The 105,951-nt window shown below is 27.8% G+C and carries 87 protein-coding genes, 1 tRNA gene and 1 pseudogene (1 of these 89 only partly in view); 31 read left to right on the top strand and 58 right to left on the bottom strand.

The features are described from left to right. Positions 1–277: 277 nt before the first annotated feature. On the bottom strand, positions 278–1,063 hold the full coding sequence (locus tag QIA27_RS04825) for a virulence associated lipoprotein (protein ID WP_301403706.1): 786 nt from the start codon (positions 1,061–1,063) through the stop codon (positions 278–280). Between the two features lie 856 nt (positions 1,064–1,919). Beyond that, positions 1,920–2,618 carry a VUT family protein gene (locus tag QIA27_RS04820; protein ID WP_301403705.1) on the bottom strand — a complete coding sequence of 233 codons (699 nt, stop codon included), beginning with the start codon at positions 2,616–2,618 and terminating at the stop codon, positions 1,920–1,922. Positions 2,619–2,923: 305 nt separating this feature from the next. Between QIA27_RS04820 and QIA27_RS04815 the strand changes: the two genes are divergently transcribed. Continuing rightward, on the top strand, positions 2,924–3,619 hold the full coding sequence (locus tag QIA27_RS04815) for an SIMPL domain-containing protein (protein WP_301386589.1): 696 nt from the start codon (positions 2,924–2,926) through the stop codon (positions 3,617–3,619). Positions 3,620–3,925: 306 nt separating this feature from the next. Here the strand turns inward: QIA27_RS04815 and ade are convergent, their stop codons facing one another. Then, the gene (gene ade, locus QIA27_RS04810) at positions 3,926–5,572 is read right to left on the bottom strand and encodes an adenine deaminase (protein ID WP_301403704.1); all 1,647 of its coding nucleotides are present in this window, start codon (positions 5,570–5,572) and stop codon (positions 3,926–3,928) included. A gap of 496 nt (positions 5,573–6,068) precedes the next feature. Further along, positions 6,069–6,887, bottom strand: coding sequence for a 5'-methylthioadenosine/adenosylhomocysteine nucleosidase (locus QIA27_RS04805; RefSeq protein WP_301403703.1), 819 nt, complete (start codon positions 6,885–6,887; stop codon positions 6,069–6,071). Positions 6,888–7,204: 317 nt separating this feature from the next. Here QIA27_RS04805 and QIA27_RS04800 point away from each other — a divergent pair, with 317 nt between their 5' ends. The 3 genes from QIA27_RS04800 (at position 7,205) to QIA27_RS04790 (ending at position 9,972) form a co-directional block, all read left to right on the top strand. Then, positions 7,205–8,284 (top strand): hypothetical protein, encoded by a 1,080-nt coding sequence (locus tag QIA27_RS04800; protein WP_301403702.1) that lies wholly within the window; start codon positions 7,205–7,207, stop codon positions 8,282–8,284. A 514-nt stretch (positions 8,285–8,798) separates the two neighbouring features. Beyond that, positions 8,799–8,981: a CRASP family complement regulator-acquiring lipoprotein gene (locus tag QIA27_RS04795; RefSeq protein WP_363325312.1), complete on the top strand. Its 183-nt coding sequence runs from the start codon at positions 8,799–8,801 to the stop codon at positions 8,979–8,981. A 208-nt stretch (positions 8,982–9,189) separates the two neighbouring features. Next, a complete protein-coding gene (locus tag QIA27_RS04790) occupies positions 9,190–9,972 on the top strand; it encodes a virulence associated lipoprotein (protein ID WP_301403701.1) in 783 nt (260 codons plus the stop codon). Positions 9,973–10,246: 274 nt separating this feature from the next. Here the strand turns inward: QIA27_RS04790 and QIA27_RS04785 are convergent, their stop codons facing one another. The 3 genes from QIA27_RS04785 to arcA form a co-directional block, all read right to left on the bottom strand. Then, a complete protein-coding gene (locus QIA27_RS04785; protein WP_301403700.1) occupies positions 10,247–11,689 on the bottom strand; it encodes a YfcC family protein in 1,443 nt (480 codons plus the stop codon). A 56-nt stretch (positions 11,690–11,745) separates the two neighbouring features. After that, positions 11,746–12,729, bottom strand: coding sequence for an ornithine carbamoyltransferase (argF, locus tag QIA27_RS04780; RefSeq protein ID WP_301386582.1), 984 nt, complete (start codon positions 12,727–12,729; stop codon positions 11,746–11,748). Positions 12,730–12,802: 73 nt separating this feature from the next. After that, positions 12,803–14,032 carry an arginine deiminase gene (gene arcA, locus QIA27_RS04775; RefSeq protein WP_301386581.1) on the bottom strand — a complete coding sequence of 410 codons (1,230 nt, stop codon included), beginning with the start codon at positions 14,030–14,032 and terminating at the stop codon, positions 12,803–12,805. Between the two features lie 186 nt (positions 14,033–14,218). Between arcA and QIA27_RS04770 the strand changes: the two genes are divergently transcribed. The 3 genes from QIA27_RS04770 to QIA27_RS04760 are packed head-to-tail and all read left to right on the top strand — an operon-like array spanning position 14,219 to position 16,961. After that, positions 14,219–15,835 (top strand): hypothetical protein, encoded by a 1,617-nt coding sequence (locus QIA27_RS04770; protein ID WP_301403699.1) that lies wholly within the window; start codon positions 14,219–14,221, stop codon positions 15,833–15,835. 9 nt (positions 15,836–15,844) lie between these two features. Beyond that, entirely contained in the window at positions 15,845–16,444 is a 600-nt protein-coding gene (locus QIA27_RS04765; RefSeq protein ID WP_301386579.1) for a ribonuclease H family protein, read from the top strand. Continuing rightward, entirely contained in the window at positions 16,413–16,961 is a 549-nt protein-coding gene (locus tag QIA27_RS04760) for a hypothetical protein (protein ID WP_301403698.1), read from the top strand. The genes QIA27_RS04765 and QIA27_RS04760 overlap by 32 nt, the downstream gene beginning before the upstream one ends. A 9-nt stretch (positions 16,962–16,970) precedes the next feature. Here the strand turns inward: QIA27_RS04760 and QIA27_RS04755 are convergent, their stop codons facing one another. Genes QIA27_RS04755 through uvrB form a run of 3 tightly spaced genes read right to left on the bottom strand, consistent with a single transcriptional unit; the run spans position 16,971 to position 25,238 of the window. Further along, positions 16,971–20,420, bottom strand: a complete 3,450-nt coding sequence (locus QIA27_RS04755; RefSeq protein ID WP_301403697.1) for an LPS-assembly protein LptD — start codon at positions 20,418–20,420, stop codon at positions 16,971–16,973. Beyond that, positions 20,375–23,227 (bottom strand): excinuclease ABC subunit UvrA, encoded by a 2,853-nt coding sequence (uvrA, locus tag QIA27_RS04750; RefSeq protein ID WP_301354274.1) that lies wholly within the window; start codon positions 23,225–23,227, stop codon positions 20,375–20,377. The genes QIA27_RS04755 and uvrA overlap by 46 nt, the downstream gene beginning before the upstream one ends. Before the next feature lie 16 nt (positions 23,228–23,243). Next, positions 23,244–25,238: an excinuclease ABC subunit UvrB gene (uvrB, locus tag QIA27_RS04745; protein ID WP_301403696.1), complete on the bottom strand. Its 1,995-nt coding sequence runs from the start codon at positions 25,236–25,238 to the stop codon at positions 23,244–23,246. A 142-nt stretch (positions 25,239–25,380) separates the two neighbouring features. On the opposite strand from uvrB, the gene QIA27_RS04740 reads away from it, so the two are divergent. From QIA27_RS04740 to QIA27_RS04725, 4 genes are read left to right on the top strand one after another with little or no spacing between them, the layout of a single operon-like run. Further along, on the top strand, positions 25,381–27,090 hold the full coding sequence (locus tag QIA27_RS04740; protein WP_301386576.1) for a phospho-sugar mutase: 1,710 nt from the start codon (positions 25,381–25,383) through the stop codon (positions 27,088–27,090). 22 nt (positions 27,091–27,112) lie between these two features. Further along, on the top strand, positions 27,113–29,332 hold the full coding sequence (locus QIA27_RS04735) for an AAA family ATPase (RefSeq protein WP_301403695.1): 2,220 nt from the start codon (positions 27,113–27,115) through the stop codon (positions 29,330–29,332). Positions 29,333–29,352: 20 nt separating this feature from the next. After that, positions 29,353–32,481: an isoleucine--tRNA ligase gene (ileS, locus tag QIA27_RS04730; RefSeq protein WP_301403694.1), complete on the top strand. Its 3,129-nt coding sequence runs from the start codon at positions 29,353–29,355 to the stop codon at positions 32,479–32,481. Beyond that, entirely contained in the window at positions 32,475–33,299 is an 825-nt protein-coding gene (locus tag QIA27_RS04725) for a hypothetical protein (RefSeq protein ID WP_301403693.1), read from the top strand. Before ileS ends, QIA27_RS04725 begins: the two co-directional genes overlap by 7 nt. Before the next feature lie 26 nt (positions 33,300–33,325). Here QIA27_RS04725 and QIA27_RS04720 read toward each other — a convergent pair whose 3' ends face one another. Genes QIA27_RS04720 through QIA27_RS04710 form a run of 3 tightly spaced genes read right to left on the bottom strand, consistent with a single transcriptional unit; the run spans position 33,326 to position 38,351 of the window. Continuing rightward, complete coding sequence (locus QIA27_RS04720; protein WP_301403692.1) at positions 33,326–34,243, bottom strand: ROK family protein; 918 nt, start codon at positions 34,241–34,243, stop codon at positions 33,326–33,328. A gap of 33 nt (positions 34,244–34,276) precedes the next feature. Next, positions 34,277–37,123, bottom strand: a complete 2,847-nt coding sequence (locus QIA27_RS04715) for an AAA family ATPase (RefSeq protein ID WP_301403691.1) — start codon at positions 37,121–37,123, stop codon at positions 34,277–34,279. Then, positions 37,110–38,351: an exonuclease SbcCD subunit D gene (locus tag QIA27_RS04710; RefSeq protein ID WP_301403690.1), complete on the bottom strand. Its 1,242-nt coding sequence runs from the start codon at positions 38,349–38,351 to the stop codon at positions 37,110–37,112. The genes QIA27_RS04715 and QIA27_RS04710 overlap by 14 nt, the downstream gene beginning before the upstream one ends. 75 nt (positions 38,352–38,426) lie before the next feature. Between QIA27_RS04710 and topA the strand changes: the two genes are divergently transcribed. The 4 genes from topA to QIA27_RS04690 all read left to right on the top strand — a co-directional run bounded on the left by topA (position 38,427) and on the right by QIA27_RS04690 (position 44,870). Continuing rightward, entirely contained in the window at positions 38,427–40,976 is a 2,550-nt protein-coding gene (gene topA, locus QIA27_RS04705; protein ID WP_301403689.1) for a type I DNA topoisomerase, read from the top strand. A gap of 2 nt (positions 40,977–40,978) precedes the next feature. Then, positions 40,979–43,450: an ATP-dependent RNA helicase gene (locus QIA27_RS04700; protein WP_301403688.1), complete on the top strand. Its 2,472-nt coding sequence runs from the start codon at positions 40,979–40,981 to the stop codon at positions 43,448–43,450. A 129-nt stretch (positions 43,451–43,579) separates the two neighbouring features. After that, positions 43,580–44,095, top strand: coding sequence for a hypothetical protein (locus tag QIA27_RS04695; RefSeq protein ID WP_301403687.1), 516 nt, complete (start codon positions 43,580–43,582; stop codon positions 44,093–44,095). Next, positions 44,088–44,870: a phosphodiester glycosidase family protein gene (locus tag QIA27_RS04690; protein ID WP_301354251.1), complete on the top strand. Its 783-nt coding sequence runs from the start codon at positions 44,088–44,090 to the stop codon at positions 44,868–44,870. Before QIA27_RS04695 ends, QIA27_RS04690 begins: the two co-directional genes overlap by 8 nt. On the opposite strand, the gene QIA27_RS04685 is transcribed toward QIA27_RS04690, so the two are convergent. Next, on the bottom strand, positions 44,863–45,408 hold the full coding sequence (locus tag QIA27_RS04685) for a hypothetical protein (RefSeq protein WP_301403686.1): 546 nt from the start codon (positions 45,406–45,408) through the stop codon (positions 44,863–44,865). The genes QIA27_RS04690 and QIA27_RS04685 overlap by 8 nt on opposite strands. Positions 45,409–45,488: 80 nt before the next feature. Here QIA27_RS04685 and QIA27_RS04680 point away from each other — a divergent pair, with 80 nt between their 5' ends. Further along, positions 45,489–45,860: a hypothetical protein gene (locus QIA27_RS04680; protein ID WP_301354248.1), complete on the top strand. Its 372-nt coding sequence runs from the start codon at positions 45,489–45,491 to the stop codon at positions 45,858–45,860. A gap of 141 nt (positions 45,861–46,001) precedes the next feature. On the opposite strand, the gene miaA is transcribed toward QIA27_RS04680, so the two are convergent. From miaA to QIA27_RS04635, 9 genes are read right to left on the bottom strand one after another with little or no spacing between them, the layout of a single operon-like run. Then, positions 46,002–46,922: a tRNA (adenosine(37)-N6)-dimethylallyltransferase MiaA gene (miaA, locus tag QIA27_RS04675; RefSeq protein WP_301354246.1), complete on the bottom strand. Its 921-nt coding sequence runs from the start codon at positions 46,920–46,922 to the stop codon at positions 46,002–46,004. Continuing rightward, the gene (locus QIA27_RS04670) at positions 46,909–47,109 is read right to left on the bottom strand and encodes a DNA-directed RNA polymerase subunit omega (protein ID WP_301354244.1); all 201 of its coding nucleotides are present in this window, start codon (positions 47,107–47,109) and stop codon (positions 46,909–46,911) included. Before QIA27_RS04670 ends, miaA begins: the two co-directional genes overlap by 14 nt. Before the next feature lie 33 nt (positions 47,110–47,142). Then, complete coding sequence (gene cmk / locus QIA27_RS04665; protein WP_301354243.1) at positions 47,143–47,679, bottom strand: (d)CMP kinase; 537 nt, start codon at positions 47,677–47,679, stop codon at positions 47,143–47,145. Next, positions 47,676–48,542 (bottom strand): YicC/YloC family endoribonuclease, encoded by an 867-nt coding sequence (locus QIA27_RS04660; RefSeq protein ID WP_301386564.1) that lies wholly within the window; start codon positions 48,540–48,542, stop codon positions 47,676–47,678. Before QIA27_RS04660 ends, cmk begins: the two co-directional genes overlap by 4 nt. Positions 48,543–48,552: 10 nt before the next feature. Then, positions 48,553–49,959 (bottom strand): UDP-N-acetylmuramate--L-alanine ligase, encoded by a 1,407-nt coding sequence (gene murC, locus QIA27_RS04655; RefSeq protein ID WP_301403685.1) that lies wholly within the window; start codon positions 49,957–49,959, stop codon positions 48,553–48,555. Beyond that, positions 49,949–50,896, bottom strand: coding sequence for a hypothetical protein (locus tag QIA27_RS04650; RefSeq protein WP_301354238.1), 948 nt, complete (start codon positions 50,894–50,896; stop codon positions 49,949–49,951). The genes murC and QIA27_RS04650 overlap by 11 nt, the downstream gene beginning before the upstream one ends. Beyond that, complete coding sequence (locus QIA27_RS04645; RefSeq protein WP_301354236.1) at positions 50,865–51,812, bottom strand: pseudouridine synthase family protein; 948 nt, start codon at positions 51,810–51,812, stop codon at positions 50,865–50,867. The genes QIA27_RS04650 and QIA27_RS04645 overlap by 32 nt, the downstream gene beginning before the upstream one ends. Positions 51,813–51,824: 12 nt before the next feature. Continuing rightward, positions 51,825–53,156, bottom strand: a complete 1,332-nt coding sequence (panF, locus tag QIA27_RS04640) for a sodium/pantothenate symporter (RefSeq protein WP_301403684.1) — start codon at positions 53,154–53,156, stop codon at positions 51,825–51,827. Between the two features lie 59 nt (positions 53,157–53,215). Beyond that, positions 53,216–53,368: a hypothetical protein gene (locus tag QIA27_RS04635; protein WP_301354350.1), complete on the bottom strand. Its 153-nt coding sequence runs from the start codon at positions 53,366–53,368 to the stop codon at positions 53,216–53,218. 116 nt (positions 53,369–53,484) lie between these two features. On the opposite strand from QIA27_RS04635, the gene coaBC reads away from it, so the two are divergent. Next, the gene (gene coaBC / locus QIA27_RS04630; RefSeq protein ID WP_301386562.1) at positions 53,485–54,651 is read left to right on the top strand and encodes a bifunctional phosphopantothenoylcysteine decarboxylase/phosphopantothenate--cysteine ligase CoaBC; all 1,167 of its coding nucleotides are present in this window, start codon (positions 53,485–53,487) and stop codon (positions 54,649–54,651) included. Positions 54,652–54,672: 21 nt separating this feature from the next. Here the strand turns inward: coaBC and QIA27_RS04625 are convergent, their stop codons facing one another. The 18 genes from QIA27_RS04625 to QIA27_RS04540 all read right to left on the bottom strand — a co-directional run bounded on the left by QIA27_RS04625 (position 54,673) and on the right by QIA27_RS04540 (position 81,976). Continuing rightward, positions 54,673–56,079, bottom strand: coding sequence for a HEAT repeat domain-containing protein (locus tag QIA27_RS04625; protein WP_301403683.1), 1,407 nt, complete (start codon positions 56,077–56,079; stop codon positions 54,673–54,675). After that, on the bottom strand, positions 56,076–57,596 hold the full coding sequence (gene murJ, locus QIA27_RS04620; protein ID WP_301403682.1) for a murein biosynthesis integral membrane protein MurJ: 1,521 nt from the start codon (positions 57,594–57,596) through the stop codon (positions 56,076–56,078). Before murJ ends, QIA27_RS04625 begins: the two co-directional genes overlap by 4 nt. Further along, positions 57,589–58,716: a tRNA guanosine(34) transglycosylase Tgt gene (tgt, locus tag QIA27_RS04615; protein WP_301354226.1), complete on the bottom strand. Its 1,128-nt coding sequence runs from the start codon at positions 58,714–58,716 to the stop codon at positions 57,589–57,591. Before tgt ends, murJ begins: the two co-directional genes overlap by 8 nt. Before the next feature lie 27 nt (positions 58,717–58,743). Beyond that, the gene (locus QIA27_RS04610; RefSeq protein ID WP_301403681.1) at positions 58,744–59,811 is read right to left on the bottom strand and encodes an LptF/LptG family permease; all 1,068 of its coding nucleotides are present in this window, start codon (positions 59,809–59,811) and stop codon (positions 58,744–58,746) included. Beyond that, positions 59,808–61,097, bottom strand: coding sequence for an LptF/LptG family permease (locus QIA27_RS04605; RefSeq protein WP_301354222.1), 1,290 nt, complete (start codon positions 61,095–61,097; stop codon positions 59,808–59,810). The genes QIA27_RS04610 and QIA27_RS04605 overlap by 4 nt, the downstream gene beginning before the upstream one ends. After that, the gene (locus QIA27_RS04600) at positions 61,072–62,583 is read right to left on the bottom strand and encodes a hypothetical protein (protein WP_301403680.1); all 1,512 of its coding nucleotides are present in this window, start codon (positions 62,581–62,583) and stop codon (positions 61,072–61,074) included. The genes QIA27_RS04605 and QIA27_RS04600 overlap by 26 nt, the downstream gene beginning before the upstream one ends. A gap of 6 nt (positions 62,584–62,589) precedes the next feature. Then, entirely contained in the window at positions 62,590–64,761 is a 2,172-nt protein-coding gene (locus QIA27_RS04595; RefSeq protein WP_301386556.1) for a polyribonucleotide nucleotidyltransferase, read from the bottom strand. A 13-nt stretch (positions 64,762–64,774) separates the two neighbouring features. Beyond that, positions 64,775–65,041 carry a 30S ribosomal protein S15 gene (gene rpsO, locus QIA27_RS04590; protein ID WP_301354219.1) on the bottom strand — a complete coding sequence of 89 codons (267 nt, stop codon included), beginning with the start codon at positions 65,039–65,041 and terminating at the stop codon, positions 64,775–64,777. Between the two features lie 173 nt (positions 65,042–65,214). Next, the gene (truB, locus tag QIA27_RS04585) at positions 65,215–66,063 is read right to left on the bottom strand and encodes a tRNA pseudouridine(55) synthase TruB (protein WP_301403679.1); all 849 of its coding nucleotides are present in this window, start codon (positions 66,061–66,063) and stop codon (positions 65,215–65,217) included. Positions 66,064–66,065: 2 nt separating this feature from the next. Next, complete coding sequence (rbfA, locus tag QIA27_RS04580) at positions 66,066–66,428, bottom strand: 30S ribosome-binding factor RbfA (protein ID WP_301354217.1); 363 nt, start codon at positions 66,426–66,428, stop codon at positions 66,066–66,068. Positions 66,429–66,451: 23 nt separating this feature from the next. Next, complete coding sequence (gene infB / locus QIA27_RS04575; protein ID WP_301403678.1) at positions 66,452–69,034, bottom strand: translation initiation factor IF-2; 2,583 nt, start codon at positions 69,032–69,034, stop codon at positions 66,452–66,454. 2 nt (positions 69,035–69,036) lie between these two features. Beyond that, a complete protein-coding gene (gene nusA / locus QIA27_RS04570; RefSeq protein WP_301403677.1) occupies positions 69,037–70,485 on the bottom strand; it encodes a transcription termination factor NusA in 1,449 nt (482 codons plus the stop codon). Positions 70,486–70,498: 13 nt separating this feature from the next. Then, entirely contained in the window at positions 70,499–70,936 is a 438-nt protein-coding gene (rimP, locus tag QIA27_RS04565) for a ribosome maturation factor RimP (RefSeq protein ID WP_301386552.1), read from the bottom strand. Between the two features lie 100 nt (positions 70,937–71,036). Then, positions 71,037–71,654, bottom strand: coding sequence for a ComF family protein (locus QIA27_RS04560; protein WP_301354213.1), 618 nt, complete (start codon positions 71,652–71,654; stop codon positions 71,037–71,039). Position 71,655: 1 nt separating this feature from the next. Continuing rightward, a complete protein-coding gene (mutS, locus tag QIA27_RS04555) occupies positions 71,656–74,244 on the bottom strand; it encodes a DNA mismatch repair protein MutS (protein WP_301403676.1) in 2,589 nt (862 codons plus the stop codon). A gap of 287 nt (positions 74,245–74,531) precedes the next feature. Beyond that, positions 74,532–75,065 (bottom strand): OmpH family outer membrane protein, encoded by a 534-nt coding sequence (locus tag QIA27_RS04550; RefSeq protein ID WP_301386550.1) that lies wholly within the window; start codon positions 75,063–75,065, stop codon positions 74,532–74,534. 21 nt (positions 75,066–75,086) lie between these two features. After that, the gene (gene bamA, locus QIA27_RS04545) at positions 75,087–77,552 is read right to left on the bottom strand and encodes an outer membrane protein assembly factor BamA (RefSeq protein ID WP_301403675.1); all 2,466 of its coding nucleotides are present in this window, start codon (positions 77,550–77,552) and stop codon (positions 75,087–75,089) included. Positions 77,553–77,569: 17 nt separating this feature from the next. Beyond that, positions 77,570–81,976: a translocation/assembly module TamB domain-containing protein gene (locus QIA27_RS04540; RefSeq protein WP_301403674.1), complete on the bottom strand. Its 4,407-nt coding sequence runs from the start codon at positions 81,974–81,976 to the stop codon at positions 77,570–77,572. Positions 81,977–82,057: 81 nt separating this feature from the next. On the opposite strand from QIA27_RS04540, the gene tmk reads away from it, so the two are divergent. Then, on the top strand, positions 82,058–82,666 hold the full coding sequence (tmk, locus tag QIA27_RS04535; protein ID WP_301403673.1) for a dTMP kinase: 609 nt from the start codon (positions 82,058–82,060) through the stop codon (positions 82,664–82,666). A 13-nt stretch (positions 82,667–82,679) separates the two neighbouring features. Continuing rightward, positions 82,680–83,309, top strand: coding sequence for a hypothetical protein (locus tag QIA27_RS04530; protein WP_301386547.1), 630 nt, complete (start codon positions 82,680–82,682; stop codon positions 83,307–83,309). On the opposite strand, the gene QIA27_RS04525 is transcribed toward QIA27_RS04530, so the two are convergent. The 17 genes from QIA27_RS04525 to QIA27_RS04445 form a co-directional block, all read right to left on the bottom strand. Then, positions 83,306–84,409 carry a thymidine kinase gene (locus QIA27_RS04525; RefSeq protein WP_301403672.1) on the bottom strand — a complete coding sequence of 368 codons (1,104 nt, stop codon included), beginning with the start codon at positions 84,407–84,409 and terminating at the stop codon, positions 83,306–83,308. The two genes, QIA27_RS04530 and QIA27_RS04525, sit on opposite strands and share 4 nt — an antisense overlap. 108 nt (positions 84,410–84,517) lie before the next feature. Continuing rightward, positions 84,518–85,999 carry a hypothetical protein gene (locus QIA27_RS04520; RefSeq protein ID WP_301403671.1) on the bottom strand — a complete coding sequence of 494 codons (1,482 nt, stop codon included), beginning with the start codon at positions 85,997–85,999 and terminating at the stop codon, positions 84,518–84,520. Positions 86,000–86,010: 11 nt separating this feature from the next. After that, on the bottom strand, positions 86,011–87,933 hold the full coding sequence (gene ftsH / locus QIA27_RS04515; RefSeq protein WP_301354204.1) for an ATP-dependent zinc metalloprotease FtsH: 1,923 nt from the start codon (positions 87,931–87,933) through the stop codon (positions 86,011–86,013). Then, positions 87,930–89,252 carry a tRNA lysidine(34) synthetase TilS gene (tilS, locus tag QIA27_RS04510; protein WP_301403670.1) on the bottom strand — a complete coding sequence of 441 codons (1,323 nt, stop codon included), beginning with the start codon at positions 89,250–89,252 and terminating at the stop codon, positions 87,930–87,932. The genes ftsH and tilS overlap by 4 nt, the downstream gene beginning before the upstream one ends. After that, on the bottom strand, positions 89,252–89,818 hold the full coding sequence (gene pth, locus QIA27_RS04505; protein WP_301354202.1) for an aminoacyl-tRNA hydrolase: 567 nt from the start codon (positions 89,816–89,818) through the stop codon (positions 89,252–89,254). The genes tilS and pth overlap by 1 nt, the downstream gene beginning before the upstream one ends. 4 nt (positions 89,819–89,822) lie before the next feature. Then, positions 89,823–90,371 (bottom strand): 50S ribosomal protein L25/general stress protein Ctc, encoded by a 549-nt coding sequence (locus QIA27_RS04500; protein WP_301403669.1) that lies wholly within the window; start codon positions 90,369–90,371, stop codon positions 89,823–89,825. Positions 90,372–90,394: 23 nt separating this feature from the next. Next, positions 90,395–90,466 (bottom strand) — tRNA-Gln (locus QIA27_RS04495). Between the two features lie 61 nt (positions 90,467–90,527). Continuing rightward, positions 90,528–90,821, bottom strand: a complete 294-nt coding sequence (spoVG, locus tag QIA27_RS04490; protein WP_004791087.1) for a DNA-binding protein SpoVG — start codon at positions 90,819–90,821, stop codon at positions 90,528–90,530. A gap of 103 nt (positions 90,822–90,924) precedes the next feature. After that, positions 90,925–91,275, bottom strand: a complete 351-nt coding sequence (rsfS, locus tag QIA27_RS04485; RefSeq protein WP_301354199.1) for a ribosome silencing factor — start codon at positions 91,273–91,275, stop codon at positions 90,925–90,927. Next, the gene (locus QIA27_RS04480; RefSeq protein WP_301354198.1) at positions 91,250–92,434 is read right to left on the bottom strand and encodes an LCP family protein; all 1,185 of its coding nucleotides are present in this window, start codon (positions 92,432–92,434) and stop codon (positions 91,250–91,252) included. Before QIA27_RS04480 ends, rsfS begins: the two co-directional genes overlap by 26 nt. Continuing rightward, positions 92,431–93,012: a nicotinate (nicotinamide) nucleotide adenylyltransferase gene (gene nadD, locus QIA27_RS04475; protein WP_301354196.1), complete on the bottom strand. Its 582-nt coding sequence runs from the start codon at positions 93,010–93,012 to the stop codon at positions 92,431–92,433. Before nadD ends, QIA27_RS04480 begins: the two co-directional genes overlap by 4 nt. Before the next feature lie 81 nt (positions 93,013–93,093). Then, positions 93,094–94,080, bottom strand: coding sequence for a GTPase ObgE (gene obgE, locus QIA27_RS04470; protein WP_301354194.1), 987 nt, complete (start codon positions 94,078–94,080; stop codon positions 93,094–93,096). Positions 94,081–94,127: 47 nt separating this feature from the next. Further along, positions 94,128–94,373 (bottom strand): 50S ribosomal protein L27, encoded by a 246-nt coding sequence (gene rpmA, locus QIA27_RS04465; RefSeq protein ID WP_002557368.1) that lies wholly within the window; start codon positions 94,371–94,373, stop codon positions 94,128–94,130. Then, the gene (locus tag QIA27_RS04460) at positions 94,373–94,693 is read right to left on the bottom strand and encodes a ribosomal-processing cysteine protease Prp (protein ID WP_301403668.1); all 321 of its coding nucleotides are present in this window, start codon (positions 94,691–94,693) and stop codon (positions 94,373–94,375) included. The genes rpmA and QIA27_RS04460 overlap by 1 nt, the downstream gene beginning before the upstream one ends. 5 nt (positions 94,694–94,698) lie before the next feature. Then, complete coding sequence (gene rplU / locus QIA27_RS04455) at positions 94,699–95,010, bottom strand: 50S ribosomal protein L21 (protein ID WP_301354191.1); 312 nt, start codon at positions 95,008–95,010, stop codon at positions 94,699–94,701. 57 nt (positions 95,011–95,067) lie between these two features. Next, positions 95,068–95,598, bottom strand: coding sequence for an adenine phosphoribosyltransferase (locus QIA27_RS04450; protein ID WP_301354189.1), 531 nt, complete (start codon positions 95,596–95,598; stop codon positions 95,068–95,070). Between the two features lie 63 nt (positions 95,599–95,661). Next, positions 95,662–96,222: a DUF2147 domain-containing protein gene (locus tag QIA27_RS04445; protein ID WP_301354187.1), complete on the bottom strand. Its 561-nt coding sequence runs from the start codon at positions 96,220–96,222 to the stop codon at positions 95,662–95,664. Between the two features lie 244 nt (positions 96,223–96,466). Here QIA27_RS04445 and flgF point away from each other — a divergent pair, with 244 nt between their 5' ends. From flgF to QIA27_RS04385, 12 genes and pseudogenes are all read left to right on the top strand, one after another. Then, the gene (gene flgF / locus QIA27_RS04440; protein WP_301354348.1) at positions 96,467–97,315 is read left to right on the top strand and encodes a flagellar basal-body rod protein FlgF; all 849 of its coding nucleotides are present in this window, start codon (positions 96,467–96,469) and stop codon (positions 97,313–97,315) included. 12 nt (positions 97,316–97,327) lie between these two features. Then, a complete protein-coding gene (flgG, locus tag QIA27_RS04435) occupies positions 97,328–98,125 on the top strand; it encodes a flagellar basal-body rod protein FlgG (RefSeq protein WP_301354184.1) in 798 nt (265 codons plus the stop codon). Positions 98,126–98,195: 70 nt separating this feature from the next. Next, entirely contained in the window at positions 98,196–98,759 is a 564-nt protein-coding gene (locus tag QIA27_RS04430; protein WP_417281437.1) for a hypothetical protein, read from the top strand. Between the two features lie 173 nt (positions 98,760–98,932). After that, positions 98,933–99,934: a flagellar basal body P-ring protein FlgI gene (locus QIA27_RS04425; protein WP_301386544.1), complete on the top strand. Its 1,002-nt coding sequence runs from the start codon at positions 98,933–98,935 to the stop codon at positions 99,932–99,934. Then, positions 99,924–100,244, top strand: coding sequence for a rod-binding protein (locus tag QIA27_RS04420; RefSeq protein WP_301354181.1), 321 nt, complete (start codon positions 99,924–99,926; stop codon positions 100,242–100,244). Before QIA27_RS04425 ends, QIA27_RS04420 begins: the two co-directional genes overlap by 11 nt. A gap of 164 nt (positions 100,245–100,408) precedes the next feature. Then, positions 100,409–101,209 carry an RNA polymerase sigma factor RpoS gene (rpoS, locus tag QIA27_RS04415; RefSeq protein WP_301354180.1) on the top strand — a complete coding sequence of 267 codons (801 nt, stop codon included), beginning with the start codon at positions 100,409–100,411 and terminating at the stop codon, positions 101,207–101,209. Between the two features lie 50 nt (positions 101,210–101,259). After that, on the top strand, positions 101,260–102,141 hold the full coding sequence (locus QIA27_RS04410) for a divergent polysaccharide deacetylase family protein (RefSeq protein WP_301354179.1): 882 nt from the start codon (positions 101,260–101,262) through the stop codon (positions 102,139–102,141). After that, positions 102,138–103,179, top strand: a pseudogene (gene tsaD, locus QIA27_RS04405) (tRNA (adenosine(37)-N6)-threonylcarbamoyltransferase complex transferase subunit TsaD). Before QIA27_RS04410 ends, tsaD begins: the two are co-directional and overlap by 4 nt. Then, positions 103,154–103,948, top strand: a complete 795-nt coding sequence (locus QIA27_RS04400; RefSeq protein ID WP_301354177.1) for a PfkB family carbohydrate kinase — start codon at positions 103,154–103,156, stop codon at positions 103,946–103,948. Before tsaD ends, QIA27_RS04400 begins: the two are co-directional and overlap by 26 nt. Positions 103,949–104,092: 144 nt before the next feature. Continuing rightward, the gene (gene murG / locus QIA27_RS04395) at positions 104,093–105,184 is read left to right on the top strand and encodes an undecaprenyldiphospho-muramoylpentapeptide beta-N-acetylglucosaminyltransferase (RefSeq protein WP_301403667.1); all 1,092 of its coding nucleotides are present in this window, start codon (positions 104,093–104,095) and stop codon (positions 105,182–105,184) included. Next, positions 105,181–105,669 carry a CvpA family protein gene (locus tag QIA27_RS04390; protein WP_301354174.1) on the top strand — a complete coding sequence of 163 codons (489 nt, stop codon included), beginning with the start codon at positions 105,181–105,183 and terminating at the stop codon, positions 105,667–105,669. Before murG ends, QIA27_RS04390 begins: the two co-directional genes overlap by 4 nt. Before the next feature lie 10 nt (positions 105,670–105,679). After that, positions 105,680–105,951 carry the 5' end (the start) of a hypothetical protein gene (locus QIA27_RS04385; protein ID WP_301403666.1) on the top strand. 775 nt of this gene lie beyond the right edge of the window, so the window shows 272 of its 1,047 coding nt (coding positions 1–272); it begins with the start codon at positions 105,680–105,682; its stop codon lies beyond the right edge, outside the window.

Genomic DNA, 105,951 nt, shown 5'->3' with positions numbered 1-105,951 from the left:
TTTTGATAATAACTTTTCTAATTTTTTTTATGCCCCCATCTTTTTTTTAAATCGCACGAAAATAGTAAAAACAATAGCAACCACACTACCATAAATAATTTTCTTCATAGTTAACACCAACTAAACAACAGATAATATACTCATGTCCTTAAATAGGAGTTCAACTTAACGTGAACTACTATTTCTAAGTCAAAGATTATAAAAATATTATTAAGATTATTTTTATCCCCACCTATAATTTCACAGAAATTATAGGTGGGGCGTTCTTTGTAATTATTTAATAATCTTTAATTGATGTTATGATCTCTGCTAGCTTTTCCATCTCCATAGTTTTTTCTAGTATTTGATTATGAAGTGTATTTACATGAGATTTAAGCTTATTAACATCTGTTTTTATAAAATTTTTATCATTTTGATAATCTAATAAAAGTTGTTTTGATGTTTCTGAAACAGATTTTATTGTAGATAATATTTTTTCAAATGATTCTTTAATCTTCTCTAAATTTGAAATATCTAGTTTATTTAAAGTATTTTTTTTGGGGCAGAAGTAATCAGCCACTTTGTCAAGAACACCACCAAGATCGCTAAAGACATAGAAAAATAAAATTGGGTTTTGTGTAAGCATTATAATATCTGAAAATTCCTTTAATTCATTATCATCAATAAGATCTAAAAAGGTGTAAGAATGTCTTCTGTACCTTATAGATCTATCGGTATTTGAATCCATGTATTCTGTGTTTTTCCCCCAATTTATTTGCTTAAAAATTAACATATTGTATTGATCTGGGGGTTCTTTTTCCATTTTTTTTATATACTTTTCTTTCTTTGCGCTAGCTGTTTCTATTAAATTAATTAAATTATTAAGTAATGTTTTTTTAATTAAGTCCTTTTCTTTTTGTGCTTGTTCTTCTTTTTCTTTTTGATTAGGAACTACTTTTGTACTGGGTTTTAATTTATTTTTATTAGATGGATACTTAATATTTTTTTGACCGGTGTTAAGATCCGGGGCGCAAGCATTTAAAAGTAAAACAACAAATATACTTACAATTACATAGTATTTCATAAATACTCTCCTTGAATATGGCTTAATCTTTAGTATATTTAATATTATATATGTTTAAATAATATTAAATATTTAATTAAATTAAATATTGTATTAAATACAGAACAATAACTTGTACAATACTTAGTCAACATTTTTATAATCTTTGATTTAGAAATGTCAATTCACAATATAATAGACAAAAACTCCCGAGGATATGTATCTTGCTGCTGAATTAAGAGAGCTCTAAACATTCCCATTTTATCTTAATGATATTAAGATACTCAATTAAAATCAAGAGCTTATTAAATTTTTATATATGCTTAGCGCAGCAAAGCGATTGAAATGATATTTTAGGAAAAAAATTCTTCTCCATCCGATAGGCAAACTAAAAAATGGACAAGAAGCAATTACGCAAAGACTGAAGAATATCCTTCAAAAGAAGAGATTGGTTTAAGTGCCCTACTATTTCTAAATCAAAGATTATAGAAATAGATTCTTGCTTCATCCCATGATAGCTTTTTAGGTTTTACAAAAATGGTCATCTGCTAGAGGATGATCCACAAGCCTTACTTCAGGCAATCCCTGTCTTAGTTTTATTTCCCTATAATATCCTTAGGATCTAAAGCCGCATTTATATCCCTATCATGCAAAGTTAAAACCAAATATTTGATACAACTCTCAAGATTTATTAATAACTTAAGATGAAAGGTTTTATAATTTTGTTTATTTTAAAGAATAAGACAATATAAAATAAAAAGATAGTTTATATAAGGGGAATAATAAAATTCAAACTCATTGTGGGAAAAACAAATTAATAAGTTAAGGCAACCCACAGCATTGGAAATTCATATAGCTATTAAAATCTTATTAATTATTAAACTTCATCTACTCTTTCCCAAGAATTTAAAAATAGATAAAAAATTGTATCAATTGTAATTATTATTAATGTAAGAGTTAGAGATCCATTTGTAAGTCCTTTTACCCTTACTTCGGGATAAAATTTTAATAATCCGTTTATAGATATATAGCTTGTTAAACCAGCCAATAATCCAGAAATTAGCCTTGATAGAGGATGAATTATCCATAAAGATTTTATTTTAATTTTAAAATAATAGTATAACAATACGTTAATATATTGAAATAAAAAAAACAAATATGTTCCAATTAATACTGTTGCTATGTATTCAAAATTATAAAACAATATTTTTAAGTGAATTCCCAATTGGTCTGATTTGCTATGATTGAATCTTAATGTAAATTGGATCATAATAGTAAAGGCCATTTTTAGTAAAAAACACAATATTGACGAATTTATTGCTTCTTTTTTGTTATATTTTTCTGTTATTAAATTTAAAGAAAATAGTGTTGATAAAAAAATAATTCCTGATGTATTTAAATAAATTTCAAATGCCTTTAACTTAATTAGTATAACAATATTTGATATTACTGAAAATATTGTATTAAAGCAAAAAAGACCCAATTTTCCAAAAAATCTATAAAGTATTCCTAGGCTTATGTATATAAAAATTGATATTCCTATCCATAAGCTCAAATCAAATAGATCATTAGTCATAATGAATTATATCAAATTAATTATCATTACATGTAATATTATATTGATATTTTGATAATTTAAAATAAAAAGCAAAATAATTTTACAATAGTTAATATAGATAAAATTTAACAATTTACAAATATTTGAAAAGAACAATTAAATTTAATTTTCCAGATTTAGAAATAATTCAAAATTTTAAACTATAAAAATTTTGATTTACTAAAATGTCTTTGGATTTATTAATATTAAGTAATATGTTAAAATAAATTTAAATGTATCAATTCTAACATGTTATTTACTTTTGCTTTAAGGAGACATAATTTATGTTTGGGATAAAAGAAATATATTTTTTATTATTTTCGTTACTTTTGTTTATATCCTCAATTATAATTTCTCATGGTATAAAAAGCATTGGCATTAAAAATGAAAATTATATTACAGTTAAGGGTCTTAGCGAAAGAGAAATTTTATCAACATCTTCTAGTTGGGAGTTTAGATATAGCCTAACTGGTAATACTATTGATGAGATCAATAAAACAAATAATTTAAGCTTGTCTAGGATTAAAAGCTTTTTTTTAAAACATGGATTTAGCGAAGATGATATAAAAATGGGATTTATGGAGTTCAATGAAGATACTTATAAAGAATCTCTTTATAAGTATAGAGCATATATATCTTTTAATGTTCATACAAAGAATATTGAGAAAATGGAAGCAGCAGAAAAAAATATTGCCGAGCTTTATAATCAAGGTATATTGATTAGTAATAGTGGCGGACCACAATATTACTTTGACAATATTAATGATATAAAACCTGAAATGTTGTCAGATTCAATTAGAAATGCAAAATTGGCAGCTTTAGAATTTGCAAAACATTCAAGTTCAAAATTAGGAAAAATTAAAAATGCAAATCAAGGATACTTTGAATTTCTTCCAATTGATAGAAGCTTGGGTGCTCAAGAGCGTTATCCAAAAAAAATATTAAGGATCGTTACAACTGTTTCTTACTATTTAGATTAATATTCAAATAAACTATTGCTTCTAAATAAAATCATAGAAACAGCTTATGGCTAAAACAAGTAAAAGATATTTGGAACTGCCAAAAAATAACGCTATTACCACCTTCTCAATTACATAATTACTTTCTATAATTTAATTATGTAAAAAATGTCAATATAGGAAATATCTATTTTTAAAAAAATCCATAAAACCATCCGGACCTAACTCTTAATTAATTTAACAACAAACAGAAAGCTTTTGAGCTTTTTCTATAATTCTCTCAATTAAATTTTTAATCCTTTAACACCTTTTTATAATAATTTGAAATTAATAATCTAAAAAACAAAAAGCATCAACATCAAACAATCCTTTATCATTTATCTTTAAATGCGGAACCACTGTTAAAGACATAAAAGATAAAGTCATTAAAGGATCATAAAGCTGAGAACCCAAAACATTTTTACAAAAATCATTTAATTTTATATATTGTGAAGCTATTTCTTTGGCCGGAAGAGTGCTCATTAATCCAGAAATAGGAAGTTTCATTATTATAGTTTTTTCATCGTTTAGAGCACATAAGCCTCCCTTATTTTCAATAATTGTATTTGTTGCTTTACATAAGTATTCATCATTAGTACCAACAACTATAATATTGTGAGAATCATGAGCAACTGTACTCCCTATGGCACCTTTTTTTATTCCAAAATTTTTTATAAATCCTATAGAAATTTTACTATTTTTTTCATATCGATTTATTATAGCTATTTTTAAGATGTCTTCATCAATATTAGATTGAAAATCTGGTGCCAATAAATTGCTATCAATCATAGTTTTATGAGTAATAATTTGATTATTGATACAATTGATTATTGGAATAATCTTACTTTTAGTGGAAAATTTAAAATCCAAAATAGATCTTTGACTACAATTAAAATTGTTTATAGGAATCTCACTTATTAATGGGATATGTGATATGCCATCACTAAACACCAATTTGCCATTAATGTAGGTTTTATCTATTTTAAATGTCTTAATATCTTTAGTAATTATAAAATCAGCAGAATCTCCTACCCTTAATAACCCCACTGGGATTTTATAGTGTAAAACCGGATTAATGCATGCTATTTTTAAAACATCAAAAAAGTTGTATCCATACTTTATTGCACGAGCTACTATTGAATTAATATGTCCATTTAGTATATCATTCGGATGTGCATCATCAAAACAAAACATTAAAGAATCACAATATTTACCAGAACATTCACTAATCAAGGGATGCAAAGATTCAAAATTTTTAGCTGCACTTCCCTCCCTAATTATTATTTTCATGCCCAAAGATAACTTATATCTTGCATCTTCTATTGTTGAGCATTCATGATCAGTACTAATACCTGAAGACACATACTTTGAAATTAAATCGGGAGACAAGCCAGGAGCATGCCCATCAACAACCTTATTGCGAGTTAGCGCAGAATTTATTTTATTTATAATCCGAACATCTTTGTTAATTACACCTTTAAAATCCATTACTTCAGACAAATAGTAAATATCATTTAATTCCATTAATTTATCTACATCTTGGTCATCTAATACATATCCTGAGGTTTCAAATTCCGATGACAAAGCCGGCACACAAGAAGGAGCTCCAAAAAAAATTTTAAACTCAGTTTTTTTAGAATTATTTATCATAAAATTAATACCATCAATACCATTGACATTCGCTATTTCATGGGGGTCGCTTATTGTTGCTACAGTGCCATGTTGGACTACCAAATGAGCAAAGTTTGATGGAATAAGAAAAGAGCTCTCTATGTGTATATGCGCATCGATAAATCCTGGCAGCATATACTCATCCAGCGTTGCATCAATTTTTTCTATACTAACAATGTAACCATTTTCAATGGTTATACTAGCTGGATAAATTTTTTTATTAAAAATATCAATATAATTAGCTTCAATTTTAAACAAACCCATTATTTATCCTCTCCTAAATTTTTTTTATTCATAATGTATTTCATATACTTAAAAATTTATCTATTATTATAAAATATAGTGCAAAGTATGTTTATATTAAATTGCAATCAGATTTAGAAAAAATAAAAATTATCGATACTTTGCTTTATTATTAAATTCTACCAAACTATTTATCAAAAATATAATGCTATCCTTTTCTTCCTCTACATATTTTGCTCCAAGTTGTTTTTCATAACTATGATTCTTGCCTTCAAATAAGTGTAAGAAGCTATTTGTAATCTTTTGCTTACAAATAGCTTCTTACTTTACTTCATAATAACTTTTTTTAGGCTCTCCAAAAGAATGGTCATTCTAAAGAATGATTAAAGCTTAACTTCTGGAAACTATCTTTGCCCTACTAAATATCAAATGAGATGGCCTAAAATATTTTAGTATATCCTTAACGCAAACATATTAAAAAAACAAAAATTGTATAATTAGTGTGCTTTTTATATATTTACATTAATCTAATTAATTTTTCTATTATTTTTGCTGAGCTAGAAGAAGCTTTTTTTAAAAATTTTTTATAATCATCATGGTTATTTTCATTATTAACTATATCAGATATTCCCCGAATGATTATAAAAGGAATTTTAAAATTGTATGCTACTTGAGCCATTGAAGCACCCTCCATGTCTATTGCAATTGCATTTTCAAATTCTTCTGGGATTTCTTGAAAATTTTGATGGTCAATAAATTGGTCTCCAGTAATTATTAAGCCCATATAAGATGTTGCATTGTTTATTTTTATCTTAGAAGCTTTCCTTATAAGAGCGGTATTTGCTTTAAATTTTTTAGGGTGTTCTGGAACATGTCCAATTTCATAACCAAATCTATGTAAATTAAAATCGTAACTTGTTGTTTCTGTAGATATTATAACGTCTCCTACTTTTATGAATTTATTTTTATTGCTATAAATGCCACTAGCAACTCCTGCACTAATTATATGACTAATTTTATATTTTGATATAATATAGCTTGTCCAAAAAGCTGTGTTTATTTTTCCAACTCCCGTAGCTATGGTAATTATATTATGATCAAGCACTTTTCCAATGGTAATCTTTTTTTTTCTTCTATGTTCCTCTATTGAAATAGATTTTTTATTTTGAATAATCTTATTTATTTCTTCTATTTCTGCTTTTGTAGCTGATATTATTAAAATATTGTCTTGAAAATTCTCATTTGGTTCATTTGTTTTTGTCTCATTATTTCCCCAACTATTTAAAACAATAAATAAAAAAAATATCAATATGTTTGCTATATTTTTGATTTTCATAAAAAGCTCCATATGTTTTTTGTTAATTTATAAATTAATATTTTCATATTTTCATATCCTTATTAGTTTAAATAATATTGCAATATTATACTATTTATAATACATATGGTTGGATCAGATTTTTTGGAATTGCAAAAACTTAAGTTAGATAAATTAAAATAATTACGTATAGTTGGTATTTTCTCGCTTGTTTGGCTAAGAGTAAAATTTAAAGTTTAATTACTTTTTGTAGTATATTTGCTTATATTACTATAATAATTTTTATTATAAGTAAGCTTTAATTATTTTAGATTGTTAAAGTTAAGGAGAGGAGATTTATGAGTAAAAAAGTTTTTATTTCATCAATGTCTATAATGTTATCCATTTTCTTATTAAGTTGTGATTTGCGAAGAGAAAATGTTGAAAACGAAATAGACAGCGTTATTAGTTTGGGGAAAAATTATTGGGGCAATTTAGATTGTAAATATTTAAGTGGAACTGAAAAATCTATATTCAATGCACTTGATAAATCTAAAAAAAATCAAGTGTTCGATTCTATTTTAAAGGAAGAAAATGTCAAAAGTGCTAAACAATTGTTAATTAATTGGGGTATAGATTCTGAAACAGCAAGTTCTATTGCTATTAGAATAGACAAAGAATTAGTAGAGCTTAAGAATTCTCAAATTAAATTTTTAGACAAAGATTCTTATGAATATGGGTATTATAATATGCCTTACAGCAATATTGATAATGATAATGATTTATTAAATGATACTAGATCTTTTGATTCTAATAATGATAATACAAATAAGAATTATTCAAATAATCAGAGCTATGCATATCAAGAATATACCAATGAACAAGCACAAGAAATGCAAGAAAGACTTAAGAAATATAAAATTTTTAAAGAAAATGCTTATAAGCTTTCACAAACTTTGAAAAAATCTACTTCTTATGCTGAAGAATTAAACACAAAATTATCTGGAATTGACAATAAAGAAAGTGAATTTACTTTGAAAGTAGAAGATATAGAAGAAATAATAAGATTAATAGCTCGCATAAAAATGACTCAATATACAGATTTGTCAAAAAAAATACTTGATAATAACTTTTCAAGCATAACTAGTGATGAAGAATCAAACCGCTATGTTCTTCTATATAAAAATAAAAATAATGATAATGGTTCTTATCTTCAAGTTAGAAAAATACTTGGCACCATCTTAAGTAAAATATCAAGTATAGTAGGAGGATATAAGACAAATATAGTAGATATTAAGGACCCTGAAAAAATAAAAAAAGCTAAAGAGCATGCCCAGGGAGTGCTTGACATATTGAAGCTAATAGATTCTGGAGAAACTGTAAAAGTTGTTTTAAATAAAGCAAAGGAACTAGAAAATATTAAAGAAAAAGAACAATAAATATTATTAAATATATCCTAAAAAGATAAAGACATAGATTTGCTTTAAATTAAATCTATGTCTTTTGTTAAGCTAATTTAAAAAGGAAATTAAAATGATAAATTTGCTGCATAAATTGTTAGAAAAATTTTCTTAAAGATTCCCACATTTATCATTGCATTATAATTACTGCTTACCACTAATGTTTACCTTTATATTTTTTCAACTAAACGATTGTAACCTAGATTTTAATACAAAAAGGTTGTAAATGATTATAATATAAATTTGGTTACAATAAGATATTTTTACGAGAATAAATAAATTTTAAACTATTAAATATTAAAAAAATTTGAATTTTTTGACCACAAAAATACATTATTATATTGTATGTTCTCTAATATAATAATACAATTAATCTATGCTAATTGCGGAGAATATTTTTATGAAAAACAACATAATTTTGCGTATGTGTGTTTTTTTTACTTTTAAGCAGCTGTAGTGCTGATCATGATACTGAAACAGCAATAAAAAAAATATAAGGAAAATTTTTTCAACAGTTATAAAACAACTTTTATTAGATTATCAAAAAAATAAAAGTTTTATAAAAACAGATGATTCTAAATTAAAAACCTATTTCGATGTGATATTAAATCAGTTTAATGAGAAAAGTAAAGAGGCTAATAATCTGAAAACAGCCATATTATCAATGCCTATGTAAGTCAAAAAATAAAAAGAATCGTTAAAAATCTATTCATGATAATATTTTTTATTGCCATAAAACTTATGACAATAAAAATATTATTGGATTGGATTGGATTGGATTATATTTAATCTTATATTTAATTATATTAATAAAATATTAAATATTGAATCAAATTAAATATTTTATTATACTAAATATTAATCCATATTCAAGGAGAATATTTATGAAATACTATGTAATTGTAAATATATTTCTTTTTCTATTTTTAAATGCTTGCACCCCGGATCTTAACACCGGTCAAAAAAATATTAAATACCCAACTAATGAAAAAAAAATAAAACCTAACGCAAAAATAATTCCCAATCAAAAAGAAAAAGAAGTAGAACAAGAAGACTTAAATAAAAAAACATTACTTAATAATTTAATTAATTTAATAGAAACAGCTAGCGCAAAAAAAGAAAAGTATATAAAAAAAATGGAAGAAGAACCTTCGGACCAATACGGAATATTGGCCTTTAATGATTTAAATTGGGGGAAAGACACAGAATCAATATCCGACAATACCGATAGATCTAAAAGATATAGAAGACATACTTATACTCTTTTAAGCCTTATTGATGATAATGAATTAAAAGAATTTTCAAAAATTATAATACTCATAAACAAAATACATCCGATACTCTCTATCTTTAGTGACCTTGGGGGTGTTCTTGACATAGTGACTGATAAATTATACCCCAAAAAAGATAATCTAAATAAACTAGATACTTCGGATTTAGAAAAGATTAAAGAATCATTTGAAAAAATATTATCTACAATAAACTTTGTCTCAGAAACGTCAAAACAAATTTTATTAGATTATCAAAATGATAAAAATAATATAAAAAAAGATGTCACAAAGCTTAAATCTCATGTAGATACACTTTACAATCAAATGGAAGAAAAAACTGAGGAAGCAGAAAAGCTGCAAGATGTAATATTATCTATTATCAATAAAAACCTTTAATGTTTTAAGACTTTTAAATTTATTAAAAATTTAAAAAACGTATATTAAAGGCTTATACAAAAGAACTATATTATCGATAAAAGATTCACCACCTGAAGGATTAAATAGAGCTCAAAAAGAATTATAAATAGAGCTCTATTTATAATTTAATTACAAAAACTTTTTATAAGCATTGAAAAGATTTTTAGTATAGATATAAAAAGGTGTAACAATGCTTATAATAAAAGCTTTAAAAACCATTATCTAATAGCTTCATAGCTCTAAAAAAGAATTCCTAGTAAACACTTAAATAAATATTAGCTATAATAACTAAAATAGAAATAAAGAACTCAATAATAAATAATGGTAAAACAAACTTAAACCAAGTGCCATAACTCAATTTAGATATTCCTAATGCAGCCATTATAACTCCGCTTGTAGGTGTTATTAAATTAATAAGTCCAGATGCTGTTTGCATAGCAATAACAACCGAAGACCTTGGCATTGACAAAAAATCAGCAAGTGGAGCCATTATTGGCATAGTCAGACTAGCATGACCCGATGAAGATGGAACAACAAATCCTATAAATATTTGAATAATTTCATTTAAAATGATAAAAAAAGGTCTTGGAAGATTATATAAAAAGTTAGTAGCAGCGTTTAAGATAGTAGCTGTAATCAAACCATCATCACATACTATCATAACACCTCTAGCAAGCCCAATAACAAGAGCCGCTGTTATCAGGCTTTCAGAACCTTTAACAAACGCATCCCACATCTCAGATTCACTCAATTTGCAAATAAAAGCCGCTATAATAGCAACTCCAAGATATAACATTGTCATTTCTTGCATCCACCAACCAAGCTTAACAATACTAAATATCAAGAACAATATCATAGACCCAAATAAAAGTAAAACTAGTTTATGGGCAAAAGTAAACTCAAGAGCATTCTGAGCATTATCATTTTGAGCATTATCTTTAGTAGATAGCTCATTTTTTTTAACAAAATATTGATAATGTTCATCTTTTTGAGAATACACAAGCGATTTTGAGGGATCCTTTTTAATTCTAGATGCATAAACACAAACGTAAATTATAGCAACTAATACTGATACAAAATAAAGAACAATTCTAAAATAAAATCCATCCTGCAAACTAATGGAGGCTATTGCAGATGCAATTCCTGTAGCAAATGGATTTACAGTAGAAGCCATAGTACCCACACCAGCTCCCAAAGCAATAATAGCCGCTCCAACAAGACTATCATAACCTAAAGCCACTATCAGGGGAATCATAACAAAATAAAAAGGAAGAGTCTCTTCACTCATTCCGGTTACAGTTCCACCAACTGAAAAAATAAACATTAACAAAGGAATAAGCAATTTATCTTTATGCCCCAACTTCTTGATTAAACGATAAATTCCTGCATCTATTGCTCCTGTTTTCATAATAATCCCATAAGCACCTCCAACAATTAAAACAAAAACAATAACTTCAGCTGCATGTTCCATTCCTTTTGACATTGCAGTTAAAATAGTCATAATAGGATGTAAAAATCCCCTAGGACCTCGATCCACAAATTGATAAGTCCCAGCAACGATTATCTCCCTTTTAGATCCATCACCCATTTGCTTAAATTCTTTATCAAATTTACCAGCAGGAATCACATATGTTAAGATGGTAACAAATACAATTAAAGAGAATATTATTGTAAAACTACTCGGCATTTTGATCATAACGTTCCTCCTAAATAATTAATTTTATGTAAATAAAAAATACTATAAAAATACTATTATCCCAAAGTCGATACCATAATAGCTTTAATGGTATGCACTCTATTTTCTGCAACATCAAAAACAACTGAATTTTTACTTTCAAAAATTTCTTCTGTAACTTCAATCCCATCAAGTCCATATTTATCGAAAATATCCTTACCAACCGAAGTATTTAAGTCATGAAAAGCGGGTAAGCAATGCATAAATATTGCATCATCTTTTGCCATACCCATAGTCTCTTTATTGACCTGATAAGGCTTTAAAAGATTTATTCTATCTTCCCAATTACTCTCGCCCATAGATACCCATACATCCGTATACACAACATCAGCACATTTAACAGCCTCTTCCTTAGAATCTGTAATTGTAATTTTACCCCCACTCTTTAGGGCCAAAGACCTAGCCTTAAGCGTCAAATCGGAGTCTGGAAAAAGCTCTTTGGGGGCAAAAATTCTTAAATCGAGTCCCATAATAGCACAGCCTTTCAACAAAGAATTAGCAATATTCCCCCTACCATCGCCACAAAACACTATTTTAATCCCTTTTAAACTTCCTTTATGCTCTTTTATTGTCATTAAATCAGCTAGTATTTGGGTTGGGTGAGAAACATCTGTCAATCCATTGTAAACAGGAACATTAGAGTAATTTGCTAAGCATTCAACAGTCTCTTGAGAAAATCCTCTAAATCCAATGGCATCATACATGCGTCCTAACACTCTAGCAGTATCTATCATAGACTCTTTTACACCTATTTGACTACCTTTAGATCCTAAATACGTAATATTTGCCCCTTGATCATACGCTGCAACCTCAAAAGCACACCGTGTTCTTGTTGAATCTTTCTCAAAAATTATAACTATATTTTTACCTTTAAGTTTCTGCATTTCAATCCCTGCATATTTTGATTTTTTTAAATCAATCGATAAATCAAGTAAATATTTAATATCTTTGCTTGTAAAATCTAAAAGATTTAAAAAGCTTCTATTTCGTAAATTATACATAACAACCCCTAACCTTTACAATCGGTTTTTAAACCCATTTAAGTCATTTAATTTAATTCATTTAACCCGAATATTAAATATCTTCTCTTACTAAAGGCATAGACATGCATCTTGGACCACCACGACCTCTTGAAAGCTCACTAGACGGAATTCTATGAACTTTAATACCATTTTCTTCAAGCAACTTATTGGTTACGTGATTTCTAGAATAAGCAATTACTTCTCCTGGAGCTATAGCCAAAATATTAGCACCATCATTCCATTGTTCTCTTGCACCATGTATTAAGTTTCCACCTGCACATTTTATTATGTCAATCTTTCTACCAAGATAAAAACTCAAAGCATCTATAAGTTTAGCTTTTTCTTTTTTAATACTAATTTTACCGGAACTTGAATTATAAGTTAAAACATAAATTGAAAAATACATATCATCACTCGTAAAACTTGTAAAAACACTATGATCAATTTGAGTAAAAACTGTATCTAAATGCATATAAGCCCTATTTTTCGGAATTTTAAAAGCCAAAATTGTATTAAATGAAGTCTTATTTTCAAAAAGGCTAGTAGCTAGTTTTTCTACAGATTTCGCTTCTGTTCTTTCGGAAATTCCAATAACCAAAAGATCTTTGTTTAAAACAAGCTCATCTCCACCTTCCAAAGAGGTCTCTTCCCATCTATTAAACCAAATTGGAACATTTTCTTTGTAAATGGGATGGTGTTTAAAAATATACTCTGCAAATATTGTCTCTCTGTGCCTAACCTTAGTAGACATTTTATTTATTGTAATTCCATTGCCAATACTAGCAAAAGGATCCCTGGTAAATAAAACGTTAGGCATAGGATCAATAATAAAAAGACTTGCGCCATTAACCAAATCATCAAGAGAATATGCATAATTTTTAAGCTCCTCTCTTGCAATACCCGAAATCATTTTAGAAACCATGTTTTCAATAGTTAAATTGGAAAAATAATCTTTTAAAAAATCAATTGCACTATCTGTTTTTATTTCTGCCTCAAAAATAAATTGGGATATAAATTTATTTTTGAGCTCTAAAGAAGAAGCAAGAACCTCGCTAACAAGATCCTCAACATACTCAATTTCAACTGAATTATTTTTTAAAGTACTTACAAAAACTTCATGCTCTTGTCTTGCAACTTCAAGATAAGGAATATCATCAAATAAAAAATTTTTCATAACAAAAGGTGTCAAATTTTCTAATTCTTCTCCTGGCCTATGGAGCAAAACTTTTTTCAAACGACCTATTTCCGAAAATATATTTATTGGATTTAAATATCCGTTCATCGATTTCTCCTTTATAAAAATTGCCATATATTGAAATATTATAGTTTGCATTAAGAAATATCAACTATTTATTAATTTTTTTAAAAAAATATTATTTGTGTAGAAAGCTTAGTAAAAATAAAAAAGAAATTCTAAAATAGAGCTCTAAATCAAAAACATTGAAAAGAACTATGCTAAAATACTACCATGAAGAAAATTAATGGATTCATATTAATATTGGTTATGCAAATCTTAATATCTTGCTCCTTAATTGGGAATAATAAGTCAAAAAATCCAAGCACATCAGAATTCATATTAACACAAAAAACACCATTAGAAAGCTCTTTAATAAAGACTCCTTCTAGTACAGAATATAGAATACCAATATCCAGTATCCAAGAAATCTTAAACAATAACGATAATTCTTTTTTAATAAAACAAACAGCCGCAAAAATCAAAATAAGTCCACAAAAACTAGAAGAAATAAAAAACTATTTAAATGCTTATAAAAATTATTTAAATAATGAAACAGAATGGGAAAAATTTATAGATCAAAGCAGCGTCAATGGCAATCTAACAATTAAAATTGATACTGCTTTTGAAAAAAAAACAAATTTAAATCATACAAATTCAGATAATGAAAAATTGACAGCATTAATAGAATCACAAATGCACCTAGAAAAAGAAATTTTAAACTCAATTGAACAAACATTCCATGATAAAAATTTGGGATACATACAATTAAGTCATATCAATTCATTTTTTCCTCAAAAAAATATAAACTCAATAACAAAAGAAATAATAGACGGGAAAGAATATGTTGCACCTCATATAATAGCAAATCAATTATTAAAAATAAAAGATAAAAAATATTTTGAACAATTTATGCACTTTTTAAATGTTGAAAACAGCACAATAAAAACAATAATTGAAAAGCAAAAAATTGTAGATCTTCACAATGAATTGTATTATTCAAAACAATCATCTCCAACTAGAAAAAGGACCAAAAGGTCAGCTGTTGACTCTGATAATATCAATCAATATGATCTGATACCAAAAATAATAGACCCAAATACAGGAATTGAAATAACCCCTAAAAAATTAAGATCTCTTTTATCAAATGGCGACATAATACTAATAAAGCCAAAAATAGATTGGACAGAGTTTTTTTATTTTTGGCAACATGTAGGAATATTTGATGAAGAAAAATACGAGGCTACTAAAAAAATTGCATTTAATGGGAATGACAGTTTTGATATAAAATCAATAATTACAAGCAATCAAATCAAATTCGATACAGCATCTACTCAAGGCTCAGGATATGAAAAACTTTCAACATATGTACAATCAAGAATATTAAAAATATTCTCACCAATAACAGACACAAGAACAATTCAAAAAGCTATTAATTTTGGAAGAAGCAGATATATTGACAATAACTTTGGATATATGGTTCCATTAATATCTTCTAACTTATGGACAGATTCATTTAATCTTGAAGAAATTCATAACAAAACCTATTGCTCTTTAGTAGTTGACAGAATATACAAAATAGCCGGACTTAATGTATCAAGAAATTACGAAATTTCGGGAATAATTACTCCCGGAGAAATAAATGCGGCTGCTTACAATTTTTACATGTCTTATACAATTACAGGAATACTCCCAAGCGTACTTCCAAAAAGGCTCATTAAACCAAGCTTAAAAGAAAAATTCATTGGTTACAACAAAGAAATAGTAGATGCAATGGAATTTAAAAAATCGAAAGAAGAAATTTTTGGAAAAGCTTGCAATATAACAAACTTTTGGTGCTCGGGGAGTTAATACTAACATATGGACAAATATTATGCATGCATTTTGATAAATAGTAATGAAAAAATTATTTTCAAATCCTGGGAAGAATGCAAAGCTACTATTAAAGGAAAAAATAATAAAATAAAAAGTTTCAAAACAATAGAACAAGCTCAAAATTGGTTATTCAATAATGGGAATAAAATTTATCAGAGCCCAATTGGAATATATTTTGATTCTGGAACAGGAAGGGGAAAAGGTGTAGAAATTAGGGTTGTAAACGAAAAAAGGATTTCAATATTAGATAAAATCTTAGATAAATCCTTGATTAATGAATATGGAAATCATTATGTCAAAAATTTTCAAGGGATTAGCAATAATTTTGGAGAACTACTTGCCCTGTACACAGCACTCAAAATAGCATTAAAAGAAAATATAACAAACATATTTGGCGACAGTAAATTAATAATTGAATATTGGTCAAAAGGAATCTATAATAGCAAAAAATTAAAACAAATTACTATCAATTTAATCAAAAAGACAGCTGAGTTAAGGAAAAAATTTGAAGAACAAGGTGGAAAAATTTCTTTTATTCCAGGAGATGAAAATATTGCAGATCTTGGCTTTCACAAAACTAAGTAAAAATATTGCAAAAAAATACATAAAAACAATATTCCTGATGTCAATGATTTATTTTTATTGTTGTACAACAATAAAAATAAATCCTGATTATGAAACTGATTTTAAAGTTTTAGAATCTCCTTCTAAATACATTAATATCGATGTAATTAAAGCTACAAATGAATATATTTATATTCAAATTACAAACAATAGTTTAGACATAGTAAAAATAAATTGGCAAAACACTAGTCTTAACAACAATAAAATTGTCTTAAAAAAAGAAGATCTTACAATAAACGATCAAACAAAGTATAAAAATAAATATAGAGAGTTTTTTATTGGCCCTAAAACTTCATTTGAATTTAAAGCATATGCACTAAAAATTGTTTCTAAAAACAAAAATAGCGATGCCTTAAACTCAGTTATTAAATATCCGTCTATTTTCAAGCTCAATATAACAAAAATAGGGATTGAGACAAAAAAAACAATAAATATTTTAATAACAAGAACTATAAAAATCAATACTGCTAATACATGAAAACCGTTATTATTTTTTTGTTTTTCTATTAATGCTAAGCTCATAGTTTGTATCTTTATTGCTTTCAAATGATGCTTTTACAGGAGCAAAGAAATTCCAAGAAATATAAATTGTAAAATTATTTCTCCAAATAGGAGAATAAATCCCGTCAGATCCTTTTAGCAAATCCGGCTCTAAATTATATTCGCCAACAAATTTCCAATCATAAAAATTAAATTTAAAGCCCGATGAAAATTTTTTAATTTTAAAAAGTGAATTTTTTCTATCTTGGGAATTAAAGAAATTGAAAGATTTTAACAAATCAGTAAAGATATTGACAGTCTCAAAGCCAATTTGATCCATATATCCTTTAAAGTATCTAAAAGTCTTAGTATTGACAGAAAAAGTAGAAAAGTAAATTTCTAAAAATTCTGTATATTTAAATTTAAAAGTCAATGCAGACCAAAGTTCATTATCCGTAAACTTCTGCAGATTCATTTTCCAACCAGCATCTATCCCTAAAGTTAAAGAAAGTTTTTTGTCAAAAAAATTTAAAACATACAATTCCTTCTTGTAGCTAGAATCTAAAGAGTATGGAACAAGTTTAGTTGTAATGCCAACTTTGGAAAAATCTCCTTTTAAAGGATCATAATTATATTCAAAGTCATCTTTCATAGCAAACAAAACCTGAAAATCAAAAACATTAAGCTTAAACGAAAGTTCAGAAACTTTATTTATTAAAGGATCATAAGCAGCTAAAAAACTAAATTTAACATAATTAAAATACTTTGGCTCAATTTTATAATACAAAGCAGGAGACATTTCTAAATTTTTATAAGGTGATGATGGTCTTTTGGGCTCCAAAGGATTTAATAAAGATTGAGCAACAGAAATTCCAGGATTTTTAATGGTATCTTCTTTAAACTTTTTATGATATTTAATTCCAATCCCAGCTTCTTGCAACAAATAAGGAAAATCTAAAGAAAGTTTAAGCTCAGAAGAAGCCTTAATATCTTCAAAAGTATTTTTTAATTCACCTGAGAGTTCAGCGCTAAAATAATTATAATCATAAATTAAAGAAGCTGTTAAAGATTGATAAAAAGTTTCCGGATCAGAGAAAAAAATACTACTATTTTTATTAACCAAAGATTTTGCATCAGAATCATATTTTTTATTAAATGAATACAAAGTAGACTTATTCTCAAACTTTAAAATACTCCTAGAGAATAAGGGATACCTAATAAAAGGAAGCAAGTTTAAATTTACTTGATTAATAATAGAATGCTCACTTTTTTTATCTTTATCTTCAACTTTAAAATCTTTGTTTAAAGGATTATACTCAATAGTATTAAGATATAATAAATTTTCAAAAGTAATTAAACGATTATAAAAATCAGCATGAATTTTTATATCTGTTTTATTTTTTATATCAAATAAATAATTTTTTATTTCATAATTAAAGTCTTTTGGACTTGTGATGCCATAATTATTAAAAAAAATATTATTTCTTAAATAAGGATTAATACCAAATCTAATAAAAAAAGAATCAAATTGATCAATATTTTTCAAAGTAATTGGTTCTGGGGGAATATATAATTTTTTATTTAAATCTTTTATTTGTTCGGTCTTTTTCTCCTTCATGCCCTTTTTGTCATTATCTTTATCTTCTAGATTTTTAATTTCTGGGCGCATTATCATTTCTTTAGTATCAGCTGAGAACGTCCATTGATTATTGTAAAGATCTTTTTGAAAATTTAAATCAATATATGGAACATAAATTCTCTCTAAATAAAACCATTTTCTTGTAGGATCATTAATCTCTTTTGGTTTTTCCAAAGGAGATTTAACGTAAAGATTTTCATATTCCGATAATTTAAAACTAAAGCCTAAATTATTTAATTTGTAATCTAAAATTGAGTTATTATCAAATGCTCGACTATAAAAAGAAGACAAATTCCAATCAAAAGTGCTAATTCTAGTTTGCTCTTTAACTGAATCTTTATCTAAATTTAAAAGAGAAAAAAACGTAGCACTCTCTATTCTATCTTTAAAATCAATATTAACATATGGGTCAGAATAATGCTCTAAAAGAACCGAAAAAAGTGCATCTCTTAAAAGAAATTCTGTTTTAAATTTAAGCAAATATCTAAAAGGAACTTCAAACCCAAATACATCTCCTTTGTTAAGATTAGAAAAACTAAAAAGAGATTGTTTTAAAGTTCTATTATCAAAAGGATAATATCCTCCATCATAACTATAAACATTCCTAGTAAAACCTAATCCAAAATTTCCTTCCAAAGTTTTGAAATGCCCCAAAGTATTGCCCAAATCAAAATAAATTCCAGAATAAAATCCTAGATTAGCATAAATATCAAAAATCAACTTAACATAATCTTTATTAAGATTAGATGCTAAATTTTCTGCAAAAAAATAAGTTAAATATCCATTTCTTATATAAGGCTTTTTACCTGAATTATAAACAGAATTGAAATCAAAATCCAAAAAAGAAGAATCTTCACTTGAAGATTTATTACCAAAAAGATAAATAGTATTAAAAACAGAAAAACCTTTTCGCTGATTTAAGCCTAACGATGGATTAAAAAATAGACTATCTCCCGGTCTGAAAAAAAAAGGAATATAGAATACTGGAACTCTTCCCATGTAAAATATAGCATTTAAAAAACCAAAATCTCCTGAAGGCAATACCCATATTTTAGCGGCCTTGATTGAATAGTAAGGCTCTGGAATTTTACTAGTTGTTGCAAAAGCTTGCTCCAAAATAGTGACATCATTGTTTATCTTTTTTAAAACTTTTCCTCCAAACGAAAGAATATGATCTATTTGATTTTTTTGCATTTTTTTTTGAAGAATGCCATCTTTTAATAAAAAATTTTGAGAATCAAAATCTACAAAAAATTCATTACCATAAAAATAAAGCTTTTCATTGGTATCCATATCAAGAATATATTCGACATTCCCAATAGAATAAAGTTTTTTAGATCCCCTATTAAGGACTATTCTGTCGCCTTTAATATTATGTTTCTTATTCTCTTTAATATCTTCAACTAAGATATTAACTCTTCCTTCAAAAACAATACTTTCATCCTTAGTAAGTCCATAAGTGAAATTTTCAAGATTGTCTGTAGTTTCAATTATTATTTTATATCTACCAGATCCAGCAAGTCCTTTCCCTTTGACAAAAAGCTCAGGATCTATTCCAAACTTTTTTAAAAGCAATTCTCGTATTTTTGAAACATCCGTTTCTTCTAGACCTTCTTGTAAGGCCCATTTTTTCAAATCTTCATCAGTTGAAAGCTCAAGTTCTCTTAAATAAGATTTTTGACTTAAAGTTAGCTTACTTCTTTTTCTGGAATTCTCATCATTTACAGTCTGCGCAAAAATTACATCAAAAAATGTTAAAAAAAATAACAATATTACAAAAGATTTTTTAAAAACATTCCTGTATAGGAATTCTCGCATTTTGAAACCTCTTCAGGAATACCAGAAACAACAATATTCCCCCCTGCCAATCCACCATCAGGACCCAAATCTATTATATAATCTGCCTGTTTAATTACATCCAAATTATGCTCTATGAGTACTACTGTGTTGCCATTAGAAACTAACCTCTGCAAAACCTCTAGCAACTTCTTTATGTCATCAAAATGTAATCCAGTTGTTGGTTCATCAATAATGTAAAAGGTTTTACCTGTGCTCTTTTTACTTAACTCAAAAGCCAACTTAATGCGTTGAGCTTCGCCTCCTGATAAAGTTGTTGCGGATTGCCCTAATTTAATGTATTCAAGTCCAACTTCAATTAAAAATTTTAAATAATGATGAATTTTTGGAACATTTTCAAAAAATTTTTTAGCTTCAAACACACTCATCTCTAAAACATCGTGTATATTTTTACCTTTATACCTAACTTCTAAAGTTTCTTCATTAAATTTTCTGCCCTTACACAAATCACAAGGAACAAAAACATCTGGTAAAAAATGCATTTGAATATTAAGATATCCATCCCCTTGACATTTTTCACACCTTCCACCCTTAACATTAAAAGAAAATCTACCGGCTTTAAAACCCCTTGACTTTGCATCCGGAAGTTTAGCAAAAAGCTCCCTAATTTCTGTAAAAAATCCAACATAAGTCGCTGGGTTTGATCTTGAAGTTCTTCCTATTGGTTTTTGATTTATTTGAATAATTTTATCGATTTTTTCGTACCCAATAATGTCTTTAAAACCATCACAATACTTTTCATTAAGCTTTAATCTGCTATCAAGAGCCGGATATAACACTTCATTAAGTAAAGTGCTTTTTCCACTGCCAGAAACACCTGTTATTACAGTAAAAACTCCCAAGGGAATACTTACGTCTATATTCTTAAGATTGTTTTTATTAGACCCTAAAAGCAAAATTTCTCCCTTATCTGTCTTTCTTCTAGAGCTTGGAACATCTATTTTAAACTTTCCACTCAAATATTGACCAGTTAAACTATTTTTGCTATTTAAAATATCAATTAAAGTTCCTTTTGCAACTATTTCCCCTCCAAGAATTCCCGCACCAGGACCCATATCAATAATATAGTCTGCAGTGCGCAAAGTTTGTTCATCATGCTCAACAACAATTACAGTATTGCCAAGATTTTTAAGATTAACAAGAGTAGAGATTAATTTTTCGTTATCTCTTTGATGAAGACCAATACTCGGCTCATCAAGAACATAAATAACGCCCGAAAGTGCTGATCCTATTTGAGTAGCAAGCCTAATACGCTGAGCTTCACCCCCAGACAAGCTGCCCGATATTCTATTTAAATACAAATAAGAAAGACCAACATCAATTAAAAATTTAAGTCTATTTTTAATTTCCTTTAAAATTTCTTTAGATATTTTTTCATCCACCACATCAAGCTGTAAATTTTCAAAAAACACATAAGAATCAAATACAGACAAATTACTAAGATCTTGAATGTCTTTCCCGTTGATTTTCACAGTTAAAGCTCCAACACTCAAACGCTTACCCTTGCATGAATTACAGATTTTTTTAGACATCAAATTTTCGTAAAAAATTTTAGTACTCTCTGACTCTGTTGCAAGATATCGTCTTTTTAAAAGAGGTAAAAGTCCTTCAAACTTTTTGGAATAATGAAATCCTCCATCCACCTCCTTTGTTTCCATCTCTTTGGACTGATAAATAAAATCTATTTTTTCATTTGAACCGTATAAAATCTGTTTAAGAACTTTATCTGGAATGTCTTTTACGGGAGTATTTAATTTAAAATTATAATGCTTGGCAAGTCCTTTAAAAATAGCCACAGACCAAGATGAACTTGTCTTAAACGTAATAAAAGCATCATCATTAAAAGAAAGATTAGTATCCGGACAAATACTCTCAAAATCAAACTCAAGTGTAACTCCAAGACCAGAACACTCGCTGCAAGCGCCAAACGGACTATTAAAGGAAAAAAGCCTAGGCTCTATCAAAGGAAGTGAAAATCCACATAAAGGACAACTGTTATGCTCTGTAAAAAGTTTATCTATTTTTTCCAAATCATTCTCAATTTCAGCTCGTAAATATCCATTAGAAACAGCAAGAGAAGTCTCAATAGATTCTGCAAGCCTAACTCGAACATTATTGTCAAGCTTGATTCTATCAACTATAATTTCAATGGTATGTTTTTTATTTTTATGCAAATTTAAATTAAGTGCATCTTCTATTAAATAATCTTCGGAATTTATTCTAACTCTATTGAAACCTTGATTTAATATTTTTTCTAAAACTTTTTTATGAGAACCCTTAGAACCCCTTATAATTGGTGCAAAAAGTATAACCTTAGATCCCTCAGGATAATTTAAAATAGTATTAATTATTTTATCTAAAGATTGCTCTTCTATTAATCTGCCATCATTTGGACAGTATGCTTTACCTATTTTTGCAAATATTAGTCTATAATAATCATAAATCTCAGTAATTGTTCCAACAGTAGAACGAGGATTATTACTTATTGTTCTCTGCTCAATGGCTATAGAAGGAGAAAGTCCATCTATATAATCAACATTAGGTTTTTTCATTACACCTAAAAACTGTCTTGCATAAGCTGAAACAGATTCCATATATCTTCTTTGCCCTTCTGCAAAAATAGTATCAAAAGCCAGAGAAGATTTGCCAGAGCCGCTCTTGCCAGATATTACAACTAAACCATCTTTTGGAATATCTACATCAACATTTTTCAAATTATGCTCTTTTGCTCCCCTGACGATAATTTTTTTTTTCAAATTTTTTAACAAAGATTACACCTCTCTTTTATTTATTACAAACCACACCAATTTTACCACTAAGCTCTTTTATCTTATCTCTTAAAACAATTGCATCTTCAAACCTTTCATCATTAACAGCTTCTTCTAGATCAAATTTAAGCTTATTAATAAGCTTTTTTTTAGACAATCTCTTGTCTGAAATCATTTTTTCAAAATCATAACTAATATTTTTATCTTTATTATTAAGTTCTTTTTCTAAAATATTTTGAACCTTTTTAACAATTGTCTTAGGAATAATATTATTTTTTTTATTATAATCAATCTGAATTTGGCGTCTTCTATTAGTCTCCTCAATTGCCTCCTGCATAGCCACACTTATTTTGTCGTAATACATTATTACAAGTCCATTAGAATTTCTAGCAGCCCTGCCAATTGTTTGTATTAATGAAGTAGTAGATCTTAAAAATCCCACTTTATCAGCATCTAATATTACAACAAGAGATACTTCTGGAATATCTAAACCCTCTCTAAGCAAGTTAATACCAACAATAACATCAATTTCGGATTTTCTAAGCAACGAAATAACTTCCACTCTTTCAAGGGTGTCAAGTTCTGAATGTAAATATTTTGCCTTTACACCAAGACTTACTAAATATTCAGTTAAATCCTCAGACATTTTTTTTGTCAAAGTAGTAATTAAAATCCGCTCTTTAAGGGCTACTCTTTTTTGAATCTCACTATAAAGATCTTCCATTTGACCATCAGAATGCCTGGTAATAATTTCGGGATCAACAAGACCTGTAGGACGAATTATTTGATCAACAACCACGCTACTTTTCTCATTCTCTTCAAAACCTGGGGTTGCAGACACAAATACAACCTGATTAATTAATGCATCAAATTCATCATATTTAAGGGGTCTGTTTTCAAGCGCTGCGGGAAGTCTGAATCCAAAGTTAACAAGATTTAATTTTCTAGAATAATCTCCATTATACATTCCCCTAAATTGCGGCAATGTTACATGAGATTCATCTACAAACAATAAGTAATCTTTCGAAAAAAAATCAAAAAGACAATAAGGCCTTCCCATTGTACTTCCACTCAAATATTTAGAATAATTTTCAATGCCCGAGCAAAATCCTGTTTCTCTAAGCATTTCCAAATCATACCCTACCCTCTGTTTAAGTCTCTCGGCTTCTACAAGCTTGCCATTATCTTTAAAATATTGACATTGAAGATCCAAATCATAAGATATTTTAGGTATAGCTTCTAATACATTTTCATAAGGAATTACAAAATAAGATTTAGCAAAAAGAGTAAAACTATTTGTAGTTCCTAAATTTTTTTTAGAAAAGGAACTAATCCTGTATATTTTAACAATTTCATCAAAATCTAAACAAATTCGATAAGCAAACTCTCCATGCTCACTGCTAGGCCAAATTTCAACAATATCTCCCTTAATTGAAAATTTATCTCTCTCTAGATTTATTAAAGTTCTCTCATAATAAAGCTCTACAAAAATATCTGATATTTCTTTAATAGAAATTTTTTGGCCTACAAAAAATTCTCGTGCTGATTTTTTGAAAAAATCTGGAGATCCAAGCGCATAAATTGAAGACACAGTTGCAACAACAATAACATCTCGTCTTTTGGCAAGAGACGTTACTGTCCTTATTCGCTTGATTTCTATCTCAGTATTAATGGTAGCTTCTTTTTCAATAAATAAATCTTTCGAAGGAACATAGGATTCTGGCTGATAATAATCATAATAAGAAACAAAATATTCAACAGCATTGTTTGGGAAAAAATCTTTAAACTCTCTATAAAGCTGTGCTGCTAATGTTTTATTGTGACTGACAACTAGGGCAGGCCTGTTTAGATTTTTAATTATATTTGCAATTGTGAAAGTCTTTCCACTCCCTGTAACACCTTTTAATGTTTGATACTTATTCCCCAGCAAAATAGAATTTTCAATCTCTTTTATTGCTTTAGGTTGATCACCAGCGGGAAGATATTCTGACTTCAAAAAAAAATCTATCATTAATTTAACGACCAAAATTTAATATACATTCTTATAAATTATCTAATAATAAATTCTATATCAAGTATATAATTCATTATAAATCAATATAATTTAATTAATCTTTGTTTAAAAAAATAAAATAAAATAAAAAGGATAATTGATGCAAAAAATAGAAGCCAAAAAAAAATTGGGAAATTACATTCTTCTTGAAGAAGATATCTATTTCCAAAAAGAAGCAATAAAAATTCAAAAAACAAATAATGAGCCAGAAATTTTAAACAGATTTTACAAAGATCTAGAATTTGGCACTGCTGGAATGAGAGGAATCATTGGAGCTGGAACATGCTACATAAATACGTATAATATAAAAAAAATAAGCCAAGGAATATGTAACTATGTACTTAAAATAAATAAAAACCCCAAAGTTGCAATAAGTTATGATTCAAGACATTTTTCAAAAGAATTTGCTTACAGTGCTGCTCAAATTTTTGCTTCAAATAATTTTGAAACATATATATACAAAAGATTGAGACCTACCCCCCAACTATCTTACACAATAAGAAAATTTGATTGTGATGTTGGTGTTATGATAACAGCAAGTCATAATTCAAAAGAATATAATGGTTACAAAGCATACTGGAAAGGTGGAATCCAAATAATGCCACCTCATGACGCACTAATAACTAATGAAATTCAAAAAGTAAAAAACATAATAAATACAATTACCATAAAAGAAGGTATTGAAAAAAAGATTATCAAAGAACTTGGCAATGAAATAGACAAAGAGTACGTGAAAACAATAAACAAAGAATTCCCTGATTTTGAAAAGAACAGTAAAAAGACAAACTTAAAAATAGCTTACACGGCACTACATGGCACCGGTGGAAGCATAATAAAAAAACTCTTTGCAAATAGCAAAATACAGCTTTTTTTGGAAAAAAGTCAAATAATGCCAAATCCTGAATTTCCAACAATAAAATATCCTAATCCAGAAAAAAAAACATCAATGCTTAAAGTAATAGAGCTTGCAAAAAAAGAAGATTGTGACATTGCCCTTGCAACAGATCCAGATGCCGACAGAATAGGAATAGCATTTAAAGACCAAAGCGAATGGATATTCTTAAACGGAAATCAAATATCATGCATTCTAATGAATTATATACTCTCAAAAGAAATAAATCCTAAAAATACATTTGTAATATCATCGTTCGTAACAACACAAATGCTAGAAAAAATTGCAGAAAAATATGGTTCTCAAATTTTTAGAACTTACACAGGATTTAAATGGATAGGAAGCTTAATTGATAAAATGGAAAAAAATGAACCAAATAAAAAATTTGCTTTTGCATGCGAAGAAAGTCATGGATATTTAATAGGAAAAACGGTTAGAGACAAAGATGCATTTTCAGCAATAAAAGGGATTTGTTCTTTAGTGCTTGATTTAAAAGCTGAGCAAAAAACAATTAAGAATTATCTTGAAAATATATACAAAGAATTTGGATATTATGAAGAATTTAATATAGAAAAAAACTTTGAAGGGGCTAACGGAGAAATTCAAAGAGAAGCCATAATGTTAAAGCTAAGAAAAGAACAAAAAATGCAATTCGCGGGAATTAAAATAATTGAAAAATTAGACTATAAAACTCTTAAAAAGATTAACTTCAAAAAAGAAATTTCAGAAATAAAAGAATATAAATATCCTATAAACGCAATAAAATTTATACTTGAAAACGAAATTGCAATAACCGTAAGACCCTCTGGGACAGAACCAAAAATTAAATTTTACATATCTATAAAACTCGAGTATAAGGAAAAACATAAAATATTTGGTATAATAAATGCAATAAAGATGGAGATAGAAAAATATTAACATAACAGAAAATTTAATAAATTTGGTAGAAATAGATTCAAAAGAAATTGCAAGAAAAAATAAAAATAAAGAGGTTTCAATTTGGCACCTATTAATGTCTATAATTACCACTCCTAAAAAATCTGAAATAAAATTTATAGATACCAAAACTCTTAAAAACATTAAACAAGAAGCTATATGTGAAATAGATAAATTAGAAAAAATTTTAATAGAAAAAAATGAAATAATTATTCCAAAAATCAATAAAGAAATCTTTACTCTCATAAAAGAAGCTAAAAAAGAGTTTAAATCTAAATCCTTAATAGGGTCAAAAGAAATTTTTTATCAAATATTAAAAAATAAAAAACTTCTAAAAAAGTACAAACTAAGTAAATCCAGCTTCGACTTTAAAGATCAAAATATATTGGAATACATGGAAAAAAATAAAATAAGATTAATTGAAACCTACAAAGAATTTGATGAAGAAATACGACTTGAAAATGAAAACTTTGAAATTGGAAAGTATGTCAAAAATTTAACAGCACTTGCAAAAGATAAAAAATTAGATCCCTTGATTGGAAGAGAAGAAGAGATTAAAACTCTTACAAATATACTCTTGAGAAGAAACAAAAATAGCGCAATGCTAATAGGTGAGCCCGGCGTAGGAAAAACAGCAATAGTTGAAGGACTTGCATCAAGCATAGTACAAAAAAAAATAAGTAGCAAACTACAAGACAAAACAATTTTAATGCTTAAAGTTTCAAACTTAGTATCGGGAACAAAATATAGGGGTGAATTTGAAGACCGTTTAAACAATATAATTAAGTATATTGAAAAAAATAAAAACACAATAATATTTATTGACGAAATACACACTTTAATAGGAGCTGGAAACTCCGAAGGAGCTCTTGATGCATCAAATATATTAAAACCATCGCTTTCTAGAGCTGAAATACAAATTATTGGAGCAACTACTTACAATGAATACCGAAAATATATTTCAAAAGACAAAGCATTTGCCAGAAGATTTCAAACAATTACTGTAAGAGAGCCCAATGAAAAAGATACGCTAAAAATAATCAAAAATATTGCAAAAAATTTCGAAGACTATCATGGAGTGATCTATGAAAAAAGTGCGCTTACAAATATAGTAAAACTTTCATCCAAGTATTTAATAAATAAAAGATTTCCAGATAAAGCAATAGATATAATAGACATTGCCGGTGCAATTAAAAAGGAAGAGCCTACAAAAGACAATGTCATAACATCGGATGATATACAAAAAGCAATAAATGAAATATTATCTATTAAAACAACAACTAATATAAAAGAAGAAATTTTGGAATTAAAAGCAATAGAGAACAAAATTAATCAAAAAGTTATTGGGCAAAAACATGCGGTAAGCGAATTTATTAAAGAAATTATTAAAGTTAAACTTGGACTCAATGACGATTCCAAACCTTTAACTTCAATATTATTAATAGGGTCAAATGGATGTGGAAAAACCATTTTAACTGATGAGCTATCTAAAAAAATTATAAAGGATCAAAATTCAGTATTAAAACTAGATATGTCAGATTACAGAGAAGAAAACTCTATTTCAAAATTAATTGGCACAAATCCAGGATACGTGGGTTACTCTGATGGAGGCATTCTGACAAACAAATTAAAAAATTCATTTGAAACTCTAATATTATTTGAAAACATTGAAAATGCCCACAACTCTATATTAAACTTAATAAGCCAAATGCTTGAAAATGGAGAACTTATTGATAGTAAAGAGGATAAAATATTATTTAAAAACACAATTATAATAATGACTACAAACGTTGGATCTAGAATGCTTCTTGGAGAGAATAATATTGGATTCAACAAAAATCAACAAAAAAGTGCAGAAACAAAAACCTTTAAAGAAGAAATAAAACAAGATCTTGAAAAAAGATTTAAGTTATCCCTTTTAGACAGAATTCAAAAAAAAATCATCTTAAACGTCCTTACAAAGGACAATGTAGAAGAAATTTGCAAAAACTACTTAAATACCCTTAAAACAAAATTTAACTCTAAAGGAATTGAAATAGAAATACAAAAAGACGTTAACAAATTCATAACTACAAAATACTATAAAAAAAATTCGGGTGCAAGAAGCGTAATTGCAGCAATAAAAGAAAAAATAGAAGAAAATATTATCACCAAAATAGCTGAAAATCAAAACATAAATAAAATAACAATTTATTTAGAAAAAGAAGAAATAATAATAGAATAAAGGAGAATTATAATATTAATATGTTTAAAAAAGTAGAAAACAAGGCAAATTTTCCTAAAATAGAAGAAAAAATATTAAAATTTTGGACTGACAACAAGATCTTTGAAAAATCAATGGAACAACGAGAAGGATGTGAAGAATTTACATTTTATGACGGACCGCCTTTTGCAACAGGGCTTCCCCATTTTGGACATTTTGTTCCAAACACAATAAAAGACATAATTCCAAGATATCAAACAATGAAGGGAAAATACGTTAAAAGAAATTTTGGATGGGACACTCATGGACTACCTGTTGAATACGAAGTAGAAAAAAAATTGGGAATTTCTGGCAAATACGAAATAGAAAATTATGGCATTGAAAATTTTAACAAAGAATGCAAAAAAATAGTACTTAGATATACAGAAGAATGGAAAAATATAATCTTGAGGCTTGGAAGATGGGTAGATTTTGAAAAAGGCTACAAAACTATGGACATAAGCTTCATGGAATCTGTGTGGTGGGTATTTAAAAATCTTTATAACAAAGGTTTAATCTATGAAAGTTATTATGTACTACCCTATTCTCCAAAACTTGCAACTCCTCTTTCAAACTTTGAAGTGAACCTTGGAGAATACAAAGAAGTCAATGACCCATCATTAACAATAAAATTTAAAATAAAAGACAAAAACGAATACTTGCTAGCATGGACAACCACCCCTTGGACATTGCCCTCAAACCTTGGAATTGCAGTAGGACAAGAAATAGAATATTCTAAAATTTTTGACAAGAAAAAAGAAGAGATTTTAATACTTGGATCAAAAAGACTTAATAGTTATTATGATGATGAAAATTCATATACTATTATAGAAAAATTTAAAGGAAGCAAGCTTGAAGGCGTGGAATATGAACCTATTTTTAACTACTTTTTAGAACAAAAAGATAAAGGGGCTTTCAAGGTTCACACAGCCGATTATGTCACAATTGACGATGGGACAGGAATTGTTCATATTGCTCCTTTTGGGGAAGAAGACTACAGAATACTCAAAAAACACACAAATGTCGATATAATAGATCCCTTAGATGCTGAATGTAAATTCACAAATCAAGTAAAAGATTTTAAAGGACTTTTTGTAAAAGATGCTGACAAAAAAATAATAGAAAACCTAAAATCACGCAATTTCTTATTCAAAAGAGAAAATTATCTACACAGATATCCATTTTGTTACAGAACAAACTATCCAATTATTTACAGACCAATAAGCTCGTGGTTTGTAAATGTAGAAAAAATAAAAACTAAACTCTTAAAAATAAATGAAAAAATTAATTGGATGCCAGCTCATTTGAAAAAAGGAAGATTTGGAAAATGGCTAGAAAATGCAAAAGATTGGGCAATAAGCAGAAACAGATTTTGGGGGAATCCAATTCCAATTTGGATATGTTCAAAAACAGGAAAAAAAATTTGTGTTGGATCAAAACAAGAGCTTGAAAACCTATCTGGTCAAAAAATCGAAGACTTACACAAAGACGCAATAGATAAAATAACTTGGCCAAGCAAAGAAGGCGGCACATTTATCAGAACAAGCGAGGTTCTAGATTGTTGGTTTGAATCTGGAGCAATGCCTTATGCAAGCAATCATTATCCATTCGCAAATGAAAGTAATTTTAAAAATGTATTTCCTGCTGACTTTATTGCAGAAGGTCTAGACCAAACAAGAGGATGGTTTTATACTCTTACAATCCTAGGGACTTCTCTTTTTGAAGACACGGCATTCAAAAACGTCATTGTAAATGGACTTGTGCTTTCAAGCGATGGAAGAAAAATGTCAAAATCCTTTAAAAATTATACAGACCCAATGAAAGTAATAAACACCTTTGGAGCTGATGCCTTAAGACTTTATTTAATAATGAGTCCTGTAGTCAAGGCTGACGACTTAAAATACAGCGACAGTGGGGTAAGAGACGTTCTTAAAAACATAATAATACCCATTTGGAATGCTTATTCTTTTTTCACAACTTATGCAATAATTGATAATTTTAAACCTCCAAAAAATCTCAACTTGGCTAAAAACAATACCCTTGACAAATGGATCATAAGCGAAATTGAAAGCCTAAAAAACACACTAAATAAAGAAATAGACAAATATAATTTAACAAAATCAATAGAATCATTACTTGAATTTATAGACAAATTAAATAATTGGTATATAAGAAGATCGAGAAGAAGGTTTTGGAAATCAGAAAACGATAAAGACAAAAATGATGCCTACGAAACATTATATTATGCAATCAAAACTTTAATGATTCTATTTGCACCTTTTATTCCATTTATAACAGAAGAGATTTATCAAAATTTAAAAACCGACCAAGACAAACAATCAATACACCTTAACGATTATCCAAAAGCAAATGAAAATTTCATCAACAAAGCAATTGAAGAAAAAATAAATCTAGCAAGAAAAATAACTTCAATGGCAAGATCACTCAGATCATTACATAATATAAAAATACGCATGCCTATTAGTACAATATATATTGTGACAAAAAATCAAAATGAACAAAATATGCTAATAGAAATGCAAGAGATAATATTAGATGAAATAAATGCAAAAGAAATGAAAATAAAATCTAACGAAGAGGAGCTAATAACTTACAAAGCAAAAGCAAACTTTAAAGAACTTGGAAAAAAACTTGGAAAAGATATGAAAGCGGTATCTATCGAGATTAGCAAGCTCAAAAATGAAGATATAATAAAAATAATAAATGGAATATCTTGCGAAATAAAAGTAGCTAATGCTAAGTATTACTTATCACTAAATGATATAATATTAGAGAGAGAAGAAAAAGATAACTTAAAAGTAATCAATGAAGACTCTATTACAATAGGAATAGACTCGCTAATAACACAAGAATTATACTTAGAAGGACTTGCAAGAGAATTTGTAAGACAGGTTCAAAATTTAAGAAAAGAAAAAAATTTTGATGTTAGTGATAGAATAAACCTATACGTAGAAAATAATGCAACATTGAAAGAAATACTAAGTAAATTTGAAAAATACATTAAAACTGAAACATTAACATTAAATGTCATATTAAACAAAAGCAAACTAGAAAAAAAAATAAACCTTAACGATGACATGTTTACAATAATAGGAATTGAAAAATGTTAAAAACATTAACAAAAATAATTGCCATTTCGTACCTCATAGTGGGATGTACCAGCTTGCCTTATAGCCCCCCAAAGCAAAATCTAAATTACTTAATGGAACTTTTGCCTGACGCAAATTTATATGCCCATGTGAATTTAATTAAAAACAGATCTATTTATAACTCTTTAAGCCCTAAATATAAATCCATCCTAGGCCTTATAAGCGATTTATACTTTAGCTATAAAAAAGAAAATAACGATTTTGCTATACTAGTAATGGGTAATTTCCCAAAAGATATTTTCTGGGGAATTCATAAAAATAGAAATACAGAATCAATAGGCAATATACTTACAAATCCAAAATGGAAACTTAAAAATTCAAACATATACATTACCCCAAACAGAGCTAGAACCAGCATTACAATAAACCAAAAAGATAAAACCTTAAAAGATAGCAATATACTAACAACAAAATATATTAAGGAAATAGAAAAAAATGAAATGTTTTTTTGGATTCAAGATTCAGCATTACTACTTCCAGACCAAATAGCAAATAGCAAAAATTTAATCCCTTTTAGCAGTGGAACCCTATCTATAAACAGCCTAAATAAAAATGAATATATTTTCAAATCTTTGATCAAAACAAACAACCCATCAATAGTAAAAATATTGTCAAAAAAGTTAATTCCAACTGTCTTGACAAGCACAACTAATCTTGCAATATCAAGCCAAATAAAGGCTACAATAAAAGATCAAAATACAGTAGAAATAGAATTTAATATTCAAAAATCTAGCGTTGAAAACCTCATAGCAAAACTAGCTTCAAATATTCAAACCTAAAAATTCTTACTAACCCTTAAAAGATTTTATTTTTTGCAAGTAAAATAATGATACAAAGCTCCAATTTTACCAGATTCATTATTAAATTTAGTCGGCTCAAGTGTTACAAGATTCTTTATATTATTATTATTAATAAAAGCCATTTCTAAAGACCACAAATTTTCTAATTTCTCATATATTCTGTCTATTAAATCAGGCCTTGCGCTTATTCCTCCCCCAATCAAAATTTTTTCAGGATTTAAAATAAAAGTCAAATTAAAAATACCAAATGATAAATTCTCAAAAAATCTGTCAACTTCATTTTTGGCATGAATATTTCCATTTTCAGCAAGATCAAAAACAAATTCTCCTGAAATCTCTTTTAAAGGCTTCTCTAAGCGCATAGCAACTCTTTTCCTTAAGGCTAAAACAGAAGAAATAGCCTCCCATCTACAATTAAAAGGAATATTATTACTAATACCCCTAGTAATCATAAATCCAACCTCTCCAGACATAAAAGAACTTCCTCTTAAAAGTTTGCCATTTGTAAAAATTCCAGCACCAATTCCTGTGCCAAGGGTTATGGCAATAAAATCATTAGAATCAATAGCATTGCCCTTAAATTTTTCTGCTAAGGCCACACAATTAGCATCATTTTCAATCTCTATATTTACGCCGGTTAAAGATTCTAATCTCTCTTTTAAAGGATAATTAACAAAGCCAGAAATAGCATTTGCTCTAATAATATTTCCCTTAAGATCAACAAACCCAGGAATACAAATTGCAACTCCCGCTATATCACTTGATTCTTTGTAAGAATTTATAAGGTTAACTAAAATATTTACTTGTTCATCAGAAGTAGCACCTGTACTTATTTCATTTTTATCAAAAAAAACACCGCTTGAATCTGCAAGCGAATACTTAGTATTAGTCCCGCCAACATCAATTGCCAAATAACGTTTCATATCTATCCTTAAAACCTAATTTTACATAAATGATCATAAATTTTCCATAGCAATATAAGAAATTTTAGAAATCTTGTTTATAACTATTTGTGCTTTAATCATCTCCTTCAAATAAGACACATGAGAAATTATGCCAATTTGTCGTCCGGTCATTATTTGAAACTTAGAAAGCTTAGGCATAACTTGAGCCAAAGTATCTTCATCAAGATTGCCAAACCCTTCATCTAGAAAAAAAGCTTCTATTTTTAACTCACTATCCCTTATTTTATCAGATAAAGCTAAAGACAAAGCTAAAGATACAAGAAATTTCTCACCCCCAGACAAAGTTTTTACCGTTCTTATTTTATTAAAATCTTTTTTGTCTTCAATTAAAAAATCAAACTCTTTGCTTTCTTTGTTGGTTTTAAGCTCAAAATCAGGAAAAATCCACCTTAAATACTTTTCATTTGCCAGCCTTAAAATATCATTAATTAAAAAAGTTTGAACATAATATTTTAATCCAGAAGATCTAATAACCACCTTTCTTAAAACATCTAGTTTATCTTTCCTTTCTTTAGCAAGATTTAATTCTCCTCTTAACGCCTCTAAATTAATTTTTTGTTGATCAATCTTTTTTTGAAGAGCTTGAAAATTTAAAAGTTTTATTTTATATTTTTCGACGTCTCTGGATAAAAATTCAAGTTTAGAGCTAATTGACAAACTCAATTTTTGCAAAAATTGAAGACTATTTTTATTGATTTGTTCCAAAACAGTTTCTGATTCAAAAGAAAATGAACTAAAAAACACACTTTTTAAAGTTGAAACTATATCCATAAAACTACTTTTCTCTTCGTTTAATCTCGCTTTTAAAGTCAATATGGATTTCTTTATAAATTTAATTTGGGTTTCGGTTTTAATTTTTAAATCTTCTAAATTTTTAATATTTAAAACAAGCGCATTCCATTCATTTTCTATGCTTTTCTGCCTATCCAAAATAACATTAAATTCTCTTTCTAAAGAAGAATAATCGTTAAAACTTAAATTTAAATCAAGCTTTAATAATAAACTTTTAATCTTCAAAAGATTTTGATCAAAATCTTTATTTTTTAAAGAAATCTCAATTTTTAAATCTTTTTTTCTAACCTTAAATTGTTCAAGTTTTTCCAGCTTATTTTCAAACGCTAAAATTTTTTCTCTCTTTGAATAATTTATGTACTTATCAAATAAATTTTTTCCAATCAATCTTAAAATTTCAGCATTATTCTTTTCAAACTCCAAAGCATTAACCTCTTGCTTAGACATTTCTTCTTGTCTGCAAGATAGCTGATATTGAAGCTCATCAATTTGATTTTGTATTAAATGAAGTTTTGAATTTAAAGAGTAAAGCTCTTTTAAACCACAAACTGATAATTTGTCTTTATGTTGATAATTTTTATATTCAACCTCAATATATTTTAGTTTCTTTTTATCACTCTCAATAGAAAAATTTTTATCATTAAGACACTTTAACAGCTCTTTATACAAATCAATCTTAATAATATTTTTTTCCTTATTTTCATTAAAACCTTCTTTATCAGTAGATTTCAATAAAAATTCCAACTTATCTCTATATTTTGAAATCAACTCATCGTTAAAAGTTTGAAATAATTTCAATGCTTGATAGTAAACATATTTGTCAAAATCGAAATTAGATTTCTCAGAAGAAATGCTTTTAATCTCATCATTTTTTTTAATTTGAGACTTCAACAATTCTTTTTTTTCATCCTCAAGAGCATTTTTCCTTAAAAGCAAGCTTTGATAATCATTCTCAACAAATTTCAAATTAAAAATATTGCAATTTTTGTTATAAAGTTCTTTAACGTAATTAAAATTAAAATCATTAATATCTAAACCTTCAATTCCTTTTAAATTATTTATAACTTTTAAAAGTTCTAAATAAAGTAATCTGTTATCATTAAATAATTCGCCTTGCATAGCAACAAGATTTTTCAAATTCCAAAAATCTGAACACAAATAAATTTTTCGATCCAAATCCAAATTTTGTTTTAATTTGCTTTGAAGAGAATAGTCCCTCTCTAAAGAATTTTGATATTCAATCTGAGAAGATAATTGATTCTCTAGAGAAGATATTTCAATTTCCAAGCCTAAATATCTCTCATTAGACACTATTGCCTGATTACATAAAGAAATAGCTCTTTTAATATTTTCAAGATCAATTTCTAATCTACCAATATCAACTAAATCTAAATAATCTTTAAGAGATTTATACTCCTGCTCATCATAATCAAGAATTGATTTTTCATAAGATTCAGAATTTAACAATTTATCTATACTAAACTTTGTGCGTTCAAAGTCACTTTTTAAATAAAATTCCAAATTATCATATTTTTTCAAATTAAAAATATTATCAATTATTGCGGTTTTTTCTTTAGGAGTTGATGTTAAAAATTCTTGAAAATTGCCCTGTGGCAAAATTACAGTTTGACAAAATTGATTAAAGTCTAATCGACAAAGACTTTTAATATACTCTAAAACATCAGTTCGACCCTCAATAATTCTATTATCAAAAACACAATTAAGCAACATACTCTTAGGGGTCTCTATGTTTTTTACATTAAGCTCAATAAAAGATTCATAAATCTTCCCAGAAATAGTAAATGTTAATTTAACATAAGCGCTGGTCTCGCCTTTTGATATAATATCTACAATTTTTTTCCCAAGTCTATAAACACGAGCATATAGCGCCAAAGTTATGCAATCTAAAATAGTACTTTTGCCTGATCCAGTATTACCAGAAATTAAAAAAATACCTGATTGTCTTAAAAGAAGAGTATCGAAATTTAACTCATGCTCACCTTTATAAGAAGCAATATTTTTAAATGTGAGCTTATTTATCCTCATATTCGCCTAAATATCCTTTAGTTAAAATCTCGTTAAAAAGAGAAATAAGGTCTTCTTCCTTGAATTTTACATCCTTAATAACGCCGTTCTCAAAATCTCGTCTCAACTTTTTCTCAAAAAAATATTTTTCATCCATTTCAAGCACTTCTAGCTCTCCAATAAAGCTGGAATCATCTTGCAAATCCTGATTTGAGAATAAAGAATAGGAAATAGAAACTAAATTCATAAAATTAAACTTTGCTAAATCATAAATAGTTTCCTCAGCACTAGTATCAACCGCCTCATTAAGTTCAATTTTTAAATAAATAGTAAAAGACTCTTCTTTTTTGACATTAGTTAAAAAGTCCAGAACTTCATTTAAAGAACCTTTGACAAAGATTAATTTATTAAAAACAGGCACCGGATATGCTTTTTGCAAGATCAATTTATTGTCATTAAAATGCAAAACATTTATATATTTATCATGAGTCTCATTAAATGAATATTGCATAGGAGATCCTGAATAAACAATATTATCTCTTAGTTTCATAAATTTATGAACATGCCCAAGAGCAACATAAGAAAAACCATTTCCAAAAACATTAAAAGGGATAATATAACTTCCTCCTAAAGTTTCAATCTTTTTGCTGATTCCAAAAAAAGAATGCGCCATTAATATTTTGGGGATTCCTTTATACTTATTTTCTAACAAATTAGATAAACTTGATATCTTTTCTCTGTAAGCATTCTCTAAATTTTCAAGAAATAGCTTACTAGAAGACTGATCTTCTAATTCAAAAACATTGTCAAAATTTTGCCCTAAAACAAGCCTTTCATTTATATGTGGAAGACAAACAACAATAAACTTAAGATTTCCATTATCTTTTAAGAAAACTATTTGTTCATCAGAATCATATTCTGTTATTAAAAAAAAATTAAACCGTGAAAGAAGTTTTTTATTGATACTCAAATAATCTTTTTTATCATGATTTCCAGAAATAACCACGCACCATTTACAAGAAGTAAAAGAAAGCTCGTAAAAAAAATTATTCACCAATCTTTGCTCTTCGAATCCAGGCCTCTTGGAATCATAAACATCTCCAGAAATAAGTAAAAGATCTATATTTTCTTTTTTAATAAATTCTAATAGAAAAGATAAAAATTTTTTTTGTTCCTTAAGTATTGAAAAATTTTCAATTTTTTTCCCAATATGCCAATCTGAAGTATGCAGAATTTTATAATTGTTCACAAAAATACTCTCACTTTTTTTAATTCTTAAATTATGTTTATATATTGTATTATAATATATAAACATAGGGAATTTATGCAAAATAAAAAGTTGATAATAGTTGAATCACCAACAAAAGCCAAAACAATAAAAAAGTTTCTTGATGACTCATTCTTAGTAGAAGCATGCATTGGACATATAGTAGATCTACCAAACAATGCAAAAGAAATTCCCAAAGAATATAAAAAATACGAATGGGCAAATATTTCTATAGATTATAATAATGGATTTAATCCAATTTACATTATTCCTAACAATAAAAAACCAATTGTATCAAAATTAAAAAAATTGGTAAAAACAATCAATGAAATCTATCTTGCAACTGACCAAGATAGAGAAGGAGAAACTATAGCATTTCACTTAAAAGAAGTATTGAAAATTAAAAATTATAAACGGATGATCTTCCATGAAATAACAGAAACTGCAATAACCAAATCACTAAAAAATACTAGGAATATAGACATGGACCTTGTTAATGCTGGGGAAGCTCGAAGAATATTAGACCGACTATACGGATATACCATCTCTCCACTACTTTGGAAAAAAGTAGCTTATGGACTTTCTGCTGGGCGAGTACAATCTGTTGGATTAAAATTATTAATAGAAAAAGAAAAAACTAGAATAAATTTCAAAAAAGCTAATTATTATTCAATTTTACTTCAATGTAAACACGAAAAAAAAGATTTGTTGCTTGAAACAAAATTAGAAGAAATTGACGACAAGAATATAGCAGAGGGCAAAGACTTTATAAATGAAACTGGGAAACTTAAAAATAGCGCCAAAACAATAATAATAACCCAAGATTTAATGATCGAGCTTGAAAAAGAATTAGAAAATGGACAAAAAATTGAATTAATCTCAATAGAAACTAAAAAAATAAAAATATCACCTCCAAAACCATTTACTACATCTACACTTCAACAAGAAATAAATAAACGCCTTAAAATTGGAACAAAGCAAATCATGCAACACGCTCAAAAACTTTATGAACACGGATACATCACCTATATGAGAACAGACTCTCATAATATTGCTAAAATTGCAAGAGACAAAATAACAAAAATAATAAAAACCAAATACGGAAAAGACTATGTAGAGAACGAAGATAGAATTTATAAAAAAGGAAAAATGGCCCAAAATGCACACGAAGCAATAAGGCCTTCTGAAATGTTTATTCCAAACGAAAACATAGAAATAGAAAGCAAAACCGCTAAAGAAATTTACAAAATAATATGGGACAGAACCATTATTTCTGGAATGAAAGATGCAATAAAAGAAAATATAAAACTGACTTTTAAATATAAAAACTTAATTTTCAAATCAAATTTTACAAAAATAATTTTTGATGGATTTTTGAAGCATACTAAAGAAAAAGATGAATATTTTAACATAAATTTTGACTTAATAAAAAAAGGAGATATGTTTTCTATAGTTAAAATGAAAACAAGCGAGCACGAAACAAAAGCTCCATCTAGATACACAGAGGCATCTCTTGTGCAAAAAATGGAAAAAGAAGGAATAGGTCGTCCTTCAACTTATTCTACAATTATATCAACACTTTTAGAAAGAGAATATGCATTCAAGCTTAACAACGCATTAATACCAACTATAAAAGGAGCTGCTGTAATAAATCTTCTTGAGAAATATTTTCCAGTACTAATTGAACTAAATTTTACCTCCAATATGGAAGAAAAATTAGATAAAATAGCAATAGGAAAATTAGATAAAATAAAATATCTAAGTAAATTCTATAATGGTAAAAAAGGACTAAAAGATACAGTAATGCGACTAGAACCTAAAATTAATTCCTCTGAATTTAGAACTGTTATTGAAAGTCAAAACATAGAAAATAAAAATAATAGCATTAATTACACAATAAACATTGGCAAATATGGGCCTTATTTAATATTCAACGGGCATAATTACTCAATTAACACAACAACTCCATTAGAAAATTTGTATAAAAAAGATGAAATAGAAAAAATAATAAATGAAAAAAAGTCAAAACCAAATATACTCGGTATTGATCCTTTAACAGGGCTTAATGTAATCTTTAAAAATACAATTTATGGAAACATTGTACAACTTGGAGAAGACACTTATGCTCCTCAAGAATATACAAAAAAGGGAAAACCTAAAAAATTAAAAATAATAAAAGCAAAAAAAGCATCAACTAAAAAAATTGATCCTGAAAGCATAACATTAGAGCTTGCTTTAAAATTGCTCTCGCTACCAAAATCGATCGGCAAACATCCTCAAACCAATGAACAAATCATTGCTGCAACTGGTGTTTTTGGAGATTATATTAAAACTGAAAGCGGAAGTATTGCTTGCTCACTAAAAAAAGATGTAAAAGCATATGACATAACACTAGAGAAGGCCATCAGCCTACTTAACGAAAGAGTTAATAAAGTGGGTATAATCGTTAAAATGATCGCATTTTCTAAAAACAAAATCGGCAACAAAATATATATTTACAAAAAAAACGACAGATTTTATGCTAAAATTAAAAGAAAGAAGATTGATTTGCCTGACAACATTAATCTCGACGAAATAAATGAGAAATATGTATTCAGCTTGTTATAAATATGAATGATTTCAAACTCCCGATTTATAAATACAAAGATGAATTAATTAGGGTATTAAAAAAAAATAATGTTTTAATTGTTGAAAGTCCAACAGGTAGTGGAAAAACTACCCAACTACCAAGAATAATATATGAGGCGGGTTTTGCAAAATTAGGAAAAATTGGAGTAACTCAACCAAGAAGAATAGCTACAATATCAATAGCTGAATATATTGCTAAACATATTGGCGTAAACCTTGGAGAAGAAGTTGGCTACAAAATAAGATTTGAAGAAATTACAAGTCCAAAAACCAAAATCAAATTAATGACTGACGGAGTGCTTCTGCAAGAGCTAAAAAAAGATACACTGCTTTATGAATATGACGTAATCATAATAGACGAAGCACACGAGAGAAGTTTAAATATCGATTTTATATTAGGTCTTATTAAAGACATTTCAAGAAAAAGAGACGATTTTAAAATCATAGTTTCATCTGCTACAATAAACACAAAAATATTTTCAAAATATTTCAACAATGCACCGGTTGTTAGCATTGAAACTATCACGTACCCAGTGCAAATAATATACAATCCCCCTCTTTTAAACACGTCAAAAGGAATGATATTAAAAATAAAAGAAATTGTCTTAAACGTAATAAAAGAGAAAAAAGCAGGAGATATTCTTATATTTTTATCTGGAGAGAAAGAAATAAAAGAAACTATAAAAGAATTACAAGAATTAAACTCAAAAAAAAAATTAATAATACTTCCTTTATACGGTCGAATGCCCAAAGAAGCTCAGGAGCAAATATTTATAGCTACTCCTAAAAATAAAAGAAAAATAATAGTATCAACAAACATCGCAGAAACTTCAATCACAATTGAAAATATTAAAATAGTAATCGATAGCGGAAAAGTTAAAACAAACAAATTCCAAACAAAAACTCATACCTATTCACTCCAAGAAGTTCCAATTTCAAAATCATCAGCAACTCAAAGAGCCGGTCGAGCAGGAAGAGTTTCAAAAGGAACTTGCTACAGACTTTACAAAAGAGAAGATTATCAACTAAGAGAAGATTATCAAAAAGAAGAAATATATAGAACAGACCTATCTGAAGTAATACTAAGAATGGCAGATATTGGAATCAGAGATTTTACCCACTTTGACTTTATCTCAAAGCCATCAACACATTCGATTCAAACTGCAAGCAAAATATTGAAATCTCTGGATGCTATAAACAATAAGAACGAACTTACAGAAATTGGTAAATATATGATACTATTCCCATTAGTGCCAGCACATTCAAGAGCATTGGTTGAAGCAATGATAAATTACCCACAAGCTATCTATCAAACTACAATAGGTCTATCATTTTTATCCACAAGTGGAATTTTTCTACTACCACAAAACGAAGAGATGGAAGCTAGACAAGCTCACTTAAAATATAAAAATCCAATGGGAGATTTAATTGGCTTTGTTAATATCTTTGAAGATTTTAAAAAAGCTGCAAATAAAGAATCTTTCACAAAGGAAAATTATTTAGATCTACAAGGACTTGAAGAGATAGTAAATGTACAAATGCAGCTTGAAAACATTGTTAGCAAATTGAATATACCAATAATACAAAAAGGCGCTTTTGACAATGAAGGATACTTAAAATCAATAATGAGGGGGATGAGAGATTACATTTGTTTTAAAACCTCAAAAAAGAAATATAAAACCATCAAAGCTCAAAACGTAATAATTCATCCCGGATCACTTATTAGTACCGATTCTGTGAAATATTTCGTTGCAGGAGAAATTATAGAAACTACAAAAATGTATGCAAGATCCATTGGCGTCTTAAAAAAAGAATGGATTGACGACATTAGCCTTAATGAAGAACTTAAACATAAAAACATATCTGACAAAGAGAAACAAACAACAAATACCAAACAAACAAAAATTATCGATGAAATCAAAATAGGAAAAAAAATTTTCAAAGCAGAGTACAAAAATAATATTTATGTAATAAAAATTAGCCTAGAAGCACTAAAAGAAATGATTGCAAAAAACGAATTAAACAATCAAAATAATGAAGATTTGAGAAAAATTAAAATACAATTGATGCATAAAAATATAACAGTTTTCAACAATAAAAAATTTTCAGAAACTATTGAAATAGTCAAAGGCATGGGAAAAGATTGGCATTTCATAAAAAAATATGAAACAAACAATGTAAACATTGATGAACCTGAAAAAATGAAAAATCTTTTGGAGTGCACAATGCAGTTTATAAGCTCTCCTACCAAAAAAAATGCTCTTTTTTTAGCATTGGAAACAGATTGCTTGGGAAATTTTAGACTAAAACCCAAACAAAATTTCATAATGGCAATAGAAGAATCTATGGAAAGCATACAAAGCCTAATAGAAAACAAAGAATACATACAAAAGCTGCATTTTATAAAAAAATTAATAAATAAAGTTTACAAAAAATTAAATTACTTTTTTTAAAAACTGAACCTTAAAAACCTTAATTATAATAGAAAAGATAATAATCAAATATTATTCAAAGTTGAAAGCAATAACAACAATAATTTTAAATTATTTTCATTATTCTCAAAACAAAGTTTATAATAAATTATGGGCTGGCTATCCCCTTTTTATGTTTTATTATTTCTAGTAATTGCTCCTTTTGCATTACAAAGTAATAATAAAGAAAATACAGAAAATTTAATAAAGCTATATATGCTTTATGATTTAACTAATAATTTGCCAAAAGAATTAGAAACAATAAATAAAATTAAAAATTTTGACTTAGAACAATATTACCTGCTAATTACAAAATACTATATAAAAATAAAAAAATATAAAGAAGCTAATAATTTTTTAAACAAAATAAACAAAAAAAAGATTAAAGATCAAAAAATAAAAAACGAAATCATTTCACTAAAATTAAGAATAAATGAAGACAATATTGATGAAGAAGAAATTAAAAAAATTTTAAATAATGAAAAAAATATAGATGTCAAAATAATTTATCAAATATTTAGTATTATAAAATTTAAAAATAAAAAATTAGCAACACAGATTAAAAATCTCATACTAACAAACTATCCCAAAAGCATTTATTCTTATAAAATAAAAAGAAATGAATAAAAAAATATTAACACTACTAATATTGATTTTAAGTATTTCATCAGGACTAATGCTGTCCAAATCAATCGCTAAAAAACACAAATACAAAATTATTAAAGGCTATTTCATGAATAGCAATTATGTTCTAGTGAAAATTGAAAATAAAGATCTAAAATTCACCATATCAAAACCTATTTACGACAAAAAGCTAAATAATTACTACTTTAAAGGCCAAACAACAAGCCATTTTTTAATTTCCAACAACGTTGACATTGCTATTAACACAAGTCCATACGAAGTTAAACAAAACATGTTTTTTCCAAAAGGACTATACATATATAATAAAAAAATGATTTCAAAACAAATAACTAACTATGGGGAGATTGCAATAAAAAACAATAAAATTATATTAAATCCCAAAGAAGACGAAATAAAAAACTCCGATTATGGATTTAGCGGATTTTTTGTTTTAATCAAAAACGGAAATTATAAAAAAAACTTCAAAGAAACAAAGCATCCAAGAACAATAATAGGAACTGACAAAAATAACAAGTATTTATTTCTTGCTACAATAGAGGGAAGAGGCGTTAACAATAGCAAAGGGGCTTCTCTTAACGAAGCCATTGATTTTGCATTAAGCTACGGCATGACTAACGCCATTAATCTAGATGGGGGGGGATCAAGCACTCTTGTTATAAAATCAAATAATGCTCCCCACAAACTAAACTTCACTGCAAACATCTTTGGGCAAGAAAGATATGTCCCATTTCATTTAGGAATAAAACTTCCTAATTAAAAAATCTCCAACCAATATTAAATCCAAGCATAATCTCAGTTGTTAACCCAGAAAAATTTTTATAATTAGAAAATGGAGAGATAGAAAGCATAAACAAAGGTCTAATGTATAAGCCTTCAAGGTCGGGGATAAAAAGATCAGCAGCAAGCCCCATGCTTAAAAAAAAGAGATTGTGGTTATTAGAACTCAAATTAAAGGCATATTTAAACCCAATCAACGGGAAAAGCATTCTAATCTGTTCTTTGAAAATCATTGGATACATTCCATAAAGCCCAAGAGAAAAATATCTCCCATTGTGAGTAGTAACAAAAGCCTCTTTGTAAGACATTTCAAAAAGTACATAATTTGCATCAAAAAATAAATTCAAATTAATCCCATGATCTGCCCTAGTAAAATTTGCAGCAAATTTAGTAGAGCCTGTTTTATCAGTATAATTAGTAAATTGATAAGAAAAACCTCCACCAAAAGAAAGAGGATAAGAAACAATTAAATTATTAGAAGAGATGAGAAATAAAATAAAAAAAAGATATTTCTTCATTAACAATCCTTAAAAATTCTAAAAAATACTATATTATTATAGTAGCACACTAAAGTAGTATATAAAAAATCAAGGAAATTATGAATACAAAAACATTATATTTAATATCCTTAATTCTTTTAGCATGCAATAAAAATAACAAAATTCCCCTCATCCAAAAATTGAACTTACCCAAAAGTAGTATTCTTGGCTTTAGCAATAAAATGGGTATAATAATAAAGGACTATGCTTTTCTCAGTAAAAGCACTAAGAAAAACAGCGAATTGGATTATGATTACGAAGTCTTACTCAGAAAAGATGAAGTCGTAAAAATTGAAAAAACACTAGAAAAAACAGAACGCTATGGAATTAAAGGAAATTGGATCCTAGTCAATTACAAGGGAACTAAAAGCTACATCTTTAGCAAAGACGTAAATATAGTCAACAATCTAATAATTGAACATTCTAAATAGCTTCACTACATAACCGGAAAAAAGTCCGATCAATGCAGCAAACTACTTATTTTTTTTCTTATGTCTATTTTTTCTTCTTTTTTTCTTCCTTTTATGAGTAGAAATTTTTTTTAATTTTCTTTTTCTTCCGCAAGGCACTCCCTAAATCTCCTTATCAACTTTAAAAATTAAATTCAAAATGTTATCTAAATCATCCTCTGGATGAAACCATAAAACATCAGAAATCTTGGCAAAAAAGGTCATTTGCCTTTTTGCATATAAAAACGAATTTTTGCCTATCAAACTTATTATATCATTTAAACCATAATAAGGTCTACTTTTCCATAACAAAAACTCATTGTAGCCTATCCCTTTAAAAGCCGGAGTATTTTCATTATAACCCTTACTAAACAAACCTTTAATCTCGGAAAGCAATCCACTATCAAGCATTTCATTAATTCTTATTGATATTCTAGTTTTCAAATCTTCAAAAGATCTTTTAAGGCCTATAATCACAATATTCTTAAATTCGCTATTTTGTTTTTTTTGAAATTGGCTAATAGGAATTCCTGTTTGGTAGTAAACCTCAAGCGATCTTTTAATACGATAAATATCATTTTTATTTAACATATTAAATCTGATGGGGTCTACATTTTCTAATTCTTTTAAAAGATGGGATTTGCCTTTAAGATCTAAAAGATTATTTACATAAATTCTTATTTGAGAAGTAACCAAAGGTGTTGAAGGAAATCCGTCCTTTAAATGCTTAAAATAAAAAGCGGTACCCCCTACAAATATAGGAATTTTTTTTTTCTGTCTTATTTCTTTTACTATTCTTAAAGCTTGCTCATAAAAAATTCCAAGAGTATACTCTTTTTCGGGATCTAAAAAATCTACTAAATGATGCTTTATATGTTTCATTAAATTTTTACTTGGCTTTGAAGAAGCTATATTGAACTCTTTATACACTTGAATAGAGTCAACATTAATAATTTCCGCTTTATTTCTTGGAAAATGAAACAAAATATTGCTTTTGCCCACAGCTGTAGGACCAAAAATAAAAACTATTCTATCTTCCTTCAATTGAATAGCTAAATTTACCAGTCAAAACATCATTAAAAGCTTGTCCTAATATTTTATCATCAAAAAAAGTATGCTCTGCTAAAGAAATATTGTCTATGATTTGCTCTGTGCGTATTATAGTCGCAACAACAAGTTCATAAAAATTTCCATCAAAATCTTGTATTTTTTTTAAAGGCACTTTAGTCATTTAATCTCCCTGCAAGCTAAACATAAAGTTTAACTAATTTTTTAAGTTTCTTTTATCAATTTCATCTCTAATTAATTCAAAAACCTCATTTGGATTAATATTTGTAACATCAATCACTAAATCGGTTTCCGAAGAGTAATCATCAATATCTATATTATAAATAGCTAAATATCTTTTTTTATCATTTTCATCTCTACTAAAAGTACTACTTAAAACATCAGAATACATGCCCCCTTCTCTTGTCATTATTCTTTCAGCCCTTACTTCCATTTTAGCATAAAGATATATTTTTAAATCGGCGCTCTTAGAAATCCAAATCGCAAGACGAGAAGCAAGTACCGTATTATTTTTTTTAGAAAGTACAGACAACCTCTTATCAAGATACCTATCCCAATAATAATCATCTCTTCCTATTATTTCTTTCTCATAAAACTCTGAAAAAGGCATTTCATGCTCTCTTGCAATATCATGAAAAGTATAATTAATAAACTCAAGACCGTAATGTTTTGCAATCATACTACTTACAGTAGTATTACCACAACCACTCTTACCAGAAAGTGCTATTTTCATTCAACGTTCCTTATTTGTTCTTTTATTTTTTCTAAATTTAACTTCATATTCAAAATCAAATTTTTAATATCAAGATCAACCGCCTTATTACTCATAGTTGTTATTTCTCTATGCATTTCTTGAGAAATAAATTCAAGAACTTTGCCACATATTTCATATTCAAGATTTTTATAAAAAGTTTCTATATGAGAATCTAAACGCATGATCTCTTCATTGATGTCCAGACGAATTGCCATTTTAGCTGCTTCTTCTGCAACACTTAAATCTCTAAATTCATCCATTAATTTAGAGATATTTTCTTTAATACTTGCAAATAATCTTACATTTATATCATTACAAGCATCCTTAACAATCTTAAGATCTCGCTCTATTAGCACAAGGGTTGACACTATGTCCGATTTAGTATTTTCCCCTTCAAAATTTCTCCCATTATTGTAATGAAATAATGTTTCCTCTAAAACACCCTTAAACAAACCATAAATCTCCTCTTGATGCTCACTATCCTCATCAATTATTAAAGCTCCTTTTAATGATAAAAAATCTCCTAAACTTAGTTCGTTCTTTATATTAAGATTAGTGTGTGCCAAAGAATCTCTAAGTCTAGAAATAGCCTCAATATAATTAGGATTAACTGTAAAGTTCATACGAGGAACCAATTCTTTATATCCTACATTTAAAAAAACATTACCTCTGCTAATATATTTTGAAATCAAATTTCTTATATCAAGATCATAACCAGAAAAAATTTCTGGTAACCTAAGTTTAAATTCTAAGAATTTTCCATTATAAGATTTCAAATTCACACTAAACATATAGTTACCAATTATCTTTTCCAAATAAAAAAATCCCGTCATGCTTTTCACTATAATACCCTTACAAAAAATCGTGTAAAATAAAATTATTTCCAGCACCCATTGTAATAAACAAATCTCCTGACGCTAATAAACTTTTTATAAAATTAATAGAGTCTTTAACATCTTTAAAAAAATAAGTATTTTTATTTATTTTTTTAATATTTAAAAACAATTTAATAGAAAGTTCATCCGGATTAAAATTCTCCCTATTAGAAAGATATATATTATGCAAAATTAATATATCAGCAGCACATAGAACTTCAACAAAATCGTCAAAAAATTCTTTTGTTCTTGTGAAGGTGTGAGGCATAAAATCCAAAATTATGCGCTTGTTCTTGTAAAAATTTTTAATACCCAAAAGCGTATTTCTAATTTCCCTAGGATGGTGAGCATAATCGTCCATATAAACCACTCCCTTTTCTTCTTTAAGAACTTCAACCCTTCTTTTTATACCACTATAATTTTTTGCAATTCTCTTTACTGCATCTTCAAAATCAAAAATTGATTTTCCGCTGCTTTCTAAAAAAAGATTCAAAGCCAAAAGTGCCGCTGAAAAATTTAATATATTATGAAATAAAACGGTCTTAAGTTCAATATTGTTCAAACCTAAAAAAGAAAAACAAAAATATTCATTCTTAACTACAATGTTACTTATTTGAAAATTTGACAAATCTCTAGATCCAAAGCTAAAAATATTTATATCTTTTCTGTTGATCTGCCTTTTAATTTTAAGTAAATTATTATCATCAGAATTAATTATTAATATTCCATTTTTCTTCAAGTTATTAATATATTGCAAAAAAGCGCCTTCAAGGGCCTCATAATTTTTAAAAAAATCAACATGCTCATAATCAACATTGGTTAAAATAAGCATATTGGGACTAAAATGTAAAAAATGCTTTTTATACTCACAAGTCTCAACAATAAAAATATTACTAATACCAGCTATTGCAGAATTATCTTCAAAATCTTTGACGCTCGATCCCACAATAACATTGGGATTTAATCCTAATTTTTTAAAAAGAACGCCTAAAAACGCCGTAGTGGTGGTTTTACCGTGTGAACCTGCAATTCCAATACTATAGTACTTTCTAGAAAGCTCGCCAAGAGCCTCGGGATAAGATAAAATAGGTATATTTAATTCTTTCGCTTCAAGTAAAACTTGCAAACCATCTTTATCATAAGCTGAAGAATATACTATTAAATCAAAAGACCTATCAAGCTCTTTTAATGAAAACTCATAAATATTTTCATAATAAAATATTTTATTATTATTTAAAATCTCATCAGTATAAAATTTATCAAGAACATCTACTCCTTCTACATAATATCCTTTTGCATTTAAAAAACAAGCCAGAGAACAAACTCCACTTCCTTTTATTCCTACAAAAAAAATATTATTCAAATTGTCAAAATCAACCTTCATAACTCTCTTCTAAATAATCTTTTTTGTCATAAAATTTATGTATAACTATATCAATAGATAATATATTGATTATTGTATACTTAAGTACATTAGTAATAATGTATGTTCTAAGCATTTCTGTATTATTAAGTAAATTATTTCCAAGGGGAATATTTAAAAACAGCTTAAAAAGGTAATTACCCCCGTCTTTTTTGATTTTAAGATCATAAACAATATAATTTCTATCATACTCAGAAACACAATGTTCAATAATTTGCCTTACAGCTCTCTTAGAAATAGACAAAACCCCCTCTTCGTAAAAATGAGGCCTTACAACAGATCGAATATAATTTTTCTTCCTAGTAAAAAACCATCCGCTTTTAAAAAAAACTTTAATTGGATTTAATAACAAATTAGGTCTAACAGATTTTATTTCAAAAGCAGCTGCTGGTACAACATGCTCCCCCATTTGTCTTGAAATTCTTGCTTTTTCTATTTCCTGCCTAGTTGAAACATCTGTTATGTAAATAATCTTAAAAACATTTGGTAATAAAAGTCTTGAGATTATTTTATCTATCATTTTAAGACTTGTTCCTAATATTAATATTTTATTAAATTCCTCTCTTCCAAGAACTTCAAGCATTTCACTGCAATGGGCATCATCTTCAAATACAGATCGCTTTACTGCCCTAAAAACATTGTCTTCAAACTTAGCAGAACTCCCAGCAATAATTTTCATGTTTTTAATTAACACGCCATCATCAATGATTAAAGGTATTGAATATTTATCTGCTACCAAATGAGATCTAAAACTCTTGCCAGTACCAGCAGATCCTACCAACGCATATACCTTCACTCTAACAAATTTATGCTTAATACTAGTTGTAAAGTTTTTAACCTTATTCAATATTTTTTTTAAAAAAAAATTATTTGAAAAATTCTGAAAATTCATAAACATCAAAAATATCTTTTACTTGTTTTAAAAATTCTAAACTAGGCTTAGCGTAAAATTCATTCTTTTTAAAGAATGCTCCATTAAATTTTACCAAAAAAGCATGTAAAAAGTAATCGCTTTTATTGAATTTATCATGGTATTTTTTGTCATTAATTAAAGGATGATTGTTAAACGAGCATTGAGCCCTTATTTGATGAGTAAAGCCTGTCTCAATAACAATCTCAGCAAGAGTAGCTTTCTTGGAAGACAATATTGGATTAACCTTTGTAATTGCATTAATAAACTCTTCATTCTCTAAAACAAAAGTTTTTCTCAGTCTTTTATTTCTAAATAAATGATTTTCATAAACAACAGTTGACTTAACCTCACCCAAAAGTATTGCAAAATATTTTTTAGTTATAGACCCACTACTAAATGCCGTACTTAACTTTCTTGCAGTATTTATATTTTTCGCAAAAATAATAATACCAGAAGTATTCCTGTCAAGTCTGTGAACTGCCGAAGGCTTAAAGCTTAGAGATCTTAGATTTTCCCTTAAAAGATAAGCATTCACTAAAAAATCAAGAGAGTTTTTACCTCCATGAACTAAAATGCCTCTTTGCTTATTCACAACAAGTAAATCGCTGTCTTCATAAATTATTCTTTTTTGAATGCATTGAAAATCAATATTGCTTTGATAATATTCATCCACAGTTAAGTTCAAACTCTGAGCTAAAGATTTATACAAATAAATTTTATCACCTTTACAAACTCTACATGAAAAATGTGATTTTAGACCATTTAGCCTAATATCACCCTTTCTAATATGTTTTATTATCCTAACTTTAGACAAATTCAAAATTTTAATTAAAATTGAATCTAATCGCTTGCCATTATCATTAGCAAGAACTTCTAAAAAAATATACTTATCCAAACGCAAGAAATAATCATCCTAATAAACTTTGCTATATTTTTTACAAAAAAAATTAACTATCAAAAATGTAAATATAGAAACAAAAAATGCCGGAAAAACAGGGTGAAAAAACCAAATATTCAAACCAAAACATAAAATACACAAATAAAACATCAAGCCTAAAAACATAGAAGCAAATGCTGCTATTTTGCTTACAAAATTAAAATAAAGTCCAAAAACAATAATAGCAAAAAATGAAACTTCCAAAGCCCCAAAAGCAAAAATATTAACGAAGAATAAAAAATTGGGAGGGAAAAAAGAAAATACAAGTATTATTAAAATAAAAAAAACATTAGAGATCATTATTACTCTTTTAACCTTTACATCTTCTTTTAAATCTTTTTTATAAATTATTAACTTCATTAAAACAGACGTTATTAAGAGTAAATTTGAATCTACTGTGGACATTATTGCAGATAAAAGACCCATAAAAAACATAAAACAAGAAAAAGGATTTAAAACTTTTAAAGCTACATTTAAAACAACTTTATCATTTGGATTTAAATCTGGAAAAAGAATAATAGCAAAAAATCCTATTAAATGCATCAAAATAATTAAAAAGCTGATTATAAAAGTAGAAATGGGAAGAGAAAATTTTATAGCATTCTCATCTTTAAATGCTATAAAATTATTAATAACCTGGGGGTGACCTAATATTCCTATTCCTATTAATATCCAAAAAGAAATTATATATTGTGGTTTTAAGCCAACATTTGAAGGAATTAAAAGGTTTTTATCTAAACTAGACATTGCTGTCTTGAACAAATTATTAATGCCCCCTCCCAAATCTAACATCTTGTAAAACAAAACAACGGATGACACTAGCATTAAAAATCCTTGAATCAAATCCGCATAAGCTACTGCCTTAAATCCACCAAAAAATACATAAACAAAAATTAATAGAGCAAAAAATAAAAGACCAGCTACATAATTAATGCCTAAAAAAACTTCTATAAGTTTAGCACCACCTATTAATTGGGCAGAAATCAAAAACATTGAAAAAAAAATTAATACACATCCACTCATTAACGCTAAAAAATCACTTTCATATCTATATCTAATATAATCAATAATATTTATTGCATTAATTTTTTTTGACTCGCGATTTAATCTTTCACCAACAATAATAAAAGCAATTAGAGTTGTAGGAATTTGTATAGTGGCTAACAATATAAAAGACAACCCATACTTATAAACAGCAGAAGGACCAGAAATAAAACTACTAGCACTAATATAGCTAGAAGAAAATAACAAAGCCATAACAATAAAATTAATATTTCGATTTGCAAGAAAATATTTATTTAATAACAAAAAAATTACCTCTATTTCTTTTTTAAAGAATATGAAAATAAAAAAATATCAATAATGTATTAAGTTTTACTAATTGCTAAAATAAAAAAACAAACCAATAAAAAATTTATACTGGGAAACAAAAATCCTGACCCAAAAAACCACAAGGGAATATTAAATATAGTAGCTGATGTGTCGATAAAATAGGCAAAACAAATCCATAAAAAAAACATACAAACATACAATAATATAGCGTACAAAATTCTATTTTTCATTTAAAAAAACCTCAGCAAAAGGGCTTCAAAATTTGTAAATTCAAATATAATGTATATTATATAATATACATTATATGAATAAACATATATTAATTGGTATATGTGGGGGCATAGCCTCTTACAAGTCCGTTTACATAGTTTCTAGTTTAGTTAAATTGGGATACAGCGTTAAGGTTGTAATGACAAAAAATGCAACTAAATTTATTACTCCATTAACTTTAGAAACCATTTCTAAGAACAAAATAATTACTAATTTATGGGATTTAGATCATAATGAGGTTGAACATATAAAAATTGCAAAATGGGCCCATCTAATCCTTATTATTCCTGCCACCTACAATACAATATCTAAAATTGCATCTGGAATTGCTGATGATGCATTAACTACAATAATATCTGCAAGCACAGCCCCTACTTATTTTGCAATAGCAATGAATAGTGCAATGTATTTAAACCCTATTTTAAAAGAAAATATAAAAAAACTTAAAAATTATAATTATAAATTCATTGAGCCTGATAAAGGATTTTTGGCATGCTCATCAAATGCTTTAGGACGCCTTAAAAATGAAGACAAAATTATAAATCTAATATTGAATGAATTTAATCAAAAAAATTGCCTAAAAAACAAAAAAATACTTATAACAGCCTCCAGAACTGAAGAATTAATAGACCCAATTCGCTATTTTTCAAATACATCAACAGGGAAAATGGGATTTTGTTTAGCACAAGAGGCTGTCAAACTAGGAGCTCAAGTTACAATTATTACAGGACCAACTAATGAAAATAAGCCTGAGGGAGTCAATATTATAAAAATAAAAACTGCAATGGAAATGTACAGGGAAGTTCTCAAGGTATATAATAAATTTGAAATAATAATTGGGGCTGCGGCTGTTGCCGATTTTAAGCCCAAACACATTTTCAAAAGTAAAATTAAAAAAAATAAAACCAACAAATTATATATACAATTAGTAAAAAATCCTGACATAATTCAACACATAGGACACAATAAACTTAAAAACCAAATTGTTGTTGGATTTTGCGCTGAAAATTCTAAAAATTTAATTCAAAAAGCCAAAGAAAAACTAAAAAAGAAAAATTTAGACTTTATTATTGCAAATGAACTTAAATATTTTGGTTCAAGCTTAAACAAAGTTTATATAATAAATAAACAAAGCATAAAAGAACTTCCAGAAATGAAAAAATCAGAAGTAGCTAAAGAAATTTTAAAAATTTTTTACTAATACTGCTTTAACGGTTGATTATTAATAATCTTTTAAAAGCATTTTAATATATTCAGAGTTCGTTTCACTTTTAATTTTTTTAAGTTTATCAGAAAGTGATGAGGACTTATTATAAACAGCTCCTTTTAGTGCAAAATGCCTTAAATCAACATTTTTACTGTCAATGATTTTAGAATAAAAATTATCAAAATTACCCTTTTTAGCAGCTAGCATTGAAGCAACGCCTTTTAAAACATTTGAAGGTCTATTAACATTTTCTTTGCTAACAATTTCTAAAGCAATTGATAATGCTTTTAGAGAATCCTTATCTAAAAGGTAGCTAAACATTGAAATTTTAAAACCATTGTCAATCTTCAAATCAAACATGATGTTTTTCATCTCAATGTCCCCAAGATCCATATCAATCAAAGCCTTGGCAGAAGCCTCCCTAACCTTAAGAGATGGATCGCTTTTAAGCTTATAAATCAAAATATCCTTTGCTGAAGAGTCTTTATGTCCTTTAATTGCATTAATAGCTTTAAATCTAATATTATCATCAGAATCTCTTAAAAATCCCTGTAAAATCTCTTTGGACTTTAAAGAAGGATCTTTAGACAAAGAAGCAATAATAGCCAATTTAACATTTAAATTATTATTGTTACTCTGAATATACAAATCAGCGTTTGTAGTTACTTTATCTGGAGCAATATATGACAATGCTTCAATTGCAGCAGCCTTAATTGATGGATTCTCGTAACTATCTATCGAAATTTCATAAATTCTATTCTGATAATCAACAGCGGCCATTTTTCCAAGAGCAATTAGTATTTCTCTTCTAGTACCATCATTTCCAGAATATTTTTCAAAAACTTCCATCATATTTTTAGAATACTCAAGAGAATTAAGCTCACCCAGATAATAAGCTGCAATAGATACCACATTGCCCTCTTTATTTTCAAGAATCTCAACAAGGGTCTTTTTCAATTTCTCTTTATCATCAAATTCCTTAAGATACAAAATTGCCAAGCCAAATAAAGCATTTGAATATCTTTTACTCTCATAATTTTCAAGAATATAATTTGCTGTATCAATACCCCCTGAATACTTAAGAGAAATAAATAATTCAAGTATTTCCTTTTTAATCTCGGCATTAAAGGTTTTCTCAAGTCTTTTTTTAAGAGAAGAATTATATTGGCTATCGCTTGATTTTTTAAGAGCTTTTATAATGCTTGTAACTTGACTATCAAGCCCATAAAGAATTGTATCGTTAACATACTTGCCATCTAAACCAACATTAGAAAAATTCTCACCCTTAGAAGAATTTTCTCTCTCAAGTTTATTTTCTGTAATTTCGGGCAACAAAGGGGGATTAGGAAGAACTGGAGAATTAACATTTTGAGCATACACATTTAAAATAAGTAAAAAAAATAAAAAATCAACGTATTTCATAAAGTATCCTTCCTAATAAACCTAAAAAATTTATTTATTCCTAAAACAGAATAACAAATAAACAAAATAAAAATACTAACAATTCCTGCCGCAATCAAAAAATAAAAATTTTTAAAGCTAAAACCTACATCCCACTGAAACTTTTCAAAAAAGAAATAAATTGCATATAAAGGAAAAAGTGTAATAATTGACTTTAAAAGAACAAATAAAATCTCAATTAAATCAATTTTAACTCCACTTTTTAATATTATAAAATAAAAAACAATTACACAAATCATAAAAGAAATAGATTGAGCTAATGCCAAAGCATTCAAACCATAATAATTAATACCAAAAACAGAAAGCACAATATCAAGAATAGAAAATAAAACACTCAAATAAAATGGTGTTTTTGCATCACGAATAGAAAAATAATATTTTTGAAAAAAACTAAACATCGAATAAAAAAGCAAGCCTAAAAGAAAACATTTCAAAACACCTGCTGTTTTTTGAGTATCATAAATAGAAAACTTACCCCCCATAAGAAATAAATTTAAAATATAATCAGACCAAATAAACATCAAAAAAGATACCGGAATAAAAATTAATAATAAAATTTTAATTCCATCTACCAAAAGAGTATTTAATTTTATATTATTACCCAAAACAGCATACTCCGCCATTTTGGGAAAAATTACTGTTGCAATAGAAATATAAAAAATTCCTACAGGAAGCTGATAATAAACTACAGCATTACTAAGAATAGAAACACTTCCTATCTCAAGAGTAGATGCCAATGCAAATGAAATCTGCTGAGTAATAATTGAAATAGAAAATCCAAAAATCATGCGGACCCATCTACTTAAAAAATTTAAAAATACTTTTTCTCTAAAATAAAACGTTGGTCTCCATGCAAAACCAATCATAAGGCAATTTACAAACGGAATCAGAAATTGTAAAAACCCCCCAAAAATCACACCAATAACAGCACTATATATTCCAAAACGATCATAAAATGAAAATATGCTCAATATTATTCCAAAAGAAAGCATAATAGGTGAAAATGAAGGAATAAAAAAAATTTTATATGAATTTAGAACAGATATAAAGATTGATGATAGACTTATTAGTAAAATATATAACACCAAATAGCTAAATACAGAACTTGCAAAAATTAAGTTTTCTCCCCTATAATAAGATAAAAAATACATAATAGGCTTTGAAAAAAGAATCATAACTAAAACAATTAAACCAATAGAAATAACATTAAAGGTTACAACAGTTCTGAAAAAAGAAACAGCTTTTTCATGTGATTTATTTTTTTCATATGTAAATTCAGGCAAAAAAGCCGAAGTCATTGCACCCTCTGAAAGAATTTTGCGTAAATTGTTAGGAATATTGAAAACATAGTTAAAAATATCAGCATCAAGATTTGCACCAAAATAATAAGAGAAAATCTTTACCTTTGCAAACCCTATTATTCGCGAAAAAAAAGTGGAAATCATAACCAAAACTGTAGAAACAACATATTTATTCATCTAAATTTCCCTCTTCATACTTTTTTAAATATGAAGTCCTAAAGTTTAAAAAATTATCATTTAGAATTGCAGTTCTTATCTTTGAAATTAATCGAAACATATAGTAAATATTATGCTCACTTGCCAAAATTATTCCAAAAAGCTCTCTCGATTTTATTAAATGTCTTAAATATCCTCTTGAATACCTTGTACATAAAGTACAATCACAATTTTTCTCTACCGGGGAAGTATCGTCCTTATACTCCTTTCTACTAATTCGCATCATTCCATTATCTGTCAAAAGAGTCCCGTGCCTAGCAATTCTTGCGGGATTAACACAATCAAAAATATCGATACCATAGTATATGGCATCCAGTATGTAGTGGGGAGTACCAATGCCCATTACATATCTTGGTTTTTCTCTTGGTATCAAAAAAGAACTATATTCAAGAATTTCCAAATATTTTTCTCTTGGCTCTCCAACAGAAATGCCCCCAATGGCAATACCTGGACTGTCTAATTCTAATATATCATTGATGCTTCTTTTCCTCAAATCTTTAAAAAAATTTCCCTGAGTTATTAAAAATAAAAGCCCATTGTATCCCTCTTTTTTATTTTTATAGGACTTGAATGTACTACGAGCCCAATTGGTTGTAATATTTGTATATAAATTGGCTTCATTATAATCAATCCCATAAGAACTGCAAATATCAAGTGGCATAATAATATCGCTGCCAAAAATTTCTTGCATAGCAAATACTCCTTCAGGAGTAAAATAATGATACGATCCATCTAAATGAGATTTGAAATGCACACCTTTTAGATCAATTTTTCTTAGACCAGAAAGAGAAAATACCTGAAATCCACCCGAATCAGTTAAAAAATTTTTATTCCAAGTTGTAAAATTATGTAGACCACCATATTTTTCAATAGTTTTAATGCCTGGTCTTAAATATAGATGATAAGTATTTGCAAGCATCAAATTACATTCTAACTTCTCAAGAACAGCATGTTTTAATCCCTTCATTGCCCCCAGAGTACCAACTGGCATAAAACAAGGAGTATCTACTCTACCATGAGGAAGATTTAAAAATCCAACCCTTGCATTAGAATATTTGTCATTCTTAATTACGCTAAACATATAAACGTCCTAAATAATCATTAAATATTATTTCCTAACAATCCTATAAACAAAAAAATTAATAATCAAAAAAAATATAGTTGTAAAAGAGCTTGCCACATATATATGTAAATAACCAAGATCCGCTAAAAAATTAAAAATTACAATAGAAATGACATAAACAACGGCAAAAGCAATGCTATTTAATAAACTAAGTATAAAAATATTTTTTTTAAGAGCAAGGGCAATAAACCCAACAGTAAAGCTAAGAAGAATCAATCTGAATGAAAAGAATATCCTATTTAACAAATCAAAAAATGCATCAGAATAATTTAACTGTTCGGTTTTGAGAAAACTTATCCAATTAATAAGTTTAGTAAAATTTAATGCCTTTGAAGAGAGCATCACAGTTCTTATGTAATCGGGCTCTAGCTTAACAATTCCTGTTCCATCAAGAACATCATAGGCATTCTCCTGAATTTTTCTACCAACCCTAACAAACTCTCTAATTCCATGAAGCTTCCATTTATTATCCTTCCATTCAGCCTTATTTATATCATACCTTGTTTTAAACTCATCTTTACTGTCTTTAATTATAATCATTAAGTTGGAAAAAGTATTCTCATCAATATCATAAGATTTAATATTATAAATTTCTCTAGCAAAATCTCTAATTATTATAGTTTTATCAATAGATCTGCTATCACCAATGCTATTTTTAATAAGAATATCTCTTCTTGCTACAGTATCTATTACTAAATAATTATCAAAAAAGAAAAGAGCAACTGAAATAAACACACTAATCAAAATGATTGGCCTTAATATTCTGGTAAGTGAAACTCCACAACTAAAAAGACCTATTATTTCATTTCTCATAGAAAGATTACCAATAAGATTAGAAATAGCAAAAAGAAAAGATAAAGCAACTCCATCCGAGAAAGCTTTTGGCAAATACAAATAATAAATATAAAGAATATCCTTAAAACCAATATTCTTTTCAAGATAATTTAGAAGATTGACAAATAAATCACCAAGCATAATTAAAATCATGAAAAGTAAGTTCATGGATAAAAAAGTAAGAATGATGCTTTTTACAAAAAGCTTATCTATTTTCATTTTTTTAATAATCTCAAAAAGAGAATTGCTCCTGCAATAATTAAAATTAAATTGGGCAAAATAGTAACAATAATAGGATTTGGTGCATACTGCACAGTATAAACCTTTCCACCAATAAACATTACCCAATAAAAAACACAAACAATAATTGAAATTACAAGCTCTAGAATAATAGAATATTTCCTATTAGAATACATTCCCATTGGAAAAGCCAAAAAAATGAAAAATAAAACAGAAAGTGGCAAACTAATTTTTTGATAAAATTCAAGATTAAACAAAGCCAAATTTTGATTCATGCTTCTATCTTGATATGGTTTAAAATTTAAATTTAAATTATACATATAGTTTAAATTTTCAAAGACATAAGATTCATCCACATAATAATTTTGATTGTATAAATAATTCAAATAAAGATTTGAAAAATTTAAACTTAAAAAGTCCCCTTCTAGATTATTTTTTATATTTGAATCTGCAATTAAATTGTTTTGCTTTTTAATTAATTTTATAACATCTCTCATACTCATTTGCGAAGGAGTTACATAATTTAATAAAAAACTGTCACTAAATGTAACCTGATCAATTGAATATTTCATCTCATCTGCATAAAAATAATCATAAAACCCACTCTCACTGTCTGTTAAAGCAATAGATAGAACATCATTTAAAATGAAATAAACTTGAAAATTTTCTTTTCTAATATCAAGATTTTTTGCCATAAATATTCTATCAAATCCCTTAAGCCCAGTATTATCAAAAAAAGTTACATTTTTATAACCATTTTCCGATTTCTCACCAGAAACAAAAATTAAATCCCCATATTGTTTGCTTGAATAAGGCTTTAATACCAAATGGGGAACTTCTTCTTTTATTTCATTAAAAATTTTTAACCTACCAATAGATCCAAGTGGAAGTAAAATATCGTTAGATATAAAAGATATAAAAGCAATAACTACTCCCAATTTAAAAAATGGGACAAGTAAATCAAAAATTGATATACCAATTGAACGAAAAGCTAAAATTTCATTGTGAATCTTGAATTTATGAATAGTGAGAATTACTGAAATCAAAGATGCAAACGGGGGAGAAAGCGCAATCACCATAGGAAGAGAATATATGATAAAAATAAAAGCTTTAAAAAAGGGAACATAATTTTGAAGAAGTATTCTCATGAAGAATAAAATTTGATTTATAAAAAATACAAAAAAGAAAAATAAAAACGTAATCAAAAAATACTTAAAAAATTCAGTAATTATGTAAGACTCATAACTGTTTTTTAATATTTTCATCTACAAAAACCAAGCCGTTATTAAGAGTACCCAGTATAACATAATTTTCAAATCTAGAAACTTTTATTAAATTTAAATTAAGAAGCCCATTATTAGGACCAAAATAATCCCAATTGTCATTTTCAGAATCATAAATCAACAATCCATGATCAAAGGTTGCAAACAACAATTTTTTATCTTTAATCTCCATATCCATAAAATAATTAACATCAATATTATTAGCAATAACGTGCTTTTTATAGCTATTTTTATTTAAATTTAATTCAAAAAGACCCCCGCCATATGTTCCAACAAAATAACTATCTTTATATCCTTTTATAAAATTAATATTTTTTTCATTATCATTCTTGCTAAAAAAATCCAAATGTTTAATCTTTTCCAAATTATCGACATTAATACTATAAATAGCCTTATCAACCGTTCCAACTAATAATAAATTTTTTAAACTATCAAGGCACATTGAAGAAATTTTATTAGATCCAAGTGGTATATTTTTCCATTTTTTTAAATCATAAAACCATAACCCAGAATTCAAAGTACCAACAAATATTCCATTTTTAACACCAAGTAAAACTTGTATATTACTAAAATCAGCATTAGCAGGAGCATTGATTTGCTTTAAATCTCCATCAGCATCATCTATATAATAAATAACATTTTTTCCCCCAATATAAACTGTTCCATTATAATCAGCAAAACCCCTAATGCCATTTAAAAAAATGCTTTTCTTGTCTTTAAGGTAGATTTTACAATCATGCTTTTTAATGTTATATCTTAAAAGTCCACCCAATATATTAGTTACAAATATATTCTCATTAAAGACAAATACATCAAAAACGCTATTATCAAGAAATCCTAAAGATTCTAAGTTTAAATGACTTATCCCAAGTTTATTACTTAAAAAATCATAAATCTCTTTGTCATAGCCTGAGATGGAAAATTCATTAATCTCTTTAAATGCAGAAATTGCATCTGATTTTTCTTTAATAAGATATTTTAATTCAGCTGATCTTAAACTAGCATGAGAATATTTATAATATTTTAAAAATAAGTCAAAATTATACTCAGAAAGATCGTAAAAACCATTCTCATAATTTACATATCCAAAAAACAAATTTGCCTTAGCCAACAATTCTCTGCCATGCTGATTCTCATTGGTTATTATTTTATTCAAATAATAATTTGTCAAACCAATATTTTTCTTAGCATAACTTTCTCTGGCTTTTTTAAAATACAGATTATCTTCTTTTAAAAAAGCATTACTAAGAAAAAAAGATTCATTATCTTTTAATCCTATCAAATAGTCTCTTTTAAATTCACTCTCATTAACAACATTATTATTATCAATAATAACTACTTCTTTTTTTTTCTCTACAAGATCACTAATATGAGAATCTTGAATAGATCCATTTGCAGTAAGACAGGAAAAAAACAAGGCAAAACATATAAGGCGACCTTTAAATAAATTGCTCAAAATAAATTTCATATTATTTTAATAATCTTTATCTCTAACAATCTCAAGATCAATTTTTCCAAATTTGTCTATATCAATTATTCTAACTTTAATTCGCTGACCTTCTTCTAATTTTGGAGGTCTAACCAGCCCTGAATTGCCTCTTATATTATCTCCGCCACCACCAAATCTGGAATATCTATTATTACCAATTCCAAACCTTCCAGAACCATACTTACTGTCTCTAGATTTCAAACGAGTACTTAAAAATCCTTCCTTTGTGGGAGTAAGTTCAATAAAAGCTCCAAAGCTATTAATCTTTTTAACGATTCCTTCGTAAATTTCACCTACCTTTGGTTCCCTTACAATGCTCTCTATTTTTTCTTTAGCCTTTTGCATTTTAAAATCATCATCGCCGAAAAGAATAATTTTTCCATTTTGCTCAATTTGAACCTTAACTTCAAATTCATCTGTTATGGCCTTAACAGTTTTTCCAGTAGATCCTATTACAAGAGATATCTTATCAATATCAATTTGCAGCTGAACAATTTTTGGAGCATACTTAGATATACCAACTCTTGAATCCGAAATTACAGTATCCATAATAGACAGTATATGTATCCTGCCTACTCTTGCCTGCTCAAGGGCATCTCTCATTAAATGTTTAGTGACATTTTCAATCTTAATATCCATTTGAAATCCAGTAATTCCATTTTTTGTACCAGCCACTTTAAAGTCCATATCACCTAAATGATCCTCTTCTCCAAGAATGTCACTTAAAACTACATATTTATCCCCTTCGCTAATAAGTCCCATAGCTATTCCTGCAACTTGCCTTTTAACAGGAACCCCTGCAGACATTAAAGACATGCTCCCAGCACAAACAGTAGCCATTGAAGAAGATCCGTTAGACTCCAAAATCTCAGAAACTACTCTAATAGTATATGGAAAATCGTTTTTTCCAGGAACCATTGATTCTAAAGCTCTTTGAGCTAAATGGCCATGACCAATCTCACGCCTACCAGTCATAAGCCTACCAGTCTCACCAACTGAAAATGGCGGAAAATTATAATGCAGCATAAAATTAAGACGCTTATCGCCATCAATATCATCCATTATCTGCTCATCAATACTTGTACCAAGAGTAGTTACCGCTAAAGCTTGTGTCTCTCCTCTAGTAAAAAGTGCAGATCCATGCGTTCTATTTAAAATATCAACTTCTGCAATAATATCCCTTATTTCATTAGGAGTTCGACCATCTGTTCTAATCTTATCGTTAAGAATAGAATTTCTAACAATTTCCTTCTCAAAATCATCAAAAGCTTTATGAAAAAGGGGCTCATTGCTATCAGTCAACTTTTCAAGAGAAGAAAAATGCTCATAAGATTTATTTCTCAGCAAAGTTATAGCTTTATCTCTATTAAGCTTTCCCTTAACAAAACAAGCTTCTTTAAGGTCAGTATAAACAAAATCCCTAAGCTCATCTTTAAATTCAAATATTTTTTCTTCAAAAGCTAAAGGAAGTTTTTCCTTCTTTCCTACAATATCTAAAAATTCCTTTTGAGCATTGCAAATTTGTTTAATATATTCATGTGCGCTGTCTATTGCTGAAAGCAAAATATCCTCACTAACCTCATTAGCACCGCCTTCTACCATTGTAATTCCATTTAAACTTCCTGCAACAACAATATCAAGATCAGAATCATGAATCTCTTCAAAGGAAGGATTTACTATAAATTTACCATTCAAATAAACCATTCTAACAGCTGCAATTGGACCATTAAACGGAATATCTGACAAAAAAACTGCCGTAAAAGCAGCATTCATTCCAACAACATCAGGAGGATTTAGCTGATCTGTAGCCAAAGTCGTAGGAATTACTTGAATTTCTCGACCAAATCTTTTATCAAAAAGAGGTCTCATTGGCCTATCTATTAACCTAGAAACAAGTATTTCTTTATCTTTTGGCTTTCCTTCTCTTTTGATAAATCCTCCTGGAATCTTACCAGCTGCATAATATTTTTCATTATACTCAACAGAAAGAGGAACAAAATCCAAATCTTCTCTCACATTGCCTGAACAACAAACAGTAGCAAGAACAGAAGATCCTCCATAAGTTGCAAGAACCGATCCATTAGCTTGCTTAGCCATAAATCCGGTCTCAAACACTAACTCGTCTCTGCCTATTTTCAACTTTAATATTTTCCTCAAAATTCAACCTCTTTTATTTTCTAAGACCAAGTTTAGATATCAACATCCTATAAGCTTCTAAATCTTTTTTCTGGTAATACCGCAATAAACTTCGCCTTTGCCCTACCAACTTTAACAAGCCCCTTTTTGAGCTATGATCTTTTTTATTTACCTTTAAATGTTCAGTTAAATACTTTATTCTACCTGTAATAAGTGCGATCTGAACCCCAACAGAACCAGTATCACTTTCATTTTTCCCAAATTCAGAAACTATTTTTTGCTTTTGCTTTTTATCTATCATAAAGCAACTCCTTACCATTATAGCAAAGCTCTAACAAACCTCTTGCTATAATTCAAACTAACTACTATGATAGATTATAATATTTTTTCTTAAAAATCACAAAAACAATTTAACCTTTTTAGATTATCTTTAATAAGAAATTATTAAATTGTTTAAAAAAAACAAATATAAAATTAGAATATAATTACATATTTATATTTATTCAAACCTATTCCTTCAATAACCGCCAACATTTCCCCTTCGCTGGATTCTAAAATCTTAAATTCGCTAATATTGATTTGAATTTCAACATAAGCCCCATTTTTAACAAGATTTATCTTGTTAGAATCAATGTAAACCTTTTCAAAACTTCTTAAAGATTCTAGACTAATTAAGGAAGCTTTACTTAAATTTTTACACAATATGGAATCTTTTAATCTGAACATACCTACTTTAGTTCTTTTTAAACTGGTAACATAAGCACAAGAATTTAAAGAATAAGCCAAATCTCTTGCAATACTCCTAATATAAGTACCTTTTGAACAACTGATTCTTAAACTAAGCAAAGAAGAGCTAAAATCATAGTTTAATCTTTGAATATCGTAAACATTTACTCTTCGTTTTTTAATTTCAAAAAACTTTCCGCTCAAAGCAAGTTTATAAGCTCTATTACCATCAATATGAACTGAAGAAAATCTAGGGGGACTTTGATAAATCTCTCCTACAAAATCTTTAAGCTTTAAATCTATATCCTCTAAATTAGGGATATAATCGGTTTTACTGACTATCCTTCCATTTGGATCAAGAGTATCTGTTTCTATTCCAAATCTAAATTCTGCTACATACTCTTTATCTAAAGAAATAAAATAGTTTGCAAGCTTCGTATATTTTCCTACAAGAGCAATCAAAATTCCACTTGCAAATTTATCAAGTGTACCAGCATGCCCAACATGATTTGTATTAAAATATCTTTTTATAGGAAAAAGAGTTTCAAAAGAAGTTTTGCCTTGTTCTTTATTAATTAAAAGAAATCCATTCTCCAAATTTAATTCTCTCTTGTAATATTTAATCCTTCAATTATCTTATTAACATAAAATGATTTAGAAAGAGAATCATCCTTCACAAATAATAATTTAGGAGTACTCCTAACTTTAATTCGCCTAACAATTTGACTTTGAATAAACCCCTTAGCATTATTTAAAGCTTTAACTGCATTATCTAAAGAAGCACCTTCCTTAATTGAGCCCATAAACACTTTAGCATTTATTAAATCTTTTGAAAATTCTACTTTAACCACGGTTAAAAATGAATGAATTCTAGGATCTTTAATTCCCCTACTCACTATTAAATTGCCAATTTCTTGAGCAATTAAACTTTCAAGTTTAAACTTTTTTATATTCTTATACATAAACACATATAAATAAAACAATACTAAGTTTTAAAAGATTTTTTTACCTTTTTTACCTCAAATGCTTCAATTACATCTCCTTCTTTAATATTAGCATAGTTATCAATCATAATACCACACTCATATTGCTCAGCAACTTCTTTAACATCATCTTTAAATCGTTTTAAAGATGAAATTTTGCCAGAATGAATCTGTAAACCATCTCTCATCACATTAGTAATCGCATCTCGTTTTATTAACCCCCTAGAAACATAGCAACCAGCTATTACCCCAACTTTAGGAACATTAATTACAGCCCTCACTTCAGCAAAACCAATAAATTGCTGCTCAATATCCGGTTCAAGCATCCCTTCAAGAACTGATTTAATATCATTTATAGCATCATAAATAACATTATACTTTCTAATCTCAACTTTTTCTTGATCTGCTAGTATCTGAGCTTTTGCAGTTGGTCTCACATGAAATCCAATAACAATAGCATCGCTTGCTGAAGCAAAACTAATATCTGTTTCAGTTATTACACCTGCTGATGAATGCACAACTCTTACTCGAACCTCATCGTTTGTTAATTTTTCAAGAGAATTCTTTAAAGCCTCGACTGAGCCTTGAACATCTGCTTTTAAAATTATTTTAAGCTCTTTAAGGGTTCCTTCTTTGATTGAATCATAAAGATTTAACATGGTAACTTTCTTTACATTTTTAGAAGATTCATATTTTTTAAGATCTTGCCTTTTGGAACTGATCAATTTTGCTTCTTTTTCAGTTTTAGTTACTTGAAAAGGATCCCCAGCCTGAGGCATTGAAGAAAATCCCAAAACACTAATAGCTTTAGCAGGTCCAACGCTCTTAACAGAAACACCCTTGTCACTAATTAATGCCTTAACTTTACCGTAGCACGCTCCACCTACAAAAGAATCTCCCACATAAAGAGTTCCATTCTCAATAATAACAGAACAAACTATTCCGCGCCCCAAATCAATCTTGGCATCAAGTACTTTCCCAACAGCTCTTTTAGATGGATTTGCCTTTAATAACATCATATCTGACTGCAAAAGAATCATATCAAGAAGTTCAGAAATCCCTATGTTTTTAAGAGCAGAAATCAACACAAAAATAGTGTCTCCTCCCCAATCTTCGGGTACCAAATCGTATTCTGAAAGCTGATGTTTAATCTTATCAGGATTTGAATCTGGCAAATCAATCTTATTTATAGCAACAATAATTGGAACATTTGCCTCTTTTGCATGATTAATAGCCTCAATAGTTTGAGGCATAACGCCATCAATTGCTGACACAACAAGAACAACAATATCCGTAACTTGAGCTCCACGACTTCTCATCATAGTAAAAGCTTCATGACCAGGAGTATCTAAAAATGTTATTTCTCGGTCATTATAAACAATAGTATAAGCTCCAATATGCTGAGTAATACCACCAGACTCTGTTTGATTTATATCTATATTTTGAAGCACAGAAAGTAGCTTAGTTTTACCATGATCAACATGACCCATTATTGTAATAACAGGGGGCTTTTCAATTCTTTTGCTCTGATCTTCTACTTCTTCTTCTATAACCGTTTCATCATAAATAGAAACAACATTAACTTTTGAACCATATTCTTCAACTAAAATAGTTGCCGTATCAGAATCTATCTTTTCATTAATAGTCACCATTACGCCTAAAGCCATTAATTTAGCAATCAAATCAGAAGACTTTAAATTCATCTTTCTTGCAAGATCAGAAACAGTAATGCTACCCATAATGTCAATTGATTTTGGAATGGGATTAGCTAAATTTTCTCTTTTCTTTTTTTGAAGTTGCTCAAAAACCTTTTGTTCAATTGTTTTGCTCTCGGTTTCTGCTTTTTTCCTCTTATAGCTCTTTTGACTTTCTTGTTGCTGTTTTTTCTTCTCGCCAAGCTTACGATTTAACTCTTTGCTATTCTCAGAATCTGCTGAAGGTGCGCTGCTAACAATAGAAGGAACTTTAGTTTTTATAACTCTTCTAAAAGACATGGAAGTGGTATATTTACTTTGGGGGTTATTTTTAGTAACATATGCTTTCTTTGTTAAACCTTGATTTTGAGAGGCCAAACTGTCTCTGCTCTGTGAATATCCACCAGGTCTGTTGTCTCTGCTTTGTGAATATCCACCAGGTCTGTTGTCTCTGCTTTGTGAATATCCACCAGGTCTGTTGTCTCTGTTTTGTGAATATCCACCAGATCTGTTGTCTCTGTTTTGTGAATATCCACCAGGTCTGTTATCTCTATTTTGTGAATATCCACCAGGTCTGTTGTCTCTGTTTTGTGAATATCCACCAGTTCTGTTGTCTCTATTTTGTGAATATCCACCAGTTCTGTTGTCTCTATTTTGCGAATACCCACCAGGCCTGTTGTCTCTATTTTGCGAATACCCACCAGGTCTGTTATCTCTGTTTTGTGAATATTCAGCTTTGTTGTTTTGCCTATGCAACTCAATAGAATTATTTGAATTATTTTTACCGCTTAAATCGTTATGCGTTACAATCTTTACTACCTTTTTTTTTAACTTAATAATCTTAATTTTTTTACCATCGTCATTTTTAATATCATCAATATTTGTCGACAACCTTACTCCTCCTCAAACTCAAAACTAAGCCCTATTTTACAACCCGGACAGGAGGTCATATTTTCATTTATAACAACACCACATTCAGGGCAAAGAAGTTCTTCATCTTCTTCTGCCTTTCCTATAGACTCATCATTATCATTAGCAATTATTATCATTCCCTCTTTTAATATTTTGTTAATTTCTTCTTGTTTTTCATAACTTACTCCAAGATTAAAAAGCACTCCCTCATCTGCTTGTAAAAAATTGTTAATATCATTAAGTCCTTCTTTTGATAAATTAGAAATCACAGAAGAATCGAGTAATTTAAGATCACTTATTTTACTGATCTCCTCAAATTGTTCCTCTTCAACAACATCTTGCATAACTTTATCAAACATTTCAAGTGTCTCTTGCTTAAACTCCGAATTAGCCTTCATTTCTGCAAATTGACTACTAGTTTTAACATCAATAGCCCAGTCAAGAAGTCTATTAGCAAGTCTAACATTTTGACCCATTTTACCTATAGCAAGGGAAAGTTGATCATCACTAACAACTACTAAAGCCTTATGTAAATCCTCGTCAAGAATATAAACATGTTCTATCTTAGAAGGGGTCAAAGAATCCTTTATAAATTCTTTAATGTCTTTACTATAAGGGATAATATCAATTTTTTCTCCTTCAAGCTCTTTAATTATAGATTGAATTCTGACTCCTTTTTGCCCTATGCAAGGGCCCACAGGATCAATTTCTTCTTTTTCAGAATAAACAGCGACTTTAATTCTGTAACCTGGGTCACGAACTATTTTATGAATCTTAATAATACCTTCTTCAATTTCAGGAATTTCAAGCGCTAAAAGCTCTTCAATAAACTTTGGATGGGTTCTAGAAAGAATAACTTCAATGCCATTTTTTCCCTTTTTGACATTATAAACTAAAACTCTAATCTTATCATTAAGACTGTAAACTTCTCTTGGCGATTGATACTTTTTAGGAATTATACCATCCGTATTGCCAAGATTAACATAAAGATCACCATTCCTATTTTGCTGAACATACCCAATAACAACTTTATTCAACTTGCTTTTAAATTCTGATAAAATTTCATTATCCTCAATTCCTTGCAAATCATTTTTGGTTCTTTGTTTTGCAACCTGAATAGAAAGCCTATCAAAAACCTTAGGATTAATTTCAATGTAAGCATAGCCATCTTCTACAAGATTTTCTTTTGAGATATCTTTTTCTAATATTTCAAGCAAAGAATCTTTTACCTCTTCTACAATTTTCTTTTTTGCATAAACCACCAAATCTCCCGTATCATCATCAAATTTAATAAAAGCATTCTCATTACTTCCAAAATACTTTTTATAAGCTATCAATACTGACTCTTTAATTGTTTTTCTAATAGAATCTATACTCATACTGCGATCATTTGCAATACTTACAATCATATGTCCCGTGCCCTTTATCATCCAAACTTCCTCCTTAAACTAATCTAGCCTTCTTAACATCACTATAAAAAACATTTAATTCTTTGCTATCTGTTTTAAAAATAAAACTTTTTGATTTTGATTCCAATATTAAACCCTCTTCAAATTCGTTATCTAGCATCAACTTAATCTTTTTACCTTCAAAAATTTTAAACTCTCTGTCACTTTTTATTTTTCTATTTATTCCTGGTGTAGAAAGTTCTAAAGTAAAACTATATTTAAGATTTGCTTCTAAAATTAATAAAATCATCTTGTGCAAATCAGTCAGCAAATCAACGCCTAGAGAAAAATTCTTGCTATAAAGAACTATTTGAATTTTCCCACTATTTTTATTTCTAAAGACATTAATCTCTAATATTTCAACATTTGATCGTTCTGTTAAATTTTTTATCAAATTATAAACTTCATTGTTTTTGTCAAAATGTTCAATCAACTAAATTCCTAAAAGTAATAAGGTTCTTTAAAAAGAACCTTATTAAATACATAACTAAACCTTAAATCAAGGGTAACACTTAGAAAAAATAATGTCAACATTAAACCAAATTATAAGATTTGGCCAATGAAAACCTTATAACCTTATAGGCTCCAAATTGCACAATAAGATCTTCACAAGCGCACATAGATGCTCCTGTAGTAACAATATCATCAAGCAAAACAATTTTTTTAAATTGAAAATTTTTATACTTTGATCTTAATTTAATTTTATTCTCAAGATTTCTAAATCTGAGATTTCCTCTCATTAACTTCTGACTTTTCCCATACTTTCTTGAAAAAACATTTATATAATCAAAACCAAAGCGGCTTAATAAAATACCAATATATTCCATGTGATCAAAACCATAAAATAATTTTCTTTTAAAGCTACAAGGAACAGTTACTATTTGATCAAATTCAATATTACTCAAACATTTAGCAATTTCACTTGCTAAAAATCTACCAATCGACTTTTGACCATCTCTCTTATAAGACAAAATTAAAGATTTATAATGTTCTTTATATTCAAAAAAATAAATCAAATTTTCGTCGAATTGAATTTTAAAATTAAAAAGCGACTTACATTGATCACAAAGAGCACTAGAAGATACATATCTTTTTCCACAAAAAACGCAAAAAGGCAAAAATATACTTTTTAAAACATTTAAATAGCTCATACTAACTGGACTGAGAAACAACTTTTAAAACAATTTGATTTAGCAGTTCAATTGATTGAAAAGGGGTAATATTATTAATATCTATATTAGAAATAAAATTTTTTAACTCCAAATACTCATTTAACTTAACATGAACATCAGTATCATTTTTTAAGACCTCTTTATTATGGTTATCAGAAGAACTATAAGGAAGAAATTCTAAACAAGAGCCATCCTTTCGACTGAGCAAACTTTCTAAGATAACATTAGCTCTATCTACTACTTTTAAAGGAAGTCCTGCTATGCGAGCAACATAAATCCCGTAGGAATTAAGAGATGGTTTTTCTTCAACTTCTCTTAAGAAAACAAGATCATTGCCTTGCTTTTCAATTTTCATTGAAAGATTAATAAAAGCTTTATGATTAATAGCCGATAGTTCATGAAAATGAGTGGCAAACAAACTTCTAGCTTTAATATTCTCTAAAACATATTCTATAATAGAATAAGCAATAGCAAGCCCATCATTTGTGCTAGTACCTCTTCCAACTTCATCCATAATTATTAAACTTTTTTCTGTTGCATTTCTTAAAATATTAGCCGTTTCGTTCATTTCAACCAAAAAAGTGGATTCTCCTTTGGCAATATTGTCACTTGCTCCAATTCTGCAAAAAATTTTATCTGTAATGCCTATTAAAGCCTTGGAAGCTGGCACAAAAGAGCCTATATGTGCCATTAGAGTAATTAAAGCCACCTGGCGCAAATAAGTTGATTTACCTGCCATATTAGGACCAGTAATTAAACAAAAATACCTTTCTTTATCAATCCTTACAAAATTTTCAGTAAAGATTTCAGTATTCTTCACATAGTGCTCAACAACAGGATGACGAGACTTGTCAAGAAAAATTTCTTTATTACCCGTCAACACAGGTCTTTTATATTCATTTTTTTTTGCCAAATAACCAAAATTAACAACTAAATCAATATATGCAAAAAATTCTGCAACCTTTTTAAGAACTTTATTATGCTCAACAACATTTGATGCTATTTCATCAAAAATCTCCTGCTCAAAAGCAACCACATTGTCTTCAGCATTATTAATATCCACTTCAAGAGAAATAAGTTTTTCTGTTTTATATCTTTTTGAAGAATTTAAAGTTTGGCTTTCTATAAAATGAGATGGCACTTGAGCATAATTACTCTTCGTAACTTCAAAAAATAATCCTCTATTATTAGTTTTTCTAATCTTTAGATTATTGATCTTACTAAGCAATCTCTCTGATTCAAGATATTCATCAATATATTTATTAGCATTAATCTTTAAATCTTTCAAACTATCAAGCTTTAAATCATAACCTCTTTTAATAAGTTCATCAGATGAGCTTGAAATTGCACTTTTTATCAAAAAATAAACTTTAGAGACACTATCCTCTTCAAACTTATCAAAAGTCCAATAATCAAAATTATGCTTATCGAATAATTTTTTTACCAAAAAAAATACAGAAAGGGCTTTTTCAATAAATAAAAAATCTTTTTTAATGTATCTTTTCATCTGAATTCTAGATATTATTCTCTCAATATCCCATATATTAATAAAAGTTTCTCTTAAAGTCATAGTCAAGCTAATATTTTTACAAAAAAATTCAACATGATCTAGCCTAGTATTAATCTCAGAAATATTTAAAATTGGATTTAAAATAAATTCCCGCAAAAGTCTTTTTCCCATTGCAGTTTTGCAATCATTTAACACAGAATATAATGAATATTGAGAAGAAAAATCATTATTGTTTTTTACAAGTTCAAGATTCACTTGAGTTACATCATCAAGAAACATGTAAGAAGAATCATTATTAATATTTATTTTATCAATATTACTTAATAAATTTTTTAAATTATTTTTTATATGATTTATAATAAGAAAAATTGAAATGTAGTAAGGCTTCTCTTCATCAAATCCAAGAGAGCTCAATCCAAGTATGTTAAAATGCTCCTTTATTATTTTTATTGCAACATCCTTATTAAGGTGCCAATCAGGTACTTTGTTAATTAAAAACCGATTAAGATTAAGCTTCTCTAAATATTCATAATAAAAGTTTTCAGAAACTATTATCTCTTTAGGAGAGTATTTCTCAAGATCTCTTTTAAGTTTTTCAAAAAAGCTATTCTCATAAAACATTACCCCAAGACTAGAAGTAGATAAATCTATATAAGAAAACGAATAATAATTCTTATAATCACTAATAGCAACTAAATAGTTGTTAACATCATCATTTAAAAAATCTTCATCAATAATAACACCTGGGGTTATTACCTCAACAACCTCTCTTTCTAAAGGCCCCCCAAGAGCAGAATTAGACACTTGTTCACAAATTGCAACCTTTTTATCAAATAAAATTAATTTTCTTATATATTCCTTACTAGTATGGTAAGGCACTCCACACATTGGAACATTTTCTCTTTTTGTCAATGTTAAATTAAGAAGCTTGCTTGCCTCAATTGCATCGTCAAAAAACATTTCATAAAAACTTCCTACTCTGAAAAAAATGATCGCATCTTTATATTTTTTTTTGATATCTAAGTATTGCCCCATCATTGGGGTAACATTTTTTTCCATATGATTCCTAAATAATATTGAATTATAATTGATATTATAAAATAAATATAATTCAATTAAAAAGAAAGAATATAAAATAAGAAAAAGACTCTAAAAGCAATAATTTATGCAATTATAAGCAATCTAGTTGTTAGCAAGTTTGCTGTTTTAAAATTAATTGATTTTAAAAAATTTATAAAAAAATTTTCATAATAAGTAATAATTTTTACTTTAAATGTAATTAAAAGTAAACAAAAAACTCTAAAAATCTTTAATACTTGAAAAAATATTTAAAAATACAAAAAGTCTTAAGGATTTTTATTGTCCTTTTCTAAAAGATGCTTAACAACATTGTCTGTTATATCAACAGTACTGTTATGATAAAGAATATAGGGATTATTTTTTTTCATAATCAAAGAAAACCCATTAATTTCTGCAACATATTGAATACCACGAAGTATTTTGCTTAAAGATTCACTATTATTATTTACACTATTAATATTGACCAATCTCTGCTGTTCCAAATTATTTTTTGCCAAACTAGATAATCTTTTTAACTCGTCAATTTTCAAATTATATTGATTCCCAAAAGATCTTGCATTATCTAAATCATTATCAGCAATCGACTTATCATACATCTGTTTTAAATTCTTAAGTTCTAAATTCAACGTATTGATTTGCTCTTGATATCGATTTTTTATTTGATTAAGATTAGCTTTCAATTGGGGATTTAAAACCTCAATAACAATCCTATCAAAATCAACAATGCCTATTTTAATAACATCTATTGAAAAAACATTAAAAGACAATAAAAAAAATAATGGTAAAATCAAAAAAAACACAAATTTCTCCATAGCATTATATTAATATCTCATCTCAATTCCTAAGAAAAATTTAAATCCAGAAAAATATTTGTAATAACTGTTAACTTTATTATTATCAAAATAAAAAGGATAAGCTATTACAAAAGACAGCGGCAACTGAGGTAAAAGACTTCTAATTCCGGTTCCCCAGCTAAAAGCAAAACTACTAAAAGGTCTAAATAAAGAATTTTCTTGCCCTTCTAAAGAATAGGAGGCAAAATCTATAAAAAAAACATCCCAAACTAAAATATTTTTTAACAAAGGAATAGATATTTGTACAGTATTTACAAAGGAACTGTAAATATTTTTCAAAATTCCCCAACCTCTAGCCTGCATAAAATTTTCACTAAGAACTATGTGATGATGGGGTTGAATTTCAATTTCAAAACCATTGCCAAGAGGAGGCAATATATTTGAATAGACGCTCCTTAGGGTCAAAATAATATCAAAATAAGGAGTAAACACATCCTCATATCCTAAGAGAGAAAAATATCTTTCAAAGGTTGTAGCAGATTTAACGAAATGACTCTGCCCAAACAAAAATCCACCAAAAAAATCAAACTGCTGCTTAAGCAAAAATCCATTATTAGATAAAGAAGTAGAATTTCTTGTATCCCAAGCTGCACTCAAACTAAGAGAATTTTCAAATCTAAAAGTTTTGTAATTATCTCTTAAATAATAATTTGAAGGCCTGTTAACCTCATTATCATAAAAAACATATTTTAAAGCGGTTTGCAAAGTACCAAGAAGAGTTTGCTTACCAAGATAATTAGAAAAAGTATACCCTGTAAACCCCCCAAAACTAAGTTTAAGCAAAGAATAATTCATTGCATTAAAATCAGAAAAGCTTTTAGCATCTCGATATTCTTCCCAACTTGTAAATGGATCAGGAACTTCTCTTTTGCCAGAAAAAATAGGTCCATTAATATCCTGATAAGCAGTATTAACAGAATGTGAAAAATCTACAAATCCACCTACAGTCCATCTTTTCTGAAAAAACCAATTGTCTCTAAATGTCAAACTAAGACTTTGTTCCAAAAAAGATAAATTAAGTCTTGCAGCAAAATAATAACCTTCTCCCAAAAAATTAGAAAGCTCCCATTGCCCAAATACTGAGAACGGAAACGAAGAATTTGAACTGCCTCCAAAATTCATACCAAATCCAAAATTACTTGTTGCTCGTTCCTCAATGTTTAAATTTATTCTCATAAGCCCTTCCGTAGCACTTGGAACAATATCAGGGACTACATTAGAAAAATAACCAAGCTGCTGTAAATTTACCATTCCTATCTTAAACTTATCCAAACTAAAAACATCTCCCTCTTGAAGAGGAATCTCTCTAAGTATTACATGAGAAGCTGTATTTTTATTTTTAGAAACAGTAATAGATTCAATATGAGCTTTATCTTTTTCTAAAATTTTAATTAAAAAATCAACAAACTCCCCTCTTATCTTTTGTGAGGGAATAATTTCTGTAAAAATATACCCTTCTTTAAAATAACTTTCCTTAATTTTGGTAAAATCCTGCTCAAATTTAGAATTATTAAAAATATCACCTTCCCTAAAGGTAATAAAACTTTTTAATTCTTCCAAACTAAAAACTAAATTACCAAAAATTTCAAGCTTTCCAAATCTAAAAACATTGCCTTCTGAAATAAAATATTTCAAAAAAACTTCCTTTTCTAATCTTTGGGGATCCTTAAGAGAATCTTTAATGTCAACAGTACTATTGATAATCTTAATATCAATATATCCATTATTTTTATAAAAAGACTCTAATTGACGTTTATCCTTGTCAATATTACTTTTTAAATATTTACCATCTGAAAAAAGAGATACTACTCTTGATGCTAAAGATTTTCTCAAAGTGCTGCTTTTAAAGCTTAAGTTTCCTTCAAAATCAATCCCTTTAATAACATATTTGGGTCCGGCTACTATATTAAAAATAATATCAACTAAATTTCCTTCCTCTTTGATTTCAAAATTTGCAGAAACCTCAAGATATCCCATGTCTTTATACATCTCTTCAAGCTTTTCAATACCTTTGTTAACACTTGCAAGATTTAAAGGCTCATTAACTTTAATATTCACCTTCTCAACAAGTTCACTATTCCAAAAAACTCTGCTGCTATCAGAAAAAACAACAGAATTAACCAATGATTTTTCTTTTACAATAAATGTGATAAAAAGATCTTCGCCATCTATTTTGAAAATTGGCTTAATAAACCCAGAAAAATAATCAAGAGAGTAAAGATCAATTTGCAATTTATCAAAAATTTCATTAGAATATGCCGTGCCAACATAAGGTTTTAAAATATTAACAAAATCTATCTCTTTTTTATTTTTAAGCCCTTCAAAACTAATGCCCTTTATTATTTTTCCTTTGTAATTTTCAACTTGACCAAAACTAAAACCAATAAAAAACATTAAAAAGCCTATAAAAAACAAACCTCTAATTGAACCCATCTTAACCTCTTAACAATTTAATATCTAAATTTCCAAGAAATACCTATATTATTTCCTATTCCATCTAAACCTTTTTTCATAAAATTGTAATCAAACTCATAATTAACCAAAAAAAATGGAGAATCAAACTCAATACCTAAATTAATAACAAAATTCAAATCTTTTGAAAAAGGAGTCATTTGTTCTTTCAAAAAACCAAAGCCCCCACTAATAAACACACCCTCAACAAGATACTTGCCTACCTTAACACTTGTATTATCAAGAACATCAACAAAAGTAGGATTCCCAATTTTAAAAAAATTACTATTAATAGAATTCTTCAATATATCTGTCTTTATACTCAACAAATCTAAGTTTAATACAGAACGCATATAATCTTCAATGGGTTGAATTAAAAAATCAAGAGCAATGTCACTTACTATTCCAATTGCCATTTCAGCAGCATTAGTCCCTGCCGATCGCAATCCCCCCTCCTCAGCCCCCCCCATTGTTGAGCCTGAAAGCAAATATTTAATCTCCTGTTCAGTTCTAAAAGGATAAGACATAAACTCAATTTTCCACAAACTCAAAGGACTATCGATACTTATTGTAACAAGTAGTTTATCATTTCTATCTTTAATAGTATTTGTAGCCTCCGCCTTTATCCATGGATCAAATTTAGTTCTGCTCTCATTAAAGGATATGTAAGCGCCACTTTTGAAAATAAATTTTTTATTATTATAATTAACAAAACCATTTGCAATATTTAAATCCCCCTTAAGAATAAAATCATCCGTTTTTGTATCAGATTTTATTACAAGCTTATCCCCTCTTGAAATAGTAGTTTGTAAAAACGAAATATTACTATCTGGCCAATGAAAAGTAACACCGCTATCAAAATTTATTTCAAGATGGGTCAAAATATCAAAATCTTGAACATTAACATCAATTGTTTGTGCACTTTTTGCTCGTTTGAAGGGATTTACTAATAAATCAACAATAGAACTTTCAAGAGAATAAACCCAAGCATTTGAAATATTTAAAACACCCTTAAACATAATTTCATCGGCATTTCCTTCAATTGAGAAATTGCCTAAAGCATAACCTGTAAAACTTAAAGCAATTTTGTCAAACTTAATAGGAGCTCCCGTTCTACCAGTCACATTAATATCTATTTTGTAATAATCAATAATAGTATCACTTAAAAAATTTAAATTTAAACTAGTAGAAACAAAAGCCTTAGAATATCGATCCAGGTCAAACTCGTTACTAAAAATAATTTTATTATCCTGAATTTTAACTGGCATATCAAATATTTCTAAAGCTCTATCACCACCAAATTTTCTAGAAGCTCTTAAATACTCAGTACTCATTGATCCTTTTTGAATATTTAAGCTTCCATTAATATTAGGATTATGCAAATCCCCATCAATATCAAATTCACCATCTAAAACAAGATCGTAAAGAATAAAATGCTTGTCGATATTAAATAAAGAATGTGAATCTAAAAAATCTTTAGTGATTATTTTTGAATCAAATTTAATATCTCTAACATTTCCAAGAATTTTATTTTTTATTATTTTGCCCGATGAATTAAAACTAAGGGGCAAATAATCTTTTAAAATAAAGCTATATTCTCCACTACCATAATGGTATAAAATATTAATAAGATCATAATCAATTGAAGCCATATTAAATTTTTCAAAATCATTACTAAATTCAACTGTAAGATTAGATAAAAACTCATTTTTATATTTAATATCTCTAAAGGAGAATTCACCCTCTGTTTTGGTTTTTAAAACTCCAAATAGCTCTTCATCCCTACTTTCAAAGTTTTTAAAATTTGCATTAAACTTATAAGAAAACAAATCACTATTAAAAACCATATTAGATACACCTATAGAACTGCTTAAATCATATCTTAGACTACCGGTAAGAAACTCTTTTTTATTACGCTTGGCTTTTATATCATATATGTTAAGCTTATTGTCCAATAATCCTAAATTCAAAGAAAACTGCACAGGAATACCCAATAAATTTAATTTATCGGCTTCAAGATATCCACTCAAAGAATAATTTTTAAAATTATTCTTTTTAAAATTTAGTAAAAAATTACCACTAACCTTCCCTTCTAAAAGAGATAAAGAATTAAAATTGTAAAAATCTAAATCTTGAAATTTAAGCAAAAAATAACTTCCATGTTCATCGGAATTAATCCCTAAGAAATATCGTTCTGAATTTAAGCTAGAAAATAGATTTAAACTTCCATTCAAATTATCTTTTAAATTGAATTGTCCATATCCTTGCAAATTTGAAAGTTTGTTTATAAACCTAACATTGGTAATGTACAATTTATCATATTCATATAAGCCCTTAAAATCAAAATTAAAATTATAAAAAGGTATTTTAGAAGCTTTTATTATATTAAATTTATCTATTTTAAATTTCAAATCGTCATTAAGACCCAAATAGCTTCCATGAAAATTTATATTTATTAAAAGATCAGAAGTTTTATTGTAAACCTTAAAGCCATTAACATTAAGGGTATAAATTATTTTAGAATCGAAATAATTGAAATCTAATTTGATGCCAAGAGGAGATTCGGCAACAATAAACTTATTTTTAAGATCAACATTAAAATGCAAAGGATAATTTTTATCCAAATAAGAAAAATTCGTGATAATATTAAACCCACTTTCAAATAGCTCAACAAGCAGGCTGGAATGCAAATTGTAATCATTGTACTGCAAATCAAAGTTGTTTGATTTGTAAAAATTTTTTTCTCCACTAGCGTCAAACATGAATTTAAAATTATCTAACTTTGAAAATACCATGAAATTGAATTTTTTTAATATATTTTTATGATAATCAAATCTATTGAAATTAAAATCAGAAACTAAATTTAAATATTTACCCGAAAATAAAGCCTGAGGGAAAAAATTTATTAAGTAAGAATTAGGAATAACTTCTTTTAAAAAAAGCAAAGGAAACTCTTTAATGCCTAAATTTAAAGAAAGTTCCTCATCATTAAGATCACCTTTTAAAGAAATTTGAGAATTTTTATTTTCTAAATAAATCAAATAGTCAACAAGAATTTTATCCTTTAAAAAATAAGTTTTTAAACTTAAATTTTGAAAACTAAGATCTCCAAGACTAAAATTATCAGACTTAACCAAAAAAATATTTTTATCTTTATTAAAATCTAAATATCCATTTAGGTCGTTAAAGTTTAAAATTTTTGCAGACTTAAAGTTAAGACGTCCTATTGGAAGTAAGTCTTTTAAAGAATAATAACCTTTATAGTTTACAACTCCTCTTTTAAGCTTTAAAAAAGCATTTTTAACGCTTACAATGCTATCATTCCCTTTGATTTCAAGTTGTAAACCTTGAATTTCTTTACCCACAGCATCTACATTTAAGGAAGAATCTATTATTCCTGCATATCTTAAATCTTTATCTTTAAAATCATAAGAAAATGCCAACTGACCATTCAAACTTATATCGAAATAATCTTTATAAACTTCAAAGTCTTTGCTTAACCTAATCCAATCTAAAAGATTGACATTGAAAAATAAAGCATCTAATCGAATAAAATCATTAGATTTGTCATAACTTAAATTAAAATCGAAATTCTCCCTTTGTAAATTAAAAATTTTTAAATTTCCTTTTGAATAATTTATTTGAAATCCTTGCTCAAGCAAAGAAAAATAGCTTGTTTTAAATTCAAAAAAACTAAAATTAACATAACCATCCTCAAAGCCTTTTTTGAATTTCCCTTCAAAATAAAAAGTTGAATCTAAAATTTCATCACCAACTCTCTTAGATGGCAAATTAATTTCTAAATTTTTAACGGCACTAAAGTCAACTACAGAGCTAAATAAAAAATCGTCATCTAAAGTACTTAGGGAAAAATTTTTAACTTTAAAACTCAACCAACTATTATTCTTATTAAGCTTAATATTAATATTGATATTTTCTAAATTAATATTTAATCTATAAAGATAGTTTAAAATTTTATTTAAAATTACATTTCCATTGTCGAAATAGGCATTGTTAGAATTTAAATCATCGGACAAACTAAAGTCGTTTATATCGAAATTCAAATTACTCCCTTTAACATAAACATTTAAAATAATATTTTCATCACCTAAAATTAATTTAAACAGATTTAAATCTACTCTAACAACATCCATTAATATTTTATCTTTTCCATCCAAGCTTAGCTCTAAACCGTCTATTTTGATAGATGATAAAAAATACGGTGAGATTTTATCATATTTAATCCTAAAGCCAAATTTTGATTCAAGATATTTTATAACAAAAAACTTTGCAGAATAAATTTGAACTTGAACAAATAGATTAATGGAAAAAATTATTAAAACAAAAATAAAAAATGGTAAAATCAAGAATAAAAATGTCTTTTTTTTCAAAAAACCCAAATTCATACACTCATATATAATTTTATTATATAATAATTATCAATAACCTAGTTATTGGCTCCCAAAAGAAAGGAATAAAAAATATTTGTGATTAAAATATTGAAAAACTTTTATTGCATAGAAGGAATTGATGGAAGCGGAAAAACAAGCATCATCAATAAACTAAAAACTCTTTGCAACGATGAATCAAAATATTATTTTACAAAAGAACCGTCAAGCGGAATAATTGGAGAAATGATAAAAGAGCAATTAATGAATTTTAAAAATCCTTTACAAGAATCAACATTTGCATATCTTTATGCAGCAGATCGACATGATCATTTATATAAAAAAGGTGGAATACTAGAAATTTTAAACACAAAATCCATAAAAATAATAACTGATCGCTATTTATTTTCATCAATAGCCTATCAAGGAAAATTGGGATATGAATTAAATAAAAATTTTCCATTACCTGAAAAAGTATTCTTTATTGAAATAGCCCCAAACATAGCTTATGAAAGAATACAAAAACATAGAACACAAAGTGATCTTTTTGAGCTTGAAAGATACAAAACTTTTGAACAAATTGCTCTTAAATATTTACAAATATTTAAAAAACTAGAAAAAAAAATTAATGTAATTTACATTGACAATTCAATAAAAGATGATATAGATAAAAACGCAAAAAAAATTTTTAATCTAATAAAATTCTAATATAATTAATCGTATGATTAGTTATATTTTTAAAAATATCACTTTCCGAATAAACCTAATTTTACTTCTTTTAGTAGTAGTTGCAAAAATAAATGCATCGTCCAAATTTTATTATGCAGAACAGTGGTATGTAATCTTTAACGCTCAAATGAAAAAAAAACCTGAAAACTACAAAAAAAATATATTTTTTCTTCAAAAAGCCTTAAAATATCCATTTGGAAATCCAAAATACTCACTAACTAAAATAGAAACAAAAGAACAGTGGGCAAAATATAAACTTCTTTTCAAAATGCATGTAAATCTGCTCCTAGTTAAGCAAAATTTACATTTGGGAGATTTATTTGACACAAGAAATTTATATTTTTTCAAAACTCCAGAAAAAAATGGAATTATTCTCAATCTAGAAAAATCAAAAAAATTATATAAAATGGCTATTAACTACTACAATGAAGCACTAAAATACCACAAAAAACTTGAAAATTACAAATCTGTTAAGCTAGAAAACGATGGAATAACTAACTGGGAAAACGAATATCATAAAATTACTCTTAAAGAGTTTGATTACCATGAAATTATTAAAAAAGAACTGATAAGAATTGACGAAACTAAAGAATTTTTTGAAAAAAGTTCAAACTATTATTAAAAAAATTCTTTGCCTTCTTTGGAAAAAAAAATTTTATTTATATAATCCTCACTTAAAGAAAACTTAAAAACAAGATCTTTAAAATTATCTTTACTCAAGATGCTATATTCTGAGAAAAGAGTTATTAACGCTCTTTCTGCTAAAAAAGGTAATTCTAAAATATTTTTTAAAATTTCAGCTCTAAATTCACACGCTTTTTCACTATCTAAAGAATTTACAAAATTAGAATTTTCAACATCAGTACTTAACGCTACAATTTCATTTTCAAGAAATTCTTTATCTCCTTGCGAATACAGCAAAGCAAATGGCTTTAAAAATGAAAAAAAATACTCCTTGCCCACAAGATAATGATGCATTGAACATCTTGTAGCGTAATTTGGGTAAATGGCAGATTCAATCTCTTCATCACCACCAACAATAAGTAAAGGATCAAAATAAGGAGCTGGAATTTCCTTGTTGTTATAAAAATAATACCTATACGAAAAAAAAGATTCTTCCATGCAATCAATGTGCTCACAATAAGCCCCAAGCTTATAAATCTTATCTGAATATTCTACCAAAAGTTTAGCAGTATCATTAAAAGATTCTTTTCTAAAATTATAAAGTAATGTAGGCAATATAAATAAAATATTCTCATTTAACGAAATTTTATTTAAAACAAAAATTAAACGTTCATCATAAAAACATGCCTCATCAATAATAAAAGTACCACAATTAGAATTAGAAGCTATTAAATTTTCAATATCAAAAGAACTGCTGGCAAAACCAATCTCATCAATTTTATCTTTCCCACCACCTCTGTAGGGTATTACATTCTCTGGATAATCCTGAAATCTCCTCTTGTCAAGGAAATTTCTAATAAAAAAGACATTGACCCTATTCCTATTTCCTTTAATAATATTGCCCAGCACCTTGAAAGATTTTTTTCTTACAACAAGAGAATCTTTATAAATTTTTGCAGCATATTCTGTTTTTCCACTTCCCATAGGCCCAACTACAAGAATTAAATTTACTTTCACTTTAAAATCAAAATGACTAACAGACACAATATTATTTAATTTAGCATCTTCTTTGCTAGCAAAGTCCAAACAAAAGCCCAAAAATCCTCCCCGAAGTAAATTAAAAATTTAATTATATAAATAAAGAGCATTAAAAAAATATCAACATTAATACTTAAAAATTAATAATCAAGACTTCTATTAAAGTTATCATTCAAAAGAATAATAACTTTCAAAACAATCATCATCTAACAAAGTTTTCTTTATTTTTAATTTATCCTTCTCATAAATTTCAATATAATTAAATTTTTTAGAACCATTAACTTTTCTATAAATTGAAACTAAACTTCCAACCACATAATTTTTAATTTCTACTAAATTAGATCCAAAATATTTTTTTTTACTTATCAAACTTGATCTAATATCTAAAACAGAAATTTTTTCAAAAAATAAATTTAAAGCGGTGGGAAGAAAAAAATCTTTAATGTTAATCAAAAACAACTCCCTGATTCCAAGATTATTAAAATTGTAACCCAAATTGTTAAAAAGATTAAGCTTTAAAGTATGCAAAGCAAAAACATAAACATCCCTTCTATCAGAGTATTGAACTTCAATCATATCAACATAAGGGTAAACAGAATAATTTATTTTATAGCCAAGCAAACTATTCTCATAATAAACTGGAGACTTGTCTTTAAAATAAACTTTATTAAAAAATTTGTTATTTAAACTAAATTTATTGTCAAAATCTACTATTCCTGAAAAAACACCTACTAAAACTCCATCTTTAAGTATGACAATGTTATTTTTATTATCAATACAATAAATTCCTGACAAGCTTTTATAATCTTCTAAAAATTTACTCTTCATATCAGGATCCTCTAAAAGATCATAAAACATTTTATATTCACTTATTGTCTCAGGAGGAAATTTTTTAAAAACCCTATAAGCTTCATCGGGTTCTAAAAGTTTGTATTTTAAAAAATAAATACCATGAATTCCATTATATTCTTTAATTTTTCCCTTAAGAAAAGAAAACAAAGAAACAGAATTGTCATAATTAAAATCTGAATTTCTAAATATATAATTAATATTTTCGGTTGTAAAGAAAAAATCTTCTTTTGATTTTATGGTATTAAAAATGCTAAAAAAAAATCTATCTTCTTTTAAAAACCACTTAAAAAATAAAAAATCATTGCCATACAAGGAAAAAGCTTTAAATAAAATTTTTTTAAAATCATCCCCAAAACTTTCAAGTCTTCCAGAAGCTTCAAGTCTCATACAAATTAAATCTTTATCTATTTGCAATTCTTCATTTAAGTTTCTATACAAAGTAATAATTTCTTTATACATATTCTTACTTTCATTTTGCCTTAAAAGCAACGCAAAATAATAAGTGTATATTTCTTTAAGAGCTGTTGCTTTAAAGTTATTAATTTTAATTGCTTCTCTTAATAAATAAATTTTGTCTATCAAAGCAATATCCTCTTTTAATGCAAGCTCATAAAGAGAATCTGAGGCTAACAGATTGAAATCAAGAGATCCATAAATCAAATCAATTCCTTTTTGAAAATTGGAAAAATTTTTAGATTCATTAAAAAGAATACTTGAAATATCCTCATCTTCTTTGATTAAAGCTGCACCTAGATTTATAGAAATAAAAAAAATTAAACCCATCTTTAAATAAAACATAAACAACTGCCCTAACCTTTTATATCTCCCTCCTTTACTTCTTTTACAGTAGAGTCGTCTGCTGCAAATAAATCGTATTCATCTTTACTAGCTTCAAAACCCAAAAGCTCTCTTACTTCTTTGTCTGTCAAAGTTTCCCTTAAAACAAGTTCTTTTGCAAGCTTAACAAGTTGATCCTTATGCTTTAAAAGGATGTCTGATGCCTCTTTTAAGCATTCTTCAAGTATTCTTTTTACCTCTCTATCAACTTTATCAGCAGTGTTCTCAGAATAAGCCTTAGCCTTTGAAAACTCTTTTGGAAGAAAAATGGGCGCTTCATCGTCTACTAAAAATATCGGACCAACTTCTTCACCCATTCCCCACTCTGTAACCATTTTTTTAGCCAAACTAGTAGCTTGCATTAAATCATTTTGAACACCCGCTGTTGTAACGCCCAAATTTATTTGCTCACTAGCATAACCACCATAACATATCTTTATTTTATCAAGAATTTGGTGTTTGTTTATTGAAAGCCTATCTTCTCTTGGAAGCGAAAATGCGACACCAAGTGCCCTGCCCCTTGGAATAATGGTAACCTTATGGAGTGGGTCAGCGTATTCAAGATAATAATGAAGCAAAGCATGCCCTGCCTCATGATAAGCTGTCTCAAGCTTTTGTTTATCGGTAATGGTCATAGATTTTTTTGCAACTCCCATCAATATTTTATCTCTAGCCTCTTCCATATCCTTCATTAAAATTTCATCTTGATTATTTCTTGCAGCTATTAAGGCTCCTTCATTAATTAAATTTGCAAGATCAGCACCACTAGCTCCAGGAGTAGCCCTTGCTATTACTTGTAAATTAATATCTTTTGAAAGCTTTGTTTTTGCAGAATGAATATTTAATATTGCCTCTCTTTCCTTAATATCAGGCAAAGAAACTGTTACTTGCCTATCAAATCGTCCGGGTCTAAGAAGAGCAGAGTCAAGAACATCTGGACGATTTGTAGCAGCCATAACAATTACATTGGTATGCGTTCCAAATCCATCCATTTCAACCAATAGCTGATTAAGAGTTTGCTCTCTTTCATCATGACCACCGCCAAGCCCTGCACCACGACTTCGACCAACAGCGTCAAGCTCATCAATAAAAATGATGCATGGAGAATTTTTTCTAGCATTGTCAAATAAATCTCTAACACGACTTGCTCCAACCCCAACAAACATTTCAACAAAATCTGAACCTGACATGTGGAAAAAACTAACCCCAGCCTCACCAGCAACAGCTTTGGCAAGCAAAGTCTTGCCAGTGCCAGGAGAACCAACCAAAAGCACCCCTTTGGGAATTTTTGCACCTATTTTTTCAAATTTTTTTGGATTTTTAAGAAATTCAACAACTTCGTAAAGCTCTTGCTTAACCTCTTTTTGACCAGCCACATCTTTAAAGGTGATTTTATTCTTTCCAGCCTCATATTTTTGAGCATTACTTTTTCCAAATGTAAAAACTTTTCCGCCACCACCTTGAGTTTGACGAAATATAAAGAAAAAGAAAACAAAAAATAAAATCCATGGCAAGGTTTGTAATAAAACCCCAATCAAAGAAGCTTGGCTTTTACCCGAGCTAAGCTCAACTTTTTTACTTTTTAGTTCTGAAAGCAGATTTATATCAAGATAAGGAATACTGGTAGAAAAATAAGATTTTGCAAAGTTAGAACCTTTGACAACGAATTGAATCAAATTTTTATCAATTATTACTACAGATTCAACCAAACCATTGTCTAAATAACTCTGAAAAGTGCTATAAGGAACATTTTTATAGCTTTCCCCCCCCCTTATAAAATATGACATAAATATTGCTGAAATTAAAAAAATAACAACAAGTCCTAAAATCCAATTTTTATTCTTTTTTTTGTTATTAGATTTTCCATTATTATTCATATTATTATTGCCATTCATTCCTTTAAAAGCCCTCCAATCAAAGATATACTAATTTTTTTAAGAATGCTTTTTTCACTCCATACTAAGTTTAAAGTATTTAAATCAATAATTCCAATTAACCTATTATCTAATGCTAATAACATTAAATAAATCGGATTACACCTTATAAACTTAGAAAAAAATTTTTTTGCTTTCAATCTATCCTTAAAAAATTTATATCTAAACTCATAAGAACAACATTTTAGCCTTGATACAGAAACTGCATTACACTCTAAACATTTTAGCAAAATCTTACCTAAAGATAAACTATGCCATTTGCCAACTTCCAAAATAAAATCAAAAGGTTTGTAAAATTTTTCATCCCTTCTAAAAATTAAATTAATTTTATTATGCCTTTTTTCTAAAAAAAAATCATTGGTTTTTAACAAAACATTGTTTTTCTTTTTATCAATCTCTACTTTAAACACTTCATTAAGAGATTTATAAGAAACTTTAGCTACAATTCCCTCTGAATTTAAAATTTTAAAAATTAATCTAAACACCAAATACTTGGGAAAATCTAAAAAAGTTTTCAAATCAAAAGAATAATAGTATTTACCTTTCTCAATGGGAAAAAATTCATCTTTTTCAAAATAATCTACAAATTCCTTTGAAAATTCAGATATTCTTTTAAGAGATTTTTTGTACCCTTTAAAAACCTTTTCTATAGAAGGTAATAAATTATTTCTAACCCTATTCCTTAGATATAAATTTTGAGCATTTGTACTATCAACAAAAAAACTAATATTATTTAAAGATAAAAAATTCTCAATTTCTAGTCTTGAAACCTCGAGTAAAGGTCTTATAATATTTTTATTAACACCAGGAATGCCTGCAAGACCATCTAAAAAAGATCCTTGAAAAAATCTCATAATAATTGTTTCAATTTGATCGTTCTCATTATGAGCAAGTGCAATATAATTTGCATCATTTTCTTTAAGAGCATTTTCCAAGGCATTATATCTGAATTTTCTTGCAAGCTCTTCAATAGATACTCCCAACCTAACTGACTCACTTTTTATATCTATATCACATTTCTTAATTTGTAAGTCAATATTATAAAAATCACAAAACCCCTTTACATGCTCTATCTCTTGATTTTGCTCATTATCAGATCTAATAAAATGAGCAAAATAAAATGCAACAATATTATTGTTCAAATAATATTTTAAATTCAACAATAAAGTTGTAGAATCAGCCCCTCCGGAAAAAGCAACAATAACCCTATTTTTACTTAAAAAATTTTTTTTATAAAATTTATCTATTTTGATTTGTATATTATTGTCTAAAAAATGCATTAAAAATTACTAGAATTGATTTTTTGAACCTTATTTTTAAAATTTGCCTCGCTAATATCAAGTAACTCATCACTTAAAAAGTCATACAATTTTTCAAGTCTATCTATTTCATCCTTGCAAAATTTAGAAAGAACAAAATTCTTTATATCACACATAACATTGCTTCCGACACCAATATAAAGTCTACTGTAATTAGAACTTCCAAGAACATTTGAAATTGACTTAAGGCCGTTATGAGTAGACATACCACCTCGCTCTTTAAGCCTACATTTTCCCAAAGGAAGATCAACATTATCAAGAACCACCAATAAATTTTTTATGCACATATAAAAATCTGAAAATATTGAAGGGAATAAGGATCCGCTTAGGTTCATATAAGTCAACGGCTTAACCAAAATTACTCTTCCAGAAACCATTCTCAATTCTGAATATTCATACTTTTTTTTTCTCTTTAAAAAAAGGCCGTTCTTAGAAACAATTTTATCTAAAAGAGAAAAGCCAACATTATGCCTAGTTAAAGAAAATTCTATTCCAGGGTTTCCTAATCCAAGTATCAACAACCCCATAAAATCACTTTATAATAACAACTTCCAAATTCTCGTCATTTTCTGCAAGTCTAACATTAGAAGGCAATACAAGATCTTTAAGAAGAACGCTATCCCCTTTATTAACAGGAGTTAAATCAAGCTCTATGAATTCTGGCAAATCTAAAGGTAAAGACCTAACCTTAACTTGCTCTTTTAAAACAGTCAAAATTCCACCCTCTTTAACCCCAACAGAAGCCCCAGTAAGCTTAATCGGAACATATCTTTCAAGCTCAACACGTCTATCTACTTCATAAAAATCAATATGATAAATGAGCTTGCTGGCAATATTTTCTGCAACATCTTTAACAAAAACACATTTCTCAAGCTTGCCGTCATTTAATATTAAGACAGTATTGTCTGTAAACTTTGTAAACTTCTTATTAAACTCACTACTCTTAATTTTCAAATGTGAAACATCATTGCCCTGTCCATAAACAACAGCCGGTATTTCACATTTAGCTCTTATTCTGCGAGCATTAGAAGACCCAAAGCTTGATCTATATTCGCAACTTAAAACCCTGCTATTTTCCACCAAAAAACTCCTAATGTAAAATACTGGGACGGAAGGATTCGAACCCTCGAATGACTGGACCAAAACCAGTTGACTTACCGCTTGTCGACGTCCCAAATACCTTAATACTTACAATTGACAAGCATACAAGATACAACACGCTTTGTCAATAACTACCTAAAAATCTAATTCAAGCTCAAGATCAGCTGGATTTTCTCTTATATATTCCTTAAAAATAGAAGTTTGTAAAGTTTTTCTAAAATCCTGACTAATAGGATGTACAATGTCTTTATACTCACCAACTCTAGTTCTTCTGTTAGGCATAGCAATAAATACTCCCTTTTGCCCTTTAATAACTCTAATATTGTGAAGAACTAAGCAATTGTCAAAAGTAACCGCAACATATGCTAACAATTTAGAACCAGAATTTTTACTTTCAACTTTCTTAATCCTTATGTCTGTAATATCCACTTATAAGCCTCCCGCAAAAAGTACATACCTTAAATCTAAAATATTTTCTATTTTTTGTAAACATATTTTTATGATATTTTTAGTTTTTTTAATTAAACAGTAATTAAGGATAAATAATAATTCCCTTGGACCATATTTTTTCAAGTTCATAGTATTCTCTAGACTTTTCGCTCATTAAATGAATTACTAAATTTCCACCTGAAATAACAGTCCAGTCATAAACCAAACCTTTTCCCTCAACATTAAGATTAATTTTCTTTTCTTTAAAAAATTTAACTATTTTATCAATATACAAGGCCTCCATTTGCTTAAATGATACAAAAGTAGCTATTATAAAAAAATCAGTCCAATTGCAAATATTGCCAACATTAATGCCTATAACGTCAATTCCATTAAAATCACTTATTGTTTTACACAAAGCATTAATATCACTTACTTTTAACATATCTTCCATCAAAATCATCTCCTAAAACAACTATTACATCAGGATTAATATCAAGATTATCAAGCTCTAACAATTTTTTAGTTTGAACTTCAGAAATTGGCTTAATATTTGAAGTTTTAATTACTTCTCCAACCCTAACAGCCATTTCTAAATTATCTGAATTATTTATAATCAAGGTATTTTTATAAGAATTTTTATCTGCATTGCCAAATTTTAAAACTTTAAATTTTAAAGAATTAAAAATATTTGCTGTTTTTTTTGCAAGTCCAACAACTTTTGTTCCATTTAAAACAACAATCTTTACTATCTCCTGCAAGCCTTCATTAATCAACTCTTTATTTAATTTCTCTACCGATTCTTTTAAAATAGCACCTCCATAATAAGGAAAAACCACTTTTATCAAATTATTATCATTATCTTTAAAAATCTCTTCTTGTCCTTTAATATTAATAGAAATAATTTTATCATTATTTATTTTATAATTTTTAACAATGTACTTAAAAACAACCTCTGAAAGGTTAGTATTTAACATGGAATATATTTTAAAAAAATTGTCATTTTCAATACCAAAATCTGAAATTTGAAAAAGAAATTTCTTAAAAAACTCTTTATAAAACTCAACTCTCTCTTCAAACTGATTGACATCATTAAAATATCTCAAATAATCATACGCCTTATCACCATCAAAATTGGAAGTACCAGAGGGTATTAAAATAGAATCTTCGAAACTATAAATTTTCACCGGATTTTTAACAAGAAGTCTAACCCCTCCCAAGTAATCAATGAGTTTGACGAAATTTTCTTTTTGAAAACGAATATAATAATCTGATTCATGGGATAATTGTGTATAAATTTTAGATAAAAACTTATTGAAAGAATTTTTTTTATAAAGATCTTTAAACCAAGATATGTTACCCTTTAAATCTTCATATCCGGTATGAATTGGAATATCTAAAAACCCAATATTTCCTGTTTTTATATTAATAAAAATTTCTTGCATACTTACAAGATTTTTGTTGGAATCTTCTACAATAAACAAAAAACTAATATTGTTTTTTGTATTAAGCTCGAAGTAAACTAACTCTTTTTTCGAACTTTTAATAAAAAAAATTACTACACTAGCTATTATTAGAACAATTAAAACTAAAAAAATTAAATCCTTTCTCAAACATTTACCTTTTTAACATATAAATTATTATCTTTAATGTATTTTAACACACCAAAAGGTAATAAATAGCTAACAGGAAATCCATTCGCAATTCTATTTCTAATCTCTGATGAGGAGATTGGTATTATTTTATTATCTACATAAATGTGCTTAAAAGAACTTTTCAGTCTCTCTTTATAAATTCTGTGAGCAATAACAAGATCAACAGAGCTTACAATACTTTGGGGATCTTTCCATGAATCAAAATTTTGAAAAAGATCATCTCCAATAACTAAAAAAAGTTTAGCGTTTTTATATTTTTTTTTAACGCAAGAAATAGTATCAACAGTATAAGTTATGCCACCATTTATTATGTCGCAATCATCTATGAACATTTTACTTTCATTCTCTAATGCAAGCTTAAGCATATCTATTCTATTTTTAATACTAACGTCCTCTCCAATCAATTTATGAGCCGGATTGCAAGTAGGAATAAATATTATCTTGTCAATATTTAATAAATACTCTATCTCTTTAGCTAAAAAAATATGCCCAATATGAACTGGATTATAAGTGCCACCTAATATTGCAATTCTCATGAATTATTTTTACCTAAATCAAATATTTGGCATTCAAAAACCAAGTCTTTAAAAAAAGCTTGCAATAAAAAATTAATTTTATTAAAAAGTTTTAGCCAAAATAAAAAATTCTTTAATAAGTTCATCAATCCCTCTATTTTCATAAATAGAGATACCAATAATCTTTTCTTTTCCTAAGGTTTTTATCAAGCAATCAAAATTTTTCTCAGAACTATCCAAATCAAGCTTATTGGCAATAATAATTTTTTTTTTATTAAAAAGCTCATGGCTATAAGATTTCAATTCATTTAAAAGAATGTTATATGACTCCAAAAAATTTGCTTCAGAAATATCAATTACTAAAGCTAAAATTTTAGTTTTATCAATATGTTTTAAAAATTTGGTTCCAAGCCCTACTCCAAAGCTAGCGCCTTTAATTATTCCCGGAATATCTGCAATGATTAAATCATCACAAGAATATCTAAGTACACCAAGATGAGGAATCTTTGTTGTAAAAGGATAATTTGCAACTCTAGATTTTGCTGAAGTTATTCTATTAAGAAGAGAAGATTTGCCAGCATTAGGAAGACCAACAAGCCCAATATCCGCCACCAAAAAAAGCTCCAACCGCACATTCAAACTATTGCCTGATTCTCCAGGTTGAGCAAACTTTGGCGCTCTTCTAACTGAAGTTTTAAAATTCCAATTACCAAGACCACCTCTGCCACCCTTTAAAACAACAAATTCGTCATTTAAATTTTTAAGCCTACACAAAAGGGTTCCATCATTTTCATTATAAATATCTGTATTTGGGGGAACAAAAAGAATTAAATCTTTACCATTAGCGCCACTTCTCTTGAAACCCATTCCAGGTTTACCGTTTTCGGCACAAAGCACATGACCATTTTTATAAAAAGACAGAGTGCAAAGATTTTCCCTCACCTTAAAAATTACACTCCCACCACTCCCGCCATTTCCACCATCTGGACCACCTTTTGCATTAAACTTTTCTCGCAAAAAAGAAACACATCCAGAACCGCCATTGCCCGAAACTACCGTTATGCTAACAGAGTCTTTAAAGTTATACAAACTTTCTCCAACTTTTCAATTAAAACTACAAAATAGTTAGTTGCATGCTAAACAATATTTACATATTTTCGTCCTTTCAAAGTTTTAAACTCTACCTTGCCAGATGAAAGCGCAAATATTGTATAATCTCTTCCAAGGCCAACGTTTTTACCCTTATGAAATTTTGTACCTCTTTGTCTAACAATTATTTCTCCAGCTTTAACAAACTGACCACCGCTTCTTTTAACTCCAAGTCGCTTAGATATAGAATCTCGTCCATTTTTTGAACTACCACCACTTTTACTTGTTGCCATTAATTTTCCTCCAAAACTAATTTAATATCATTAGGATACTCAAAGCATAAATCACTTATGCCTCTAATTAAAAATCTACTATAATAAAAAAGACTTTTTTTACTTAAATCCTTAAAAAAAGGCTTAAATTCTAAATGGCCTTTTTTTAAATTTTTTACAATAAAAGACTCGCCCTCAAGATCAAGAACACTAAAAAAGGTTCTCAAAATAAAAGAAAAAGAAGAGCAGATAACGTTAACATTATTTTTGCTCATAGCATGACCATCGGCTAAAAGATAAATAATTACATCGTCTTTTACTTTTACTAAAACATTAATCAATGAACTTAAAAAACTATTTCATCAACTAAAATATAAGAATAGGTTTGCCTGTGCCCAACTTTTCTCTCACTTGATTTTCTTCTTCTATATCTGTAAGAAATAACCTTTTTATCTTTTTTATCTTCTTTATAGGTACATCTAACAAGAGAATTCATAACATAGGGCTTTCCTATTTTAATCTCTCCATCTTTATTAATAAGCAAAACACTATTAAATTCCAACTTCTCTTTTTCAACAGGAGAAATTTTATCTATTTTTAAAAATTCGCCCTCAATGGCCTTATATTGCTTACCATTTATTTCTACCAGTGCATACATTACATTACCTCAACTAAATATTGTAAATTTAATAAAAAAGAAAAGTCAAGCATTAAATTAATTGTACCTTACAAGAGAATTGACCTCATAGCCTTCAAGAATGTGCCTACCATTAATACTACAAAGCTCAATAAAACAAAAAATATCTTTAACCCTACCTCCAGCTCTCTCCAGTAAAATTGCAGACGATTTTAAAGTTCCGCCGGTAGCTAATATATCATCTATTAAAAGAATATTGGAATACATCTTAATATCGTCTTTGTGTACCTCTATTCTCCCAAATCCATATTCAAGCTCATATTCTTCGCTAAAAACCTCTCTGGGCAATTTACCTTCTTTTCGAATTAAAACAAGGGGAAGTTGCATTTTCAAAGACAAAGGAGCGCCTATCAAATATCCCCTAGACTCAACAACCGCAATGCAATCAATCTTCTTTAAACTATAAAAAGAATATACCTCATTTATTAATGAGGTATAAACTTCGGGTTTTAATAAAACACTAGTAATATCATAAAAAAGAACACCCTTTTTAGGAAAATCAGGCACTTTTGTAATAAATTGATCATAATACTCTATTTTATTTTTCATAACTTACTCACCCCCACACAATGTTTATGTATTTTTTCAAAATAGTAAGACCAAACGCCAAATTTATTTTTTTACAGGAGGCGCTGGAACAAGATTATGTAAGCCTACTTTTGGTATTTCGTCAACTTTAGCTCTTGTCCAAATTTTACTTCTGCCAAAAATCCAAACTTTTCCCTTGGTAATAAGATTTCCGGTTTTACTATCAACTCTCATCTCAGAATTATAAATTTTACCGTTTTTAGGATCTATTATTTTACCCCTATCCCACTTTTTAGAAGCAGAAGAATACTTAAGGCCCCACATAAAATCAAGACCCTCTATTGCAAGATTTTCAAACCCAACCACAGTGTCTCCTGAAGGATTATCAGCATCATACTTTTTACCATCTTTTATTACAATTAAAATTCGACCGTAAACTTCTCCATTATATTTATAAATATAAATAATAGAATTTTTTATATTGCTCACATCGTTATAACCAACCCAATACCCTAAAACTTCATCTTCAGCATTAAGGTTTTCAGTTTTATTAATAATTTCACTCTCATTTGAATTCTCTGAATTTGCAGATAAAAATATTGCAAAACAAAAAAAAAGAAAAAACTTTGAAAAAACTCTATTCATTAATTCTCCTTAAAACTAATAATTCTAAATTGTAGTTCTTTTTTTTAAATTACTCATTTAAGATAAATAATTTAAAAATTAGCCACAAACATCATTATACAACTTATTTTGTAATTTCAATTATTAAGACAAAAACCTAAATAAAGAAATATAAAATTAAATAAAAAACAATAGGTCAATTAATTGTTATATAAGACAAATAATGCTAGTATTAGTAAAGTTAATTGTCTTGAAGGATTTAACCGTGGTAAGAGGAATTTATACAGCCGCCAGCGGAATGATGGCAGAAAGGCGCAAGCTTGACGTAGTTTCAAATAATTTAGCAAACATAGATCTTATTGGATACAAAAAAGATTTATCCATTCAAAAAGCATTTCCAGAAATGTTAATAAGAAGACTAAATGATGATGGACTTTATAAATTTCCTAAAGGACATCTTGAAACAGCTCCCATTGTAGGTAAGCTAGGAACAGGGGTTGAAGAAAATGAAATATATACAATATTTGAACAAGGCCCATTAAAAACTACTGGCAATCCATTAGATTTAGCGCTCACTGATCAAGGATTTTTTGTAATACAAACTTCAGATGGAGAAAGATATACAAGAAATGGTTCTTTTACTATTGGGAAAGAAGGAATCCTTGTTACAAAAAGCGGATTTCCTGTTCTTGGAGAAAAAGGATATATATATCTGAAAAAAAATAATTTTAAAATAACACCCCAAGGACAAATTTTCCACAATTCAAGCTTTGAATCAAACCCTAAAAGACTTGTCAGTGAGTATGAAAATTCTTGGGAAAATTATGAACTGCTTGATACCATCAGAATTGTAAATTTTGAAAATCTCAGATTTCTCAAAAAACAAGGAAATTCTTTATGGATTGATACAAAAGCATCTGGCAAAGCACAAGAAATTGATATATCGCTAAGGCCTAAAATAGAAACAGAAGCGCTCGAGGCTTCCAATGTTAATGCCGTTAAAGAAATGGTTTTAATGATTGAAATCAACAGAGCTTACGAAGCTAATCAAAAAACAATACAAACTGAAGATAGTCTCTTAGGAAAATTAATAAATGAAATTGGAAAATATTAAGGAGTATATTTTATGATGAGAGCATTATGGACAGCAGCAAGTGGAATGACTGCACAACAATACAATGTAGACACAATTGCCAATAATCTTTCAAATGTGAATACTACAGGATTTAAAAAAATAAGAGCAGAATTTGAGGACTTGGTTTATCAAACCCAAAACAGAGCAGGAACTCCCGCAACCGAAAATACTCTAAGACCACTTGGAAATCAAGTTGGCCACGGAACAAAAATTGCTGCTACTCAGAGAATATTTGAACAAGGGAAAATGCAATCCACCAATTTGCTCACTGATGTTGCTATCGAAGGAGACGGATTTTATAAAATTCTTCTGCCTGATGGAACTTATGCATATACTAGGGATGGATCATTTAAAATCGATGCCAATCGAGAACTTGTAACAAGCCAAGGATACAAGGTATTGCCTAATATATTTTTCCCAGAAGAATATATCCAAAACTCAATTACAATATCTGAACAAGGAATAGTGTCGGTAAAAATTGATAACAACAACGAACCAATAGAACTTGGACAAATTGAAATATCAAGATTTGTTAATCCCGCAGGACTAAACGCCATTGGAAGCAATTTATTCAAAGAAACAGCTGGATCAGGACAAGAAATAGCGGGAATACCAGGAAGTGAAGGCATGGGAAGACTTAGACAAGGTATTCTTGAAATGTCGAATGTATCTATTGCCGAAGAAATGGTAACAATGATCGTAGCTCAAAGAGCTTATGAAATAAACTCAAAGGCTATTCAGACTTCTGACAATATGTTGGGAATCGCAAATAATTTAAAAAGGCAATAAAATAAAAAAAAAATTATTTATTTTTATTTTATTTTTCACAACAAGCTCAATTATAAATGCTACTCATGATTTGTGCTTCAACATTACTCCTAGTAAAGCATATTTCTTTTCAAAAGAGTATTCAAAAATATGCAACAATCAAAGCTTATCAAAAATATATGTTCCTCCGAATTTAACTAAAAAATCAATAATTTTTGAAATGATTTATTACATCACAAAAAATTTATCAAATGAAAATATCTACATACTTCAATTCAACTTTGATGAATCTGAAATAAATATAGACGACAAATTTTTCAAAAAAATAAAATTTAAAGTAAAAAACAACAGCTCATACAAGAATATTCCAATTCAAAAAACTCTGGTTTATTATGCAAAAAACTTTGAAAGCTACAAAAGACACAATTATATTAATATGTATATTGATATAATCGAACCCATTGTATTTGCAAAAGACAATCTAAAAAAAAATGAAATCCTTAATGAACACAACATCTATTTTAAATACAAAATTAACACAACCAGGATAAATGACGTTTTAAGTCTAAATGAATTAAACAACAGTAAATATAAAGTTATACGAAACACAATCAAAAATGAAGAAATAAGATTAAATAAAGTACAAAAAGAATAATGTTTTGGTTCATCTTCCTCAATCTAAAAATTATTAATTTTAATCAGCCTTAATACAGATGATATTTAATAGATCAAGGATTAATTAGTAATTCTACCGAAAAAAGTTTCATTAATTACAATAATTGATATAAAATAATAGGTATTAAAGAAATAAAATAAACAGAGTAAAGAATGATCAAACTAATGTTAATGTTAATTGCATTTGCAACAAGTCTATTAGCCCAAACAAACAAAGCTTCTACAGGACCAACATCAAAACAATCATTTAACAACAACCTGTCTGAAAGCATAAAATTAAAAGAAATTGCAAATATTTGTCCCACAAGCACAAACTTTTTAACAGGTACTGGAATAGTAGTAGGTCTTGCCGGAAAAGGAGACTCTCCAAAACAAAAAGACCTTATAAATAAAATTTTAGAAAAAAACAATACAATAATAGACGAAATAAGCCCTAATAACATAGAAAGCAAAAATATTGCACTAGTAAATGTTAGCCTCCAAATAAACGGCAATATAATCAAGGGCTCAAAACATAAAGCTTACATCGCATCAATATTGGACTCAAAAGATTTAACAAATGGAATACTTTTAAAAACAAATCTTAAAAATAAAGAGGGAGAAATAATAGCAATTGCATCAGGAATTATAAAGACCAATAACAAATTAAAAGAATCTGAATACACTCTAGATAGTGTAATAATAAATGAAAATCAAAATATTAACTACAGCTATAATATAATTCTTAAAAAAGGAAATTATACATTAATAAATAAAATTCATAAAATATTGACCTCTAAAAAAATCAACAACAAAATTAAATCAGATAGTACAATAGAAATAGAAGCAAAAAATATGGGTCTATTAGAAGAAATTGAGAATATTCAAATAGAAACTAATCCTAAAATACTAATAGACAAAAAAAATGGCATTATCCTAGCAAGTGAAAATGCAACAATAGGAACGTTTACATTTTCTATTGAAAAAGACAATCAAAATATTTTAAATAGTAACAATAAAACAACAATTCAAGTAAGCTCGATGAAATTGAACGAATTCATATTGAAAAATTCCAACAATCTTAGCAATAAAGAATTAATTCAAATAATTCAAGCTGCACAAAAAATTAATAAATTAAATGGAGAACTTATCTTGGAGGAAGTTAATGGAAACTAAAATTAATTTACAAAATCTAAAATTTAAAAATCAAATAAATAATTTTAAAAATACTTTAGAAATAAAAAAATCCTTTCAAAAAAACGAAGAACTACGAAAAGCTTCTTTAGAATTTGAAGCTATATTTATCAAGCAAATGCTTGAAAGCATGAAAAAAACTCTTAACAAAAATCAAAATTTGCTAAGCGGAGGCCAAGTAGAAGAAATTTTTGAAGACATGCTTTACGAACAAAGAGCAAAGCAAATGGCTCAATCTCAAAGCTTTGGAATTGCCGATTTAATTTACAATCAATTGGAAAAAAATAAATAATTTAAAAAACACTCCTCCCTCCTTCCCCCCAGCTACTTCAAAAATATATCCAATTTAATTTAAAGCTATTTTTAAACTAAATTGGCACAATTTTTGCATGAAAATTAAGTAATTAATAAAAACTTAATCACAATATTCAAAAAAGGGGAGAAAAATATACTATTATGAATATATTTAGCAACGAGGATTTAAACATATATTTAAAATCGGTAAGAGAACACAAACTAATTACCCATGAAGAAGAGATTAAACTTGCAGGACAAATACAAAGGGGCAACGCACAAGCAAAAAACAAAATGATAAACGCAAATTTGCGGCTTGTTTTAAAAATAATAAAAAGATATGCTGGCAAAGGGTTAAAAATTGAAGACTTAATTCAAGAAGGCAACCTGGGATTAATAAGAGCTGCTGAAAAATATGATCCAAATAAAAACACCAAATTTTCAACTTATGCATCATTTTGGATCAAACAATCGCTACAAAGAGCATTAAATACTAAAACCAGATTGGTAAAAGTCCCATACAGAAAAGAAAATCTAATACTACAAATAAATAAATATCTAACAGAAGAAGAAAAATCACCAAAAAAAGAAGAAATAATGAAAAGATTCAATCTATCTCCTGCCCAGTATATAAAAATTATTCCTTATCTTGAAAAAGAATATTCTCTGGATAAAGAAATAGAAGGATCTGAAAATTCAACGCTCTTAAACCTATACGAGGATAATTCTTTTAACCCTGAAATTACTCTTGAGCAAGACTCAACTATAAAACATTTGAATTATGTACTTGAAACAAAATTAAATGAAAAAGAAAGATACATAATCAAAAAAAGATACAACCTAGACAATAGCCCCAAAAAAAGCACCTTAAAAGATATTTCAATGGAACTTGGAATATCATCAGAAACTGTAAGACAAATCGAAAAAAGAGTTCTTAAAAAACTAAAAGAAGAGATAATTTAACATTGACATTCATGGCATGTTCTGATCTACTTTTAAGTCAGTGGTCATGAATGTTTATATTTTATATTAAAAAAAACAAGTTTATTATTGTAATTTTTACTATAATTTCTATTGTTATTGCAACAACTCAAGCATTTGCAAGTTTTTTCTATTTTAACAACAATTTAAAAGTTGCAAATGCACCACTTAAAGACAGGTCTCAAAAAATACAAAAAGACAACTTAATAGCAGAAAATAACAAAGAAAATAAAAAAGCCGAAATCAAACCTAAGTTTTACTTAATAATCGACGATGTGGGTTATGATGAATTTATGTTAGAACAATTTATAAAACTTAATCTTGAAATAAATTATGCTATTATTCCATTTTTACCAAAATCAATGAGTCTATACAAAAAACTAAAAAATAATAACAAAACCGTAATAATACATTTCCCAATGCAATCAAAACATAGAAATTCAATAGAAAAATTCCATATAAACATAAAAGATAAAAAGGAAGAAATACACAAAAAAATCGAAAAAACATTTAAAATGTATCCTGATACAAAAATAATGAATAACCACATGGGTAGCTTAATCACCTCAAATAAAGACTTGATGAAAATCATTTTGACAAAGCTTAAAGAGATTGACAGATATTTTTTCGACAGCGTAACTATTGCAGGAAGCGTACCAGAAACAATAGGCAAAGAAATTGGAGTTAGAGTAGAAAAAAGGGACATATTTCTTGATAGCAAAGACACAGAAGAGTCCGTACTCAAAGAGCTTGAAAAAGCAAAAAATATTGCCAGAAAACATGGAATAGTAAAAGTAATCGGGCATATTTGGTCTAGAAACACACTAAAAGTCCTCAAAAAAGAAGAGCCTAATTTAAACCAGGAATTCGAATTTGACAACTTATTAAATCTTTACGAGGAAACAATCAGATGAAAGTACTTGGAATAGAGACTTCTTGTGACGACTGTTGCGTAGCTGTAGTAGAAAACGGCATTCACATTTTAAGCAATATAAAATTAAATCAAAAAGAACATAAAAAATATTACGGTGTAGTACCTGAAATTGCCTCAAGGCTTCATACAGAAGCTATTATGTCTGTTTGCATAAAGGCACTCAAAAAAGCAAATACTAAAATATCTGAAATTGACTTAATAGCTGTAACATCTAGACCTGGACTTATTGGATCTTTAATAGTTGGATTAAACTTTGCCAAAGGTTTAGCAATTTCATTAAAAAAACCTATTGTTTGTATTGACCACATCTTGGGTCATCTTTATGCCCCTTTAATGCACTCAAAAATAGAATATCCATTTATATCATTATTATTAAGCGGCGGACATACATTGATTGCTAAACAAAAAAATTTCGATGATGTTGAAATACTTGGAAGAACTCTAGATGATTCTTGCGGAGAAGCCTTTGACAAAGTAGCAAAACATTATGATATGGGATTTCCGGGAGGTCCAAACATCGAACAAATATCTAAAAATGGAGATGAAAACACATTTAAATTTCCAGTTACCACCTTTAGAAAAAAAGAAAACTGGTATGATTTTTCATACTCTGGACTAAAAACAGCTTGCATACACCAACTCGAAAAATTCAAAAGCAAAGATAATCCGATAACAAAAAATAATATCGCTGCAAGCTTTCAAAAAGCTGCCTTTGAAAATCTAATAATTCCACTAAAAAGAGCAATAAAAGATACTCAAATTAACAAATTGGTAATAGCAGGTGGTGTTGCAAGCAATTTATACTTAAGAGAAAAAATAAATAAGCTTAAAATACAAGTTTACTACCCCCCTATTGATCTTTGCACGGATAATGGAGCAATGATTGCGGGGCTTGGATATAATATGTATTTAAAATATGGAGAAAGTCCAATTGAAATTGATGCAAATTCAAGAATAGAAAATTATAAAAACCAGTATAAGGGGAAAAAATAGTGAAAAGAATTTTAGCAATGCATGATATTTCAAGCATGGGAAGAACATCTCTTACAGTATGCATACCAGTAATATCTTCGTTTAATATGCAAGTGTGTCCTTTTGTAACAGCTGTCCTTTCTGCTTCCACAGCTTATAAAAAATTTGAAATAGTGGATTTAACTGATCATTTGGAAAAATTTATCAAGATATGGAAAGAGCAAAATGAACATTTTGACATACTCTATACGGGATTTCTGGGAAGCGAAAAGCAACAAATAATAATAGAAAAAATGATTAAATTGATAAAATTTGAAAAAATTGTAATTGATCCTGTATTTGCTGACAATGGAACAATTTATTCTATATTTGACAATAAAATAATTAATGGATTTAGAAAGATAATAAAGTATGCAAACATAATAACACCCAATATCACAGAGCTTGAAATGCTAAGCGGAAGCTCACAACTTAATAACAAAGATGATATCATAAAGGCAATATTAAATCTTGATACAAAAGGAGTGGCGGTTGTTACAAGCGTCAAAAAAGGAGATCTTTTGGGAAACATTTGCTACAATACTAAAAACAACGAATACTCAGAGTTTTTTTTAGAAAAACTAGAACAAAATTTCAGCGGAACAGGAGATTTATTTACTAGCTTGCTTATAGGATACCTGGAAAAGTTCGAAATAGAACAGGCTTTAGAAAAAACAACAAAAGCTATTCACTTAATAATAAAAGATTCAATTAAAGAAAATGCTTTGAAAAAAGAAGGGGTTCAGATTGAAAATTTTTTAAAAAATACATTTTGAATTTAAATTTCATTAAATTCAATTTTAAAGATTGAATCGATTTTTTAGTACAAAGGCGATATTTGCAGTGCATTATATTATTAAAAAATGTAAAAAATCTATTACAAAGAAAATGCTTTATTATTTTTATGAGTAAACAAGTATATGACAAATAAAAAAATAATATTTTTTACCGGAGGGGGAACTGGAGGCCACGTATTTCCAGGAATATCCATAATACAAAAATTAAAAGAATTTGACACAGAAATTGAATTTTTTTGGATAGGTAAAAAAAATTCTATAGAAGAAAAATTAATAAAAGAACAAAATAATATTAAATTTATTTCAGTTCCGTGCGGAAAGCTTAGACGCTATTTTTCTTTTCAAAACTTTACTGACTTTTTTAAAGTAATACTTGGAATAATAAAAAGCTTTTACGTTTTAAAAAAATATAAACCTCAGATTATCTATGCAACTGGGGGATTTGTCTCAACTCCTACAATTATTGCATCTAGCTTGCTAAAAATAAAAAGAATAACTCATGAAATGGATCTAGATCCTGGACTTGCAACAAAAATTAACTCTAAATTCGCAAACAAAATACACATAAGCTTCAAAGAAAGTGAAAAATACTTTAAAAACCACAAAAACATTATTTACACGGGATCTCCTATAAGAAAAGAATTTCTAACTCCAAATCCCAAAATCATCAAACAATTAACTCAAAGTACTAATAAACCAATTGTTAGCATACTTGGGGGCTCTCTTGGAGCTAATGCTTTAAATAACCTTGCACTCTGTATTAAAAAGGATGTTGAAATTTACTTCATCCATCAATCAGGAAAAAACTTAAATGACCAAAGAGAAAACAATTATTTAAGAAAACAATTTTTTAACGCAGAAGAAATGGCAAGCATAGTTCAATTCTCCAATATAATTATAAGCAGAGCTGGGGCCGGGGCAATAAAGGAATTTGCGAATGCTTGCGCATGTGTAATTTTGATTCCATTCAAAAAGGGCTCTAGGGGGGATCAAATTAAAAATGCAAAATTACTAAAAAATCAAAATGCTTGCATTTATATAGATGAAGATGAAATTTTAAATACAAATATTTTAAAAATTATAAAAGAAACTTTGAAAGATAGAGAAAAAATCAATTCTCTCAAAGCAAATATCAAAAAATTCAATAATAAGCATTCTTCAACTTTAATAGCCAAATTGCTAATAAAAGATATTAAGGAGACAAAATCCAAATGATAGTAAACGATCCTGTAAAAATAACCGGAATAGTAGACATATTAATAATAATAATTTTTACATCTTTAGGATTTAGAGGATTTTTAAGAGGATTCATTAAAGAAATTGGCGGATTTGCTGAAGTTTTTGCTTTAATAATCCTGCTTTACAAAAAAACTGAAGAGTTTAGAAAACTGGTTGAACCTATTATTGAACTATCCTACATTCAAGCATTACTTGTATTTTTCCTGCTCATACACATAGGATTTTTAATACTACAATCCTTACTAGAATCAATAATAAGCCAACTTAAATTATTATTCTTCAATAGAATGCTGGGTTTAGTGCTTGGTTTACTTGAAGCTTTTGGAATAATTGCAATTGTAGTTTACATAATACACTCACAACAAATATTTAAGCCTGAATATTTTCTAAAAGAAAGCAAACTCCTTGATTATTTAAACCCCGGAATAAACTATCTCTTTAAAATTCCAAAAACAAAATAAGGAACCAACAATGACAATACTTCCAAAGATTGCCAAAGACATAATAAATGCATATGATCAAAAAATATTGCCAAATGCTATTCTTTTACTGGGAGAAAAGTTTTCATCAAAAAAGACCAGCGCAATTGAGCTTGCAAAAAAAATATTAAACGGAAAAAACTTAACAAACCCCAATTTGCTAATTTTCTCAAATCTCGATACAACAGAAGCAAAAGCACATCTTTCTACAAATTCATATACGATAGTAAACAAATACTTAGAATACATTAAAACTGTAATTTT

Source organism: [Borrelia] tanukii (assembly GCF_030439725.2).
GTDB classification, from domain to species: Bacteria; Spirochaetota; Spirochaetia; order Borreliales; family Borreliaceae; genus Borreliella; species Borreliella tanukii.
Note: the sequence above shows the minus strand (reverse complement) of the source record. Positions and strands in the feature narration are given on the sequence as shown.

Excerpts from the sequence above, each read along its gene's own strand:
- QIA27_RS04540 (WP_301403674.1), bottom strand. The coding sequence starts at position 81,976 with ATGAATTTGGGTTTTTTGAAAAAAAAGACATTTTTATTCTTGATTTTA.
- QIA27_RS04770 (WP_301403699.1), top strand. The coding sequence starts at position 14,219 with ATGAAGAAAATTAATGGATTCATATTAATATTGGTTATGCAAATCTTA.
- QIA27_RS04820 (WP_301403705.1), bottom strand. The coding sequence starts at position 2,618 with ATGACTAATGATCTATTTGATTTGAGCTTATGGATAGGAATATCAATT.
- QIA27_RS04740 (WP_301386576.1), top strand. The coding sequence starts at position 25,381 with ATGCAAAAAATAGAAGCCAAAAAAAAATTGGGAAATTACATTCTTCTT.
- mutS (WP_301403676.1), bottom strand. The coding sequence starts at position 74,244 with ATGGAAAAAAATGTTACCCCAATGATGGGGCAATACTTAGATATCAAA.
- QIA27_RS04425 (WP_301386544.1), top strand. The coding sequence starts at position 98,933 with ATGATCAAACTAATGTTAATGTTAATTGCATTTGCAACAAGTCTATTA.
- QIA27_RS04805 (WP_301403703.1), bottom strand. The coding sequence starts at position 6,887 with ATGAAAATCAAAAATATAGCAAACATATTGATATTTTTTTTATTTATT.
- QIA27_RS04790 (WP_301403701.1), top strand. The coding sequence starts at position 9,190 with ATGAAATACTATGTAATTGTAAATATATTTCTTTTTCTATTTTTAAAT.
- coaBC (WP_301386562.1), top strand. The coding sequence starts at position 53,485 with ATGAATAAACATATATTAATTGGTATATGTGGGGGCATAGCCTCTTAC.
- QIA27_RS04600 (WP_301403680.1), bottom strand. The coding sequence starts at position 62,583 with ATGAAATTTATTTTGAGCAATTTATTTAAAGGTCGCCTTATATGTTTT.
- QIA27_RS04700 (WP_301403688.1), top strand. The coding sequence starts at position 40,979 with ATGAATGATTTCAAACTCCCGATTTATAAATACAAAGATGAATTAATT.
- QIA27_RS04390 (WP_301354174.1), top strand. The coding sequence starts at position 105,181 with ATGATAGTAAACGATCCTGTAAAAATAACCGGAATAGTAGACATATTA.
- pth (WP_301354202.1), bottom strand. The coding sequence starts at position 89,818 with ATGGGGTTGTTGATACTTGGATTAGGAAACCCTGGAATAGAATTTTCT.
- QIA27_RS04610 (WP_301403681.1), bottom strand. The coding sequence starts at position 59,811 with ATGAAAATAGATAAGCTTTTTGTAAAAAGCATCATTCTTACTTTTTTA.
- topA (WP_301403689.1), top strand. The coding sequence starts at position 38,427 with ATGCAAAATAAAAAGTTGATAATAGTTGAATCACCAACAAAAGCCAAA.
- rpsO (WP_301354219.1), bottom strand. The coding sequence starts at position 65,041 with ATGATAGATAAAAAGCAAAAGCAAAAAATAGTTTCTGAATTTGGGAAA.
- rplU (WP_301354191.1), bottom strand. The coding sequence starts at position 95,010 with ATGTATGCACTGGTAGAAATAAATGGTAAGCAATATAAGGCCATTGAG.
- QIA27_RS04765 (WP_301386579.1), top strand. The coding sequence starts at position 15,845 with ATGGACAAATATTATGCATGCATTTTGATAAATAGTAATGAAAAAATT.
- QIA27_RS04560 (WP_301354213.1), bottom strand. The coding sequence starts at position 71,654 with ATGAGCTATTTAAATGTTTTAAAAAGTATATTTTTGCCTTTTTGCGTT.
- QIA27_RS04720 (WP_301403692.1), bottom strand. The coding sequence starts at position 34,243 with ATGAAACGTTATTTGGCAATTGATGTTGGCGGGACTAATACTAAGTAT.
- QIA27_RS04690 (WP_301354251.1), top strand. The coding sequence starts at position 44,088 with ATGAATAAAAAAATATTAACACTACTAATATTGATTTTAAGTATTTCA.
- QIA27_RS04785 (WP_301403700.1), bottom strand. The coding sequence starts at position 11,689 with ATGATCAAAATGCCGAGTAGTTTTACAATAATATTCTCTTTAATTGTA.
- uvrB (WP_301403696.1), bottom strand. The coding sequence starts at position 25,238 with ATGATAGATTTTTTTTTGAAGTCAGAATATCTTCCCGCTGGTGATCAA.
- QIA27_RS04695 (WP_301403687.1), top strand. The coding sequence starts at position 43,580 with ATGGGCTGGCTATCCCCTTTTTATGTTTTATTATTTCTAGTAATTGCT.
- QIA27_RS04635 (WP_301354350.1), bottom strand. The coding sequence starts at position 53,368 with ATGTTTTTTTTATGGATTTGTTTTGCCTATTTTATCGACACATCAGCT.
- QIA27_RS04685 (WP_301403686.1), bottom strand. The coding sequence starts at position 45,408 with ATGAAGAAATATCTTTTTTTTATTTTATTTCTCATCTCTTCTAATAAT.
- bamA (WP_301403675.1), bottom strand. The coding sequence starts at position 77,552 with ATGGGTTCAATTAGAGGTTTGTTTTTTATAGGCTTTTTAATGTTTTTT.
- rbfA (WP_301354217.1), bottom strand. The coding sequence starts at position 66,428 with ATGTATAAGAATATAAAAAAGTTTAAACTTGAAAGTTTAATTGCTCAA.
- QIA27_RS04445 (WP_301354187.1), bottom strand. The coding sequence starts at position 96,222 with ATGAATAGAGTTTTTTCAAAGTTTTTTCTTTTTTTTTGTTTTGCAATA.
- flgG (WP_301354184.1), top strand. The coding sequence starts at position 97,328 with ATGATGAGAGCATTATGGACAGCAGCAAGTGGAATGACTGCACAACAA.
- QIA27_RS04450 (WP_301354189.1), bottom strand. The coding sequence starts at position 95,598 with ATGAAAAATAAAATAGAGTATTATGATCAATTTATTACAAAAGTGCCT.
- QIA27_RS04625 (WP_301403683.1), bottom strand. The coding sequence starts at position 56,079 with ATGAAATACGTTGATTTTTTATTTTTTTTACTTATTTTAAATGTGTAT.
- QIA27_RS04680 (WP_301354248.1), top strand. The coding sequence starts at position 45,489 with ATGAATACAAAAACATTATATTTAATATCCTTAATTCTTTTAGCATGC.
- QIA27_RS04815 (WP_301386589.1), top strand. The coding sequence starts at position 2,924 with ATGTTTGGGATAAAAGAAATATATTTTTTATTATTTTCGTTACTTTTG.
- QIA27_RS04725 (WP_301403693.1), top strand. The coding sequence starts at position 32,475 with ATGTTAAAAACATTAACAAAAATAATTGCCATTTCGTACCTCATAGTG.
- QIA27_RS04420 (WP_301354181.1), top strand. The coding sequence starts at position 99,924 with ATGGAAACTAAAATTAATTTACAAAATCTAAAATTTAAAAATCAAATA.
- ade (WP_301403704.1), bottom strand. The coding sequence starts at position 5,572 with ATGGGTTTGTTTAAAATTGAAGCTAATTATATTGATATTTTTAATAAA.
- ileS (WP_301403694.1), top strand. The coding sequence starts at position 29,353 with ATGTTTAAAAAAGTAGAAAACAAGGCAAATTTTCCTAAAATAGAAGAA.
- QIA27_RS04800 (WP_301403702.1), top strand. The coding sequence starts at position 7,205 with ATGAGTAAAAAAGTTTTTATTTCATCAATGTCTATAATGTTATCCATT.
- rpoS (WP_301354180.1), top strand. The coding sequence starts at position 100,409 with ATGAATATATTTAGCAACGAGGATTTAAACATATATTTAAAATCGGTA.
- ftsH (WP_301354204.1), bottom strand. The coding sequence starts at position 87,933 with ATGAATGGCAATAATAATATGAATAATAATGGAAAATCTAATAACAAA.
- arcA (WP_301386581.1), bottom strand. The coding sequence starts at position 14,032 with ATGAACGGATATTTAAATCCAATAAATATATTTTCGGAAATAGGTCGT.
- murC (WP_301403685.1), bottom strand. The coding sequence starts at position 49,959 with ATGAAGGTTGATTTTGACAATTTGAATAATATTTTTTTTGTAGGAATA.
- nadD (WP_301354196.1), bottom strand. The coding sequence starts at position 93,012 with ATGAGAATTGCAATATTAGGTGGCACTTATAATCCAGTTCATATTGGG.
- nusA (WP_301403677.1), bottom strand. The coding sequence starts at position 70,485 with ATGATAAAGGGCACGGGACATATGATTGTAAGTATTGCAAATGATCGC.
- QIA27_RS04410 (WP_301354179.1), top strand. The coding sequence starts at position 101,260 with ATGTTTATATTTTATATTAAAAAAAACAAGTTTATTATTGTAATTTTT.
- tilS (WP_301403670.1), bottom strand. The coding sequence starts at position 89,252 with ATGCATTTTTTAGACAATAATATACAAATCAAAATAGATAAATTTTAT.
- QIA27_RS04670 (WP_301354244.1), bottom strand. The coding sequence starts at position 47,109 with ATGACTAAAGTGCCTTTAAAAAAAATACAAGATTTTGATGGAAATTTT.
- QIA27_RS04520 (WP_301403671.1), bottom strand. The coding sequence starts at position 85,999 with ATGTTTTATTTAAAGATGGGTTTAATTTTTTTTATTTCTATAAATCTA.
- rsfS (WP_301354199.1), bottom strand. The coding sequence starts at position 91,275 with ATGGAAGATATGTTAAAAGTAAGTGATATTAATGCTTTGTGTAAAACA.
- cmk (WP_301354243.1), bottom strand. The coding sequence starts at position 47,679 with ATGAAAATAGCACTTTCTGGTAAGAGTGGTTGTGGTAATACTACTGTA.
- argF (WP_301386582.1), bottom strand. The coding sequence starts at position 12,729 with ATGTATAATTTACGAAATAGAAGCTTTTTAAATCTTTTAGATTTTACA.
- QIA27_RS04825 (WP_301403706.1), bottom strand. The coding sequence starts at position 1,063 with ATGAAATACTATGTAATTGTAAGTATATTTGTTGTTTTACTTTTAAAT.
- tgt (WP_301354226.1), bottom strand. The coding sequence starts at position 58,716 with ATGTTTAGCGTAATTAAGAATGACAAATATTCTAATGCAAGGGTTGGA.
- QIA27_RS04650 (WP_301354238.1), bottom strand. The coding sequence starts at position 50,896 with ATGTTTATGAATTTTCAGAATTTTTCAAATAATTTTTTTTTAAAAAAA.
- murG (WP_301403667.1), top strand. The coding sequence starts at position 104,093 with ATGACAAATAAAAAAATAATATTTTTTACCGGAGGGGGAACTGGAGGC.
- murJ (WP_301403682.1), bottom strand. The coding sequence starts at position 57,596 with ATGAATAAATATGTTGTTTCTACAGTTTTGGTTATGATTTCCACTTTT.
- QIA27_RS04755 (WP_301403697.1), bottom strand. The coding sequence starts at position 20,420 with ATGCGAGAATTCCTATACAGGAATGTTTTTAAAAAATCTTTTGTAATA.
- QIA27_RS04715 (WP_301403691.1), bottom strand. The coding sequence starts at position 37,123 with ATGAGGATAAATAAGCTCACATTTAAAAATATTGCTTCTTATAAAGGT.
- QIA27_RS04605 (WP_301354222.1), bottom strand. The coding sequence starts at position 61,097 with ATGAAAATATTAAAAAACAGTTATGAGTCTTACATAATTACTGAATTT.
- rpmA (WP_002557368.1), bottom strand. The coding sequence starts at position 94,373 with ATGGCAACAAGTAAAAGTGGTGGTAGTTCAAAAAATGGACGAGATTCT.
- QIA27_RS04530 (WP_301386547.1), top strand. The coding sequence starts at position 82,680 with ATGATTAGTTATATTTTTAAAAATATCACTTTCCGAATAAACCTAATT.